107 protein-coding genes, 2 pseudogenes and 1 riboswitch (1 of these 110 only partly in view) are annotated in these 114,930 nt (G+C 71.5%); of the genes and pseudogenes, 73 read left to right on the forward strand and 36 right to left on the reverse strand.

Annotated elements, in window-relative coordinates:
* Positions 1-317 (reverse strand): biotin/lipoyl-containing protein (locus tag ABD951_RS13250; protein WP_345345480.1); only part of this gene is annotated, 317 nt, incomplete at its 3' end.
* 275 nt (positions 318-592) lie between these two features.
* Between ABD951_RS13250 and ABD951_RS13255 the strand changes: the two genes are divergently transcribed.
* On the forward strand, positions 593-934 hold the full coding sequence (locus ABD951_RS13255; protein ID WP_345345485.1) for an oxidoreductase: 342 nt from the start codon (positions 593-595) through the stop codon (positions 932-934).
* A 48-nt stretch (positions 935-982) separates the two neighbouring features.
* Here ABD951_RS13255 and ABD951_RS13260 read toward each other — a convergent pair whose 3' ends face one another.
* Complete coding sequence (locus ABD951_RS13260; protein ID WP_345345487.1) at positions 983-2,488, reverse strand: leucyl aminopeptidase; 1,506 nt, start codon at positions 2,486-2,488, stop codon at positions 983-985.
* 140 nt (positions 2,489-2,628) lie between these two features.
* Here ABD951_RS13260 and gcvT point away from each other — a divergent pair, with 140 nt between their 5' ends.
* Entirely contained in the window at positions 2,629-3,729 is a 1,101-nt protein-coding gene (gcvT, locus tag ABD951_RS13265) for a glycine cleavage system aminomethyltransferase GcvT (protein ID WP_345345489.1), read from the forward strand.
* A 73-nt stretch (positions 3,730-3,802) separates the two neighbouring features.
* Positions 3,803-4,906, forward strand: coding sequence for a branched-chain amino acid aminotransferase (locus tag ABD951_RS13270; protein ID WP_345345491.1), 1,104 nt, complete (start codon positions 3,803-3,805; stop codon positions 4,904-4,906).
* A gap of 91 nt (positions 4,907-4,997) precedes the next feature.
* Here ABD951_RS13270 and ABD951_RS13275 read toward each other — a convergent pair whose 3' ends face one another.
* From ABD951_RS13275 to ABD951_RS13290, 4 genes are all read right to left on the reverse strand, one after another.
* Positions 4,998-5,759: an adenosylcobinamide-GDP ribazoletransferase gene (locus ABD951_RS13275; protein ID WP_345345493.1), complete on the reverse strand. Its 762-nt coding sequence runs from the start codon at positions 5,757-5,759 to the stop codon at positions 4,998-5,000.
* Between the two features lie 4 nt (positions 5,760-5,763).
* The gene (gene cobT / locus ABD951_RS13280) at positions 5,764-6,876 is read right to left on the reverse strand and encodes a nicotinate-nucleotide--dimethylbenzimidazole phosphoribosyltransferase (RefSeq protein WP_345345495.1); all 1,113 of its coding nucleotides are present in this window, start codon (positions 6,874-6,876) and stop codon (positions 5,764-5,766) included.
* 34 nt (positions 6,877-6,910) lie between these two features.
* Positions 6,911-7,447, reverse strand: a complete 537-nt coding sequence (locus tag ABD951_RS13285) for a bifunctional adenosylcobinamide kinase/adenosylcobinamide-phosphate guanylyltransferase (RefSeq protein ID WP_345345497.1) — start codon at positions 7,445-7,447, stop codon at positions 6,911-6,913.
* 83 nt (positions 7,448-7,530) lie between these two features.
* A complete protein-coding gene (locus ABD951_RS13290) occupies positions 7,531-8,202 on the reverse strand; it encodes a DUF3043 domain-containing protein (RefSeq protein ID WP_345345499.1) in 672 nt (223 codons plus the stop codon).
* 90 nt (positions 8,203-8,292) lie between these two features.
* Between ABD951_RS13290 and ABD951_RS13295 the strand changes: the two genes are divergently transcribed.
* The 3 genes from ABD951_RS13295 (at position 8,293) to ABD951_RS13305 (ending at position 10,935) form a co-directional block, all read left to right on the forward strand.
* Positions 8,293-9,360, forward strand: coding sequence for a glycerate kinase family protein (locus ABD951_RS13295; protein ID WP_345345501.1), 1,068 nt, complete (start codon positions 8,293-8,295; stop codon positions 9,358-9,360).
* Between the two features lie 95 nt (positions 9,361-9,455).
* On the forward strand, positions 9,456-9,842 hold the full coding sequence (locus tag ABD951_RS13300) for a HesB/IscA family protein (RefSeq protein ID WP_345345503.1): 387 nt from the start codon (positions 9,456-9,458) through the stop codon (positions 9,840-9,842).
* A 127-nt stretch (positions 9,843-9,969) separates the two neighbouring features.
* Complete coding sequence (locus ABD951_RS13305; RefSeq protein ID WP_345345505.1) at positions 9,970-10,935, forward strand: carbohydrate kinase family protein; 966 nt, start codon at positions 9,970-9,972, stop codon at positions 10,933-10,935.
* 87 nt (positions 10,936-11,022) lie between these two features.
* Here ABD951_RS13305 and asnB read toward each other — a convergent pair whose 3' ends face one another.
* Positions 11,023-12,948 (reverse strand): asparagine synthase (glutamine-hydrolyzing), encoded by a 1,926-nt coding sequence (gene asnB / locus ABD951_RS13310; RefSeq protein ID WP_345345507.1) that lies wholly within the window; start codon positions 12,946-12,948, stop codon positions 11,023-11,025.
* 214 nt (positions 12,949-13,162) lie between these two features.
* On the opposite strand from asnB, the gene ctaC reads away from it, so the two are divergent.
* The 4 genes and pseudogenes from ctaC to ABD951_RS28680 form a co-directional block, all read left to right on the forward strand.
* A complete protein-coding gene (gene ctaC / locus ABD951_RS13315) occupies positions 13,163-14,233 on the forward strand; it encodes an aa3-type cytochrome oxidase subunit II (protein WP_345345509.1) in 1,071 nt (356 codons plus the stop codon).
* A 75-nt stretch (positions 14,234-14,308) separates the two neighbouring features.
* The gene (locus ABD951_RS13320) at positions 14,309-14,725 is read left to right on the forward strand and encodes a cytochrome c oxidase subunit 4 (RefSeq protein WP_345345511.1); all 417 of its coding nucleotides are present in this window, start codon (positions 14,309-14,311) and stop codon (positions 14,723-14,725) included.
* 156 nt (positions 14,726-14,881) lie between these two features.
* Positions 14,882-15,493, forward strand: a complete 612-nt coding sequence (locus ABD951_RS13325; protein ID WP_345345513.1) for a DUF1109 domain-containing protein — start codon at positions 14,882-14,884, stop codon at positions 15,491-15,493.
* Between the two features lie 110 nt (positions 15,494-15,603).
* A pseudogene (locus ABD951_RS28680) lies at positions 15,604-15,735 on the forward strand (sigma factor-like helix-turn-helix DNA-binding protein); the annotation flags it as partial.
* 319 nt (positions 15,736-16,054) lie between these two features.
* Here ABD951_RS28680 and qcrB read toward each other — a convergent pair.
* The 4 genes from qcrB to ctaE form a co-directional block, all read right to left on the reverse strand.
* Positions 16,055-17,722: a cytochrome bc1 complex cytochrome b subunit gene (gene qcrB / locus ABD951_RS13330; protein WP_345345515.1), complete on the reverse strand. Its 1,668-nt coding sequence runs from the start codon at positions 17,720-17,722 to the stop codon at positions 16,055-16,057.
* Positions 17,719-18,858, reverse strand: coding sequence for a cytochrome bc1 complex Rieske iron-sulfur subunit (qcrA, locus tag ABD951_RS13335; protein ID WP_345345517.1), 1,140 nt, complete (start codon positions 18,856-18,858; stop codon positions 17,719-17,721). Before qcrA ends, qcrB begins: the two co-directional genes overlap by 4 nt.
* Positions 18,855-19,706, reverse strand: a complete 852-nt coding sequence (gene qcrC / locus ABD951_RS13340) for a cytochrome bc1 complex diheme cytochrome c subunit (protein WP_345345519.1) — start codon at positions 19,704-19,706, stop codon at positions 18,855-18,857. The genes qcrA and qcrC overlap by 4 nt, the downstream gene beginning before the upstream one ends.
* Positions 19,707-19,769: 63 nt before the next feature.
* Positions 19,770-20,381, reverse strand: a complete 612-nt coding sequence (gene ctaE / locus ABD951_RS13345; protein WP_345345521.1) for an aa3-type cytochrome oxidase subunit III — start codon at positions 20,379-20,381, stop codon at positions 19,770-19,772.
* A gap of 126 nt (positions 20,382-20,507) precedes the next feature.
* Between ctaE and ABD951_RS13350 the strand changes: the two genes are divergently transcribed.
* Positions 20,508-20,969 (forward strand): hypothetical protein, encoded by a 462-nt coding sequence (locus ABD951_RS13350; protein ID WP_345345523.1) that lies wholly within the window; start codon positions 20,508-20,510, stop codon positions 20,967-20,969.
* A gap of 48 nt (positions 20,970-21,017) precedes the next feature.
* On the forward strand, positions 21,018-22,076 hold the full coding sequence (gene trpD, locus ABD951_RS13355; protein ID WP_345345525.1) for an anthranilate phosphoribosyltransferase: 1,059 nt from the start codon (positions 21,018-21,020) through the stop codon (positions 22,074-22,076).
* 61 nt (positions 22,077-22,137) lie between these two features.
* Here trpD and ABD951_RS13360 read toward each other — a convergent pair whose 3' ends face one another.
* On the reverse strand, positions 22,138-22,413 hold the full coding sequence (locus ABD951_RS13360) for an Lrp/AsnC family transcriptional regulator (RefSeq protein WP_345345527.1): 276 nt from the start codon (positions 22,411-22,413) through the stop codon (positions 22,138-22,140).
* A 96-nt stretch (positions 22,414-22,509) separates the two neighbouring features.
* The gene (locus tag ABD951_RS13365; protein WP_345345529.1) at positions 22,510-24,237 is read right to left on the reverse strand and encodes a DEDD exonuclease domain-containing protein; all 1,728 of its coding nucleotides are present in this window, start codon (positions 24,235-24,237) and stop codon (positions 22,510-22,512) included.
* An 8-nt stretch (positions 24,238-24,245) separates the two neighbouring features.
* On the opposite strand from ABD951_RS13365, the gene ABD951_RS13370 reads away from it, so the two are divergent.
* From ABD951_RS13370 to ABD951_RS13390, 5 genes are all read left to right on the forward strand, one after another.
* Positions 24,246-24,653 (forward strand): hypothetical protein, encoded by a 408-nt coding sequence (locus tag ABD951_RS13370; protein WP_425569847.1) that lies wholly within the window; start codon positions 24,246-24,248, stop codon positions 24,651-24,653.
* 128 nt (positions 24,654-24,781) lie between these two features.
* Positions 24,782-24,947, forward strand: a riboswitch (cyclic di-AMP (ydaO/yuaA leader).
* Between the two features lie 12 nt (positions 24,948-24,959).
* A complete protein-coding gene (locus ABD951_RS13375; protein WP_345345531.1) occupies positions 24,960-25,526 on the forward strand; it encodes a C40 family peptidase in 567 nt (188 codons plus the stop codon).
* A gap of 225 nt (positions 25,527-25,751) precedes the next feature.
* Complete coding sequence (locus ABD951_RS13380; protein ID WP_345345533.1) at positions 25,752-26,795, forward strand: C40 family peptidase; 1,044 nt, start codon at positions 25,752-25,754, stop codon at positions 26,793-26,795.
* Positions 26,796-26,875: 80 nt separating this feature from the next.
* Positions 26,876-28,147, forward strand: a complete 1,272-nt coding sequence (locus tag ABD951_RS13385; protein ID WP_345345535.1) for a gluzincin family metallopeptidase — start codon at positions 26,876-26,878, stop codon at positions 28,145-28,147.
* A 53-nt stretch (positions 28,148-28,200) separates the two neighbouring features.
* Positions 28,201-29,325, forward strand: coding sequence for a glycosyltransferase family 4 protein (locus ABD951_RS13390; RefSeq protein ID WP_345345537.1), 1,125 nt, complete (start codon positions 28,201-28,203; stop codon positions 29,323-29,325).
* A gap of 80 nt (positions 29,326-29,405) precedes the next feature.
* On the opposite strand, the gene ABD951_RS13395 is transcribed toward ABD951_RS13390, so the two are convergent.
* The gene (locus ABD951_RS13395) at positions 29,406-31,211 is read right to left on the reverse strand and encodes an AMP-dependent synthetase/ligase (protein WP_345345539.1); all 1,806 of its coding nucleotides are present in this window, start codon (positions 31,209-31,211) and stop codon (positions 29,406-29,408) included.
* Between the two features lie 116 nt (positions 31,212-31,327).
* Between ABD951_RS13395 and ABD951_RS13400 the strand changes: the two genes are divergently transcribed.
* The 6 genes from ABD951_RS13400 to ABD951_RS13425 all read left to right on the forward strand — a co-directional run bounded on the left by ABD951_RS13400 (position 31,328) and on the right by ABD951_RS13425 (position 35,600).
* Positions 31,328-31,717 carry a polyketide cyclase / dehydrase and lipid transport gene (locus ABD951_RS13400; protein ID WP_345345541.1) on the forward strand — a complete coding sequence of 130 codons (390 nt, stop codon included), beginning with the start codon at positions 31,328-31,330 and terminating at the stop codon, positions 31,715-31,717.
* Positions 31,718-31,753: 36 nt separating this feature from the next.
* Positions 31,754-32,191, forward strand: coding sequence for an SRPBCC family protein (locus tag ABD951_RS13405; protein ID WP_345345543.1), 438 nt, complete (start codon positions 31,754-31,756; stop codon positions 32,189-32,191).
* A 29-nt stretch (positions 32,192-32,220) separates the two neighbouring features.
* A complete protein-coding gene (locus ABD951_RS13410; RefSeq protein ID WP_345345545.1) occupies positions 32,221-33,459 on the forward strand; it encodes an ArsA family ATPase in 1,239 nt (412 codons plus the stop codon).
* The gene (locus ABD951_RS13415) at positions 33,456-33,839 is read left to right on the forward strand and encodes a hypothetical protein (protein WP_345345547.1); all 384 of its coding nucleotides are present in this window, start codon (positions 33,456-33,458) and stop codon (positions 33,837-33,839) included. Before ABD951_RS13410 ends, ABD951_RS13415 begins: the two co-directional genes overlap by 4 nt.
* Positions 33,836-34,801, forward strand: coding sequence for an ROK family protein (locus ABD951_RS13420; protein ID WP_345345549.1), 966 nt, complete (start codon positions 33,836-33,838; stop codon positions 34,799-34,801). The genes ABD951_RS13415 and ABD951_RS13420 overlap by 4 nt, the downstream gene beginning before the upstream one ends.
* 85 nt (positions 34,802-34,886) lie before the next feature.
* A complete protein-coding gene (locus ABD951_RS13425) occupies positions 34,887-35,600 on the forward strand; it encodes a lysophospholipid acyltransferase family protein (protein ID WP_345345551.1) in 714 nt (237 codons plus the stop codon).
* 4 nt (positions 35,601-35,604) lie between these two features.
* On the opposite strand, the gene ABD951_RS13430 is transcribed toward ABD951_RS13425, so the two are convergent.
* Positions 35,605-36,981, reverse strand: a complete 1,377-nt coding sequence (locus ABD951_RS13430) for a glycosyltransferase 87 family protein (protein ID WP_345345553.1) — start codon at positions 36,979-36,981, stop codon at positions 35,605-35,607.
* A 61-nt stretch (positions 36,982-37,042) separates the two neighbouring features.
* Between ABD951_RS13430 and ABD951_RS13435 the strand changes: the two genes are divergently transcribed.
* Positions 37,043-37,534 carry a polyadenylate-specific 3'-exoribonuclease AS gene (locus tag ABD951_RS13435; protein ID WP_345345555.1) on the forward strand — a complete coding sequence of 164 codons (492 nt, stop codon included), beginning with the start codon at positions 37,043-37,045 and terminating at the stop codon, positions 37,532-37,534.
* 75 nt (positions 37,535-37,609) lie between these two features.
* Positions 37,610-38,995 carry a class II 3-deoxy-7-phosphoheptulonate synthase gene (locus ABD951_RS13440; RefSeq protein ID WP_345345557.1) on the forward strand — a complete coding sequence of 462 codons (1,386 nt, stop codon included), beginning with the start codon at positions 37,610-37,612 and terminating at the stop codon, positions 38,993-38,995.
* A gap of 94 nt (positions 38,996-39,089) precedes the next feature.
* Here ABD951_RS13440 and ABD951_RS13445 read toward each other — a convergent pair whose 3' ends face one another.
* Positions 39,090-39,857: an MBL fold metallo-hydrolase gene (locus ABD951_RS13445; protein WP_345345559.1), complete on the reverse strand. Its 768-nt coding sequence runs from the start codon at positions 39,855-39,857 to the stop codon at positions 39,090-39,092.
* A gap of 312 nt (positions 39,858-40,169) precedes the next feature.
* On the opposite strand from ABD951_RS13445, the gene ABD951_RS13450 reads away from it, so the two are divergent.
* Together ABD951_RS13450 and ABD951_RS13455 are read left to right on the forward strand one after the other, a co-directional pair.
* A complete protein-coding gene (locus tag ABD951_RS13450; RefSeq protein WP_345345561.1) occupies positions 40,170-41,402 on the forward strand; it encodes a DUF222 domain-containing protein in 1,233 nt (410 codons plus the stop codon).
* Positions 41,403-41,503: 101 nt separating this feature from the next.
* Entirely contained in the window at positions 41,504-42,259 is a 756-nt protein-coding gene (locus ABD951_RS13455) for a VOC family protein (RefSeq protein WP_345345563.1), read from the forward strand.
* A gap of 174 nt (positions 42,260-42,433) precedes the next feature.
* Here the strand turns inward: ABD951_RS13455 and ABD951_RS13460 are convergent, their stop codons facing one another.
* Positions 42,434-42,847, reverse strand: coding sequence for a hypothetical protein (locus ABD951_RS13460; RefSeq protein WP_345345565.1), 414 nt, complete (start codon positions 42,845-42,847; stop codon positions 42,434-42,436).
* A gap of 129 nt (positions 42,848-42,976) precedes the next feature.
* Positions 42,977-45,019 (reverse strand): Stk1 family PASTA domain-containing Ser/Thr kinase, encoded by a 2,043-nt coding sequence (locus ABD951_RS13465; RefSeq protein ID WP_345345567.1) that lies wholly within the window; start codon positions 45,017-45,019, stop codon positions 42,977-42,979.
* A 124-nt stretch (positions 45,020-45,143) separates the two neighbouring features.
* On the opposite strand from ABD951_RS13465, the gene ABD951_RS13470 reads away from it, so the two are divergent.
* The 4 genes and pseudogenes from ABD951_RS13470 to ABD951_RS13485 all read left to right on the forward strand — a co-directional run bounded on the left by ABD951_RS13470 (position 45,144) and on the right by ABD951_RS13485 (position 48,010).
* Positions 45,144-45,509, forward strand: a complete 366-nt coding sequence (locus ABD951_RS13470) for an Rv2175c family DNA-binding protein (protein ID WP_345345568.1) — start codon at positions 45,144-45,146, stop codon at positions 45,507-45,509.
* A gap of 121 nt (positions 45,510-45,630) precedes the next feature.
* The gene (locus ABD951_RS13475) at positions 45,631-46,275 is read left to right on the forward strand and encodes a DUF1326 domain-containing protein (RefSeq protein WP_345345569.1); all 645 of its coding nucleotides are present in this window, start codon (positions 45,631-45,633) and stop codon (positions 46,273-46,275) included.
* Positions 46,272-47,102, forward strand: coding sequence for a DUF2182 domain-containing protein (locus ABD951_RS13480; protein WP_345345571.1), 831 nt, complete (start codon positions 46,272-46,274; stop codon positions 47,100-47,102). The genes ABD951_RS13475 and ABD951_RS13480 overlap by 4 nt, the downstream gene beginning before the upstream one ends.
* A gap of 19 nt (positions 47,103-47,121) precedes the next feature.
* A pseudogene (locus tag ABD951_RS13485) lies at positions 47,122-48,010 on the forward strand (SDR family oxidoreductase).
* On the opposite strand, the gene ABD951_RS13490 reads toward ABD951_RS13485, so the two are convergent.
* The 4 genes from ABD951_RS13490 to ABD951_RS13505 form a co-directional block, all read right to left on the reverse strand.
* A complete protein-coding gene (locus ABD951_RS13490; protein WP_345345573.1) occupies positions 48,007-48,966 on the reverse strand; it encodes a phytoene/squalene synthase family protein in 960 nt (319 codons plus the stop codon). The pseudogene ABD951_RS13485 and the gene ABD951_RS13490 overlap by 4 nt on opposite strands.
* Positions 48,967-48,980: 14 nt before the next feature.
* Complete coding sequence (locus ABD951_RS13495; protein WP_345345575.1) at positions 48,981-50,567, reverse strand: alpha-(1->6)-mannopyranosyltransferase A; 1,587 nt, start codon at positions 50,565-50,567, stop codon at positions 48,981-48,983.
* 188 nt (positions 50,568-50,755) lie between these two features.
* Positions 50,756-52,294: a phytoene desaturase family protein gene (crtI, locus tag ABD951_RS13500; RefSeq protein ID WP_345345577.1), complete on the reverse strand. Its 1,539-nt coding sequence runs from the start codon at positions 52,292-52,294 to the stop codon at positions 50,756-50,758.
* A 2-nt stretch (positions 52,295-52,296) separates the two neighbouring features.
* Positions 52,297-53,385, reverse strand: coding sequence for a polyprenyl synthetase family protein (locus tag ABD951_RS13505; RefSeq protein ID WP_345345579.1), 1,089 nt, complete (start codon positions 53,383-53,385; stop codon positions 52,297-52,299).
* Between the two features lie 48 nt (positions 53,386-53,433).
* Between ABD951_RS13505 and metF the strand changes: the two genes are divergently transcribed.
* Complete coding sequence (gene metF, locus ABD951_RS13510) at positions 53,434-54,420, forward strand: methylenetetrahydrofolate reductase [NAD(P)H] (RefSeq protein ID WP_345345581.1); 987 nt, start codon at positions 53,434-53,436, stop codon at positions 54,418-54,420.
* 36 nt (positions 54,421-54,456) lie between these two features.
* Here metF and ABD951_RS13515 read toward each other — a convergent pair whose 3' ends face one another.
* Genes ABD951_RS13515 through ABD951_RS13535 form a run of 5 tightly spaced genes read right to left on the reverse strand, consistent with a single transcriptional unit; the run spans position 54,457 to position 59,317 of the window.
* The gene (locus ABD951_RS13515) at positions 54,457-55,620 is read right to left on the reverse strand and encodes a glycosyltransferase family 2 protein (protein WP_345345583.1); all 1,164 of its coding nucleotides are present in this window, start codon (positions 55,618-55,620) and stop codon (positions 54,457-54,459) included.
* Positions 55,617-56,324, reverse strand: a complete 708-nt coding sequence (locus ABD951_RS13520; protein WP_425569848.1) for an LppM family (lipo)protein — start codon at positions 56,322-56,324, stop codon at positions 55,617-55,619. Before ABD951_RS13520 ends, ABD951_RS13515 begins: the two co-directional genes overlap by 4 nt.
* Positions 56,318-57,124, reverse strand: a complete 807-nt coding sequence (locus tag ABD951_RS13525; RefSeq protein WP_345345585.1) for a carotenoid biosynthesis protein — start codon at positions 57,122-57,124, stop codon at positions 56,318-56,320. Before ABD951_RS13525 ends, ABD951_RS13520 begins: the two co-directional genes overlap by 7 nt.
* On the reverse strand, positions 57,121-58,695 hold the full coding sequence (locus ABD951_RS13530; RefSeq protein WP_345345587.1) for a phytoene desaturase family protein: 1,575 nt from the start codon (positions 58,693-58,695) through the stop codon (positions 57,121-57,123). Before ABD951_RS13530 ends, ABD951_RS13525 begins: the two co-directional genes overlap by 4 nt.
* A gap of 31 nt (positions 58,696-58,726) precedes the next feature.
* Complete coding sequence (locus ABD951_RS13535) at positions 58,727-59,317, reverse strand: GNAT family N-acetyltransferase (RefSeq protein ID WP_345345589.1); 591 nt, start codon at positions 59,315-59,317, stop codon at positions 58,727-58,729.
* A 181-nt stretch (positions 59,318-59,498) separates the two neighbouring features.
* On the opposite strand from ABD951_RS13535, the gene ABD951_RS13540 reads away from it, so the two are divergent.
* From ABD951_RS13540 to ABD951_RS13660, 25 genes are all read left to right on the forward strand, one after another.
* Positions 59,499-59,903 (forward strand): SAV_6107 family HEPN domain-containing protein, encoded by a 405-nt coding sequence (locus ABD951_RS13540; protein ID WP_345345591.1) that lies wholly within the window; start codon positions 59,499-59,501, stop codon positions 59,901-59,903.
* A 189-nt stretch (positions 59,904-60,092) separates the two neighbouring features.
* The gene (locus ABD951_RS13545) at positions 60,093-60,506 is read left to right on the forward strand and encodes a DUF3040 domain-containing protein (protein WP_345345593.1); all 414 of its coding nucleotides are present in this window, start codon (positions 60,093-60,095) and stop codon (positions 60,504-60,506) included.
* Positions 60,507-60,997: 491 nt separating this feature from the next.
* On the forward strand, positions 60,998-61,429 hold the full coding sequence (gene mraZ / locus ABD951_RS13550) for a division/cell wall cluster transcriptional repressor MraZ (protein WP_345345595.1): 432 nt from the start codon (positions 60,998-61,000) through the stop codon (positions 61,427-61,429).
* Positions 61,430-61,636: 207 nt separating this feature from the next.
* A complete protein-coding gene (gene rsmH / locus ABD951_RS13555; RefSeq protein ID WP_345345946.1) occupies positions 61,637-62,641 on the forward strand; it encodes a 16S rRNA (cytosine(1402)-N(4))-methyltransferase RsmH in 1,005 nt (334 codons plus the stop codon).
* Positions 62,638-63,465, forward strand: coding sequence for a cell division protein FtsL (ftsL, locus tag ABD951_RS13560; RefSeq protein WP_345345597.1), 828 nt, complete (start codon positions 62,638-62,640; stop codon positions 63,463-63,465). Before rsmH ends, ftsL begins: the two co-directional genes overlap by 4 nt.
* On the forward strand, positions 63,462-65,363 hold the full coding sequence (locus ABD951_RS13565; protein ID WP_425569849.1) for a peptidoglycan D,D-transpeptidase FtsI family protein: 1,902 nt from the start codon (positions 63,462-63,464) through the stop codon (positions 65,361-65,363). The genes ftsL and ABD951_RS13565 overlap by 4 nt, the downstream gene beginning before the upstream one ends.
* Positions 65,364-65,501: 138 nt before the next feature.
* Positions 65,502-67,133, forward strand: coding sequence for a UDP-N-acetylmuramoyl-L-alanyl-D-glutamate--2,6-diaminopimelate ligase (locus tag ABD951_RS13570; RefSeq protein ID WP_345345599.1), 1,632 nt, complete (start codon positions 65,502-65,504; stop codon positions 67,131-67,133).
* Complete coding sequence (locus ABD951_RS13575) at positions 67,130-68,653, forward strand: UDP-N-acetylmuramoyl-tripeptide--D-alanyl-D-alanine ligase (protein ID WP_345345601.1); 1,524 nt, start codon at positions 67,130-67,132, stop codon at positions 68,651-68,653. The genes ABD951_RS13570 and ABD951_RS13575 overlap by 4 nt, the downstream gene beginning before the upstream one ends.
* Positions 68,650-69,729 carry a phospho-N-acetylmuramoyl-pentapeptide-transferase gene (gene mraY / locus ABD951_RS13580; RefSeq protein ID WP_345345603.1) on the forward strand — a complete coding sequence of 360 codons (1,080 nt, stop codon included), beginning with the start codon at positions 68,650-68,652 and terminating at the stop codon, positions 69,727-69,729. Before ABD951_RS13575 ends, mraY begins: the two co-directional genes overlap by 4 nt.
* 1 nt (position 69,730) lies before the next feature.
* Positions 69,731-71,185, forward strand: coding sequence for a UDP-N-acetylmuramoyl-L-alanine--D-glutamate ligase (gene murD / locus ABD951_RS13585; RefSeq protein WP_345345605.1), 1,455 nt, complete (start codon positions 69,731-69,733; stop codon positions 71,183-71,185).
* A complete protein-coding gene (gene ftsW, locus ABD951_RS13590; protein ID WP_425569850.1) occupies positions 71,172-72,833 on the forward strand; it encodes a putative lipid II flippase FtsW in 1,662 nt (553 codons plus the stop codon). The genes murD and ftsW overlap by 14 nt, the downstream gene beginning before the upstream one ends.
* Positions 72,830-73,978 carry an undecaprenyldiphospho-muramoylpentapeptide beta-N-acetylglucosaminyltransferase gene (murG, locus tag ABD951_RS13595; protein ID WP_345345607.1) on the forward strand — a complete coding sequence of 383 codons (1,149 nt, stop codon included), beginning with the start codon at positions 72,830-72,832 and terminating at the stop codon, positions 73,976-73,978. Before ftsW ends, murG begins: the two co-directional genes overlap by 4 nt.
* A gap of 53 nt (positions 73,979-74,031) precedes the next feature.
* Positions 74,032-75,459 (forward strand): UDP-N-acetylmuramate--L-alanine ligase, encoded by a 1,428-nt coding sequence (murC, locus tag ABD951_RS13600; RefSeq protein ID WP_345345952.1) that lies wholly within the window; start codon positions 74,032-74,034, stop codon positions 75,457-75,459.
* Entirely contained in the window at positions 75,456-76,205 is a 750-nt protein-coding gene (locus ABD951_RS13605; RefSeq protein ID WP_345345609.1) for a cell division protein FtsQ/DivIB, read from the forward strand. Before murC ends, ABD951_RS13605 begins: the two co-directional genes overlap by 4 nt.
* Before the next feature lie 284 nt (positions 76,206-76,489).
* The gene (gene ftsZ, locus ABD951_RS13610; protein ID WP_345345611.1) at positions 76,490-77,722 is read left to right on the forward strand and encodes a cell division protein FtsZ; all 1,233 of its coding nucleotides are present in this window, start codon (positions 76,490-76,492) and stop codon (positions 77,720-77,722) included.
* Positions 77,719-78,462 carry a peptidoglycan editing factor PgeF gene (gene pgeF / locus ABD951_RS13615; RefSeq protein ID WP_345345613.1) on the forward strand — a complete coding sequence of 248 codons (744 nt, stop codon included), beginning with the start codon at positions 77,719-77,721 and terminating at the stop codon, positions 78,460-78,462. The genes ftsZ and pgeF overlap by 4 nt, the downstream gene beginning before the upstream one ends.
* Positions 78,455-79,183, forward strand: a complete 729-nt coding sequence (locus tag ABD951_RS13620) for a YggS family pyridoxal phosphate-dependent enzyme (protein WP_345345615.1) — start codon at positions 78,455-78,457, stop codon at positions 79,181-79,183. The genes pgeF and ABD951_RS13620 overlap by 8 nt, the downstream gene beginning before the upstream one ends.
* A gap of 50 nt (positions 79,184-79,233) precedes the next feature.
* Positions 79,234-79,851, forward strand: coding sequence for a cell division protein SepF (locus ABD951_RS13625; protein WP_345345617.1), 618 nt, complete (start codon positions 79,234-79,236; stop codon positions 79,849-79,851).
* A 126-nt stretch (positions 79,852-79,977) separates the two neighbouring features.
* Positions 79,978-80,265, forward strand: a complete 288-nt coding sequence (locus ABD951_RS13630; protein WP_345345618.1) for a YggT family protein — start codon at positions 79,978-79,980, stop codon at positions 80,263-80,265.
* Between the two features lie 147 nt (positions 80,266-80,412).
* Complete coding sequence (gene wag31 / locus ABD951_RS13635; protein ID WP_345345620.1) at positions 80,413-81,240, forward strand: DivIVA-like cell division protein Wag31; 828 nt, start codon at positions 80,413-80,415, stop codon at positions 81,238-81,240.
* A 49-nt stretch (positions 81,241-81,289) separates the two neighbouring features.
* On the forward strand, positions 81,290-81,505 hold the full coding sequence (locus tag ABD951_RS13640; protein WP_345345622.1) for a hypothetical protein: 216 nt from the start codon (positions 81,290-81,292) through the stop codon (positions 81,503-81,505).
* A gap of 261 nt (positions 81,506-81,766) precedes the next feature.
* Positions 81,767-84,898 carry an isoleucine--tRNA ligase gene (ileS, locus tag ABD951_RS13645; RefSeq protein ID WP_345345624.1) on the forward strand — a complete coding sequence of 1,044 codons (3,132 nt, stop codon included), beginning with the start codon at positions 81,767-81,769 and terminating at the stop codon, positions 84,896-84,898.
* A gap of 86 nt (positions 84,899-84,984) precedes the next feature.
* Positions 84,985-85,329: a TfoX/Sxy family protein gene (locus ABD951_RS13650; protein ID WP_345345626.1), complete on the forward strand. Its 345-nt coding sequence runs from the start codon at positions 84,985-84,987 to the stop codon at positions 85,327-85,329.
* The gene (locus ABD951_RS13655) at positions 85,326-86,678 is read left to right on the forward strand and encodes a DNA polymerase IV (protein WP_345345628.1); all 1,353 of its coding nucleotides are present in this window, start codon (positions 85,326-85,328) and stop codon (positions 86,676-86,678) included. Before ABD951_RS13650 ends, ABD951_RS13655 begins: the two co-directional genes overlap by 4 nt.
* Positions 86,679-86,816: 138 nt before the next feature.
* Positions 86,817-87,302, forward strand: a complete 486-nt coding sequence (locus tag ABD951_RS13660; RefSeq protein ID WP_345345630.1) for a WKL family lipoprotein — start codon at positions 86,817-86,819, stop codon at positions 87,300-87,302.
* 63 nt (positions 87,303-87,365) lie between these two features.
* On the opposite strand, the gene ABD951_RS13665 is transcribed toward ABD951_RS13660, so the two are convergent.
* On the reverse strand, positions 87,366-88,103 hold the full coding sequence (locus ABD951_RS13665; protein WP_345345632.1) for a sensor domain-containing protein: 738 nt from the start codon (positions 88,101-88,103) through the stop codon (positions 87,366-87,368).
* A complete protein-coding gene (locus ABD951_RS13670) occupies positions 88,100-89,023 on the reverse strand; it encodes a hypothetical protein (RefSeq protein ID WP_345345954.1) in 924 nt (307 codons plus the stop codon). The genes ABD951_RS13665 and ABD951_RS13670 overlap by 4 nt, the downstream gene beginning before the upstream one ends.
* Before the next feature lie 93 nt (positions 89,024-89,116).
* Here ABD951_RS13670 and lspA point away from each other — a divergent pair, with 93 nt between their 5' ends.
* From lspA to dnaE, 6 genes are all read left to right on the forward strand, one after another.
* Positions 89,117-89,719, forward strand: coding sequence for a signal peptidase II (gene lspA, locus ABD951_RS13675; RefSeq protein ID WP_425569851.1), 603 nt, complete (start codon positions 89,117-89,119; stop codon positions 89,717-89,719).
* Positions 89,719-90,645, forward strand: coding sequence for an RluA family pseudouridine synthase (locus ABD951_RS13680; protein WP_345345634.1), 927 nt, complete (start codon positions 89,719-89,721; stop codon positions 90,643-90,645). The genes lspA and ABD951_RS13680 overlap by 1 nt, the downstream gene beginning before the upstream one ends.
* The gene (locus tag ABD951_RS13685; protein WP_345345636.1) at positions 90,638-91,309 is read left to right on the forward strand and encodes a hypothetical protein; all 672 of its coding nucleotides are present in this window, start codon (positions 90,638-90,640) and stop codon (positions 91,307-91,309) included. Before ABD951_RS13680 ends, ABD951_RS13685 begins: the two co-directional genes overlap by 8 nt.
* Positions 91,306-92,247: an EamA family transporter RarD gene (rarD, locus tag ABD951_RS13690; protein WP_345345638.1), complete on the forward strand. Its 942-nt coding sequence runs from the start codon at positions 91,306-91,308 to the stop codon at positions 92,245-92,247. Before ABD951_RS13685 ends, rarD begins: the two co-directional genes overlap by 4 nt.
* Positions 92,248-92,259: 12 nt before the next feature.
* Positions 92,260-92,793 (forward strand): Rv2253 family sensor-like surface protein, encoded by a 534-nt coding sequence (locus ABD951_RS13695; RefSeq protein WP_345345640.1) that lies wholly within the window; start codon positions 92,260-92,262, stop codon positions 92,791-92,793.
* A 181-nt stretch (positions 92,794-92,974) separates the two neighbouring features.
* Entirely contained in the window at positions 92,975-96,520 is a 3,546-nt protein-coding gene (dnaE, locus tag ABD951_RS13700; protein ID WP_345345642.1) for a DNA polymerase III subunit alpha, read from the forward strand.
* A 12-nt stretch (positions 96,521-96,532) separates the two neighbouring features.
* Here the strand turns inward: dnaE and ABD951_RS13705 are convergent, their stop codons facing one another.
* Both ABD951_RS13705 and ABD951_RS13710 read right to left on the reverse strand, forming a co-directional pair.
* Positions 96,533-96,913 carry a CD225/dispanin family protein gene (locus ABD951_RS13705; RefSeq protein ID WP_345345644.1) on the reverse strand — a complete coding sequence of 127 codons (381 nt, stop codon included), beginning with the start codon at positions 96,911-96,913 and terminating at the stop codon, positions 96,533-96,535.
* Positions 96,914-97,045: 132 nt separating this feature from the next.
* Positions 97,046-97,270 (reverse strand): hypothetical protein, encoded by a 225-nt coding sequence (locus ABD951_RS13710; RefSeq protein WP_345345646.1) that lies wholly within the window; start codon positions 97,268-97,270, stop codon positions 97,046-97,048.
* 110 nt (positions 97,271-97,380) lie between these two features.
* On the opposite strand from ABD951_RS13710, the gene ABD951_RS13715 reads away from it, so the two are divergent.
* The 6 genes from ABD951_RS13715 to ABD951_RS13740 all read left to right on the forward strand — a co-directional run bounded on the left by ABD951_RS13715 (position 97,381) and on the right by ABD951_RS13740 (position 104,393).
* Positions 97,381-97,815 carry a nitroreductase family deazaflavin-dependent oxidoreductase gene (locus tag ABD951_RS13715; protein ID WP_345345648.1) on the forward strand — a complete coding sequence of 145 codons (435 nt, stop codon included), beginning with the start codon at positions 97,381-97,383 and terminating at the stop codon, positions 97,813-97,815.
* A gap of 60 nt (positions 97,816-97,875) precedes the next feature.
* Positions 97,876-99,651, forward strand: a complete 1,776-nt coding sequence (locus tag ABD951_RS13720) for a pyruvate dehydrogenase (RefSeq protein WP_345345650.1) — start codon at positions 97,876-97,878, stop codon at positions 99,649-99,651.
* An 85-nt stretch (positions 99,652-99,736) separates the two neighbouring features.
* A complete protein-coding gene (gene ilvA, locus ABD951_RS13725) occupies positions 99,737-101,077 on the forward strand; it encodes a threonine ammonia-lyase IlvA (protein ID WP_345345652.1) in 1,341 nt (446 codons plus the stop codon).
* 29 nt (positions 101,078-101,106) lie between these two features.
* Positions 101,107-101,421 carry a DUF6191 domain-containing protein gene (locus ABD951_RS13730; protein ID WP_345345654.1) on the forward strand — a complete coding sequence of 105 codons (315 nt, stop codon included), beginning with the start codon at positions 101,107-101,109 and terminating at the stop codon, positions 101,419-101,421.
* 55 nt (positions 101,422-101,476) lie between these two features.
* Entirely contained in the window at positions 101,477-102,841 is a 1,365-nt protein-coding gene (gene gabT / locus ABD951_RS13735; protein WP_345345656.1) for a 4-aminobutyrate--2-oxoglutarate transaminase, read from the forward strand.
* A 94-nt stretch (positions 102,842-102,935) separates the two neighbouring features.
* The gene (locus tag ABD951_RS13740; protein WP_345345658.1) at positions 102,936-104,393 is read left to right on the forward strand and encodes an NAD-dependent succinate-semialdehyde dehydrogenase; all 1,458 of its coding nucleotides are present in this window, start codon (positions 102,936-102,938) and stop codon (positions 104,391-104,393) included.
* Between the two features lie 30 nt (positions 104,394-104,423).
* Here the strand turns inward: ABD951_RS13740 and ABD951_RS13745 are convergent, their stop codons facing one another.
* Positions 104,424-104,984 carry a TetR/AcrR family transcriptional regulator gene (locus tag ABD951_RS13745; RefSeq protein WP_345345660.1) on the reverse strand — a complete coding sequence of 187 codons (561 nt, stop codon included), beginning with the start codon at positions 104,982-104,984 and terminating at the stop codon, positions 104,424-104,426.
* A gap of 119 nt (positions 104,985-105,103) precedes the next feature.
* Between ABD951_RS13745 and ABD951_RS13750 the strand changes: the two genes are divergently transcribed.
* Complete coding sequence (locus tag ABD951_RS13750) at positions 105,104-106,633, forward strand: MFS transporter (RefSeq protein ID WP_345345662.1); 1,530 nt, start codon at positions 105,104-105,106, stop codon at positions 106,631-106,633.
* Positions 106,634-106,713: 80 nt separating this feature from the next.
* On the opposite strand, the gene treZ is transcribed toward ABD951_RS13750, so the two are convergent.
* Positions 106,714-108,462 carry a malto-oligosyltrehalose trehalohydrolase gene (gene treZ, locus ABD951_RS13755; RefSeq protein ID WP_345345664.1) on the reverse strand — a complete coding sequence of 583 codons (1,749 nt, stop codon included), beginning with the start codon at positions 108,460-108,462 and terminating at the stop codon, positions 106,714-106,716.
* Positions 108,463-108,730: 268 nt separating this feature from the next.
* On the opposite strand from treZ, the gene ABD951_RS13760 reads away from it, so the two are divergent.
* From ABD951_RS13760 to ABD951_RS13770, 3 genes are all read left to right on the forward strand, one after another.
* Complete coding sequence (locus tag ABD951_RS13760; protein WP_345345666.1) at positions 108,731-109,039, forward strand: hypothetical protein; 309 nt, start codon at positions 108,731-108,733, stop codon at positions 109,037-109,039.
* A 78-nt stretch (positions 109,040-109,117) separates the two neighbouring features.
* Positions 109,118-109,810 carry a hypothetical protein gene (locus ABD951_RS13765; RefSeq protein ID WP_345345668.1) on the forward strand — a complete coding sequence of 231 codons (693 nt, stop codon included), beginning with the start codon at positions 109,118-109,120 and terminating at the stop codon, positions 109,808-109,810.
* Positions 109,811-109,973: 163 nt separating this feature from the next.
* Positions 109,974-110,387 carry a hypothetical protein gene (locus tag ABD951_RS13770; RefSeq protein WP_345345670.1) on the forward strand — a complete coding sequence of 138 codons (414 nt, stop codon included), beginning with the start codon at positions 109,974-109,976 and terminating at the stop codon, positions 110,385-110,387.
* A gap of 45 nt (positions 110,388-110,432) precedes the next feature.
* Here the strand turns inward: ABD951_RS13770 and ABD951_RS13775 are convergent, their stop codons facing one another.
* From ABD951_RS13775 to glgX, 3 genes are all read right to left on the reverse strand, one after another.
* Positions 110,433-111,242: a mycofactocin-coupled SDR family oxidoreductase gene (locus ABD951_RS13775; RefSeq protein ID WP_345345672.1), complete on the reverse strand. Its 810-nt coding sequence runs from the start codon at positions 111,240-111,242 to the stop codon at positions 110,433-110,435.
* Positions 111,243-111,324: 82 nt separating this feature from the next.
* Positions 111,325-113,736, reverse strand: coding sequence for a malto-oligosyltrehalose synthase (gene treY / locus ABD951_RS13780; RefSeq protein WP_345345674.1), 2,412 nt, complete (start codon positions 113,734-113,736; stop codon positions 111,325-111,327).
* Between the two features lie 2 nt (positions 113,737-113,738).
* Positions 113,739-114,930, reverse strand: the 3' portion of a protein-coding gene (gene glgX, locus ABD951_RS13785; RefSeq protein ID WP_345345676.1) for a glycogen debranching protein GlgX. Its footprint extends 947 nt past the window's final position; 1,192 of the gene's 2,139 nt are visible here — the last part of the coding sequence; the start codon falls outside the window, past its right edge — the gene reads right to left on this strand; its stop codon occupies positions 113,739-113,741.

Consider the following 114,930-nt stretch of genomic DNA (forward strand, 5'->3'; position numbering starts at 1 on the left):
CTTGCGGCGACCGGCTCCGGCGCGGCGGCGGGGGCCGGGGCGGCGGGAGCGGCCGGGGCCGCGGGGGCGGGCGCCTCGTCGGCGCCACCGATCGTGCCCAGCTCTCCGCCGATCTCGACCGTCTCGTCCTCGTGGGCGGTGATCTTGGTCAGCACGCCGGCGGCGGGCGAGGGGATCTCGGTGTCGACCTTGTCGGTGGAGACCTCGAGCAGGGGTTCGTCGAGTTCTACCGTGTCCCCCTCCTGCTTGAGCCACCTCGTGACGGTTCCCTCGGTGACGCTCTCACCGAGAGCCGGCATCTGGACGGAGAAGGCCATTTCTATTGACTCCTCGACAGTTGTGTTCGGGTTGTTGAGTTGGTCGACTTGTGGTCGAAATTCATTCTGCAGTAGAGCGGCTGTCGCGGGGCGGTCGTGGTGGGGTGAACCCCCGAGCCGGCGGCCTCGCGGCGGTGCCTGCCCATCTTTCCATTGATCGAATTCGTACGTCCTATGAGGGGCGGGTCACAGCATCCACATGAACCTCACAGCATCGGCTGGCACACTGCAAGGTCCGGGGAATCGGGGACATCGGCGCGGGTGAGGAGACGACGATGCGACTGCGTCAGCTGTTCACGCGACGGCAGGCGCGTCCGCGCGGCGGCCGCGCCGGCGCCACGGATGCCCGCTATCTCGCGGACTGGGCACGCGCCCGTGTCGGGGTCGAGGCGTACGTCGAACCCGAGACCACCGTCACGCCGATGACCGTGGTGCTGGTCGCGGCCGACGGCGAGTGGACACGCCGGGTGGTCGGTGGCCCGACGGGCGCCCGGCGGCTCGGCGAGGACCTGCGGATCCCGGTGTACGACGTCCGCAAGACGGGGTATCCGCAACGCATGCGCGACCACGACGCCCGGCAGAAGATCCTGCGCAAGCGGCAGGCCGCCCGGGAGTGACGCCACCCCCCCCGGGGAGGGTGACGATCGCTCCCGGGCGCGACGCGCCTACCCGTTGGCGGCGATGTCCTCGAGCACGGCGATCATCGTGCGCACCGGAACGCCGGTCCCGCCCTTGCCGGTGTAGCCGAACGGGCCACCGGTGTTGAACGCCGGGCCCGCGACGTCGATGTGCGCCCACTCCACCCCGTCGGCGACGAACTCCTTCAGGTAGATCGCGGCCGCGAGCATGCCGCCCCAGCGGTGCGGGGTCACGTTCGCCAGATCCGCGACCCGCGAGTTCAGGTCGGCGCGCAACTCCCTGGGCAGTGGCATCGCCCACGCGTTCTCGCCGACCTCCTGGGAGACGCGGGCGACGCGGTCGCGGAACCCGTCGGTGCCCATGACACCCGGCGTCCGGGTGCCCAGCGCGACCATCTGCGCGCCGGTCAGCGTGGCGGTGTCGATCAGGTAGTCGGGCTCCGCCTCGCAGGCCTTCGCGATCGCGTCGGCGAGGATCAGGCGGCCCTCGGCGTCGGTGTTGATCACCTCGACCGTGGTGCCGCCGTACTGCGTCAGCACGTCACCCGGTCGCTGCGCGGTCGCCGACGGCATGTTCTCGGCCATCGGGGCGTACGCGTCGACGGTCACCTTCAACCCGAGCTTCGCGGCCAGCACCGCGGTCGCGATGACCGCGGCGGCGCCGCCCATGTCGGAGGTCATGTTCTCCATGCCCGCGGCCGGCTTGATCGAGATGCCGCCGGTGTCGAACGTGATGCCCTTGCCGACGAGCGCGACCTTCTTCAGGCCGCGGCCGGTGCCCTTGTGGGTGAGCCGCACCAGGCGCGGCGGTCGCGAGGACCCCTTGCCGACCCCGAGGATGCCGCCGAAGCCGCCCTTGTCGAGCGCCTTCTCGTCGAGCACCTCGACCTTCAGCCCGGCAGCGGTGCCGAGCGCCCGCGCGCGGTCGGCGAACTCCGCCGGGAACAGGTGGCTCGGCGGGGTGTTGACGAACTCGCGGGCCACCGCGACCGCCTCGGCGATCGCGGCCGAGCGGGCGAGGGTGTTCTTCGTGGCCGCGGCCCGCGGGGAGGACACCAGCAGCTCGACCCGGCCGAGTGGGGTGCTTCCGTTGTTCTTCGTCTTGAACTCGGTGAACGTGTACGCGCCGAGGTAGAAGCCCTCCGCGGCGGCGCCGAGGTCGAGTCCCGACAGCGTGGTGGCGGCGACGGAGGTGCCGGCCAGGGCGCGTGCCGCGGCACCGGCGGAGGCCCGCACCTGCTCGGCGTCCACGTCGTCGGGGGAGCCCAGGCCGACGGCGAGCACGCTGGACACCGCCAACCCGGAGGGAGCGGGGATGCGGGTGACCTCCTCGGCCTTGCCGGTCGCGCCGACCGCGACGAGTCCGGCCAGGACCGCTTCGGCGGTCGCGTCGTCGAGCACGTCGCCCACGGACGCCTCGGGACCGTCGGAGCCGGTCGTCAGACCGATCACGAGGACGTCGGCGCGCCGGGAGAGGGATCCGGCGAGGACCAGGTCGGGGCCGAGCGGCGACGCGGACTTGTCAGGGCTCACAGCTGTTCTCCTGCGATGTCGGTGTTCTGTTGCCCGCAACTGTAGTTCGGCCGCCCGCGCGCCGGTCGGACGCACGGGGTCCGGCCGCCGGGTCGTTCCGGGTCGGGTGGCCCCCCGCTCGTCGACTAGCGTGGTGCCCCATGAGCGATGCGGAACTCCGGCTGGGACCCCTTCACCACGTGCACACCGAACTCGGTGCCACCTTCGCCGCGTTCGGTGGCTGGCAGATGCCGGTGTCCTACGCCGGGGTCGTCGCCGAGCACACCGCGGTCCGCGAGACGGTCGGGGTGTTCGACGTCAGCCACCTCGGGAAGGCGTCGGTCGCCGGGCCGGGCGCGGCGGCGTTCGTGAACGCTTGCCTGACAAACGATCTCGACAGGGTCGGACCGGGACGCGCGCAGTACACCCTGTGCGCCACCGAATCCGGCGGCGTGACCGACGACCTGATCGCGTACTACGTCTCCGAGGACGAGGTGTTCCTGGTGCCGAACGCGGCGAACACCGCCGCCGTGGTCGCCGCGCTCGCCGCGCAGGCCCCCGCCGGGGTCACCGTCACCGACCAGCACCGGGACTTCGGGGTCCTCGCGGTGCAGGGGCCGCGTTCCGCGGAAATCCTTGCCGCGCTGGGTCTTCCGTCCGACATGGACTACATGGCGTTCGCGGACGCGACGTTCGACGGGGCGCCGGTGCGGGTCTGCCGCACCGGATACACCGGCGAGCACGGCTACGAGCTGCTGCCGACCTGGGACGGCGCCGAAGCGGTGTTCCGTGCGTTGGTCGCCGCGGTCGAGGCCGCCGGCGGCGAGGTCGCGGGTCTCGGCGCCCGCGACACCCTGCGCACCGAGGCCGGTTACCCGCTGCACGGGCACGAACTGTCGACCGAGATCTCGCCGCTCGAGGCCCGCTGCGGCTGGGCGATCGGCTGGCGCAAGCCGGCCTTCTGGGGTCGCGACGCGCTGCTCGCGCAGAAGGAGGCCGGTCCGGCGCGCACGATGTGGGGGCTGCGTGCACTCGACCGCGGCGTGCTGCGGCAGGGTCAGGCGGTGCTGCGCGACGGCGCCGCGGTCGGGGAGACCACGTCGGGAACGTTCTCGCCGACGCTGAAGGTGGGCATCGCGCTGGCGCTGGTCGACTCGTCCGCGGGCCTCGCCGCCGGCGACGAGGTCACCGTCGACGTCCGCGGTCGCGCCTTGCGGTGCGAGGTGGTGGCCCCGCCGTTCGTGCCGCTGCACACCCGGTGACGGACCGGCGCGGGGCGCCCGGTGATACACACTGCTGCAAGGTCGTGCACGGCACTTCGATAGGATTCGGATCATGACTGGTGTCCTAGAATTCACGCGCGTTCCGCATCCCTCACCTGCTTCTGAGCAGGAGCGCGCGCGAGTACTGGCCGCCCCCGGATTCGGGAAGTACTTCACCGACCACATGGTGACGATCGAGTACACCGAGGGCCGGGGTTGGCACGACGCCACCGTCGCGCCGTACGCGCCGCTGCAGGTCGATCCCGCGTCGATGGTCCTGCACTACGGGCAGGCGATCTTCGAGGGCCTCAAGGCGTACCGCCAGCAGGACGGCACGATCGCCTCGTTCCGGGTGTCCGCCAACGCGGACCGGCTGCGCGCGTCCGCGCGCCGCCTCGCGATGCCGGAGCTGCCCGACGAGCTGTTCATCCGGTCGATCACCGAACTGCTCGCCGTCGACGGCGACTGGGTGCCCGCCGCGGGTGGCGAGGACGCCCTGTACCTGCGGCCGTTCATGATCTCCACCGAGGTCGGCCTCGGCGTGCGGCCCGCGAACAGCTACAAGTACCTGCTGATCGCGTCGCCGGCCGGCGCCTACTTCCCGAACGGGGTCAAGCCGGTCAGCGTCTGGCTGTCCACCGAGTACGTCCGGGCCGCACCGGGCGGCACCGGCGCCGCGAAGTTCGCCGGCAACTACGCGGCCTCGCTGGTCGCGCAGGCGCAGGCCGCGGACAAGGGCTGCGACCAGGTCGTCTGGCTCGACGCGATCGAACGCCGCTACGTCGAGGAGATGGGCGGCATGAACCTCTTCTTCGTCTTCGGCTCCGGTTCCGACGCCAGGCTCGTCACCCCCGAGCTGTCCGGGTCGCTGCTGCCCGGCATCACCCGCGACTCGCTGCTCACGCTCGCGGCGGACGCCGGATACGCCGTCGAGGAGCGCAGGATCAGCACCGACGAGTGGCACGAGAAGGCCGCGTCCGGCGAGATCACCGAGGTGTTCGCGTGCGGCACCGCCGCGGTCATCACCCCGGTCGGCTCGGTCAAGTCCGCGGCCGGCGAGTTCAGCATCAGCGGCGGCGAGCCCGGCGAGGTCACGATGGCCCTGCGCGACACCCTCACCGGCATCCAGCGCGGCACCTTCGCCGACACACACGGCTGGATGTCCACGCTGGCCTGAGCGGGCACGCAACGAGTACAGGGCCCCGGGGTGGAGTGATCCGCCCCCCGGGGCCCTGTGCCGTGCCGGCGCGAACCCGGTCGGCGACACCTCACCCGCCGAGCAGGAACCCGATCGCGGTCGCGGCGACGGTCAGCTCGATCGCCGCCCCGAGGACGTCACCGGTCAGGCCGCCGAAGCGATTCGCGCAGTGCCGGGTCAGACCGAGGATCGCCGCCAGCACGACGGCCACGACGACCGGACCCTGCCACCAGCGGTCGGGTACCGCCGTCGCCGCACACCCGATCAGCACCGCCGACCATGCCGCACACACCCAGCGGGACTGGGTACCGACGACCAGCGCGCCGAACCCGGTCGGTGTCGCCGGGGACAGGGCGGACCGGCACGCCAGCACCGCCGCGACCCGTCCCGCGGCGACGGCGAGGACCAGGGCCGCCCACCGGCCGGAATCGGCCAGCGCGCCGAACGAGAGTGCCTGGGCGCCGAGGCAGATCAGCAGGGCGGCGGCCCCGAACGGGCCGACGCCACCGCCGCGCATCACCTCGAGGGCCCGTTCGGGTGGGCCGTAGCAGCCGAGCCCGTCGACGGTGTCGGCCAGTCCGTCGACGTGCATGCCGCGGGTGGCCAGCGCGAGGGCCGCGACGGTCACCAGTCCGGCCAGTGCCTGCGTCAGCGACGCCGCGGTCAGCAGCCAGGCCACGCCGGCCGCGAGGCAGCCGAGCAGGACACCGACGACCGGAGTCGCGGCGAGCGCGCGCCGCCCCGCGGTGCGGTCGATCGGGGGCGCGCCGTCGCGGTGCGGGATCGGGAGCACCGTCAGCCACGACAGCGCCAGCCGCAGCCCGACGAGCACCTCGTCAGTCCGCCGTGGCGTCGGCGTCGGCCACGGTTCCGGTGCTCACCCCGGCGTCCGCGAAGGTCGCCATGTTCGCGAGGGCGGCGATCGCGCCCTGCAGCACCGGCAGCGCGACGACGGCGCCGGAGCCTTCCCCGAGTCGCATCCCGAGGTCGAGGATCGGATCGAGCCGCAGGTGCCGCAGCGCGAGCGCGTGAGCGGGTTCCGTCGAACGGTGTCCGGCGACCCACCAGTCGCGCGCGCCGGGCGCGAGCTCCTCCGCGACCATCGCCGCCGCGGTCACCACGACGCCGTCGACGATCACCGGGGTGCGGCGCACCGCGGCCTGCGCGAGGAACCCCGCCATCGCCGCCAGGTCGGCGCCGCCGCCGATCCGCAGCAGCGCGACCGGGTCGGCGACGTCGCCGCGCACCCGGCGCATCGCGTCCCGGATCGCGGCGGTCTTGCGGATCCAGCCCGCGTCGTCGACGCCGGTGCCGCGCCCGACCGCGGCGACCGGTTCGGTGTCGGTGAGCGCCGCGATCAGCACGGTCGCCGGCGTGGTGTTGCCGATGCCCATCTCGCCCGCGATCAGCAGGTCGGCGCCCGCGTCGACCTCCTCGTCGGCGATCGCCTTTCCGGCTTCGATCGCGCGCACCGTCTCGTCCTGGGTCAGCGCGTCCTCGCGGTCGATCGCGCCACTGGACCGGCGCACCTTGAACCGGGAGACGATCGGGTCGGTGTCGGCGTCGACCGCCATGTCGACGACCCGCACGCCGGCGCCGGTCGTCGTCGCGAGCGCGTTGACCGCCGCCCCGCCCGCGAGGAAGTTCGCGACCATCTGCGCGGTCACCTCCGCCGGATACGCGGACACACCGTGCCGGGCGATGCCGTGGTCGCCGGCGAACACCACGACCCGGGGCCGGGCGAACGCCCGCGGCGGGCACTCGCCCTGGCAGGCCGCGACCCATCCGCCGAGGGACTCGAGGCGACCGAGGGAGCCGGCCGGCTTGGTCAGCTGGGCCTGGCGGGCGTCGGCGGCGGCGCGGACCGTCGGAGACGGCGCCACCACCGGGTCGAACGCGACGCCGGTCGTCTCGCCGGGCTCGGGTGTCGGGTTCGATTCCGTTGTCACAGTGCGCCTTTCGCGTAGAAGCTCGTCGGGGAGGTCACTTCAGCCGGAGGGGCAGTCCCGCGACCGCGAGATGCACCTCGTCACACACCTGTGCCAGCCGGCCGTTGAGTGCGCCGATCTCGTCCCGGAACAGCCGGCCCGATCGGGTTTCGGGAATCACCCCGAGCCCGACCTCGGGGCTGACGAGTACGAGTGTGCTCCGGTACCCGGCGACCGCGTCGACCAGGTCGTCGCAGCGCGGGCCGATGGTGCCGCGGGGCGCGTCCCAGCCGTCGGCGTCGTCGAGTTCCGCGGTCAGCCAGGTGCCCAGGTCGTCGACGAGGGTCGGCGGTCCGTCGCTGCGCAGGATCGCGGCCAGGCCGGGCCCCGCCGCAGACTCGACCGTCGACCAGTGCGCCGGTCGGCGGCGGCGGTGTTCGTCGATCCGGGCGTTCCAGTCGCCGTCGGCCGGGTCGATGCGGGCAGTGGCGACATACCGGACGTCGCCGCCCGGCATCAGCGCCTCCGCGTGGCCGGACTTGCCGGAGCGGGTTCCACCGAGGACCAGGATCCGAAGCGCGGGGGCGGGCACGAGGTAGACCGTATCCAATGCCGCCGGCGAGGGCGCCCCCGCATCGGGCCGGTCGCGGTGTCGCGGTGCGGCGGCCGGTGGACTCAGACCGCGTCGCCGGGGGAGACCTGCGGGGCAGGCGCACGCATCTTGCGGATCTGCGACGCGCGGACGAAGGCGTACCAGCCGAGCTTGAAGCCGCCGTCGAGCGTGTCCGGGAAGCGTTCCCGCACCTTGTTGTTGATCTGTCGGCCCATGATCACGCCCTCGATCGCCATGAACAGCATCATCACGAACATGCCGAGCGTGACGATCGCCTGCAGCGACGGATTGAGGAACATCGCCATGATCAGCAGCACCGCGAGCGGCATGAACAGACCGACCAGGTGACGGCGCGAGTCGACGAGGTCTCGGACGTACGCCCGGACCGGACCCTTGTCACGGGGCAGCAGGTACTTGTCCTCGCCGGCCAGCATCCGGGCCCGGCGATCCGCGGCGTCGGCGCGGCGCTCGGACGCCGCGGCCTTGCGCTCCTCCTTCGTGCCCCGGCCCTGCTTGCGCCGGGCACGCGCCTCCTTCGCCGTCAGCGGGGCGGGCGCGACCGGCCCGCGGCGCTTGCCCTCCGCATCGCGGCGGCTCGGAGTCGGGCGGCCCTTGCCCTCGGTGATCGCCGACGAGCGGGTCGTCGCATCGGTCGGCTCGGTGGCGGTCGGCTCGTCGACCCCGTTGTTCCCGTTGTCGGAATTGTCGGGGTTACCTCGGCGCAGCAGTTTCACTCCACCAGGCTACTTGCTGGGCCGACCCGGCCACGACCCCGCTCCGGTGCACGCGAGGCCCGGCGCAGGCGCCGCGCATACACTCGCGCGATGCGTGTGCTGATCGCGCCCGACTCGTTCGGCGACACCCTCACCTCGGTCGAGGCGGCCGCCGCGATCGCCGCAGGCTGGCGGCGTGCCCGGCCCGACGACGACCTGGTCCCGGCGCCGCAGTCGGACGGCGGCCCCGGATTCGTCGACGTCCTGTCCGTGCGAGGTGGACGCGTGCACGCCGCGACGGTGTCGGGTCCGCTGGGCGCCCCGGTCGTCGCCCGATGGCTGCACCTCGGCGACGTCGCCTACCTCGAATCCGCGCAGGCCTGCGGTCTGCACCTGCTCGGCCGCGCCCCCGACCCGCAGACCGCGGTCGCCGCGCACAGCACCGGGGTCGGGGAACTCGTCGCGGCGGCCGCCGACGCAGGCGCGGGCACCGTCGTCGTCGGACTCGGCGGCAGCGGCTGCACCGACGGCGGCCGCGGACTGGTCGGGGCGCTCGGCGGCACGGTCGACGCCGCCGGGCTCGCGGCCGCGCGGGACCGGCTGTGCGGGATCCGGCTGATCGCCGCCACGGACGTCGAGAACCCCCTGCTCGGGCCGAGCGGCGCCGCCGCGGTGTTCGGGCCGCAGAAGGGCGCCGACCCCGACGCGCTCGACCTCCTCGAACGCCGCAACACCGACTGGGCCCGGACCCTCGACGCGGTCGCGCCGCGGCCGGTGTCCGGGCGGGCGGGCGCAGGCGCGGCCGGAGGGATCGGCGCCGCGCTGCTGGCGCTGGGCGCCGATCGTCGCTCCGGTGCCGAGGTCGTCGCGGACCTGACCGGCCAGGACGCGCTGCTGTCGGCCGCCGACCTCGTGATCACCGGCGAGGGCCGGTTCGACCACCAGTCGCTCGGCGGGAAGGTCGCCGTCGCGGTGGCGCGGGCCGCGCGCAGGCAGGGAACCGCGGTGCTGGTCCTGGCCGGACAGGTGGCCGTCGACCCCGCCGACCCCGACGTCGCCGTCCTCGGTCTGCGCGGCCTCCACTCGGTCGCCGAGCACGCCGGCGGCGTGCAGATCGCGCTCGACGACGCGGCCCGCTCGCTCGCCGCGCTGGCGGAGACCGTCGCCGGGCGCTGGTGAGACCCGAGAAAGGTGAGGGCCTCGGCGGGAATAGCGCCCCGGAGAGTACGGTTGAATCGTTCACGGGTTTTGGTACGAGCGAACAGGGAGAGCCCATGACAGTGCAGAACGAGAGCGCCGCGGTGCAGAACGACGGCGCCGTGCAGGACGAGGCTGCGCACAAGGTCGTCATGACCGACGCGGCCGCGGCCAAGGCCAAGGCTCTGCTCGACCAGGAGGGGCGCACCGACCTGTCCCTGCGTATCGCCGTCCAGCCCGGTGGCTGCGCCGGTCTGCGCTACCAGCTGTTCTTCGACGACCGCACCCTCGACGGTGACCTGGTCGTCGACTTCGGCGGCGTCAACCTCGCGGTCGACCGGATGAGCGCGCCGTACGTCGAGGGCGCCACGATCGACTTCGTCGACTCCATCGAGAAGCAGGGCTTCACGATCGACAACCCGAACGCCACCGGCTCCTGCGCCTGTGGCGATTCGTTCAACTGATCGTCCGCACCACCTGATCCGGCGCGGCACCCGTCCAGGGTGTCGCGCCGGAGGCGTGTCCGGGTCACGGGCCGGGCGGGTAGCGTGGTGGCTTTGCAGTGCACCGTCGAACTGAAAGGTCCCACGCGTGACAATCGCGGTCACCGGTTCCATCGCCACCGATCACCTGATGCGTTTTCCCGGGCGCTTCGCCGACCAGCTGATCGCCGACCAGCTGCAGCACATCTCGCTGAGCTTCCTCGTCGACGACCTCGTCGTCCGCCGCGGTGGCGTCGGCGGCAACATCGCCTTCGCGATGGGCGTGCTCGGCGGATCGCCGCTGCTGGTCGGGGCCGTCGGAGCCGACTTCGCCGAATACCGCGGCTGGCTCGAGAAGCACGGCGTCGACTGCACCGCGGTCCGGGTGTCGCAGACCGCGCACACCGCCCGCTTCGTCTGCACCACCGACGAGAACATGGCACAGATCGCGTCGTTCTACCCGGGTGCGATGAGCGAGGCCCGCGACATCTCCCTCGCCGATCTGCCCTCCGGTGTCGACCTCGTCCTGGTCGGCGCGAACGACCCGGCCGCGATGGCCCGCCACACCGAGCAGTGCCGCGAGCTGGGACTGCCGTTCGCCGCGGACCCGTCACAGCAGCTCGCCCGGCTCTCCGGTGCGGAGGCGCGGGAACTGATCGGCGGGGCGACGTACCTGTTCACCAACGAGTACGAGTGGGCGCTGCTGCTGCAGAAGACCGAGCTGACCGAGCGGGAGATCGCCGAGCAGATCGGGCTGCGGGTCACCACGCTCGGCGCCAAGGGCGTCGAGATCGTGGACCGCGAGGGCAACTTCGTCCGGGTCGGTGTCGTGCCGGAGAAGGCGAAGGTCGACCCGACCGGAGTCGGTGACGCGTTCCGGGCCGGCTTCCTGACCGGCCAGAGCGCCGGGCTGAGCATCGAGCGGTCGGCACAGCTGGGGTCCCTCGTCGCGGTGCTCGTCCTCGAGACCGTCGGCACCCAGGAGTGGACCCTCGACCGCGACGACGCGGTCAAGCGACTGTCCGAGGCCTACGGCCCGGAGGCCGCCGACGAGATCGGTGCGCTGCTGAAGTAGGCGGCCGACGCGGCGCCGCACCCGTCCGCGCAACACGAAAGGCCCCGCCCGAAACTCGGGCGGGGCCTTTCCGTTGGTTGACGTGCGCTAGACGTGGACCGGGTACACCGGCTCCTGGATCTGCGGCACGATCCGGTTCTCGACGAAGATGCCGTGCCAGACCATGAAGCACAGCACCGTCCACAGCCGGCGGCTGTGATCCGACCCGCCGTCGCGGTGCTCGTTCAGCATCGCCGCGACCGCGGCCTTGTCGACGATGTGATCGGTCTGCGAGTCGGCGATCTGCTGGTGGGCCCAGTCGAACAGTTCGGTGCCCCGCAGCCAGTGCCGGAGCGGGACCGGGAACCCGAGCTTGGCCCGGTGCAGCACGTGCGGCGGGACGATGCCCTCCAACGCCTGGCGCAGCGCGTACTTCGTCGTCTGCTTGGTGATCTTCTGGTCCAGCGGGACCCGCGACGCGACGTCGAAGACCTCGGTGTCGAGGAACGGCACCCGCAGCTCGAGCGAGTTCGCCATCGTCATCTTGTCGGCCTTGACGAGGATGTCGCCGCGCAGCCACGTGAACAGGTCCAGGTGCTGCATCCGGGCGACCGGATCCCAGCCGGCCGACTGCGCGTAGATCGGCGCGGTGACGTCGCGGTGTGTCCACTCGGGCCGGAAGTCGCGCAGCACCGACCGCAGCTGGGCGTCGCTGAAGCTGCGCGCGTTGCCGTAGTAGCGCTCCTCGAGGGTCATCGAGCCACGGTGCAGCAGACTCTTGCCGCGGGTGCCCTCGGGGATCCGTTCCGAGAGCTTCCCCGCGGCCCGGCGCAACGGCTTCGGCAGGAACTCGAACGGCTTGAGCGACAACGGTTCCCGGTAGATCGTGTAGCCGCCGAACAGCTCGTCGGCACCCTCGCCGGACAGCACCACCTTGACGTGCTTGCGCGCCTCCTTCGCGACGAACCACAGCGGCACCAGCGCCGGATCCGCGACCGGATCGTCGAGGTACCAGATGATCTCGGGGATCGCGGCCGCGAACTCCGCCGGGGAGACGACCTTGACGACGTGGCGGGCGCCGATCGCGGCGGCGGACTCGGCGGCGACGTCGACCTCCGAGTAGCCCTCGCGCTCGAAGCCGGTGGTGAACGTGATCAGGTTGGGGTTGTGCCGCATCGCCAGCGCCGCGATCGCGGTCGAGTCGATGCCGCCCGACAGGAACGAGCCGACGGTGACGTCCGCGCGCATGTGCTTGGCGACCGAGTCCTCGAGCGCCGCGGCGATCTCCCGGTACCGCGACTGCTCGGAGCCCGGCGCGAACGGCCGGACCGGGAACCGCGGAGCGAAGTAGCGGGTGATCCGCGGCGCCTCGCCCGGCCGGACCCAGGCGTACGACCCGGACTCGAGGCGTCGGATCGCGGCGTGCAGCGTCTCCGGCTCCGGCACGTACTGCAGCACCGTGTAGTGCTCGATCGCCCGCGGATCGAGGTCGGTGCCGATGCCGATCACGTCGGCGAGTTCGAGCAGGCTCTTCTTCTCGCTGCCGAACGCGGTGCCCGCGCTGCCCGTCGCGAGGAACAGCGGCTTGATGCCGAACGGGTCGCGGGCGATGAACAGCTCCCGCTTCTCGGTGTCCCAGATCGCGAACGCGAACATGCCGCGCAGCCGCCGCACCGCGTCCGCTCCCCAGTGGTGGAACGCCGCGACGATGGCCTCGCTGTCACCCTCGGTGGTGAACCGGGCGCCGTGGTCGCGCGCCAGTTCCTCGCGCAGCTCCAGGTAGTTGTAGATCTCGCCGTTGAACGTCAGCGCGTACCGGGTCGGATTGTCCGCCGGACCCCAGCGCAGCGGCTGGTGCGAGTGCTCGATGTCGATGATGGAGAGACGGTTGAAACCGAACACGAGATCGTCGTCGTGCCAGGTGCCGTGCTCGTCGGGTCCCCGATGCCGCAGGCAGTGCATCGCGGCGTCGACCCGTGAGACGGCGTCCTCGTTGGTTCCGTCCGAGGTCAGTAACCCGAGCAGTCCACACACAGCGTCCAGTACCTCAATTCGCTTCCAGGGGAACCCACACCCGCGTGAGCAGGTGTGGAGGGAGTTGCCGATTGATTCTGCCGAGTATGCCGCAGACTCGCCGAACCGCTGGGTGTGACCCGGGGATGGATAGGAGCCGGCTTTGGTCTACGCTGCGTAGTATTCGGGTGTCCCGCAGGGCTGCCCCTATCAATTTTGCGGCGATCAGGAAGGCGTGAACGTGGCGCAGAGTCGGATCCTTCGGCGAGCGGGGCTAGCGGTCTCATTGGGGCTGGCCGCCATGCTGCTGTCGGGATGTTCGATCGACAATTCGGTGCTTCGCTTCGGCTGGCCGTCGGGCATCACTCCGCAGGCTGAGCGGATGCGTGAACTGTGGACCTGGTCGGTCATCGCCGCCCTGTTCATGGGCGTGATCGTGTGGGGCCTGACGTTCTGGGTGGTCATCTTCCACCGGAAGAAGAAGGACTCCCCGGAGTTCCCGCGGCAGACGGCCTACAACGTGCCGCTCGAGCTCTTCTACACCGCGGTGCCGTTCGTCATCATCGCGGTCCTGTTCTACTTCACCGTCGTCGTGCAGAACTACGTCACGGAGAAGAAGGACAACCCGAACGTCGTCGTCGACGTGACCGCCTACCAGTGGAACTGGAAGTTCGGTTACCGCAGCATCGAGGTCGGGGACGGTACCGCCAAGTACGACGGCGTCGACGTCGCCGCCCAGGCCGCGGCCGAGGCGCCCGCCGAGGAGCAGATCATCCACGGGCACCAGGTTCCGGGCCCGCTGGCCGGCAAGAGCGAGAACGACCTGTCGTACCTGCGTTACGACACCATCGAGACCGTCGGCACGAGCACCGAGATCCCGGTCCTCGTCCTGCCGACCGGCAAGCGCATCGAGTTCCACCTCGCCGCGGCCGACGTCATCCACGCGTTCTGGGTGCCGGAGTTCCTGTTCAAGCGGGACGTCATGCCGAACCCGGCGGAGAACCACTCCGACAACGTCTTCCAGATCAGCGAGATCCAGAAGGAAGGCGCGTTCGTCGGCCGCTGCGCCGAGATGTGCGGCACCTACCACGCGATGATGAACTTCGAGGTCCGCGCCGTCAGCCCGGAGAAGTTCGCCAAGTACATCGAGCTGCGCAAGCCGGTGGGCCAGGGCGGCGAGGCGATGAGCAATGCCGAGGCGCTGGCCGCGATCGGCGAGTCGCCGGTGGCGACGTCGACGACCCCGTTCAACACGGACCGGACCTACCGCCAGGCCACCCAGGTCCTCGAGGGCGAGTACCAGTAAGCCGTCCCGACGGCGCCGAGACATCCCGTGCTCCGGCACGGAACGACCTAGCAAACCGCTGAAGGACGAGCTGATATGAAGATCGAAGCGAAGCTCTTCGAGATCTTGACGGTGTTTTTCATCTTCATCGGAATCGTGTACGGCGTCTTCACCGCCGTGTCGAGGACGGGGATCGAGTGGGCCGGCGTCACCGCGCTGGCGCTGACGGCCGGGCTGAGCCTGATCATCGGCACCTACTTCCGGTTCGTGGCCCGTCGCCTCGACACCCGGCCGGAGGACTACGAGGAGGCCGAGATCTCGGACGGCGCGGGCGACCTGGGCTTCTTCAGCCCGGGCAGCTTCTGGCCGATCCTGGTCGCCGGTGCGGCCGCGTTCACGGCGGTGTCGCTGGCCTTCTTCCAGCCGTGGATGATCGTGGTCGGTGCCGCGCTGGTGATCGCGTCCGCCGCCGGTCTGGTCTTCGAGTACCACATCGGGCCCGAGAAGCACTGACCCAACCCCGAGCGCCGCGGGCGCCACACCCCGAGTGGGTGTGGCGCCCGCGGCGTTTCGGCGTCTCTGCCATACTCTGGCGACACGTTCACGAAACCGGACATGCCGGACGGGACCCCCGCCGCGCCCGGTCCCGGTCGGCGGTGGGGGAGAGCAATGACATCCACAGCACCGGCGCCGGCCGCACCGCCGGACCGCCGCGCGGCGACACCGCCCGGGCCCGTCGTCCTGACCGTCGTCGTGCTCGCGGTCGCCGCGCTGGTCGTGCTGGTCTCGGACTGGTGGCCGGGGTCGCGCAACACGACGGACTTCGACCGGCTCTTCTTCGGCGGTGTCGCCGTGCTCGTGCTGCTCGTCACCGGGCTGGTGTGGGCGATCAAGGCCCTGTACGTCCTCGGGCGGGATCGCACGTGGTCGTGGTGGATCGCCGCGGCACCGGCGGTCGTTGTCGCCGGTGCGGCCGTCGCGGCCGTGCTCCCGATTCCCGACTTCGAGTCCGCGCGGCCCGAGTTCGACGGGTACGTGCGTGCCCTTCCGGACGATCCCGCCTACCGGGCCGAGGGCGTCCGGCTCGGCGGGATCGAGATCGCCCACGTGCACCGGGGACCCGACGGGGGCGTGTATTTCCAGGACGACGACGGCACCTTCCTGTCCGTCTCGTCGGGCTGGGTGTACTCACCCGACCGCGCCCCGGTCGGCCGTGACGACTTCACCGCCACCCCGCTCGGAGACGGCTGGTACAGCTACACGGAGGTCTGGCGGGACTGATCGGCCGGGACCCCGCGTCCCCGGCGATCGGGACACCCGACCCTTCCGGTCGGGACGCGGCGCGCGACACCGTCGTCGGGTGAGCGGAGCCGGGGGAGTGGACGCGGCTGATCGTCGCGCTGCCCGAGCGGCAGCGGTGCGTGCTACGGATGCGTGTGGTGTGGGGGCTGTCCGCGGAGGAGACGGCGCACCTGCTGGGTGTGGACGCCCCGACGGTCCGGTTGGTTCAGCACCGTGCACTGAACACGCTGCGTCGACGCATGCGGGTGGCCCGCGATCCGCTCGCCCGACTCGGTGGGAGCGACCCGTCGGTGCCCGGGTCGGCCGCGTCAGCGGGGCCGGGCGCGCTGGGGGCGCGTCGCCGCGATCCCGCGCACCGGACACCCTCGTCCCCGCGTGGGGTCGAGGGGCAGGGGCCCGCACAATGCCCGCACGCGTGCCGTCGTGGACGCTTGCGGGCCCTGTGCCTGCGACCGCGGCGCGAGCCGGTCCGCACAACGGGAAAGGCCCCGAACCCCGTGAGGGGTTCGGGGCCTTTCCCGTTGTACGAGCTGCGTCGGATCAGTGCTCGGCGTCGTCCTTCGAGGGCGTTCCGCCGTTCGCCTTGTCCTGGTACGCCGCGAGAATCGCGAGCTGGTCGTGCTCCTTCTCGTGCGCATCCGCGACCAGCGCGGCCGACTGCTCCGGCGGGTCGGCGACGAGCAGGCTGCCCGAGCCGGGCTTGCCGGCCGAACCGAGCTTGTTCATCTTCTTCGGCACCGCGGCGCCCTGGTACTCCAGCGGGATCGGGTGTCCGTGGTCGTCGACCGGCCCGAGCGGCTGGTGCACCTCGATGTACTCGCCGTGCGGGAGACGCTTGATGACGCCGGTCTCGATGCCGTGCTCGAGCACCGCACGGTCGCTGCGCTGCAGACCAATGCAGAACCGGTAGGTGACGAAGTAGGCGATCGGGGGCAGCACGACGATGCCGATGCGGCCCATCCACGTCGTCGCGTTGATGGAGATGTCGAACTTGTACGCGATGATGTCGTTGACACACATGACGGTCAGGATCGCGTAGAAGGTCAGGGCCATCGCGCCGATCGAGGTGCGAACCGGAACGTCACGCGGACGCTGCAGCAGGTTGTGGTGCGCGTCGTCCTTGGTGAGCTTCTTCTCGATCCACGGGTAGGCGATCAGCACGGTGAACACCAGACCCATGATCAGCGCGACCGCGAACACGGCGGGCACGGTGTACCGGCCGAACGGGTAGATCTCCCACGCCGGCCACAGTCGGGCCATGCCGTCGGTCCACATCATGTAGATGTCGGGCTGGCTGCCCGCGGACACCTGCGACGGGTTGTACGGACCGATGTTCCAGATCGGGTTGATCTGCAGCACGCCGCCCATCACGGCCAGGATGCCGAAGGTGAACGCGAAGAACGCGCCACCCTTGAGGGCGAACACCGGGAGGATCCGGACACCGACGACATTGCCCTCGGTGCGGCCGGGGCCGGGGAACTGCGTGTGCTTCTGGTACCAGACCAGCGCCAGGTGGGCGCCGATCAGGGCCAGGATGATGCCCGGGACGAGCAGCACGTGCGCGACGTACAGGCGGGGGATGATCAGGGTGCCGGGGAAGTCGCCGTCGAAGATCAGGAACTGCAGCCAGCTGCCGACGATCGGGACCGACAGCGTGATGCCGGACAGCGCGGCCCGCAGGCCGGTGCCGGACAGCAGGTCGTCGGGCAGCGAGTAGCCGAAGAAGCCCTCGAACATCGCCAGGATCAGCAGCAGGCAGCCGATGACCCAGTTCGCCTCGCGCGGGCGCCGGAACGCGCCGGTGAAGAAGATGCGCAGGAGGTGGACGATGATCGACGCGGCGAACATCAGCGCCGCCCAGTGGTGGATCTGCCGGACGAACAGGCCACCGCGCACCTCGAAGGAGAGGTCGAGGGTGGTCGCGTAGGCCCGCGACATCTCGACGCCGCGCAGCGGCTGGTAGGCGCCGTTGTAGACGACCTCCGCCATCGACGGGTCGAAGAACAGCGTCAGGTAGACGCCCGAGATGAGCAGGATGACGAAGCTGTACAGCGCGATCTCACCGAGCATGAAAGACCAGTGAGTCGGGAAGACCTTGTTGATCTGCTTGCGCATACCGGCCGCGAGGTGGTACCGCGAGTCCAGGTTCTCGCCGGCCTTCGCGGCGTGTGCTGCGGCCTTGGACTGGCCGCCAGTGATGGTTGTCATGAACGACGCTCCCAGAATCCGGGGCCGAGGGCCTCGACGAAGTCACCGTTGGCGACGAGGAAGCCCTCCTTGTTGACTGTAATCGGCAACTGGGGCAGGGCGCGAGCGGCGGGTCCGAAGATCGGCTTTCCGTACTGCAGTGCGTCGAACTGCGACTGGTGGCACGGGCAGAGGATCCGGTTGGTCTGCTGCTCGTACAGCGACGTCGGGCAGCCGAGGTGCGTGCACAGCTTCGAGTACGCCCAGTAGTCGCCGAAGTTGAAGCTCTCCTGACCCTTGCGCCTGACGGCGCGGTCGCTGTCCTCGGTGCGCAGACGGATCAGCATGACCGGGTTGTCGGCGCGCTTCAGAGCGTGCGCGAGGGCGCGCTCGTCGTGGCGCTCGGACTCACGGAACGGGAAGACCGTCTCCATCGCGCCGGCGTCGAGGTCCTCCGGGCGCACCAGGACGATGTCCTCGGGACGGCCGGTGTAACGACGCAGGTAGATGGTCTCGCCGGGGAAGTTCGGGGTCCACCCGGAGGTCCACAGGTCCGACTTGTCGCCCTTGGCCCACGGGTTCTTGATCAGACCGCCGAGCGGCATGATCGCCATGATGCCGAGCGCGCCGGCACCGAAACCGAGGGACCGCTTGATCAGCTTGCGGCGACCGAGCGTCGAGGTCTCCAGCGAATCGCTGAGCTCGGCGACGATGGTCCTGCGGTCGACCTCCGCGGAGCCGCCGGCGTCGTGGCGGTCCTGGATCGACACCTCTTCGGGGATGAACTTCTTCGTGAACAGCACCGCGCCGACACCGACACCGAGGATGGCCAGACCCATGGTCAGGCCGATCAGCGGGGTGTACAGGCTGTACATGCCGTAGCCCTCTTCGCCCATGCCCTTGTACTCCCAGGGCCAGAAGAGGTAGATCGCGATGAACGCGACCGCAGAGATGCCGGCGAGCGTGAACCAGTAGGCGACGGCGCGCTCGGCGCGCTTCTCGGCCTTGGTGCCCTTGACCGACCAGCGTTCGCGGCGGAACGCGACGTCGACCCCGTCGAGGTTGGTGCCCAGTTTGACGAGATCGTCGCGACTCATCGCGTCGAGCTCCTCCGGGGTGTGGTTCTTCGGCGTGTCGCCGTGACCGGCGTCGCTCATGACCTTGCTCCGATCCACAGTGCTGCGCCGACAACGGCGACGATTCCGATGACCCACATGGCCATGCCCTCAGACGCCGGACCGAAGCCGCCGAGGCCGTAGCCGCCGGGGTTCTTGGTCTCGCTGGCGGACTTGATGTAGGCGATGATGTCGCGCTTCTCGTCGGGGCTCAGCTGCCGGTCGGAGAACTTCGGCATGTTCTGGGGGCCGGTGACCATCGCCTGGTAGATCTGCTGCTCGGTCGGCGGATCCAGCGGCGGCGCGAACTTACCGGAGGACAGCGCGCCGCCCCGGCCGGTGAAGTTGTGGCACGACGCGCAGTTCAGCCGGAACAGCTCGCTGCCGCGGGCGATCTCGTCGCCGCGCAGCGAGGTGCTCGCGACCTCGCCGCTCGGGTCCCGCACGACGGTCGGTCCGCCGCCGTTGGCCTGGACGAAGGCGCCGAGCGCGTCGATCTGGCCGGCGTCGAACTTCGGCGGCTTGCGCATGATCTGGGCCTCGTTGCGGGCCGCGGGCATGCGGCCGGAGGAGACCTGGAAGTAGACGGCGGCCTCACCGACACCGATCAGGCTGGGGCCGCGGTCCTGCACACCCTGCAGGTTGGCGCCGTGGCAGGTGACGCAGGAGGTGTCGTACAGCTGCTTGCCCTCGCGGATCAGCGCTGACGCATCGTCGGACGCGGTGGCAACCTGCGGCGTCGGGGTCAGTGCCGACGCGAGGAAGCCTGCGCCGACGAGTCCCATCATCAGGATCAGGGCGCCGGTGATGCGGCGACGAACCTTGCGCTGACGACGGGCTTTCGTTGCAGTCGCATGGTCGGCGGCTGCGGAAGGGGGGGATGAACTCATCTGTATCCCTTTGATCTCGCGGGGACGGACTGAACGGACTGGGCTGGGTACTGCGTTCAGCTTCTAACGGATGAAATAGATGGTGGCGAACAGGCCGATCCACACGATGTCGACGAAGTGCCAGTAGTACGAGACAACGATCGCTGCGGTTGCCTGGGCAGGCGTGAACTTGCTGACCTTGGTTCGCACGAGCAGGAAGACGAAGGCCACCAGACCGCCGATCACGTGCAGGCCGTGGAAGCCGGTGGTCATGTAGAAGACCGAGCCGTACGCGCTGCTCGACAGCGTCGTGCCCTCGTGCACCAGGTGGTAGTACTCGTAGGCCTGACCGGCGACGAAGAAGATGCCCATCACGAGGGTGAGGACGTACCAGCGGCGCAGGCCGAAGACGTCACCCTTCTCGGCGGCGAAGACGCCCATCTGGCAGGTGAACGACGAGGCCACGAGCACCGCGGTCACCGGCACGGCGAGTGTCAGGTTCAGCTCGGTGGGCTCCGGCGGCCAGTTGCCGTGCGCCTGCGCGCGCGCGACAAAGTACATCGCGAACAAACCAGCGAAGAACATCAGCTCGCTGGACAGCCAGACAATGGTGCCGACGCTGACCATGTTCGGCCGGTTCAGCGAGTGCACCCTCTGGGTGATTGCGGATCCTTGGGTCCCTACTGCGCTCGTCACAGAAGGAAGTATGACGCCTTGTCGTAAGCGAGCGGAACCCGGGTCCGTCCTGGGCGCGTCGTGTCCGTGTTCCAGTATGCCCGAGCCCGTGATTGTGCAGGTCGGCGCTCGTGGGACGCTGTCCGCATGACTCGAGCGCGGTGGTGGCACAACCTCTTCCGGCGTCGTCGGACGGTCCCCCTGGACCGGGACCGGGAGGACCTGGTCGTGGTCGCGTCGAGCTACGACGACGTCGAGGCGTGCAGTGCCGCGCTCGACCGCGCGGCCGCCGCGGACCCGCGGTGGATCCAGGACGCGGAGGCCGTCCTCCGGCACCACCTCCGGTTGCCGGCCGAGGGTGTCGACGCCGCGGTCGCGCTCGCCGCGCAGGACGGGTACACGGTGTCCCGCGACCCCCGGCAGGCGCCGGTCGCCGCGAGCGGGGACGAACTGGTCGCGGTCGTGCTGCAGCGCACCCAGGTGCTCGACGCCCTGCACTGCTCCCAGGAGCGGTCCCGGATGGCCGGGTTGGCGCAACGGGCCGGTGGCACCGTCCTGGGCTGGGACGCGCTGCAGCCGCCGCCGAATCCGGTTGCCGGTGCTGACTAAACTGCTGACCGATTCGATGCAGCGATGACGAGACAAGAGGCGGTTGGTATGGGGACTTGGCCCGAGGTGCTCGGTGCACTGACGGACGGACGTGATCTCGACGCGGCCACCGCCTCGTGGGCGATGGGCGAGATCATGTCGGACAACGCCACCCCCGCCCAGATCGCCGCGTTCGGCGTCGCGTTGAAGATGAAGGGCACCACGCCGGCCGAGGTGACCGGTATCGCCGACGCGATGCTCGCGCACGCCCGCACCCTCGACCTCGACACCGGCGACTCCGCCGCGGGCAACACCGATGCCGTCGACATCGTCGGCACCGGCGGCGACCGGCAGCACACCGTCAACATCTCGACGATGGCGTCGGTCGTGGTCGCGGCCGCCGGGGTTCGGGTGGTCAAGCACGGGAACCGGGCCGCGTCCTCGAAGAGCGGCGGCGCCGACGTGCTCGAGGCGCTCGGGGTCCGGATCAACCTCGACCCGGACGCGGTTGCGACGTGCGTGCGTGAGGTCGGGATCGGGTTCTGCTTCGCGCCGACCTTCCATCCCGCATTCCGGTTCACCTCCGGACCCCGCAAGGAGATCGGGATCCCGACCGTGTTCAACGTGCTCGGGCCGCTGACGAACCCGGCCCGGCCGCGCGCCGGGTTGATCGGGTGCGCGTTCGCGGACCTGCAGCCGGTGCTCGCCGGCGTGCTCGCCGGCCGCGGGGTGTCCGCGCTGGTCGTCCGCGGCGACGACGGCCTCGACGAGATCACCACCTCGACCACGAGCACGGCGTTCGTCGTCGGCGGCGGCACGGTTCGCGAAGCGCGTATCGACCCGACCGAACTGGGGATCGAGCGGGTTCCGCTGGACGCGTTGCGCGGCGGAGATGCCGAGGCGAACGCGCTGATCGCCCGGGCGGTGCTCGCGGGTGAGCGCGGCGCCGTCCACGACGCGGTGGTGCTCAACGCCGGCGGTGCCATCGCCGCCTACCACGGCCTGGGCGGCAACCTGAACGAGGCGCTGAAGGCCGGAATGGCGCGCGCTGTCGAGGTCATCGACAACGGTGCGGCGGCCGCGCTGCTCGACCGCTGGGTCGCCGTGAGCGAGCGGCTCGCCGGCTGACCGCGTCGCACCCCCGCGACGGGAGCCGCCGCCCGGTCGACCGGGCGGCGGCTCCCGCCGTTCACTCGCCGATGGAGAACGCGGCCTCGACGTCGGCGCTCGCGTAGGACCGGAACGCGATGTGGGTGGTGGTGCGCAGAACGCCGGCCACCTTGTTGATCGAGCCGGTGACGACGTCCGCGATCTGCTCGTGGTCGCGGACCTTGACGATCGCGATGAGATCGACGTCGCCCGCACACGAGTACACCTCGGAGACCCCGGCGATGTCGGCGACGGCCTGGGCGGTCTCGGGGATCCGGTTCGCCTCGGCGTGAATGAGGACGATGGCGTTGATCATCTCGCTCCTTGTATGTAAAGCGTGCGGCGTGTGTAAAGGGTGCGGCACCTGTCGGCGGCGGCATGGAGCACCGCGTGCGCTTGTCGCCCGATCAGACTAGGACGCCGCACCGCGCGCGAGCGCACACCACCTCTGCCACGCGCCCGCGCCGCGGGCGGGCTCCGCGTACCCGTCACTGGTGCGCACGATCCGCGTGCCCGGGGAGTCCAACCAGCTCGCGAGCAGCCCGACCTCACCCGCGGTGGCCCCCCGCAGCGGCGACGGTTCCGGGAGCACCGTTTCCGCGGCCAGTGTCAGGGCGTCGACGACCGGCATCGGGGGCACACCGCGTGGCGCGACCCCGGCCGAGGCGAGCCGGCCGGCGCGGACCACGGCGAACTCCCAGCCCCCGCCGTCCCGTGGCCGGGCGGCGACCAGTTCGTCGATCGCGGCGACCGCGGCGAGCCGCTGGGCGCGACGCAACGCGGTGCCGAGGGCAGCGGTACGGTCCCGCAGCCGGGCCGCGCTCTCGAACAGTTCGGCGGCGGCCAGCTCGTCGATCCGGGACCGCAGCCGGCGCAGTGGGGCGTCGTCGGTGCCGCGAATCAGGGCCCGCACCGCCGCGACCGCCGCACCGTACCGCTCGGGTGTCTGCGGGTCGGAGCCGGCCGGGCAGCCGCCGACGACGCCGTCCGGACAATCCGGTCCGTGCACCTGGTCGCGTCGAATCTTCTTGGTGCAGTTTCGAATCCGGCACACGTCGGTGATCGTCGCGGCGACGTCGGCCGCGTCGGTGCGATTCGTGAACGGTCCGAGGGAGTCGGCGTCGGCGCGCCGGGTGATCGACAGCCGGGGAAACGGCTCGTCGGTCAGGGTGATCCACCACGCCCGCTTGGGGAACTTCGAGCGCCGGTTGTACGGAGGCGCGTGGGCGGCCAACAGGCGCAGTTCGCGTACCGCGGCCTCGAGTCCGTGCGCGCACTCGACGTGGTCGATGCGGGTGGCCAGTGCCACCATCTCCTTCATCCGCGCCCGGGTCTCGGATCCGGTGAAGTAGCCGCGGACCCGGCGCTGCAGATTGACGGCCGTCCCGACGTAGAGCACCTCGTCGGACGGGCCCCGGAACAGGTAGACGCCGGGGGTGCGGGGCAGGTGCGCTGCCAGCCCGCGCTTGCCGCGCTGGGCCGACGACACGTTCGGCAGGTAGTCGACCAGCTCCGGGTAGCTGTGCACGCCCAGGTTGCCGACCCGCTCGATCAGTGCGTGCAGGACGTCGACGGTGGCGCGGGCGTCGTCGAGGGCGCGGTGGGTCGGGCGGGTGGTGACGTGGAACAGGTCGGCGAGCGCCGACAGGCGCACCGACGGCGCCTCCTCGCGGGAGAGCACGCGGCGGGCGAGCTTGACCGTGCACAGCACCTGGAACGGCGGCCAGGCGAGGTCGTGTCGCGCCACCGCAGCCTTCAGGAACCCGACGTCGAACGGGGCGTTGTGTGCGACCAGCACCGCACCGCGCGCGAACTCGAGGAAGCTGGGCAGCACCTGCTCGATGCGTGGCGCATCGACGAGCATCGCCGACGTGATGCCGGTCAACGTGACGATGTGCGGTGGAACGGTGCGGCCGGGGTCGACCAGGGTGCCGAGCTCGCCGAGCACCTGCCCGCCGCGGATCTTCACCGCGCCGATCTCGGTGATCGCGTCGTCGGCCGGGCTGCTGCCGGTGGTCTCGAGGTCGACGACCACGAACGTGGTGTCCCGCAACGGGGTGTCCAGCTCGTCGAACGTCAGCTGGTGTGCGGCGGCGTCGCGGGAACTCACGCGGCCGAGGCTAGGCGGCGGCACCGACATCGCTTCCGATGCGGGTCGCGCTGGTGCCGTCGGAGCCGCCCGGTGGCAGGCGGTTCGGGTCGGATGTGCTGTCGGGGGGCTTCGCTAGCGTGCGTCGTATCGGGCAGCGGGAAACGCCCGGCGGCACGGATGAGACGAGGGTCACAATGATTGTGGATTGCAGCGAGTGCGCGGTTCGCGACATCGCCTGCGGCGACTGCGTGGTGACGGTGCTGCTCGGGTACCCCGGGGCGGCGGACCCGGTGCCGGCGACGGGTGCCGCCGTTGCGGCCCGAATGAGTATTGAGCAGGACGAACGAGCAGCGATGGAGGCGCTCGCCGACGTCGGTATGGTGCCGAGGCTGCGACTGGTTCCGGCCGTCGATCCGACGCAGACCGGTCGGTCGTTATCTGTTCGTGACACCGGAGTCGCCTGATGGTTGTCGAGGGGTAAAAACGGGCGCTTTGTCCGGTTTCCGGCGGGCTTCGGGTCGACACCGCCGGAGGGCTTTCGTAATCTTCTCGAGACCTGACGGAGTCTTGCCGCGCCACACCGGAGCGGCATCGCCAGGTACCGCCTAATCGATCTCCCGCAAGGGAATCGAACCGGGAACCCACGTTTCCATTGGGGTGAATCCCGCCGGAGCGCAGACCGCGTGCCGTCGGGTAGGGCCGAATCTTCCCGGCCCGAACCCGTCAGCTAACTCGGTCGGCGGAGGAATGGAAGAAAGGCACCTCCTTTCGTGGCAACACTGAGCTCCAAGGCCCGGCGCGCCGCCGTCGCCAGCGCCCTCACCATCGGCGCGATCACGGCCACCGCGGCCCCTGCCTTCGCCGAACCGGTCACGGTGCCCGGCGTCGGCACGTTCGACATCCCGGGCGTTCCGGCCCAGACCATCCAGATCCCGGCCCTGCCGCAGCTCCCGCCGCTGCCGAACGTGCAGGTGCCCGCTCCGGATCAGATCAAGACCGTGGGCCAGAAGGCCGTCGAGGCCGCGGCCAGCAAGATCGGTGCCCCGTACGTGTGGGGCGCCGCCGGACCGGATGCCTTCGACTGCTCCGGCCTCGTCCAGTGGGCCTTCAAGCAGGCCGGCCTGAACCTGCCCCGCACCAGCTACGACCAGGCCGCGGCCGGCACGCCGGTGTCGGCCAAGGACCTGCAGCCCGGTGACGTCGTCTCGTTCTACGGCGGATCGCACTCGGGCATCTACGCCGGCAACGGCGAGATCATCCACGCCGCCACCTCCGGCACCCCGGTCAAGCGCGCCCCGCTGGGGTCGATGCCGATGGACGGCGCGCGCCGCTACTGACGGCCGCCGCCCACCTGGTGACGTGTCCGTGATGCGCCGCGGAACGGGGAAGTGCCACGACGCATCGCAGACCGCCGACGGGCCCGTCGATCCCTTCCGGATCGGCGGGCCCGTCGCGGTGTCCGAGGTCTCGCCCGGCCGTCATTCACCGGGTGGACACCGCGCTGTGCCGTTCCGTAACCTTGCCGAGACTTTTTCGTGCGGAAGAACAGGAGTACCCGGTTCGTGGCGTCACTGAGGAAGCGATCCACCGCGATCGCTGCCGGAGTACTCACCCTCGCGCTCGCGACTGCCGGCACTGGTCCGGCCGGCGCCGATCCCGCGCTCGACAATCCGACCGCCGCGCTGCAGCGGCTCACCGACCTCTCGCGGAAGTCGGAACAGACCACCGAGGCGATGCACAACGCCCAGATCGACCTCGACTCCAAGCTCGCGGTCCAGCGGGACGCCGAGACCCGTCACCAGGAGGACCAGCGGCGGCTCGACGAGGCGCGGAGCGCGATGGCGCAGTTCCAGCCCGCTGTGGATCGTCTGACGGCCGCCAACTACCAGGGCGGGCGCGTCAACCGGCTGTTCGCGGTGATGGTCTCGGACTCGCCGCAGCAGCTGCTCGACCAGATGTCGACGTTGAGCGTGCTCTCCGCGGACACCGCGGCCCAGGTCGGCAAGTTCAAGGAGGCCGGGGACGCGGCCGCGGCCGCGGAGGAGGCGTCGCGCAGGTCGGCGGACGACGCCCGCACGGCCACCGAGCACGCCCGTTCGATCAGCGACGACCTGCAGCGCACGCAGAGCGACCTGCAGGCCCAGATCGGACAGGTGACCCAGGCCTTCGCCGCGTTGACCAGCGCGGAGAAGGCCACCCTCGCCGGGTCTGCGTTCCCACCCGGGTACGACCCGTCGATCGTGCTGAAAGGCCTGGTGCCCGGGTCCAACTCGAGTGCCCTGCAGGCGGCGCTGACGCAGGTCGGCAAGCCGTACGTGTGGGGCGCCACCGGCCCCGACGGCTACGACTGCTCGGGTCTGATGGTGTGGGCGTACAAGCAGATCGGCAAGGTGTTGCCGCGGTCGAGCCAGGCCCAGGCGGCCTCCGGCACTCCGGTCCGGAAGGAAGACCTGCAGCCGGGTGACCTGGTGCTGTACTACTCCGACGCGTCGCACGTGGGCATGTACGCCGGCAACGGCAACATCGTGCACGCGTCGACGTTCGGGGTGCCGGTGAAGGTCGCCCCGCTGGACGCCTACCCGTTCTACGGCGCCCGCAGGTACTGACCATCGACGCGGGGAAAGCGCCGCGGCGCCGGATCCGGCCCTGGGAGGCCGCCGCGCTCGGGGGCCTGCTGCTCGTCGTCGTGGGAGCCGCGGGTCTGACCCTGCGACCGCACCCGTCCGAGCCGGCCGCCGCGTCGACGTCGACGGCGCCGGCGAGTCCGTTCGAGCAGGCGCGTCGTGCCGGGGTCCAGGCACTGCTGGACCGGTGGGCCGTCGCGGTGCGGTCCGGAGACGAGGCGGCGCTCGCGGCACTGTTCGACCAGGGCGCGATGCCGGAGTTCCTGCCCGCCGAGCTGCGGCGGATGCACAACCTGGCGGGCGTGCCGCTGTCGGACTGGGGCTACGAGATCGGCAACGCACCGGAGACGCCGGTTCCGAGCGATCTGGCGGAGCAGCTGCAGGCCACCGACGTGTGGGCACCGCAGGTCCACCTGCGGTACGCGATCGCGGAGGCGGACCAGGGCCCGACCCGTAAGCCGGTCTCTCTCGTGGTCGCGCGCCGCGGTGACGAGTGGAAACTGGTCTCCGACCGGCCGCTCGCCGAGTACGACCGCCAGACGTGGCGTGGTCCTTGGGATTTCGGTCCCATCGTGACCCGGTCGGTGGAGACCGGGGGCGGCACCTCGGTGGTGCTCGGCCACCCCGGGCAGCAGGGACTGATCGACGCGCTCGTCGACGAACTCGCCACCGCGGTACCCGCGGTCACCGACGTGTGGGGCCCCGACTGGGCACGCCGCGCCGTCGTGATCGTGACCGCGGACCGGGACGAGTTCACCGAGCAGGTCGGTACCGGGCACAGCGGGTCCGACATCGCCGCGGTGTCCGTCTCCGACGCGGTGACGCCCGGGGCGTCGACGGTGACCGGGCAACGGATCGTGTTCAGCCCCACCGCCGGTGACCGGCTCACCGAGGTGAACCGCCGGGCGGTCCTGCGGCACGAGCTGACCCACGTCGCGACCCGGGCCGGCACCACCGACGGGTCGCCGATGTGGATGCTGGAGGGATTCGCCGACCACGTCGGGCACCGGGGAGACGGCGAGGGTGTCAGGGCGGTCGCGCCGACCGTGTCGGCCGCGGTCGCCGCGCACGGTCCTCCCGCCCGGTTGCCGTCGGACGCCGACTTCACCGCGGGCGGTGAGCGGGCCGTCGCCGCGTACGAGTCGGCGTGGACCGTGACCACGTTCATCGCGGACCGGTTCGGTGAGGACCGGCTGCGGGACCTGTACCGCACGCTGGCCACCGGACCCGCGGACGCAACCGTCGTCGACGAGCGGATCCGGGCCGTGCTCGGGGTCCCGACCCGCGAGCTGATCGCGCAGTGGGGATCCTGGCTGTCGGATCAGCTTCACTGACCGACGTCGACCCTGCGGCACCGGGTCCGGGAGCCACCGCATACGGTGGACCCATGCGCCGAACCCTGTTGGTGACGAACGACTTTCCACCGCGACCCGGCGGCATCCAGTCCTACCTGCACGCGCTGGCCACGGCGCTGCCCGCCGACGAGCTGGTCGTGTACGCGCCGCGGTGGCGTGGTGACAGCCACACCAGGTTCGACGCACAGCAGCCGTTCGAGGTCGTCCGGCACCCCACGACGCTGATGCTGCCGACCCCGCTGGTGGCCCGGAAGGCGGCCAAGCTGCTGCGCAGCCGCGACTGCGACAGTGTGTGGTTCGGCGCCGCGGCACCGCTGGCGCTGCTGGGGCCGCACCTGCGCCGAGCCGGCGCACAGCGGGTGGTGGCGAGCACACACGGACACGAGGTCGGCTGGTCGATGGTGCCCGGGGCGCGGCGGTCGCTGCGCCGCATCGGCGACACCGCCGACGTCGTCACGTACGTCAGCAAGTACACCCGGCGCCGCTTCTCCGCGGCGTTCGGACCGCGGGCCGGTCTCGAGCACCTGCCGCCCGGCGTGGACAGCGAGACCTTCCGTCCCGATCCGGCCGCCCGGGCCGAGCTGCGGGCCCGGTACGGGCTGGGCGAGCGGCCGACGATCCTGTGCCTGTCGCGGCTGGTGCCGAGGAAGGGGCAGGACGTCCTGATCCGGGCGCTGCCGCGGATCCGTCGGGAGATCGACGGCGCCGTCCTCGTGATCGTCGGCGGCGGACCGTACGAGGAGTCGCTGCGTCGGCTCGCGGGCCGGGTCGGCGTGGACGAGCACGTCGTGTTCACCGGTGGGGTGCCGGCCGCCGAACTCGCCGCGCACCACACGATCGCCGACGTGTTCGCGATGCCGTGCCGCACCCGCGGCGCGGGGCTCGACGTCGAGGGTCTCGGGATCGTCTACCTGGAGGCGTCGGCGACCGGTGTCCCGGTGATCGCCGGCGATTCCGGCGGTGCACCGGAAACCGTGCGCGAGGGGGAGACCGGGCACGTCGTCGACGGGCGCTCGGTGGCCGCGGTCGCGGAGTCGGTGGTCTCGGTGCTCGCCGACCGCGACCGGGCGGCTGCGATGGGCGTGGCCGGCCGGAAGTGGGCGTCCGAGCAATGGGGCTGGGACCTGATGGCCGCGAAGCTGCGCGCCCTGCTGTAGCGCCTGCGACGGCCGCGCGCTGCCGTCGCGGCTGCGGCGCCGGTGAGTGGGCGTCACCCACTCACCGGCAGCGACGCTGCTCAGCCGTAGATCGCCTCGATCACGGCACCGTGGTTCTGGTGGATGACGTTGCGCTTGAGCTTGAGCGTCGGGGTGAGCTCACCCGTCTCCTCGGTGAAGTCGACCGGCAGGATGCGGTACTTCTTGATGGCCTCGGCGTGCGAGACGAGGCGGTTCGCGTCGGCGATCGCGGAGTCGACCTCGGCGACGAGGTCGGCGTCGGCGAGCAGGTCCTCGACCGTGGCGCCGGCGGGCTTGCTGTTGCGCTCGAGCCAGCCCGGCCACGCTTCAGGGTCGACGGTGATCAGGGCGCCGATGAACGGCTTCTGGTCGCCGACGACGATCGCCTGGCTGATCAACGGGTGCGCCCGGAGGTGGTCCTCGAGCACGGCCGGGGCCACGTTCTTGCCGCCCGCGGTGACGATGATCTCCTTCTTGCGGCCGGTGATGCTCAGGTAGCCCTCGGTGTCGAGCGAGCCGAGGTCGCCGGTGTGGAACCAGCCGTCGTCGATCGCCTCCTTCGTGGCGGTCTCGTTGTGCCAGTACCCGGTGAACACGACCGGACCGGACAGCAGGATCTCGCCGTCGTCGGCGATCCGAACGGAGTTGCCGGCCAACGGCTTTCCGACGGTGCCGATCTTCTGGTTGCCCGGCGAGTTGACCGTGATCGCGGCGGTGGTCTCGGTCAGGCCGTAGCCCTCGTAGATCGTGACGCCGATGCCGCGGAAGAAGTGTCCGAGGCGGGCGCCGAGCGGTGCGCCACCGGAGATCGCGAGCTGGCACTGGCCGCCGAGCGCGGCCTTCAGCTTGCCGTACACGAGCTTGTCGAACACGGTGTGCTTGAGGTTCAGCACGAATCCCGCTCCGCCGGTGTCCTGGGCGCGGCTCCACTCCACCGCGACGTCCGCGGCCAGGTCGAAGATCTTGCCCTTGCCGTCGTTGTGGGCCTTCTGGCTGGCGGTGTTGTAGACCTTCTCGAACACCCGCGGCACCGACAGGATGAAGTCCGGCTTGAACTCGCCGAAGGCGGTGAGGATGTTCTTCGTGTCGGAGGTGTGACCGACGGTGGTGCCTGCGTTGAACGCGGCGAGGCTGACGGCGCGGGCCAGCACGTGGGCCAGCGGCAGGAACATCAGGTTGCGGCGGCCCGGCTGCAGCAGGGTGCCGAACCCGGAGGTCGCGATCGCCTGCGACTCGGCGATCAGGTTCGAGTGGGTGAGCATGCAGCCCTTGGGCCGTCCGGTGGTGCCGGAGGTGTAGATCAGGGTGGCCGGGTCGGACGCCTGCAGTGCGGCGGTTCGGGACCGCACCTCGTCGTCGGCGATCTCGGCGCCGCGCTCGACGAGCGCCGCGATCGCGCCGGCGCTGCCGTCGGTGGTCTCGATCTGCAGCACCGTGTGCAGGCCGGGGAACTGCCCGGTGACGTCGGCGACGGTGCGGGCGTGGCCGTCGTTCTCGACGATCAGCGCGACCGCGGCGGAGTCCTCGAGAATCCAGCGCACCTGGTCGGCGGCGGACGTCTCGTAGATCGGAACGGTGACCGCGCCGGCCGACCAGATCGCGAAGTCGAGGATCGGCCACTCGTAGCGGGTCCCGGACATCAGGGCAACGCGGTCGCCGGGTGCGACACCCGACGCGATCAGTCCCTTGGCGACCGCGGTGACCTGCTCGGCGATCTCGGCGGCGGTCACGTCGATCCAGGTGCCACCCGCCAGTCGCTTGAACAGCACCAGGTTCGGGGTCGTCGCGGCGTGGGTGTGGACGGCATCGACCGCGGATCCGTCGGCCGGGACGGCGAAGTTGAGGGGAACGCTGAATTCACGCACGTGCTGGCCTCCGAACCTGAGGATACTGACGAGTAGGTATTACTCGGGTCCACTCTAAACCCTGCTCGACGCGACCTGCGCCACCTCGGCCGCGGCGGATATGTGAAGCTGTGTGGGTGAGCAGCATTCAGGTTGCGGACCAGACGTTCATCGCGGCGCCGCCGGCACGGGTCGCGGAGGTTCTCGGGGTTCGCGCGAAATGGCGCCGGTGGTGGCCCGACCTCCGGATCGACGTCCGGGAGGACCGCGCGGAGAAGGGGATTCGCTGGACCGTCGACGGCGCGCTGACCGGGACCATGGAGCTCTGGCTCGAACCCGAACTCGACGGCACGATCGTGCACTACTTCCTGCACGCCGAGCCTGCCGGTGTGGCGCCCGAGGACGTCGCCTCGCTCGACCTCGCCGCGATGAACCACGCGCGTCGGCTCGCCGGGAAGGTCGTCACGTTCGAGGCGAAGCGGGAGCTCGAGGCGGGCCGGCCCGCCGGGGAGTCCCCGCAGCGCTGACGCCGAACGGGCCGGGTGGAAAGGAAACGTTCTCGCATGGCCGAGAAGACCAAGAGGTCGATCACGATCGCCGCGACACCGCGACAGGTGATGGACGTGATCGCGGACTACGCCGCGTACCCGCAGTGGGTGGCGGCCGCGAAGTCCGTCGAGGTGCTCGAGGTCGGTCCGTCCGGGCGTGCCCGGCAGGTTCGGTTCGTCCTCGACGCGGGCATGGTCAAGGACACCTACGTGCTCGAGTTCGACTGGGCCGCTGACGGCCGGTCGGTCTCGTGGGAACTGGTCTCGGGCGAGATCCAGAAGGCGCAGTCCGGGTCCTACACGCTCGAGCCGCTGCCCGACGGGTCGACGATGGTGACCTACGAGCTGACGGTGGACCTGACGATCCCGATGATCGGGCTGTTCACGCGCAAGGCGGAGAAGGCGATCACCGACACCGCACTCAAGGAACTGAAGAAGAGGGTCGAGGGCTGACCGCGAGAGAGGCCGACGCGTACCCGCGGGTGCAGTTCGTCGTCGGCAAGGGAGGCGTCGGGAAGACCACCGTGGCCGCGGCCACCGCCGTGGCATTGGCGCGCACGGGATCTCGGGTGCTGCTCGTCTCGCTCGACCAGGCGCACTCGGTCTCGGACGTACTGGGGACGGCGCGGCGACCGGGCGCCGACGACGCGGTCCGCGACATCGAGGGCGCCGGCGGTGCGGGCGGTGGACTCGAGGTCCTCGAACTGGACACCCTGGCGCTGCTGCAGCGTCGCCTCGACGCACTGGGTGCGCTGGCGCCCGCGGGGCCGGGACACGACCACGCCGCGGCGCTGCCCGATCCCGCCGAGCTCACGTCGCTCCCGGGTGCCCAGGAACTCGTCGGGCTCGCCGAGGTCACGCGTCTGGCGAACGGCGGCGACTGGGACGTCCTGTTGGTCGACTGCCCCGCGACCGCGGACGCGCTGCGCCTGCTCACGGTCGCGGACCTGGTCGCCGACGGGGTGGAACGGATCTGGCCGCGGCACCGGCGGGTCACGCTGGGCCAGGACACCCCGCAGTGGCAGCTGCTGACGGCCCTGCTGGCCGACCGGCTGGTGGAGTCGACGGTGCCGGTCCGCGCCCTGCTCGCCGACCGGTCCCGGACCGGGGTGCGGCTGGTGGTCGGCGCGCAGTCGGTGGCCGCGGCGGAGGCCCGGCGCACGGTGACCGCGCTGGCCCTGCTGGGAATCCGTCTCGACGATGTGGTTTTCAACGGCGTTCTGCCGCAGGACGATTCGATCGTCGACGGCGAGTCCGGTGCACCGGCGGTGCGCTGGTACGCGCGGCGCGCGGCCGGTCAGCGTGCGGTGGTGGCCGCGCTGCGCGAGGAGTTGGCGGGCGTTCCGGTACTCGTCGCGCACGACCCGGGAGACGAGCCGGTAGGGTTGGGGCCTCTCGGTGCCGTGGCGGACGATCTCTTCGCGCCCGGAACCGATCCGGTGCGCTCGGACGAGCAGACACGGCCGGGACCGACGGTGGAACTCGAATCAGGGGTGGGGGTGGACTCGGTGTACGCGCTGCACGTGCCCCTGCCGCTGGTCGATCCGGCCTCGATCACCCTCGGCCGCGTCGAGGACGACCTGCTGATCGGTGCCGCGGGGGTGCGGCGGCGGATGACCCTCGCCTCCGTGCTGCGGCGCTGCCACACCGACAGCGCCGGCCTCGAGGGTGGCGAGCTGGTCGTGCGGTTCCGGCCCGATCCGCAGGTGTGGCCGCAGTGACCGGGGACCACGCCGACCTGATCGCCGAGCTGCGGTCCCTCGCCGTCACGGTCCTCGACCGCGTCGAACCTCTCCTCGAACGTGCCGCGGAGGCGGCCGCGGCGGCGCCTGCCGAGGGCGCGGAGGCGGCCGCCGGGGCGTCCGGATGCAGCTGGTGCCCGGTCTGCGCGCTCGTCGCCCTGATTCGCGGCGAGCAGCACGAACTGGTCGCGATGATCGCCTCGCAGATCGCTGCCCTGCTCGCGCTCGTGCGGGCCCTGCTCGACGAACACGCCGGTCACCGCGGCCCACCCGCCGGCGGGCCCGGCGACTCGACCTCGGCCCCGCGACGCGGATTCGTCCCGATCCAGGTCCGGATCGAGGACAATCCGGCGACATGAGCAGTCAGCGGGGTGCGATCCCGACGATCGGTGTCGACGTGGGCGGCACCAGCATCCGGGCCGCCGTGGTCGACGCCGACGGCCAGGTGCTCGACACCGCGCAGTCGCCGACACCGAGGTCGGCGCCCGCGCTCCAGGGCGCGCTGGACCGCACGATCCGGGATCTGCTCTCCCGCAACGAGGTCGGCGCGATCGGCCTCGCCGTTGCCGGGTTCGTGTCCGAGGACCTCGGGGTCGTCCGGTTCGCGCCGCACCTGCCCTGGGTCGGCGCCCCGGTGGCGCGCGAGCTCGGGGACCGGCTCGGGCTGCCGGTGGTGCTCGAACACGACGCGAACGCCGCGGCGTGGGCGGAGCGACGATTCGGCGCCGCGACCGGAGGCGGCAACGTCGTCACGATCGCGATCGGGACCGGGATCGGCGCGGCGTTGCTCGTCGACGGCCGGTTGTACCGAGGCAGCCACGGCGTGGCGCCGGAACTGGGACACCTGCAGGTGGTGCCGGACGGCCGCCCGTGCGCGTGCGGCAAGCGCGGCTGCTGGGAACGGTACTGCAGCGGAACGGCTCTGGTGGAGACGGCGATCGAGCTGCTGGCCGCCGACCCGTCCGAGTCGGCGGTGCTGGCGGCCGAGGTGGCGCGCGACCCGGGCTCGCTGACCGGGCGCCGCATCGCCGGGGCCGCCCGCGACGGCGACCGGGTCGCGGAACGCACGATGGCGGACTTCGCGCGGTGGCTCGGCCTCGGGCTGGCGATGGTCGCGGACGTGTTCGACCCCGAACTGATGGTGATCGCCGGGGGCGTGGCCAGCTCGGCCGGGTTGTTCCTCGACGATGCTCGCGACCACTACGCGCGCGCACTGACCGGTGCCGGGCACCGGCCGCTCGCCCGGATCCGGATCACGCAACTCGGCGAGGCAGCCGCGCTGGTCGGTGCCGCCGACCTGGCCCGCGCCGCGCTCGGGTAGGGGCCGCCGGGGTGTGGGTCGCCGTGTGGCCGGGTATCCCACGCGTCGGTACAGTTCTCCGCACGCGACGGTCTCGGGAGGCATCATGTGGTACTGGCTGTTCAAGTACATCCTTCTCGGGCCGATCCTGTTCGCGCTCGGGCGTCCCACAATCGAAGGGGCGCAGCATCTTCCGGCGGACGGCCCGGCGATCCTGGCGAGCAACCACAAGGCGGTGATGGACTCGTTCTACCTGCCGCTGCGGGCGCCGCGCCGGATCACCTTCCTCGCCAAGAGCGAATACTTCACCGGCACCGGATTCACCGGGCGGTTCCAGCGCTGGTTCTTCACCGCGGCCGGCCAGGTGCCGATCGACCGCACCGGAGCCGACGCGGCCGCGGACGCGCTCGCCGCCGGGCTGCGGGTGCTCGGCGGCGGCAAGCTGCTCGGGATCTACCCGGAAGGAACCCGATCCCCGGACGGCCGGCTCTACAAGGGCAAGACCGGGATGGCGCGGATGGCGCTCGCCGCGGGTGTCCCGGTGATCCCGGTCGCGATGATCGGCACCGAGAAGCTCAACCCGATCGGCTCCCGGTGGCCGCGTCCGGCGAAGATCGTCGTCCGGATCGGTGAGCCGATCGACTTCTCCCGTTTCCACGGCATGGCCGGTAACCGGTTCGTCGAACGCGCCGTCACCGACGAGGTGATGTACAAGCTGATGCAGCTGTCCGGCCAGGAGTACGTCGACATCTACGCCGCGACGCTGAAGAAGAAGGCGAGCGCCTCGGCCGACCGCGTCCCCGACACCCGGGCCGGCTGACGGGTCAGCGGGCCGGCGCCGTCTCGACGGCGGGTGCCGCGGCCTCGGTGGCCACGGTCGCGGGCAGCGGGACCAACGCGACGAGCAGCAGCGTCGCCACCGCCCACCACACGTACGACGACGCGAGCAGCTGATCCCACAGCGGCCAGCCCAGCCCACTGGTGCGTCCGGGGCTGAGTCTCCAGTGCGGTGCGAGGTGGAACAGGACCGCGCCGCCGACCGCCCACGCCGCCCAGAGCACCCGCCGGCCCGGATCGACGGTCCGGTCGAGGGCCAGCTGGGCGGACGCCAGCACCAGCGGAACCGCCCACACCCAGTGGTGCGACCACGACACCGGCGAGGCCAGCAGCCCGAACAGGGCCGTCGCGGTCAGAGCCAGCACCGGCCGGTCCGCGGCGAACGCCCGGCGGACCGCGACGACCGTGACGGCCAGCATCAGCAGGCAGCACAGCGCCCACACCGGGGTGCGGGCGGACTCGTCTAGGCCGAGTCGGGCCAGCATGCCGGTGATCGACTGGTTCGCCGGGTACGCCGGGGTGCCGATCCGGCCGGAGTCCATCAGCGTCTCGGTCCAGTACTGCTTCGCGTCGGTGAACGTGACGAGGAACCCGACGGCGGTGCCGGCGAGGAACCCGACCGCGGTCATGACGGTCGCGCGAACGTCCTTGCGCAGCAGGAAGTACAGCACGAACACCGCGGGCGTCAGCTTCACCGCGGCAACCAGGCCGACGAGCAGGCCACGCGGCCACGGGGTCCGCGGCAGCAGGCAGTCGGCCGCGACGAGCGCCATCAGGACGATGTTGACCTGGCCGTAGTCGAGGGTCGAGCGGATCGGCTCGAACGGGCCGTAGAGACCGTGATCGGTGGGCAGCACCGTGATCGCGAACAGTGCGCCCGCCGACCACCACACGGTCGAACGCCCGACCATGCCCAGTGCGCGCAGCGTCACGACGATCGTCGCGATCAGCGCGGCCAGCGACAATGCGGTCAGGACGAAGCTCGCCTGGTCCAGGGTGATCGCCGACAGCGGCGCGAACACGATCGCCGCCAGCGGGGGATACGTGAACGGCAGCGCCGAACCGAGGGCCGTCGCCGGCATCGGTCCGTAGAGCGGCAGGCCGTCGACGAGTGCCGCGCCACCGATCCGGTAGACGTCGAGGTCGATGCGGTAGTAGTCGGCGAACTCGCGCAGCGGAGGCAGACCGAACAGGTGGTAGCAGGCCCCCGCCAGCGCGGCCGCGAGCACCACCACTCGCAGCGCGACGCCGACCGGGGTGCCTGCCCCGGGCAGCCACGACTGCGAGCCCGATCCGCCGGATGCGCTCGCGCCGGTACCGGGGTCGCTGTCGGTCGGCATCCCGGGGTCGCGGTCAGGTCGCATGTCATCCTTCGGTTCGGGGGCGGTCGCGTCACCAGTGTGCCGGGCGCATAGGGTGCCCGTCGTGCGCTACTTCTACGACTGCGAGTTCATCGAGGATGGTCGCACAATCGACCTGATCTCCATCGGCGTGGCCGCGGAGGACGGCCGCGAGTTCTACGCCGTCTCGACCGAGTTCGACGAGTCCCGGGCCGGAAAGTGGGTGCGCAGCAACGTGCTGCCGAAGCTGCCGCCGCGGACCTCCCCGGCGTGGCGCACCCGCGCGAAGATCCGCGACGATCTGCTGAAGTTCCTGATCCCGCGCCCGGGGGTGGTGCCGGAGCTGTGGGCATGGGTGGCCGCGTACGACCACGTCGCGTTGTGTCAACTGTGGGGCGACATGACGGCGCTGCCGCAGTCGATGCCGCGCTTCACCCGCGAACTGAAGCAGCGTTGGGAGGACGCCGGGCGGCCCGCACTGCCGCCGGCGCCGGGCGACGCGCACGACGCGCTTGCCGACGCGCGCCACAACCTGGCGAAGTTCGAGGCGATCCGGATCGCGACCTCCCTCGGTTGAGCACGCCCGGTCACGGGTGTGCGTCAATCGCACCCACCCGTGACGGCCGTCGCACCGACCGAATATCCTGAACGGGTGAACTGGACCGTCGACGTGCCGATCGACCGCTTGCCCGAACTCCCGCCGCTGCCGGCCGCGCTGCGTCAGAAGCTCGACGACGCACTGGCCAGGCCCGCCGCGCAGCAGCCGTCCTGGCCCGCGGACCAGGCCGCGGCGATGCGCACGGTGCTCGAGAGCGTGCCCCCGATCACGGTGGCCAGCGAGGTCGAGGACCTGCAGGCGCAGCTCGCGTCCGTCGCCCGCGGTGAAGCGTTCCTGCTGCAGGGCGGTGACTGCGCCGAGACGTTCGCCGACAACACCGAACCGCACATCAAGGGCAACATCCGCACGCTGCTGCAGATGGCGGTCGTGCTCACCTACGGTGCGTCGCTCCCGGTGGTCAAGGTCGCGCGGATCGCCGGCCAGTACGCCAAGCCGCGGTCCTCGGACACCGATTCGCTGGGGCTGCAGTCCTACCGCGGCGACATGGTCAACTCGCTGGTCGCCGACGCGGCGGTCCGCGTCCACGACCCGTCGCGGCTGGTGCGTGCCTACGCGAACGCCAGCGCAGCGATGAACCTGGTCCGGGCGATCACCGCCGCAGGCGAGGCCGACCTGCACCGCGTGCACGACTGGAACCGCGCGTTCGTCTCGTCGTCCCCGGCCGGGGCCCGGTACGAGGCGCTGGCCGCCGAGATCGACCGGGGCCTGCGGTTCATGGACGCCTGCGGCGTGATCGACCCGAACCTGCAGTCCGCGAAGATCTTCGCCAGCCACGAGGCCCTCGTCCTCGACTACGAGCGCGCGATGCTGCGGCTCGACAACGAGGACGACCACCCGAAGCTGTACGACCTGTCGGCGCACTTCCTGTGGATCGGCGACCGCACCCGTCAGCTCGACGGCGCACACATCGCGTTCGCCGAGCTGCTCGCGAACCCGATCGGTCTGAAGATCGGCCCGTCCACGACGCCGGAGATGGCCGTCGAGTACGTCGAGCGGCTCGACCCGACCGGCAAGCCGGGCCGGCTCACCCTGATCTCCCGGATGGGCAACGGCAAGGTCCGCGACCTGCTGCCCGCGATCATCGAGAAGGTGCAGGCCACCGGCCACCAGGTGATCTGGCAGTGCGACCCGATGCACGGCAACACCCACGAGTCGTCCACCGGCTACAAGACCCGCCACTTCGACCGTGTCGTCGACGAGGTGCAGGGCTTCTTCGAGGTGCACAACGCCCTCGGCACCCACCCGGGTGGCATCCACGTGGAGCTGACCGGCGAGGACGTCACCGAGTGCCTCGGCGGCGCGCAGGACATCTCCGACGTTGACCTCTCCGGCCGCTACGAGACCGCGTGCGACCCGCGCCTGAACACGCAGCAGTCGCTCGAGCTGGCGTTCCTGGTCGCCGAAATGCTGCGCGGCTGAACGCTCCTCGTCAGCACGCACTCGGCCCGCCCTGGACACCCCGGTGGCGGGCCGAGCCGCGGTCGGGGGACGGCGGCCACGGTCACGAACGTGGTCACATCACCGTGCGCTGCCCCGGGGTGCTGTCGAGCAGCAGTTCCGCCAGTCCTGCACGTGCGAACGCGGCAGCAAGTTCCGCGGAGTCCTCGGTGAAATGCGCCCACCCGTCGGTGTGCACCGGCAGGACACGTGGTTCACCGAGGATCCGCGCGGCCTCGACGGCTTCCTCGCTGGTCAGGGTCAGGAAGCCGTCCACCAGGGGAGTGCGTGCGGCGCCCGCGAACAGAACGGCGACGTCGACGTCCGGTACTCGTTCCGCGATGCTGTGGACGACCGCCAGCGACGCGTTGTCGCCCGACACGTAGATCGTGGGGGTCGTCGGGGACGCCAGGACGAATCCGATGACCGGGCCGGTGACGGCGTCCGTGCCATCCGGGCCGTGTTGAGCAGGAACCGCGGTGACGGTCACCTCGCCGATCGTCGTGGACTCCCACGGTGTGAGTCCGCGGCACGTCGCGTCGAGTCGCCCGGACGCCGCCGTGGTCGTCAACACGACAGGGACCGATCGCAGAAACTCGCGCCCTGCCCGATCGAGATTGTCCGGGTGCTGGTCATGAGACAGCAGCACCGCGTCGACCCGTCCCACGTCCCGGGGGCCGACCGCGGCGTCCGAGGTCTTGGTGAGAACGCGAGAACCAACCTGGTAGTCGCCCGCAGCATCGAAAGTCGGGTCGATCACGAAACGCACCGACCCGATCTCGACGACAGCGCTCGGGCCGCCCAATGGGATGAAACTGATTCGCGCGGTGGACTCGGTGGTCATGACTCGACAGTCTTCAGGTGGCGGCGGCGAGGCACCAGTACTGATTGGCCTGTGTCCCTCCCGAATTCGGCAATGAGCGCTATCGGTCGACGTGCGGCCGTCGTACACGACAAGGCGCTGCTGTGGTGGCCGCGAGCGTTTCGCTGGTCGGCGAGTGCAACCGCCTGCCCTGGTCCAGGTCTGAAGACAGGCCGGCTGCCACGTCACGTGCGCGGAGCTGACCAACGGGTTTGCCGAGCGTCATGGATATCGGCGCGACCGGATTCCGCGAAAGTGGTGGTTCGCGGTTGCGCCTCGAGCTATTGTTCGAACATGAGTTCGATCGTAGTGGCGGAGGATCGGGTGAAACACCACCTGGCGGCGCTGCACGACGCCGTCGAGGGGCCGCTCGATGCCCCGTTGACCGGACTCCCCGACGACGACGTCATCGACGTACTGCGGCGGCTGGAAACGACGCTGCGGAGGACGGCCGCGGTCGGACACCGACTGGTCGTCGAGGTGATGGAGCGGTCGATCCCCGGGAACCTGGACTGCCGCTCGATCACCGACTTCCTCACCCAGACCCTGCGGATCTCCGGCGCCGACGCCGCCCGCCGGGTCAGGGGCGCAACGAAGGTCGGGACCTGGCACACCCCCACCGGCGTCGATCTCGACCCGGCACTGCCGGAGTCCGCCCGCGCGGTCCGCGACGGCGACATCGGCCCCGACCACGTCGCCGCCATCGCCACGATCCTGCGGAAGATCCCGCACAACACCCCGATCGAGCGCATCGAGGTCGCGGAAGCGATCCTGGCGACCGCGGCCCGCGACACCCGCACCGCCGTGCAACGCAACCACGACGCCCTCGAAGCAGGTTTGCGGCACCTGCATTCGTCCGGGGTGCTGGGCAGCCACCGCGGCCTGCCGGTCACCGTCATCGCGACCATGACCGTACAGCAACTGGAAGACGCCACGGGGCTGGCCACCACCGGCACCGGTGGTCTGGTCCCGGTCCGCGACGCGCTGCGGATGGCCGAGAAGGCGCACCCGGTGCTCGCGGTGTTCGACCACCACGGCCGACCACTACACCTGGGTCGATCCAAACGCCTCGCCTCCGCCGACCAGAGGCTCGCGTTGATCGCGGCGTCGCGTGGCTGCACCCGACCCGGCTGCGATGCACCCGCGTCGATGACCGCCGTCCGCCCCAAGCACTTCGTGCAGGGGGGACCCCCATACGTCACCGAGTGGAACAAGGGTGGCCGCACCGACATCGACTCCCTGGATTTGGCGTGCGATCACTGCCACGCCCTGGTCCACGACGGCCCCGGCGGCTGGCGCACCCGCACCGCAGCCGACGGCACCGCGCACCCCGGCCGCACCGAATGGATCCCACCCGCCCACCTCGACCCCACCCGCACACCGCGGGTCAACCACCGCCACCACCTCGACCGAACCGTCGCCCAGGCGCTCGACAACCACCGCGCCCGCCGCGACGCGGAAGCGCGGGAGCATCGGCGGCGGTGGAACCGCGGCGTGGACGAGACCGGCGACGGCGACGCGCCGTGACCTCGGGAGGCATGCGTTCCCGCTCGCCGCCCGAGGGGTGAACCACTAGCCTCGTCTCCGATCTGCCCCATGACCGTCCGACCAATTCGTGAGGGACCACCATGAAGATCACTGCACACAACGTCGGCACCCCCTGCTGGGCCGAACTCGGCACCACCGACCTGACCGCCGCCGGCGCCTTCTACTCCGACCTGCTGGGCTGGACCGCGGGTGAACCCAACGCCGACGCCGGCGGATACACGATGATGCACCTCGGCGACGACCCGGTCGCCGCCCTCACCCCGATCTTCCAGGAGGGCCAACCCGTCGCCTGGACCGCGTCGATTGCGGTCGCGGACGTCGATGCCACCGTGGCGGAGGCGACCGGCGCCGGCGGGTCGGTGCTCGCGGGCCCGATGGACGTGTTCGACCTCGGCCGGTTCGCCGTCCTCGCCGATCCCACCGGGGCGGTGATCTCGCTGTGGCAGGCACGGCAGTTCCCCGGCGCCGGCCGGCTGAACGAGACCGGAGCGCTCTGCTGGATCGAACTGCGCACCCGGGACACCGCCGCGGCACAGGCCTTCTACACGAAGGTGTTCGGCTGGACCGCGAACGCCGGCGACGGCTACACCCAGTTCGGGGTCGACGGCCAGGACTTCGGCGGCATGATGGCGATGGGCGAGGACTTCCCGGAGGGCATCCCGCCGCACTGGGCGCTGTACTTCGGTGTCGACGACGTCGACGCGTCGGCAGCCAAGGCCGTCGAGCTCGGTGGCATCGTCCACGTACCCGGCACCGACATCCCCGACACCGGCCGGTTCGCGGTCCTCACCGACCCGCAGGGTGGCGCGTTCGCGATCTTCACGCCTGCGAGCTGACCGATTGTCGCCGCGCGGGAGCGGTTCGGGATCCGTCCCTCTCCCGCGCGGCGACGTCGGTCTCCGCATCCGGGCATGGGTATCCGTGTGCCGGTCGTCGAGGCCGGTCGGATGGTCGCCAGGTCAGGTCGGATCCGCGCGGTGTGGTCAGACCCCGATGATTCGGGACACCACTCAGCTGCCGGCGCTCCAGAACGGGTAGACGAAGTGGCCCGGGCCGCCGCCCGGCATGTTCGACTCCATCGACCCGGGATAGTCGAGGGGCAGTTTCACGAGTTGGTGCGGCTGGCCGTTGCGATCGGCCTGCCAGCAGCTCAGTGTGACGCCGTGGAACGCGGTGCACACGATCCGGGTGCTGGTGCCGAACGGCGACGTGAGCCGGTCCTTCGCGACGAACGGATTCCAGTACTCGGGGTTGTCCGGAGTCAGGAAGTTCTTGGTGTCGTACGGCGCGACCGGCGTCGGATAGTCGGGCACCGGCGGCCAGGCGTCGTCGGCAGCGGCGGCGCCGGCTCCGGCGAGGGCCGCGGTGGCGATCACCGCGGCGACGGTGGTGGTGCGTGCGACGCGGCGAGTGGACATACCCATGGTTGAACCTCGTTTCCTCGGCGACCGGTTGCCCGTGTATCGCGGGCCGCGGCACCGTCGTTAGCGCGGCCCGTTTCCGACGACGGCCGTGGAACGAGACGGCCCGGCGCAGCTTTCAGGCTCGGCGCCTCAGGGCAGGGCGGTCACGGTCACGGTGCTGCCGCGCTGGACCCGGGTGCCGGAACCGGGCGTCTGCGCGATCACGAGGGACTTGTCGGAATCGGCGACCTGCCGGACCTGGACGTCGAGACCCAGACGAACCAGTTCGTCCCGTGCGGAGCCGACCGAGCGGCCGATCATCGACGGCACCTTCACCGCCGTCGACACCGTCAGGGTCACGCTGGAGCCGGCACCGACGTTCGCGCCCGCCGCGGGCTCGGTGCCGACGACGGCTCCGGCGTCGACACCGGCGTCGAACACCTCACGGGTGTCGGACACGACGATCCCGAGTGCGTCGAGCGCCGCGCGGGCCTGGTCCACGGTCTTGCCGCGCACGTCGGGGAGCTGCACGGGCGGTGACCCCTTGCTGCGGACCACCTTCACCTGGGAACCGACCGCGAGAACCGTCCCCGGCCCGGGGTCGAGCGCGGCGACCGAACCGGGCGCCGCCTTGGTGCTGAACGCCTCACCGCCGTCCACCGGGACGAACGTGCGGGTGCGCAGGTCGTCCTCGACGCGCGCGACTTCCGCCCCCACCGTCAGGTTCGGTACGGCGGGCTTGCCGAGCGACAGCAGCAGGGCCACCGACCCGTCGCGGGGGACCCGCGAACCCGTGTCGGGGTCGGTGCCGAGCACGGCGTCCACCGGGGCGGTGTCGGAGTACTCGCCGCGGGTCTCGGTGGCCAGTCCCGTCTGCTCGATCGTGGCGGTCGCCGCCGCCCGGTCCATCCCGGCGACCGGCGGGACCGTCGTGTAGCGACCGGACCCGAGCCACCATCCGCCGAACCCCACCGCGGCGGCGAGCAGCAGGATCACGATCAACCAGATCAGCATCGTGCGCCGTGAACGTGCGCGCTCCGCGGTGAAATCCGGGAACTCGTACTGGGCGGGTCCGTGGCGCCGGTCGGCGGGAGCCGTTTCGGCGGCCGATCCGGCGCGCGGGGTCTGCTCGGTGACCACCTTCGTGTGCTGAGGCCCGGCATGCTGGACCGCCGGATGCGCGACCACCGCCGTCGGTGCGGCCGCGGCATCGACCGCGGCCGCGACCTCGGTCGGTGCGGCCGCGTCGACCGGCCGCTGCTGCGGGCCGACAGCCACCCCGGCCACCTGCATCGCCGCGCTCAGGTGCTGCGCCGACCGTCGCGGCGCCGGGACCCGATAGTCCGGCAGTTGCAGGCGGCGTGCGGTCGCCCGCACCGCCGCGGCCATCGCGCCGGCATCGTGGAACCGGTCCGCGGGATCGCGGGCCGTCGCCTCGAGGACGAGGCGGTCGAACTCCGCCGGCACCCCCGGGATCAGCGAACTCGGCGGGGGGACATCGGCGTTGATGCGCTGATAGGCGATCGACAGTGACGTGTCCCCGGTGAAGGGTGTTCGGCCCGTGAGCATCTCGAACAGCAGCACCCCCGTCGCGTAGACGTCGCTGCGCGCGTCGGCGGTGCCCGACGTCACCTGCTCCGGAGACAGGTACGCCGCGGTGCCCAGAATCACGCTCGTCGACGTGGCGTTCGAGCCGGCGACGGCGCGCACCAGACCGAAGTCGGCGATCTTCACCTCGCCGGAATCGGAGATCAGCACGTTCTCCGGTTTCACGTCCCGGTGCACCAGCCCGGCGCGGTGCGCGACCGCGAGGGCTTCGAGAACCGGCCCCACGACGGCGGTCGCGGCGTGCGGCGGCATCGGTCCGCGCTCACGCAGCAACTCGCGCAGCGTGCCACCCGCGACCAGCTCCATCACCAGGAAGGCGTGCTCGCCGTCGACGCCCTGGTCGTACACCGCGACCAGCCCCGGATGGCTGAGCCGGGCCACCGCGCGCGCCTCGAATTCGAATCGCGACAGGAACTGCGGGTCCTGGGCGAACTTCGGGTCCATCACCTTGATCGCGACCGGCCGATCCAACCGCAGGTCCATGCCTCGGTAGACCACCGACATGCCGCCGCGCGCGATCGGGGCGTCCACCCGATAGCGTCGGTCGAGCTGCACACCGATCAGCCGCTGGTCACCTGGCCCCACCCGCGAATACCCCGTTCCGTTGTCGTCGTGCCGAACCGTCGGCCGTGACCGGACCGGTCACGATGTCGGATTCGATGGTAGCCAGCGGAGTCGCACGGCGATCGAACCCGATACCGTTGACGGTGTGAGTGCCATTCCCTACACCGACGACGTCCTCGACCCCAGCGTCTCCCTACTGCAGTTGCCCGACGTGGCGAAGGTCCTCGGCCTGGTGGTCACCAAGGTGCACCAGATGCTGCGCGACGGCGAACTGATCGCGGTCCGCCGCGACGGCATCGTCGCGGTTCCCGAGGCGTTCTTCACCGACGATTCCGTCGTCCGGCTGCTGCCCGGACTGCTGATGGTGCTGCGCGACGGTGGCTACAGCGACGCCGAGATCCTGCGCTGGCTGTTCAGCGATGACGACACGCTGCCGGGCACCCCGATCGACGCGATGCACACCGACTCCGCCCGCGAGGTCGTCCGCCGCGCCCAGGCGATGGCCTTCTGACCACCCGGGTCGGGTTCGGGGCGCCCGTCCGACCCGGCCCGGCCACGGCACCCGGGATTGCGTGCATCCGCCCTCCGGCGTTGACTGGGGTGGACGGAACGTGAAACGCAGGTGAACGGTCATGTCCGAGATTCCTCGGTGGGCGGTCAAGGGGGATTGGTTCGACGTCTGCAGCTGCGACGTCCCGTGTCCGTGCGAGTTCGCCCGGCCCCCGACGTTCAACCACTGCCAGGGCGTCCTCGCCTACCACATCCGTGAAGGCCACTACGGCGACGTCACACTCGACGGGCTCAACCTGGTCGCCCTCGGCGAGTTCGAAGGCAACATCTGGGACGGCGCGAAAGTCGCGATGGCGGTGTTCGTCGACGACCGCGCCGACGACGCCCAGCAGGCCGCGCTCGCGGCGGTGTTCGGCGGCGCGGCCGGCGGCTGGCCGGCGCAGTTCGCTGCACTCGTCGCCGACGATCGCGGTGTCCAGGTCGCCCCGGTGCACGTCGAGGTCGCCGACGACCTGTCCTGGTGGCGCGCGGAGGTCCCGGGACGGGTGATCGCGGCCGCCGAGGCGTTGACCGGGCCGACGACACCGCCGGGCGCGCGGGTCCAACTCCTCAACCCGCCGGGTTCCGAGGTCGGGCCCGGTCAGGTGGCGACCTGGGGTGTCGCGACGGCGAACCGGGTCAGCGCGACCGATGTCACCTTCGCGTGGGACTGGGCAGGAAAGTCCAGCAAGCACATTCCGTTCGACTGGAGCGGGCCGGACGAATGAGTCGCGGGGCACCGGCGCGCACCGAGGTGCGGGGGGACCCGCTCGCGCTGCTGTCCCGGCGCGTGCTCGTCGTGGTCGCGGCGTGGCTGGTGGGGTGCTCGGTCGCGGCCTGGCTGGTGGTGACCCGGGAGGCGGCCGCGCCCGGCATGGTCGACGGCCTCGCGGCCGTCGGGACGCGAATGTCGATGCCGGTCGCCGCACCGGTCTTCCTCGCGACCTGGGTCGCGATGACGGTCGCGATGATGTTCCCGGCCGTGATCCCGCTGGTGGCCGCGCATCGCATCGTGGCGCGGCGTCGCGGTGACGGGCTCCTGCCCACGGTCGGGCTCGTCGCCGGCTACCTGCTGGCCTGGTCGCTCGTCGGTGTCGTGCCTCTGGTCGCGCTGCTGGGATTCCGGTCGCTCTCCGGAGACGCGGCCGAGTCGTCCTGGCTGCCGAGGCTGGCGGGGCTGGCGCTGGCGGTGGCGGGGCTCTACCAGTTCGGTCGGTGGAAGACGGCGTGCCTGCGAACCTGCCGCAGCCCGATGGCGTTTCTGGCCCGGCACGACTTCGGCGGCGGCACCCGCTCGGCGGTCCGCGCCGGGATCGTGCAGGGCGCCTACTGCATCGGCTGCTGCTGGGCCCTGATGTCGGTGCTGCTGGTCGTCGGGCTGATGAACCTGGTGTGGATGGTTGCGCTGACCCTGGTGTTCCTCGCGGAGAAGTGCTGGCGTCACGGTTGGGCGCTGCCCCGGGTGGTCGGGACGGCGCTGGTGGTGGCCGGGGTGGCGATCGCGGTGCACCCGCCGCTGCTGCCTGCGCTCGCGGGGCTGTCCGCGGGCGGGTGACACCTCTACGCGGTCGGACCTGACCGATCTCGCGGGCAAAGTGGTGTTGATCACCGGCGGCGCACGGGGCGTGGGGGAGGAGGTCGCGCGGCGGCTGCACCGGCGCGGCGCCCGCCCGGTCCTCGTCGACCTCGACGAGGCTCCGCTGGCGGCCCTGGCCGCCGACCTCGGCGACCGGGTGGTGAGCGTGGTCGCGGACGTCACCGACCTGCCGTCGATGGAGGCGGCGGTCGCGGCCGGGATCGAGGCGTTCGGCGGCCTCGACGTCGTCGTGGCGAACGCAGGCATCGGCAGCTACGGGTCGGTGCTCGCGGTCGACCCGGCCACGTTCGAGCGGGTTCTCGACGTCAACGTCCTCGGCGCGTTCCACACCGTGCGCGCGGCGTTGCCGTCGATCATCGACCGCCGTGGCTACGTGCTGGTGGTCTCGTCGCTGGCCGCATACACCGCGGCGCCCGGCATGGCGGCCTACCACGCCTCGAAGGCCGGAGTGGAGTACTTCGGCGAACGTGCTGCGGCTCGAGGTCGCGCACCGCGGAGCCGACGTCGGATCCGCGCACATGGCCTGGATCGACACCCCGCTCGTCCGGGACGCGAAGGCCGACCTGGGCAGCTTCCGGAGGATGCTGGACTCGTTGCCCGGCCCGCTCGGGAAGACGACGTCGGTGCCGAAGTGCGGCGAACGGTTCGTCACCGGCATCGAACGCCGGGCCAAGCACGTGAACGTGCCGGGCTGGGTCGGCGTGCTGCGGTGGCTGCGACCCCTGGTGCAGTCCCCGCTGGGCGAACGTCAGATCCGCAAGTACACCCCGACCCTGCTGCCGGAGATGGACGCCGAGGTGGCGGCCCTCGGCCGGTCGGCCAGCGCGCGCACCCTCGGCCTCGGGGACGGGCCCCCGACCGGCTAGGGCTTACCGAACCAGGGCGTCCCGACCGCGAGCGAGCGCGCCACGAGCGCGGCCCGACGACGGCGGGGCACCACCGCGCGACGGTCCAGAACGCGGTAGTCGTTGCGTTCGATCTCGTCGAGGATCGCGGCGTACAGCCCGAACGCCGCGGCCATGCCGGGGCGCACGCGTGGGGACAGCATCGCCAGTCCGGGTTCGGCGAGGCGGTACCAGTGCCGGTTGACCGCCACCAGATGCGCGAGGGCGCGTTCGAGCCGCGGGTCGGGGCGGCCGTCGGCGCGGCGGGCCCGCAGCAGGTCGGCGTCGACGCCGAACGCGGCGAGTTCGTCGGCGGGCAGGTACACCCGGCCACGGTCGAGGTCCTCGCCGACGTCACGCAGGAAGTTCGTCAACTGGAACGCCTCGCCGAGTGCGGCCGCGGCCGGTGCCGCCTCGTCGACCGGGGTGACCGTGCCGAGCACCGGCAGCATCTGCAGCCCGATCGCGGCGGCCGACCCGTGCATGTACTCGCGTAGCTCGGCCATCGTCGCGTACGACGCCCGGAATCCGGGAGAACCGGGCAGATCCATCCGCATCGACGCCAGGAACGCGGTGACGTGGGCGGGGTCGATGCCGTAACGGGTGATGGTGTCGGCGACGGCACGCACCGCCGGACGGGCCGCGGTCACGGGGGTGGCAGCGGCGGCGCCGGCCAACGTGTCTGCGAGCTCCGCCTCGACGGCGTCGAGTTCGGCCGCACACTCCGCCACCGACCGCCCGGAGACGGTGTCGACGTCGACGATGTCGTCGACGGTGCGGGCGAACCCGTACAGGGCGTACACGGCCGGCCGGTCGCGACGCGGCAGCAGGCGCGTCGCGAGGTGGTAGCTCTTCCCGTGCTCGGCGGCGAGCCGACGGCAGTGCCGGTATGCGGCGCCGAGGTCCGGGGGGAGCGGCGGGTCGTGCAGGGCGGTCATGGCTCGGGCGGCCGTCAGTCGGACGCCGCGGCGAGCGGGGCGCTCGCGGCGACCTCGGGCCGCCGCACCGTGCGCACCCGGAGCGGGTCGACCGTGACCAGGGAGCGGGCCGCGACGACCGCGGCGAAGGTCGCGAGCAGCACGTGCGGCAGCGAGTACAGGCCGATGGAGCCGTCCGGGTTGAACACCAGCATCAGCCACGTCGACAGGCCGACCAGGACCATCAACGTGGTCGTCGACATCGCGAACGCGGCGCCGATCGCGAGAGGCCACGAGTAGTACCAGGGCAGCGCGGCGGGGGAGAACAGCACGATCACCACCAGCGCGACCAGGATGCCGAGGACCGCCTGCTTGGTGGTCCGGCGGAACCGCCACCACACCGCGACCAGTGTGACGACCATGATCAGCGCACAGATCGCCCGTGTCACCTCGAGCACCGGACCGAGCCGGAGGCCGGTGAACCACGAGGTGGACACCGTGACGATGTGGGCGAGGATCGTCGGCACCGACAGCCAGTTGACGATCTTCGCCGAGCCCTGCAGCGCGGTCAGCCAGCCCAGCCCGACGCCGGCGATCGCCGAGCAGGCCGCGAACACCGCGACGAACACGGCCGCACCGGCGGATGCCGTCTTCACGAACAGCGCAAGCGGCGACGCCGCCCGGGTGTTCTCCGCGGTCGCTCCGGTACCCGGGGCGACGCCCGCGGACTCGGCGCGCTCGCGTTCGTGGATCATCCAGATCCACACGACGAACGGGAGTGCCACGCCCGCCATCGCCTTCACGGCCACCCCGAGCGAGATGACCGCGATTCCCGCGACGTGCTTGCGGTCGAGGACGAGGGTCAGGCCGGCGGCCATCAGACCGACCATCAGCAGTTCGTTGTGCACCCCGCCGACCAGGTGGACCAGGACCAGGGGGTTGAGCACCGCCAGCCAGAGCGCGGTGGCCGGGTCGCCGCCGAGCTGGCGCGCCAGCCTCGGCAGCGCCCACATCATCAGCACGAGACCGGGCAGCATCGCCAGCCGCATCAGCATCGTCCCGGCCACGACGTTGTCCCCGGTGATCGACGTGATGCCCTGGCCGATCAGCAGCGACACCGGGCCGTACGGGGCGGTGGTCGTGGTCCAGACGTTGCTGACGTTGTCGAGCAGGAGACCGGGGTTGACGACCGGACCGACCGCGTACGGGTCGAAGCCGTCGCGCAGCAGGGCGCCCTGCGCCAGGTACGAGTAGGCGTCGCGGCTGAACATCGGGACCGCCGCCAGCAGCGGTGCGGTCCACGCGGCGGCCACCCATCGCAGTTCCGTGACCTCGACCAGCCCCGCCCTGGTGTTGCGGCCGAGCCGCACCCACGCCGCGATCATCATCAGCACACCGATCCAGACGATCAGCGTCGACAGCACGAAACCGTGACCGAACCGCAGCCACGACAGGTACATCGACTCGAGCAGCGGGTCGTGGCGGCGGACCGCGCCGGAGCCGAACCCACCGAACGTGATCATGATCGCGCCGACGACCCCGAGGGCCGCCGCGTGTCCGGCGTCGCTGCGCAGGAAGGTCGCGCTCGCGCGGGGTTCGGGGACGGCGCTGGGGGACGGCATCGGTTACGGAACTCCCCCCGGGTCGGCGCGGTGGTGTACACCGTCGTCGGCGGGCCGAGCGCGGTGAAGGCAGGTGACGGGCAGCCAGTTTAGTGGCAGGACGGCCGGACTCGGGAATCCCGCCCGTCAGTCACCGTGTCCGGTGCTCGTTCACCTGCCGTTTCACGGCCCGTCACACGGGACGTCGATCACCGGATCCGGCCCAGCACCCTATCGGCGGCGAGCTTGCCGGAGATCAGGACCGTCGGCACCCCGACCCCCGGGGTGGTGCCGCATCCGGCGAGGACGACGTTCGCGGCACCGGTGTCGAGGTTGCCGCGACGGAACGGCCCGGTCTGCGCGAAGGTGTGCGCGGCCGCGAACGGCGACCCGTCCGACATGCCGCGCTCCGCCCAGGTCCGCGGGGTGTCGACCACGTCGACCCGGAAGTGGTCGGCGATGCCGGTGTAGCCGCGGGACTCGAGCACCGCGAGCAGTTCGCGGACGTACGGCTCGCCGAGCGCGGCCCAGTCCAGGCGGGCGCTGCGCAGGTTCGGGCACGGTGCCAGCACCGACAGCGGCTCGTGCTCGGCGCCGTCACGGGAGAGCAGCTGCCCGGGGTCGCTGCATGCGGGCCGGGTCAGCAGCAGCGACGGGTCGGTCATCAGCCGGCCCCGGCCGCGGCGCGCGGTGATCTCCGCGAAGGTGCGTTCCCAGGCCTCGCCGAAGTCGATCGTGTGGTGCCCGCTGTCGGCCCACCGCCGGCTCACCGCCGTCGGAATCGTGCCGTGCGCGACCACCGCGGACGGCGAGTGCCGCACCGGCCGCCGCGGCAGCCGCCGCCGCGGCAGCAGCGCGTCGGCGCCGCCGAGGTCCGCGGTCAGCACCACCGCGTCCGCCTCGACCACGGTTCCGTCCGCGGTGCGCACGGCGTTGGCCCGGCCGCCGGCGTAGTCGATCGCCACCACCTCGGCGCCGAGCCGGAGGTCGCCGCCGGCGCCGGTCAGCGCCGCCGCCATCGTCGCGGCGACCCGACGCATGCCGCCGTCCGGGAACCACACGCCCGTCGAGGTGTCCATGTGCGCGATCGCGCCGTACACGCCGAGCGCGCGCGCCGGCGCGACGCCCGCGTACAGGGATTGAAACGTGAAGATCCGCTGCAGCCGCGGGTCGTGCACGGTCCGCGCCACCTTCGGGCCGAGCCGGCCGAACCCGCCGTGGCGCACCAGCGTCCGGAGGTCCCGCCGCGCCGACGGGGTGCGCACCATGTCCAGCGGGGAGTCGAAGTTCGCGTCCATGAAGTTGTCGAAGTCGGCGCCGAATATCGTCGCCAGCCACGCCCGCAGCCGGCGGTAACGCACCGCCTCGTCCGGTCCGCACACACGCGCGACCTCGGTCGCCATCGCGTCCGCGTCCGCGAACACCCGGATCGCCGATCCGTCCGCGAAGCGTGCGTGGTAGGACGGGTCGAGTTGCCGGATCCGCAGCGGCGGGTCGATCGTCGCGGGATCCGCGCCGACCGCGGCGAGCGCCTCGTCCACCAGCTCGGGCATCGTCAGAACCGTTGCGCCGCTGTCGATGTCGTAACCGGGACCGGCGTACACCCCGACTCGTCCGCCGACCGTGTCGTCGCGTTCGAGGACCGTCACCCGGCGGCCCGCGCCGCGCAGGTGCAGCGCCGCCGCCAACCCGGACAGGCCCGCACCGACCACGACCACCCGGTCGGTGCGGCCGGGCACCGCGCGCACCACTACGCGCTGCGGCGGCCGACCGCGACCGCCATCTCGCGCAGGCGCGCCTTCGCGCCCTCGGTCGCCGTCGACGCGTCCAGGGCGCGCAGGCCGCTCGTGGTCAGCTCGTCGATCCGGGCCTGGACCGCGGTCACCGCGCCCAGGTCGGTGATGATCCGGCGCATCCGGTGCACCTGCTCGTCGGTGAGGTCGGTGCCGATGCCGCGGCGCAGGAAGTCGGCGGTCCCCGGATCGGACGCGTCGGCCCGCACCAGTGCCTCCGCGAACAGCACCGTCCGCTTGCCCTCACGCAGGTCGTCGCCGGACGGTTTGCCGGTCACCTCGGGGTCGCCGAAGACGCCCAGCAGGTCGTCCTGCAGTTGGAACGCGATGCCGATGTCGGTGCCGAACTCCCGGTACGCGGCGATCAGCGCGTCGTCCGCCCCGGCGAGCGCCGCACCCAGGTGCAGCGGACGCTCGATCGTGTACGCGGCCGTCTTGTACCGGTTGATGCGCAGTGCGGCCGCCACCGACTCGTCGCCCGTCACCTCGGTGTGCACGTCCAGGTACTGCCCGCCGAGCACCTCGGTGCGCATCGCCGACCACACCGGCCCGATCCGCGTCTGGGCGGCCGCGTCGACCCCGGACTCGCGCACCAGGTCGTCGGCCCACGCCAGCGCGAGATCGCCGAGCAGGATCGCGACCGACTCGCCGAACTTCGCGGGGTCACCCGCCCAGCCGCCGGCCCGGTGCTGGTCCGCGAACTCGACGTGCAGGGTCGGGAACCCGCGCCGGGTCGCGGACGAGTCGATGATGTCGTCGTGCACGAGCGCGCAGGCCTGCACCAGCTCCAGCGCCGCACACGCCCGCAGCACCGCGGGGGCGTCCGGGCCGCGCTCGTCACCGCCGGCGCCGACCCACCCCGTCCACGCGAACGCCGGCCGCACCCGCTTGCCGCCCCGCAACACGAACGCCTCCAACGCGGTCGCGGCGCCGGAGAACGTTCCGCCGACGGCGTCGGTGAGCGGTCGCCGGGAATCGAAGAACACGCGCAGCGCCGACTCGACGGCCGCGGGCACGGAGGTGATCGAGTCGGGAGGGGTAGTCATGGCCGCCAGACTAGTGGTGGCCGCGAATCGCCCCCGAGGCTCGCCCCTATGATTGGGCCCGTGACTTTTGATGCCGTCAGGGGGCGGGCCAGCGAGGGATGGGTGACGCGGACCCCGTCCATCGTCGACCGCATCGGGGCCGCCCCGGGGCGGATCCCGTTCTCGGTCGAGTTCTCACCGCCGCGCGACGCCGACGCCGAGGCACGCCTGTGGCGTGCCGTCCGCGAGTTCGAGCAGATGCAGCCGGCGTTCGTGTCGATGACGTACGGCGCCGGTGGATCCACCCGCGACCGGACCGTCCGCGTGACCGGTCAGATCGCCGAGGAGACCACTCTGCTGCCGGTCGCCCACCTGACCGCGGTCGAGCACAGCGTCGACGAGCTCCGCGCGATGTGCGGGGCGTACGCCGACCGCGGCATCAGCAACATCCTGGTCCTGCGCGGCGATCCGCCCGGTGACCCCCTCGGTGAGTGGGTCAAGCACCCCGACGGTGTCGAGTACGCCGAGGAACTGGTCCGCCTGGTCCGCGACATGGGTGACTTCCATGTCGGGGTCGCGTCGTTCCCGGAGGGCCACTACCGGGCCCCCGACCTCGACCACGACACCCGGTACCTGGTCGCGAAGCTGCGGGCCGGCGCCGAGTACTCGATCACGCAGATGTTCTTCGACGTCGAGGACTACCTCCGGCTGCGGGACCGGGTCGCGAAGTTGGACCCGGAGCAGGGCGCGAAGCCGATCATCCCGGAGATCATGCCGATCACGTCGCTGCGCTCGGCACGGCGCAGCCTCGAGCTGTCGGGGTCGCGACTGCCGGTCGAGCTCGACGAGCGGCTGCGGCGGGCCGCCGGCGACGGGCCCGAGGAGAACCGGGCCGCGGTCCGCGAGGTCGGCATCGACGTGGCCACCCGGCTCGCGGAACGTCTGATCTCCGAGGGTGCGCCGTGCCTGCACTTCATCACCCTCAACTTCGCGCGCGCCACCCGTGAGGTGCTGACCAACCTGGGCCTGGCCCAGGGCGCGGTCGCGGCCGGTTAGCGCGGGCGGCCGGCGGGTGCTGCGACCCGCCGTGCGTCAGCCCCGCCGCAGCGGCCTGCCCTTCCAGACGAGGGTGCCGCGGCGGTGGCGTAGGTGCGAGTCCACGGTCAGCGCCGCGAGGGCCAGTACCGACAGCGGATGCACGAGCGCGTCGACGCCCTCGGCGGGGGTCGGGCGGGTGCCCGACTCCAGCGTGCGCGCGATCAGCCGGGACGCGGCCGCGGCCCCGTAGGCGACGAGCCCCCACCGGCGGCCGGGTCCGGTGATCGCGGCCACCGGCGCCGCGGTGTACGTCACCGTCGCGACCCCGAGCACGAGTGCCGCGCCGACCGGGGAACCGAACGCCGTCCACAACCATCGCCCGTGCCCGGCGCGCAGTTGCCGGCCCGAGGTGTACATCCGGCATGTCGCCAGGCCGCCGCCGGGCACGACCGCGGTGCGGCGCCGAGCCCGGCGCAGGGCACGCGCGAGGTCGAGGTCCTCGGCGACACTGGCCGCGACCGCGCGATGTCCGCCGATCGCGTCGTAGACGGTGGCGTCACACACCAGGAACTGGCCGCAGGCGACCGCCAGCGACGGCCGCAGGCTGCGGTTGGCGACCGGCAGCGGCGCGCTCGCGGCCCAGGACCAGCACAGCAGTGGTTGCAGCAGCCGCTCGACCGGCGTCACCGCAAGCTGCGACGGCCACGGGCACAGCAGGTCCACGCGCATCTCCCGCAGCCGTCGCACCGCGGCGGCGAGGGCGTCCGAGGCGAGGCGGACGTCGGCGTCGAGGAACACCAGCACCTCGTCGGGCCGGCGAGCGTGTCCGGGGTCAGCGGCCGCGGCGAGATCGGCCAGTCGCGCGCAGGCCGCCGGTTTGCCGACCCAGCCGGGTGGCGGTCCGCCCTCGGGGCGGTGCACGGTGAACCGGGGGTCGCCCCCGATCGCGGTCGCGGCCGCCGCGGAGGTGCCGTCGGTCGAGTCGTCGTCGAGGATCAGCACCCGCAGGCCGGGCACCCCTCGCTGCGCCCGCAGGTCGGCGATCAGCCGGGGCAGGGTGGCCGCCTCGTCGCGGGCCGGAACGAGCACCGTCACCGGGTCCGGGACCGGCGGTCCGGGACGCAGGGGCGGGGTCGTGGCCGCGTTGACGGCCGCGATCGCGGCACCGGTCGTCGCGACCGCGGCCGCGAACCCGACCGGACCGGCCGCGCGGTTCACACCTTGCGCTCGTTCGCGCCGTCGCTGCGCACGTACCGCGGCGACCGGTCCCGGTTCCGGTAGGCCATCAGTCCGACGATCAGGGCGACACCGAGGGTGACACCGCCGACGATGCCTGCCCAACCGGCGAACCCGCGGGTGCTCGGATCCTGGTAGCGGACCTCCGCGCGCAGGGTGTTCACCTCGCCCGGGGCGAGCTTCCAGGTGACGATCGAGTCGCCGTCGCGGGTTCCGTTGGTGGTGGCCACCCGGGCGGGGAACGCGATGCTCACCTGCACGTCGCTGCTGTCCGGCACCGCCTTGAGGTCGGCCTTGCCGTCGAGGGTGACGATGTCGCCGGCGCGCTGGAAGTTCAACTGCACCGAGTTGCCGACCTGCCCGGACATCGAGCCGAGTTGCTGGACCTCACCGAACGTGAGGTCGCTGAAGAACGCCTGGGTGCCGACGTAGCCGTCCTGCTTGTACTCCTGGACGCGGACCTTGCGGGCCAGCGAGTCCGGCGGGGTCAGCTGCGGTCCCTGGTCCGTCTCGGCGGTGGGGACCGCGGCGGCGACGATCTGCCCGGACACCCGGTCGTCGGCGGACACCCCCATCGACACCTGCACCCGCAGGCAGCCGCTGAGCAGCGGCACGGCGAGCAGCAGGAGTGCGGTCAGTGCGGCCAGGCGGGCTCGGGACGGTCGGCGGTCACGGGTCGTCAGCACGTGGTCATGGTGCCAGCCCGGCTCAGACGGCTCAGCAGCGGCACGCCGACGGCACCCATCCCGACGAGTCCGTAGAGCGCGGATCGGTCCAGGCCCGGCAGGAACACCGCATGGGCCAGCGCCGATCCGAGCCACGTCCACAGGAACAGCGCCAGCGGGACGGCGTCGGTCGCGGCCGGGGGAGCGGCGTCGGTCAGCCGGCGATCCGCCCAGGTCAGGGTCGCCGCGATCGCGGCGGCGACGAGCAGCCATCCCGCGTAGTTGGTCCACGGGATCGGTTCGAGCCCGGGCAGGTTCGCGTGCACCGAACACCACCGCCACTGGCCGTCCGCGACCATCTGGGGGTCCAGGTAGAGATCCCACCCGACGATGCCGACGGCGGCGAGCGCGGCCCGCGGGAGCGGGCGGGAGCGGCCGACGGCGTGGGTGGCGGCGCACCACACCGGGTAGCTGCCCGCCGTCCACGCCAACGGCACCAGCAGCGGCACGCCGGCCAGCGCCGGGCCGAGCCGGCCCTGTGCGTACTCGTAGCACCCGAACGGGATCCCGGTGGCGGTACCGACCACCTCCGACAGCAGGCCGAGTCCGGCGGTGACGACGAGCAGGGCCGCGGCCCACCGGAACCCGCGTGTGGACCAGGCGTGCGTGACCGCGGCGACGGCGAGCGAGAGCACGACGAGGGCGGTCACGGCGTCCCGCGCGGACCCGTGCACCAGTGGGTAAGCGATCTGCGCGGCGACCGCGAGTGCCGCCGCCGGCGTCGACGGCGCGGTGCCGGTGGCCGCCGTGCGCGTCGTCACGGGAGCAGTCGGCGCACTCGACCGAACTTCGCGTCGGACAGCGCAACCCGTGCGGCGCTGCGCCCGCTCGACCCGGACACCCCGCCGCCGGGATGGGTGGACGCCCCGGTCAGGTACAGGCCGGTCGCGTCGGGGACCCGGTGCCCGGACAGTTCCGGAAGGGGACGCCACATGAACATCTGGTCGAGCGACATCTCCACGTGCATCACGTTGCCGCCGATCAGCCCCATCTCGGACTCGAGGTCCACCGGTGTCTGCACCAGCCGGTGCCGGACGGTGTCCGCGAACCCCGGTGCGAAACGGTCGATCTCGGCGACGATCCGGTCGCCTTCGGCCTCGGCGACGTCGGCCCACCGGCGGTCCCCGCTCAGCGCGTAGGGGTGCCACTGCGACCACAGCGTCGCCTGGTGCTCGCCGGGCGGGCACAGGCTGGGGTCGATGCCGCTGAAGCTCATCGCGAGCACCGCCGGCGTCGGCGGCAGTTCCCCGGCGAGAGCGGCTCCGTGGGCGAGACGCAGCTGCGCGCGATCGGTGACGAGCAGCTGCAGGCCGGAGGTGACGGTCGTGCCGTCCGGCGCGCTCGGGTACTGCGGCAGCGTGCCGGTGCCGAGACGAACGACCATGCCGATGCCCGGGCCGACGCGGATCCGGCGCCGCCAGTCCGCGATCCGGGTCGCGTCGTGCCCTCCGCGCTCGAGCAGGTCGAGGGTGGTCAGGATGTGGCAGCCGGCGATCACGGTCCGCGAGCGCACCACGTGGCCGGCCGCGGTGCGCGTCAGCCAGCCGTCGCCGTCGCGCCGCAGTTCGACGACCGCGTCCCCGAGCCGCAGCGTGCCGCCGGCAGCGGCCAGCCGCGACGCCAGCGCCTGCGTCAGCGCGCCGCTGCCGCCGACCGCACGGCCCGGCGGGATCGTGTGCATCAGCGCCGCGAACCCGACCATCGGGGCGGTCCCCGGCTCCGACATCGGCGGCCCCGACTGCGCGCCGAACCAGGCCAGCGCCGCCTTGAGCCGTTCGTCGTCGAACCACTCGTCGAGCAGGGCGTCCCCGGACGCGAGGAACTCCCGCGACAGCGTGGCCGGGCCGTCGCCGGTGTCCAGGCCCCAGAACGCGCGGACCAGCCGGCCCCCGGTCGGCGGCGCGCCGAACGCCTTCATCACCGACGCGGTCCGCGGACCCCAGGTGGCGACGAACCGGCGGTAGGCGTCGGCGTCGCGTGGCGAGCAGGCCGTCGCGATCGAGCGGCAGGTCGCGTCGAGGTCGCGGTGGAACACGATGCCCGGACGCGGGTCGCCGGGCGGGGCGGGCGCGAACGCCCACGGGTCGCAGTCGAGGTACCGCAGTCCGTGCGCGGCCAGGTCCAGTTCCTCGACGATGCCGGTGTGCCGGATCATGATGTGCGCCGAGGAGCCGCGGTCCACCCGGTGCCCGGGGAACCGTTCGACGGTGGAGACGGCACCGCCGAGTTCGGTGTCGCGTTCGAGCACCTCGACGGACCAGCCGGCCCGGGCCAGGTAACAGGCCGAGACGAGCGCATTGTGTCCGGAACCCACCACCACCGCGTCGATCACGACGCTCAGGGTAGCCGGGGCCGGGGTCGCGTCAGAGTGGCAGCGGGCGCCCGAGGACGGCGAACGGCCGGCTGTCGCCGGTGAACCGGAAATGACGCACCACGTCGGTGAATCCGAGCCTGCGGTACAGCCGCCAGGCCCGGTTGTCCTCGTCCGGAACCTCCGGGGTGGACAACAGCACCCGGGCCTCGGTGCGTCCGGCGAGCAGCATCCGCAGCAGCGCCGCGCCGATGCCGTGGCCCTGCGCGCGGGGTGAGACGTGCAGTTCGGTCAGTTCGAAGTAGTCGCCGAGCACGGTCTCGATCGTGTTCCGGTCGGCGCCGGTGCGGCGCATGCCTTCGCGCACCTGCTGCTGCCACCACTGGTGCGGGGCGCCGCGGTAGCCGTAGGCGACGCCGATCATCGACTCGGTGCCGTCGGGCGCAGCGGCGAACGCCGCGACACCGCGCCAGCCGGGTCTGCCGGTGTGCTCGGTCCACATCGGAGCGCGGTGGAACTCGGTGCCCTGCGGGTAGTCCATCGCCTCGACGTACACCGCGAGAGCCTCGTCGAGGCGGGCACGGAGGTCGCCGGCGGACAGCTCGACCAGCCGGGGGGCAGGGGTGGTGTCGACCGGACTCACCCTCTCTCTTGACTTCGTGTCGGTGGGGGCAGGTATATTCAATACATCGAACAGATGTTCGATGTCGGCAATCCGGCGAAGCACGAGGGAAGCGGGCTTCGCCGGATTGCGCCGAAGCGGGTTCGGGGGAGGTCGCGGGCGGGGGACGGGCGGTGGAAGGAGCAGGGGAGGTGTTCGGAAGATGGCAATTCGAGTGAATCTTCTCGACCGGGCGGACGCCCTACTGGCCGAGGCGGTCGGAGCTCGCGATCCGTCCGACCGGTTCCGGGCTGCATACCTGGCGGCACTGCGGGGTGCCGGGGCGGCGCTGCGCGGCCGCACGCCCCGGTCGGGGTCGCGCAGTGCGTGGGCGTTGCTCAGCCGTGCCGCACCCGAACTGGCCGGCTGGCCGGAGTTCTTCGCGGAACACTCGGAGACCCGGGCGGCAATCGAGGCCGGGATCTCGCGCACGATCACCTGGGCTGAGGCGGACCGATTCCATGCCGAGGTGTCCCGGTTCCTGACGGTCGTGGAGGGGTATCTCGCCGACCTCGACGGCCGGACCGGCCTCGGCGGCGAAAGCGGGCTCGCCAGGACGTCGGCGTGACCGTGAGTGCGGCTGTCCACCAGGGGATCTGCGCCCGCCCGGAAATATGTCCGGGAACTCGATGCCGGAGTAGGTGGTACGCCGTCAGCTGTACTCGTATCATTGACGGCAGGTAGCCGTGACCACGGCAACCGGTCGAGTTGATCCAACGATTCGACCGCCACTATTTGATGTGCCGGGGGAGGTACCGTGCCACTCTCCGAGCACGAGCAGCGGATGCTCGATCAGATCGAGAGCGCTCTCTACGCCGAAGATCCCAAGTTCGCCTCCTCTGTGAGGGGGGGCCGTATGCGTGCGGCCTCGAGCAAGCGCCGCATGCAGGCGGGGGCTCTCTTCGTACTCGGACTCGTCCTGCTCGTTGCGGGTATCCCCCTCGCGGCCAAGGCGAGTGCGTTCCTGATCATCAGCCTGCTCGGTTTCCTTGTGATGTTTGGAGCCGGCGTCCTGTTCCTGTGGTGGGGATCGGGCCCGGGTGTCAAGGCGGGGTCGGGCGACAAGTCCGGGTCCGCATCTGGGACGAGCAAGCCCTCGGGCGGCCGCAAGGGCGGTGGATTCTCGTCCCGCATGGAAGATCGGTTCAAGAGAAGGTTCGACCAGGGGTAACCGCCCGGACGTCGACGGCAGTCGAGGCGCGACACCGCCAGGTGTCGCGCCTTTGTCGTCTGCGCACGCGCCACGAGCCGCCACCGCGGTGCCCCACACGTCCCCACCGCGGCGCCCCACACGTCCCCACCGCGGTGCCCCACACGTCCCCACCGCGGTGCCCCACACGTCCCCACCGCGGTGCCCCACACGTCCCCACCCGCCGGGTCCGGTGACGTCGGGGTGAGCCCGGGTGACATCTGAGCTGGCGGTTCGCCGGCGCAGCGGCGGGGTGGCGCTCGCGCGACCGACGGTCGTGGCGGACGACACACGAAATTCCCCCACCTTCCGCCACTGCGGTGAACAGCGGAAATGTCGCGGAGAGACCGCAATCGGCCGCATGTCGGCCTTGTATGTGGGGGAAAGTGGGGTAACGTGGTGCGCAGTGGTTCGCCGAGGTGAACCACAGGGCAGGGGCGTTCGTTTTTTGGAACGACTGGGGAGGTGTCGAGATGTTTCTCGGCACCTACACGCCGAAGCTCGACGACAAGGGGCGACTGACGTTGCCCGCGAAGTATCGCGATGCACTGGCGGGAGGGTTGATGGTCACGAAGGGTCAGGACCACAGCCTCGCGGTGTACCCGCGAGAGGAGTTCACCGCGCTGGCTCGCCGGGCCGCCGCGGCTTCGCGGAGCAACCCGGAAGCCCGGGCCTTCGTTCGGGCGCTCGCGGCCGGTGCCGACGAGCAGCACCCCGACTCCCAGGGGCGCATCACCCTGTCCGCGGATCATCGGCGTTACGCCGGCCTCACCAAGGAGTGTGTGGTCGTCGGGTCGGTCGACTTCCTCGAGATCTGGGATGCGCAGGCCTGGCACACGTACTCCGACCAGAACGAGGAAACCTACTCCCAAGCCAGATCCGAGTCACTCAGCGACATCCTGTAGCCGCCATTCGTCATCGGCGAGTGCCGCGAGGCCTCTGCCCGATACCGACCCTGACGCACTTCCCCAGCGCCAGGTCCGGTGAATCGGACAGAGACCTCGCGGCATCCGCCCCCCGCTCGTCACGATCGGACCCATGACAGACGACGCCGACACGACCGACAGGACCCGGAGGGAGTACCCGTGGACGACGAATCGAACCCGCCTGCGGTGAATCCCGGTGGAGATCCCGAGCACGAGTTCGGTCACGTTCCGGTCCTGCTCGGTCGCGCCGACGAGCTCCTCGGTCCCGCGATCACCCGGGAATCCGCCGACGGCACCGGTGCGGTCATGATCGACGCGACCCTCGGTCTGGGTGGACATTCGGAGCACTTCCTGCGGACCTATCCGGGGCTGCGCCTGATCGGGCTCGACCGGGACCCGGCGGCCCTCGAGATCGCCGGCGACCGGCTCGGCCGGTTCGGTGACCGAGTCACGTTGGTGCACACCAGGTACGACGGCATCGTCGATGCACTCGAGGTCGCGGGTTTCGACCAGGTCGAGTCGGTGCACGCGATCCTCTTCGACCTCGGGGTCTCCTCGATGCAGCTCGACGAAGCGGAGCGCGGCTTCGCGTACTCGGTCGACGCGCCGCTGGACATGCGGATGGACCCGACCCGCGGGCAGACCGCGGCGGACATCCTCAACACGTACAGCCACGGCGAGCTGGCGCGGGTGCTGAGCACGTACGGCGAGGAGCGGTTCGCGGGTCGGATCGCGTCGGAGGTGGTGCGGCGCAGGAAGATCGAGCCGTTCCGGACGAGTGCGCAGTTGGTCGAGGTCATCTACGCGTCGATTCCGGCGGCGACCCGGCGGACCGGCGGACACCCGGCCAAGCGCACCTTCCAGGCGCTGCGCGTCGAGGTCAACGGCGAACTGGACTCGCTGCGCGCCGCGATCCCCGCCGCACTGGACGCCCTCGCGGTCGGTGGGCGCGTGGTGTTCATGTCCTACCAGTCCCTGGAGGATCGGATCGTCAAGCAGGAACTCACCCCGCGCACCAAATCCCGCAGCCCCGAGGGGCTTCCGGTGGAGCTGCCGGGGATGGGTCCCGAGTTCGAACTGCTCACTCGCGGCGCGGAACGCGCGAGCGAACAGGAGATAGCGGACAACCCGCGGTCGGCGCCGGTCCGATTGCGCTGTGCAGAGCGGATTTCCAGGAGGGCGACGGCATGACAGTTCCCGTGCGACCGGCTGCAGTGCGTGACCGCGGTGCGAAGACCTCCGTCCGTCCGCGCGCCAACGGGCGCGTGCCCGCGACCACCACCGACCGGTCGGTGGCGGCGCGATCCACGAAGTCGACTGCGGCGCAACGGGCCTACGCGAAGCGCAACCAGCGTGCGGCGGTCGGAGTGGCGCCGACCCCGGCCGGGCGCGGTGCCTTCCGCGCCCGGATCCCGTTCGTGGCGACCATCATCGGGCTGCTGTCCGTGGGTCTCGCGATCACCCTGCTGCTGACCACCCGCGCCGCCGAGGACTCCTACAAGCTCAGCGCGGCCAAGGCGCACAACCAGGAACTCGTCGAGAAGAAGGCGGCCCTCGAAAGGGACTTCCGCGCGGCGAACTCGGCACCCGAACTCGCGCGCAAGGCTGCCGCGCTGGGCATGATCCCGGCGAAGGACGTCGCGCGCCTGGTCGTCGGCGCGGACGGCGCCGTGACCGTGGTCGGCAAGCCGACGCCCGCGACCGGCGCCCCGGTCCCGGTGCCGCCCCCGGCGCCGGCGGCGAACACCGGAGTGCGGGGCAGCGGACCGGCCGCGGCCAGCCTGCCGCCGGTCGGCTCCCGCAACGCGGCACCGGCACCCGCGGCCCCGGCACCGGCCGCGCCGAATCAGCCCCCGGCCGCGCCGAACCCGGCCCCGGCGGCGTCGAACCCTGCCGTCGTGGCATCGGCCGCCACGCCGCGGACCGCGAATCAGCCGAACCCGCAGGCATCGGATGGACAATTGGTTCCCATGGCCCGACCGGAACAGGCAGGTAACCAGGGCGGGACGCGGTGAGCGGAGGCCGCCCCGGCTCCCCACCCCGCCGCGGAACTCCTCGCGGCGGGGTTCGCCGTTCGGGCTCCGGCCGGAACCGCCGGCCGGGACCCGGGGACACGTCGAGTTTCCGGTTCCGGTACCGCACCGGCCGGTTCGTGATGTTCGCCGCACTCGGCATCGCGGTCCTGCAGCTGGTGTGGATCCAGGGGATCCAGGCCCCGCGCCTGTCCGCCGAGGCCGCCGACCAGCGATCGACGACCCTGATCGACCCGGCCACCCGTGGCTCGATCACCGACCGCAACGGCAAGCCGATCGCCTTCACGATGGAGGCGAAGGCGCTGACGTTCCAGCCGGTGAAGGTCCGCAAGGAGATCGAGGACGCCGCCCGCAAGAAGGGTGAGGACCCGCAGGTCGACCAGCGGCTCGAGGCGATCGCGAAGGGCGTCCACGACAAACTCGGCGACGCGGCGCCGCAGAAGGACGTGCTCGCGAAGCTGAAGAGCTCGCTGACCTTCGAGTACCTCGCGCGCGGGGTCGACCCCGACGTCGCCGCGCAGATCGTCGACGACTTCCCCGAGGTCGGTCTCGAACGTCAGGACATCCGCGAGTACCCGGGCGGCGCGCTGGCCGCGAACATCGTCGGCGCCACCGGATGGAACGGTCACGGACTGCTCGGGCTCGAGGACTCGATGGACTCGACGCTGGCAGGCACCGACGGCTCGCAGACCTACGACCGCGGCTCCGACGGCGCCGTCATCCCCGGCAGCTGGCGCGACAAGCAGCCGGCCGTCGACGGGTCCGGGGTGGAACTGACCCTCGACGCCGACCTGCAGTACTACGTGCAGCAGCAGGTGCAGCAGGCCAAGGACCTCTCCGGCGCGAAGAACGCGTCCGCGGTCGTGCTCGACTCGCACACCGGTGAGGTGCTCGCGATGTCCAACGACAACACCTTCGACCCGTCCATCGGCGTCGGCAACAACGTCCGGAAGGAGATGGGCAACCTGCCGGTCTCCACTCCGTTCGAACCCGGCTCGGTGAACAAGATCGTCACCGCGGCCGCGGCGGTCGAGTACGGGCTGACCACACCCGACGAGGTGCTGCAGGTGCCCGGCTCGATCCAGATGGCCGGGGTGTCCGTCAAGGATGCCTGGGCGCACGGTGTGGTGCCCTACACGTCCACCGGTGTGTTCGGGAAGTCCTCGAACGTCGGCACCCTGATGCTCGCCCAGCGGGTCGGGGAGGACCGGTTCGCGGACATGCTGAGCCGCTTCGGGCTCGGTCAGCGCACCGAGGTGGGGTTGCCCGGCGAGAGCGCCGGCGACGTCCCCAGCCGGGACCAGTGGTCGGGTGGCACGTTCGCGAACCTGCCGATCGGGCAGGGTCTGTCGATGACCCTGCTGCAGATGACCGGCATGTACCAGGCGATCGCGAACAACGGACTGCGGATCCCGCCCCGCATCGTGCGGGCCACCGTCGACGCCGACGGCACCCGCACCGCGGTCGATCACCCCGACGGTGTCCGGGTCGTCAGCGAGCAGACCGCCGCGACCGTGCGCGACATGTTCCGGTCCGTCACCCAGCGCGACCCGATGGGCTACCAGCAGGGCACCGGCCCCTCGGCGTCCGTGGAGGGCTACCAGGTCAGCGGCAAGACCGGTACGGCCCAGCAGGTCGACCCGGCCTGCAAGTGCTACTCGAACTCGAACTACTGGATCACGTTCGCGGGCATCGCCCCCGCCGACAATCCGCGTTTCGTGATCGGAATCATGCTCGACGCCCCGGTCCGCAGTGCCGACGGCTCCGGCGGGCAGTCCGCGGCCCCGCTGTTCCACAGCATCGCGTCGTGGATCCTGCAGCGCGACAAGATCCCGCTGTCCACGGACCCGGGCCGGCGGTTGGTGCTGCAGGCCGATTGACGACGCCGAAACGGTGTTCGCGACCCGGACACCGAATCTCCGTTTCGCCGCGCACGCCGGTAACCTGACACGTCGGTCCTCGGAACGACAGCGCGCCCGGACCACCCGCATCGAACCCTCGAGAGGAGTCACCTGCCCGTGCACGGGACGAACGACAGCAGCGAGGCCGGTCAGGTGGCCGTGACCCCCGGACTGCGGCCCGCGCATCCCCCGGCGACGGCGGTGACGGCCCTGGCGAACCTCGTGGGAGCCGAACTGCACCGGATCGGGGGACCTGCTGCCGGCGCCTCGGGAAATCCGGCAGTCGCCGTGACCGGAGTCGACCTGCGCGCCCAGGCCGTGCAGCCGGGCGACCTGTTCGCCGCGCTGCCCGGCGCCCGCGCGCACGGGGCCGACTTCGTCGCCACCGCGGTCGACCGCGGCGCCGTCGCGGTCCTCACCGACGCCGCCGGGCTGGCCCGCATCAGCCCGGGCCCGACACCGCTGGCGGTGCTCGTGCACCCCGATCCGCGCGCGGTCCTCGGCACCGTGTCCGCCGCGATCCACGGCAACCCGTCGCAACGCCTGCGGGTGGTCGGGATCACCGGCACCTCCGGCAAGACCACCACCGCGTACCTCGTCGAAGCCGGGCTCCGCGCCGCCGGCCGCCGTCCGGGACTGGTCGGCACCATCGAGACCCGGATGGACGGACGCCGGGTGCCCAGCGCGCTGACCACCCCCGAGGCGCCGCAGCTGCACGCCCTGTTCGCGACGATGCTCGAACGCGGCATCGACACCGTCGTGATGGAGGTGTCCAGTCACGCGCTCGCCCTCGGCCGGGTCGACGGCACCGCGTTCGCGGTCGGCGCGTTCACGAACCTGTCGCAGGACCACCTCGACTTCCACCGCGACCTGGACGACTACTTCGCGGCGAAGGCCAGGCTGTTCGACCCCCGGTCGACCGTGCACGCCGGCCGTGCGGTCGTGTGCGTCGACGACGAGTGGGGACGCAGGATGGCCGCGATCGCCGGCCCGGACACCGTCACGGTCGGCACCACCGGAACCGGCGGCGCGTGGACCGCATCGGACGTCACCACCAGCGCCGACGGTACCCAGCGCTTCACGGTGGGCACGCCCGACGGGCAGACCCTGACCGCGTCGCTGCGCCTGCCCGGCCGCTACAACGTCGCGAACGCGTTGCTCGCGCTCGCCGTCCTCGACCAGTGCGGGGTGCCGCCCGCCGCCGCGATCGCCGGACTCGCCGAGGTCGACGTCCCGGGCCGGGTCGAGCGTGTCGACCGCGGACAGCCGTTCCTCGCGGTCGTCGACTACGCCCACAAACCGGCGGCGCTGGACGCCGTCATCGCGACGCTCCGCGGGCAGAGCGACGGCCGGCTCGCGGTCGTGGTCGGCGCCGGCGGCGACCGCGACCACGGCAAACGGCAACTGATGGGTGCGGCCGGCGCGCGCGGCGCGGACCTGCTGGTCGTCACCGACGACAACCCGCGCAGCGAGGACCCGGCCACGATCCGGGCCGCGCTGCTCGCGGGCGCACTGGCGGTCCCGGAGGGCGAGCGCGGCGAGGTCCGCGAAGTCGGCGACCGGGCCGAGGCGATCGCCGCCGCCGTCGCGTGGGCCGGCGTCGGTGACGTCGTGCTCGTCGCGGGCAAGGGACACGAAATCGGACAGGAGATTGGTGGGGTGAAGTACCCATTCGACGACCGCGAGGTCCTGGCGGCCGCGATCGACAACCGCGCGGGTGGCGCGCACCCGGGTGGTGGGGATCGGTGATCCCGATGAGCCTGGCCCGCATCGCGGAGATCGTCGGCGGCACGCTGCACGACGTCGCCGACCCGGACGTGACCGTGACCGGAACGGTCGAGTTCGACTCCCGCAAGGTGACCGCCGGGGGCCTTTTCCTGGCATTGCCGGGCGCCCGCGTCGACGGGCACGAGCACGCCGCCGCCGCGATCGAGGCCGGTGCGGTCGCGGTGCTCGCGGCCCGGCCGGTCGGGGTACCGGCGATCGTCGTCGAACCGCTCGGGCCGTCGGACACCAACGCGATGGCCCTCGAACACGACACCGACGGCTCCGGTGCCGCAGTGCTCACCGCGCTCGGTGCGCTCGCGCAGGCGGTCACCACCGAGCTGACGGCCGGCGGGCTCACCGTCGTCGGCGTCACCGGCTCGTCGGGCAAGACGTCGACGAAGGATCTGCTCGCGCAGGTGCTGGACCCGCTGGGGTCGGTCGTGGCGCCGCCCGGGTCCTTCAACAACGAACTCGGGCACCCGTGGACCGCGCTGCGCGCCGACGCAGGCACCGACTTCCTGGTGCTGGAACTGTCCGCCCGCGGGATCGGCCACGTCGCGCAGCTCGCCCGCACGGTGCCGCCACGGATCGGGGTCGTCCTCAACGTCGGGACCGCGCACCTCGGCGAGTTCGGCTCGCAGCAGGCGATCGCGTCCGCGAAGGGTGAGCTGGTGGAGGCGCTGCCCGCGGCCGAGGACGGCGGCGTCGCCGTCCTCAACGCCGACGACGTGCTGGTCGCCGCGATGGCCGAGCGCACCCGGGCCCGGGTCGTGACGGTCGGGCAGTCCGCGGCCGCCGACGTCCGCGCCGTCGACGTGCACCTCGACGACCAGGCCCGGGCCGAGTTCACTCTCGTCACGCCGCGCGGCACCGCCCGGGTCGCGCTCGGCGTGCACGGCGAACACCAGGTCGGCAACGCGCTCGCCGCGGCGGCGGTCGCGCTGGAGTGCGGTGCGACGGTCGAGCAGGTCGCGGCCGCGCTCGGCGGCGCCCGCGCGGTGTCGGGCAAGCGGATGGACGTCCGGACCCGCGCCGACGGCGTCACCGTCGTCAACGACTCCTACAACGCCAACCCGGACTCGATGCGGGCCGCGCTCAAGGCGCTGGTGACGATGAGCCGCGCCGGCGACGGCGCGCCCCGTCGCACCTGGGCGGTGCTCGGCGAGATGGCCGAGCTCGGGCCCGACACCGTCGTCGAGCACGACGCGATCGGCCGGCTCCTCGTCCGGCTCGACGTGACGAAGCTGATCGTCGTCGGCGAGGGCCGCCCGCTGCGCGGAATGCACCAGGGCGCGGTCATGGAGGGGTCGTGGGGCGACGAGTCGACGCTGGTACCCGATCCGGCCGCGGCCCTGGAGATCCTGCGCCGCGAGGTGCGTCCCGGCGACATCGTGCTGGTGAAGGCGTCCCAGTCGGTGGGCCTGTGGACGGTGGCGGACGCGCTGCTGGCCGATGACGAGAGCGGCGCCGACGCCGACATCAACGAGGAGCGCGATCGATGAGACAGATCCTGTTCGCCGGCGGCATCGCGCTGGCCGTGGCGATCCTGCTGACGCCGGTGCTGATCAAGACGTTCTCCCGGCAGGGCTTCGGGCAGGAGATCCGGGACGAGGGCCCGGCCAGCCACAAGGCCAAGCGCGGCACCCCGACGATGGGTGGTGTCGCGATCATCGCCGGCATCTGGGCCGGGTACTGGGGGTCGCACCTGATCGGCATCGGCTACGACGCCGACGGGCCCCGCGCCTCCAGCCTGCTCGTGCTCGGACTGACCACGGTTCTCGGCGGCGTCGGATTCCTCGACGACTTCATCAAGATCCGCAAGCAGCGCAACCTGGGCCTGAACAAGACCGCCAAGCTGGTGGGCCAGCTGATCGCGGCGGTCCTGTTCGGCATCCTCGCGCTGCAGTTCCGCGGTGCCACCGGCCTGACGCCGGGCAGCACCCACCTGTCGTACGTGCGCGACATCACCACGGTCACGATGGGGTCGGTGGTGTTCATCCTGTTCGTGTACCTGCTGGTCAGTGCCTGGTCGAATGCCGTGAACCTGACCGACGGCCTGGACGGGCTCGCCGCCGGATCGATGACGCTGGTGCTCGGCGCGTACACGGTGATCACGTTCTGGCAGTACCGCAACGCCTGCGAGACCAACCCCGGCAAGGGCTGCTACGACGTCCGCGACCCGCTCGACCTCGCGCTGATCTGCGCGGCCGCGGCCGGCGCGTGCATCGGCTTCCTGTGGTGGAACGCGGCACCCGCGAAGATCTTCATGGGCGACACCGGGTCCCTCGCGCTCGGCGGTCTGCTCGCCGGCCTGTCGATCACCACCCGCACCGAACTGCTGATGGTCGTGGTCGGCGCGCTGTTCGTCGCCGAGGCCGCGTCGGTGGTCATCCAGGTCGCGGTGTTCCGGTCCAGTCGCCGCCGGGTGTTCCGGATGGCGCCGTTCCACCACCACTTCGAGCTCGGCGGCTGGGCGGAAACCACGGTGATCATCAGATTCTGGCTCCTCGCGGCGATCGCGTCCGCGGTCGGTCTGTCGCTGTTCTACAGCGAGTACCTGGCCGTCATCGGGGACTGACGTGACACCGCTCGACTCGACTCTTCCGGAAACCCTGGCCCGGCTGCGGGGTGCGCGTGTGCTGGTCACCGGCGCCGGGATCTCCGGCCGCGCGCTGGTCGCGCCGCTGCGGGACCTGGGTGCGGACGTCACCCTGACCGACGGCAACGCCGACAGCCTCGCCGCCGCGGCGACCGCGCACGGCGTCCCGACCTGCTCCCCGGACGAGGCCGCCGCGGGCATCGCCGGATACGTGCAGGTGATCACCAGCCCCGGCTGGCGTCCCGACTCGCCGGTGCTGTCCGCGGCCGCAGGCGCCGGGATCCCGATCTGGGGTGACGTCGAGTTCGCCTGGGCCGTCGACCGCGCCGAGCTGTACGGCCCGGCGCGGCGGTGGCTCGTCGTGACCGGCACGAACGGCAAGACCACCACGACGTCGATGCTCGAGTCGATCCTGCGCGCCGCCGGTCTGTCCGCGGTCGCGTGCGGGAACATCGGGCTGCCCGTCACCGACGCGCTGCGTTCGGGGGAGCCCCGGTACGAGGCGCTCGCGGTGGAGCTGTCGAGCTTCCAGCTGCACTGGGCACCGTCGGTGCACCCGGCCGCCGGCGCGGTCCTCAACATCGCCGAGGACCACCTCGACTGGCACGGCGGCATGCAGGGTTACGTCGACGCGAAGGCGCAGGCGCTGACCGGGGAGGTCGCGGTGCTCGGTCTCGACGACCCGGTCGCCGCCGGGCTGCGGGAACGCAGCGGCGCGCCCCGGACCGTCGGGTTCCGGCTCGGCGCCCCGGCACCCGGCGAACTCGGCATCGACGGCGAGGACCTGGTCGACCGCGCGTTCGCGGCCGCCGAGACGCTCGCGGCGGTCGCGGACGTCACCCCGCCCGGACCCGCCGGGCTGATGGACGCCCTCGCCGCCGCCGCGCTCGCCCGTGCCGTCGACGTGCCCGCGACCGCGGTCCGGGACGGTCTGCGGAACTACCGGGTCGGCCCGCACCGGGCCGCGTTCGTCGCGGAGATCGGCGAGGTCACCTACATCGACGACTCGAAGGCCACGAACCCGCACGCCGCCCGCACGTCGCTGCTCGCGCATCCGCGGGTGGTGTGGATCGCCGGGGGCCTGCTCAAGGGCGCCCGCGTCGACGATCTCGTCGCGGAGGTCGCGGACCGGCTCGTCGCGGCGGTGCTGTTCGGCCGCGATGCCGGTCAGATCGCGGACGCGCTGGCCCGACACGCGCCGCGGGTCCCCGTCCATCGCGTCGAACCGGGGCACGATGACCTGGTGACCTCGACCGACACGCCGGACGCCGTGATGGCGCGCGCCGTGCGGGTCGCCGCCGCGGCGGCGGAACCCGGCGACGCCGTGCTCCTCGCGCCCGCCGCCGCGTCGCTCGACATGTTCACCGACTACGGCCACCGCGGCCGCAGCTTCAGCGAGGCCGTCCACGCCCTGGCGGATCATGGCGACGCCTGAGGGCCGCAGCCCCGAGCAGCGACGCCCCAGGCCGTCGGACGCCCGGCGTCGGACGAGCGGCGGGCGCGCGCCCCGGCGGACGGCCGCGGCGGACGTGCGCCGGATCGCGCCGATGCTCGCCGGCGTCCGCGCCCGGTTCGGTGCCTGGCTGTCGCGGCCGCTGGCGTCGTTCCACCTGATCGTCACGATCGCGACGCTGCTCACCGTGCTCGGCCTGGTGATGGTGCTGTCGGCGTCGAGTGTCGAGGCATACGCCGACACCGGGTCGGCATACGGCCTGTTCACCCAGCAGGTGATCTACGCGCTGCTGGGTGCGGTGATGTTCTACATCGCACTGCGGACCCCGGTGCACCTGCTGCGCAAACTCGCGCTGCCTGCGTTCGTCGCCTCGCTGGTGATGCTGGTGCTCGTGCTGATCCCGGGCATCGGCAAGGAGTCCGGCGGTGCGCGGCGCTGGTTCGAGTTCGCCGGACTGTCGTTCCAGCCGTCGGAGATGGCGAAGGTCGCCCTCGTGGTGTGGGGTGCGCACCTGCTGGCGTCGCGGCGCGCCGAGTACGCGACGCTCAAGGAACTGCTGATCCCGCTGGTTCCGGCCGCGGTGCTGATGGCGGCGCTGGTCGTGATGCAGCCGAACCTGTCGACCACGATCGCGATCGGCATCATCCTGGTGGCGCTGCTGTGGTTCGCGGGGGTGCCGCTGAAGCTGTTCCTGGGTGTGCTCGGGTCCGGCGTCGTGATCGCCGGTGTGCTGGCGATGACCGCCGGCTACCGCTCCGCCCGGGTGCGGGCGTTCCTGAACCCGGGCGACGACCCGCAGGGCATCGGCTACCAGGGACGGCAGGCGAAGTTCTCGCTGGCCGACGGCGGTGTCTTCGGCCGGGGCCTGGGCCAGTCCCGCGCCAAGTGGAGCTACCTGCCGAATTCCCACAACGACTTCATCTTCGCGATCATCGGCGAGGAACTCGGGTTCCTCGGTTGTCTCGCGGTGATCGGCCTGTTCGCGCTGTTCGTGTTCGCGGGACTGCGGATCGCGATGCGGTCGATCGACCCGTTCCTGCGGCTGCTGACCGCGACCGCGACGACCTGGATCCTGGCGCAGGCGATGATCAACATCGGCTACGTGATCGGTCTGCTGCCGGTGACGGGTCTGCAGCTGCCGCTGGTCTCGGCCGGTGGCACGTCGACGGCGATCACGCTGGCGATGTTCGGCATCATCGCGAACGCCGCGCGGCACGAACCGGAGGCGGTGGCCGCGCTGCACGCCGGGCAGGACGGCCGGTTCGGGCGACTGCTGCGGCTGCCGAAGCCCGAGCAGTACTCGCCGGCGAAGGCGGCGGCGGCACGGCGGGCCGCGATCGAGAAGGCCGATCGGAAGCGGGCCGCGCAGCGGGAGGCGCAGCGCCGGGCCGCGCAGCAGCGGGAGCGTCGGCGCCGTGAGGACGAGCGCCGCCGCGAGGACCAGCGCCGCCACGAGCAGCAGCGGCGCCGGGTCGAACAGGGACGCCGCGCCGAGCTGGGGCGCGGTCGGGATCCACGCCGGGACGATCTCCGGCGGGGCCAGGCACTAGCATCGGACCGGCGGTGGGACGCAGCGTCCCGCTCCCGGGAAGATCGTGACGGATACGGTGAACGAGGGTTTCGTAGGTGAGTGAGAGCGGTGGATCGTCCGGCCTGTCCGTCGTCGTCGCAGGCGGTGGCACCGCCGGGCACATCGAACCGGCGCTGGCGGTCGCCGACGCGCTGCGCCGGCTCGACCCGACGGTGACGGTGACGGCGCTCGGCACCGAGCGCGGTCTCGAGACGACGCTGGTCCCCGACCGCGGCTACCGCCTCGAACTGATCCCGCCGGTGCCGCTGCCGCGCAAGCCGACGATGGACCTGCTGCGCCTGCCCGGGCGGGTGCGGGCGTCGGTGCGGCGCACCCGGGAGGTGCTCGACGCGGTGGACGCCGACGTGATCGTCGGGTTCGGCGGATACGTCGCGCTGCCCGCCTACCTGGCCGCCGGACGCGGCCTCACCCGGCGCAGGCGCCGGGTGCGGGTCGTCGTGCACGAGGCCAACGCCAGTGCCGGCATCGCGAACAAGATCGGGGCGCGGATCGCGGCGCGGGTGCTCGCCGCGGTCCCGAGGTCGGGGGTGGCCGCGCGCGGGCACGCGGACGCCGAGATCGTCGGCATCCCGGTGCGGTCGTCGATCACCGGCCTGGACCGTGCGGGGCTGCGGGCGCAGGCCCGCGCGCACTTCGGGTTGCCGGCCGACGGCCCGGTGCTGCTGGTCACCGGTGGCTCGCAGGGCGCTCGCTCGCTGAACGAGGCGGTGTCCGGGGCCGCGGCGGCGCTGGCGGCCGCCGGTGTCTCGGTGCTGCACGCGCACGGCCCGAAGAACACCCTCGAGGTGGCCCGGCACAATCCGGCGGCGCCGTACGTCGCGGTCCCGTACCTGACCCGGATGGATCTGGCGCTCGCCGCCGCCGACGCGACGGTGTGCCGATCCGGCGCGATGACCGTCGCCGAGATCTCCGCGGTCGGGCTGCCCGCCGTCTACGTTCCGCTGCCGCACGGCAACGGCGAACAGGAACTGAACGCGCGACCGGTCGTCGCCGCCGGCGGCGGCCTCATCGTCGCGGACGCCGAGCTGACGCCGGAGTTCGTCGTGGACACGGTGGTGCCGCTGCTGCGGGACCCGGACCGGCTCGCCGCGATGGGCGCGGCCGCGGCCGGCGCCGGTCACCGGGACGCCGCGGACACGGTCGCGCGGGTCGTCGTCGAGGTCGCGAAGGGAGCCACACGGTGAGCGCGGCGAACACGTCCGGATCGGACCTGCCCGAGCAGCTGCGGCGGGTGCACATGGTCGGGATCGGGGGCGCCGGCATGTCCGGCATCGCCCGGATCCTGCTGGCCCGGGGCGGGCAGGTGTCCGGCTCGGACGCGAAGGAGAGCCGGACGGTGCTCGCGCTGCGGGCCCGCGGCGCCCAGGTCCGCATCGGGCACGACGCCAGCGCCCTCGACCTGCTGCCCGGCGGGCCGACGGCCGTCGTGTCCACCCACGCGGCGATCCCGAAGGACAACCCGGAGCTCGTCGCGGCCGCCGAGCGGGGTGTCCCGGTGATCCTGCGGCCCGCGGTGCTGGCATCGCTGATGTCGGGGCACCGCACCCTGCTGGTCGCGGGCACCCACGGCAAGACGTCGACCACCTCGATGCTGGTCGTCGCGCTGCAGCACTGCGGCGTCGACCCGTCGTTCGCGGTCGGCGGTGAACTGAACGAGGCCGGCACCAACGCCCACCACGGCTCCGGGGACGTGTTCGTCGCCGAGGCCGACGAGAGCGACGGGTCGCTGCTGCAGTACGACCCGAACGTCGTGATCGTCACCAACATCGAGGCCGACCACCTCGACTTCTTCGGCAGCACCGAGGCCTACGTCCAGGTGTTCGACGACTTCGCGGACCGCATCGCGCCGGGCGGACTGCTCGTGGTGTGCCTCGACGACCCGGGATCCGCGGCGCTCGCGGAACGGGTGGTGGCGCGCGGGCTGCCGATCCGGGTCGTCGGCTACGGCAGCGGCGAGCACACCGTCGCGGAGGTCCCGGTGCACGCCCGGCTGCTGGACTGGGAACCGCGTGACGTCGGCGGCGTGGCGCAGGTCCAGCTCGCGGGGGAGACCGCACCCCGCACGATGCGGCTGTCGGTGCCGGGCCGGCACATGGCGCTGAACGCGCTCGCCGCGCTGCTCGCGGCGCGCGAGGTCGGCGCCGAGCTCGACGAGATCGTCGACGGCATCGGCGGATTCGGCGGTGTGCACCGCCGGTTCCAGTACACCGGCCGCGAGAACGGCGTCCGCGTGTTCGACGACTACGCCCATCACCCCACCGAGGTCCGGGCGGTGCTCGGCGCGGCCCGGGAGCTGGTCCGGGCGTCCGGCGGCCGGGTGCTGGTGGTGTTCCAACCGCACCTGTACTCGCGGACCGCGGCGTTCGCGACCGAGTTCGGCGCGGCGCTCGACCTGGCCGACGAGGTGGTCGTGCTCGACGTGTACGGGGCCCGGGAGGCGCCGATGCCCGGGGTCAGCGGTGCGCTGGTCGCGCAGGCGGTGAGCGGGCCGGTCCACTACCAGCCGGACCTGTCGGCCGCGCCGCGGCAGGTGGCGGCCCTGGCCCGCTCCGGTGACGTCGTGATCACGATGGGCGCCGGTGACGTGACGATGCTCGGCAAGGAGATCCTGAGCGCGCTCGCCGCGGCCCCCGCGGCGGCGCGGACACGCCCGGAGCCCTCGTGAGTTCGGGCCGTCGTCCGGGGCGCGTGCGCCGGTCCGGCCGCACGGCCAGGATCCGTTCCGGATCGGCGGTCCCGGTCCGCAACCGAAAACCGCTGTACCTGACCGCGGTCGCGGTCGTCACGGTGGTCGCGCTCGGGCTGGTCGCGTGGTTCTCGCCGCTGCTGTCGGCGCGCACGATCACGGTCGTCGGCAACGTCGGGGTGCCGAGCGAGGAGGTGCTGGCCGCGCTCGCGGTGCCGGCCGGGACTCCGTTGCTGCGGGTCGACGCCGGTGCGGCGGCGCAGCGGGTCGCGGCGATCGCGAAGGTCGACCACGCCCGGGTCGAGCGCCGGTACCCGTCGACGATCCGGGTCACGGTCGTCGAGCGGACGCCGGCCGTGTTCTACGACGCGCCGGAGGGCACCCACCTGATGGACGCGTCGGGAGTCGCGTACGCGATCGAACCCGCCCCGCCGGGGGTGCCGCGGTTGAAGGTGGCAGATCCGAGCCGGGACGACCCCGCGACGACGGACGCACTGACCGCACTGACCGCGCTGACCGCGATGCCTGCGCCGTTGCGACCGCAGGTGACCGAGATCAGCGCCGGGTCCCTGTCGGACATCCACCTGACCCTCGCCGACGGGCGGCAGCTGGTGTGGGGGAGCGCGGAGGGGTCGGCGTACAAGGCCGCGATCGTGTTGCCGCTGCTCGGTCAGCCGGGGCAGGTGTACGACGTGTCGAGCCCGGACCTGCCGACCGTCCGGTGACCGGCGCCCCGGCACGGATCGCGGACGACACGATCGCGGACAAATCGGTGCACCCGTCGGCGCGCCTGCTGGCATCGGCGCTGCGGCCTGCATACCGTTTCGCCTCAGTCAGTGACTTGACATAACCATAACTCTATGGTTGAGGTTGAGGGTTTGTCGTGCGGTGCCGCCACACCGGTGGTGGGAAAGCGTCGGACACACCAGTAACCTCAGCGCCACAAGTAACGTCAGCATCGCCAGCAACACCCTCAGCGCGAATACCCCCACACGGAAGGCGAGAGCCCATGACGCCCCCGCACAACTACCTCGCCGTTATCAAGGTCGTCGGCATCGGCGGCGGCGGTGTGAATGCGGTGAACCGGATGATCGAGCAGGGACTCAAGGGAGTCGAGTTCATCGCCGTCAACACCGACGCCCAGGCACTGCTGATGTCCGACGCAGACGTCAAGCTCGACGTCGGACGCGAACTGACCCGCGGTCTCGGGGCCGGCGCCGACCCGGAGGTCGGCCGGAAGGCCGCCGAGGACCACAAGGACGAGATCGAAGAGGTGCTCAAGGGCGCCGACATGGTCTTCGTGACCGCGGGTGAGGGCGGCGGCACCGGCACCGGCGGCGCGCCCGTCGTCGCCTCGATCGCCCGCAAGCTGGGAGCACTGACCGTCGGCGTCGTGACCCGCCCGTTCTCGTTCGAGGGCAAGCGGCGCGGCGGCCAGGCCGACGCGGGCATCCAGGCGCTGCGCGAGTCCTGCGACACCCTCATCGTGATCCCGAACGACCGGCTGCTGCAGCTCGGTGACGCCGCGGTGTCCCTGATGGACGCGTTCCGCTCCGCGGACGAGGTCCTGCTCAACGGCGTCCAGGGCATCACCGACCTGATCACCACGCCGGGTCTGATCAACGTCGACTTCGCGGACGTCAAGGGTGTCATGTCCGGCGCAGGCAGCGCCCTGATGGGCATCGGGTCCGCCCGTGGCGACGGCCGTGCGATCCAGGCCGCCGAGGCCGCGATCAACTCGCCGCTGCTGGAGGCGTCGATGGAGGGCGCGCGGGGCGTGCTGCTGTCGATCGCCGGCGGCTCCGACCTGGGTCTGTTCGAGATCAACGAGGCCGCCTCGCTGGTCCAGGAGGCCGCGCACATCGACGCGAACATCATCTTCGGCACGGTCATCGACGACTCGCTCGGCGACGAGGTGCGGGTCACCGTGATCGCGGCCGGGTTCGACGGCGGCGCCCCGGTGCGCCGGGTCGAACCGCCGCAGCAGCAGGCGGCAGGCCGGGGCACCATCGGTGTCGCAACCGCCGGCGAGATCGGCCGGACCCCGGCCGCGGCGCCGAAGGAGCCCGCCGCGCCCGCGCCGGCCCCCCAGCAGCACGGCACCGAGGCGCGGGAGCCCCGGCACGAGGCCGCCCCGACCGCGCTGCCGCCGATTCCGGTCGGCGCCACCACGCGGGCCGTCCCCGTTCCGGTCGAGGACGGCGACGACGACGTGGACGTGCCCGACTTCATGCGCCGGTGACGGCCGCGTCCGTGACACCGACGGTGCGGGTCCGGCGGGTCGTGACGACGCGGGCCGGGGGAGTCTCGGCCGCGCCGTACGACTCGTTCAACCTGGGCGATCACGTCGGCGACGATCCGGCGGCGGTCACCGCGAACCGGCGACGGCTGGCCGCGGGCATCGGGCTGCCGTTCGAGCGTCTCGTCTGGATGGAGCAGATCCACAGCCGGAACGTGACGGTGGTGTCGGGCCCGGTCGCCGCGCCGGTCGAGGCGACCGACGCGCTCGTCACCACCGAGCCGGGTCTCGCGCTGGTCGTCCTCACCGCCGACTGCGTCCCGTTGCTGCTCTCGGACGACGAGGCCGGCGTGATCGCGGCCGTCCACGCGGGCCGTGTCGGCGCCCGGATCGGGATCGTGCCGCGGGTGCTCGACACGATGGTCGCCCAGGGTGCGGACGTCGCGCGGATCGGTGCGTTCCTCGGCCCGGCGGCCAGCGGCAGGCAGTACGAGGTGCCCGCGGCGATGCAGGCCGACGTCGAGGCGCACCTGCCGGGCAGCGCCTGCACGACCGAGCGCGGCACCCCGGGTCTCGACCTGCGGGCCGGCCTGCGTCGGCAACTGCTCGCCGCCGGTGTCGCCGGTGTGGCCGAGGATCCGCGGTGCACGATCGAGGACCGCGCACTGTTCAGCTACCGACGGTCGGGCGTGACCGGGCGGATCGCCGGGGCCATCTGGATGGAGCCGATCGACGGTGAGTGACGAGCGCGCCACGCAGATCGCGACCGCGCTGGCCGGGGTGCGGGAGCGTCTGGACCGCGCCGTTGCGGCCGCCGGCCGTGCCGCCGGCGAGGTGCAGCTGTTGCCGGTGACGAAGTTCTTCCCGGCGTCCGATGTGCGGATCCTGCACGACCTCGGATGTCGGGAGTTCGGCGAGTCCCGCGAGCAGGAGGCGTCCGCGAAGGTCGCCGAGCTGCGCGACGCCGGTCTCGCCGACCTGCGCTGGCACATGATCGGGCGCCTGCAGCGCAACAAGGCCCGCGCGGTCGCGCGGTGGGCGTTCGCGGTCCATTCGGTCGACTCCGACCGCCTGGTCGACGCGCTCGCCGCGGGTGCGGTGGCCGCGCTGGACGCGGGGGAGCGGGCCGAGCCGCTGCGGGTGCTGCTGCAGGTCAGTCTCGACGGCGACCCGACCCGCGGTGGGGTGCCGCTGGCGGACCTGCCGGTGCTCGCCGAGCGTGCCGCAGGCGCGGACGGCCTGACCCTGGCGGGGTTGATGGCGGTGCCGCCACTCGGGGCCGATCCGGACGCGGCGTTCGCGAGTCTCGGTGCCGCCCACCAGGACTTGATGCGCGTTCATCCGCGGGCGCGTACCTTGTCGGCCGGGATGACCGGCGACCTCGAGAGCGCGGTCCGACACGGATCGACGTGCGTGCGTGTCGGAACCGCGTTGTTGGGTTCGCGGCCGATAACCTCGAAATGAACTGATCGGCGTCCCGACCGATTATCCGCCGCGCCAAGGAAGGTCGATCGATGAGCACTCTGCACAAGTTCAAGGCTTACTTCGGCATGGTTCCCCTCGAGGATTACGAGGACGACTACCTCGACGAACCCCGTCGCGCGCCCCGGAGTGCCCGCTACGACGACGGTGTCGACGGCGGCTACGACGACGTCGGGTACGGCGGTCGTGACGATCTCGACGACCGGCAGCCCGCTCCCCGGCGGATGGAGCCGCTGCCGCCGCGTCCGTCCCGTCCGAGCCCGTCCGCGGGGGTGGCCCCCCGCCCGGCGGCGACCCACGGTGCGCTCGCGGTGAACGCGCAGCCGCGCATCGAGAGCCGACGGGCGCCGGTGTTCGACGAGGGTGGGCCGCTGTCGAAGATCACGACGCTGCGGCCCCGGGACTACGGCGAGGCGCGGATCATCGGTGAGCGGTTCCGGGACGGGACCCCGGTCATCATGGATCTGGTCGAGATGAGCAACGCCGACGCCAAGCGTCTGGTCGACTTCGCGGCCGGCCTCGCGTTCGCGCTGCGCGGTTCGTTCGACAAGGTGGCGACGAAGGTGTTCCTGCTCTCGCCGGCGGACATCGACGTGTCCGCCGAGGAGCGACGCCGGATCGCGGAGAACGGCTTCTACAATCAGAAATAACCAGGTGACGCGCGGTGTCGGGCAGGTGCCCGGGCCGCGCGTCTCTCGTTGGCGAGCGGGTGCGACCGGGTCGGTTCGGTCGCACCCGGTTTTGATGGCCCCGGAGGAGTCAGGCAGAGTGGTGGAGTGCCCTTGTTCGCGGTGATCTACTTCGTGCTGTTCGTTTTCTGGTTGCTCATCATCGGACGAATCATCGTCGAGTTCATCCGGACATTCGCGCGGGATTGGCATCCGACCGGCTTTGTGGTCGTCATTCTCGAAGCGATATTCACGGTCACAGATCCGCCGATCAAGTTGCTGCGGCGACTTATTCCGTCGATTTCGCTCGGCGGAGTACGGCTGGATCTTTCCATCATGGTCTTGCTGTTCATCGTGTTCATCCTGATGCAAGTCGTACAGGGACTTGCCGCGTGACGTGCACGAATCGAGTTGTGGCGCGGTGCTGCGGAGTGGGTGTGACAGAATGACCCGCAGTTACAGTGTGAATACGTGGTCCTGCAGTGGATGCGCCATAACTGAATGCTTGCTTGACCGCCAACAGATGCGCAAAGGGGTCCTTCCATGCCGCTGACACCAGCCGATGTTCACAACGTCGCGTTCAGCAAGCCTCCGATCGGGAAGCGTGGCTACAACGAGGACGAGGTCGATGCCTTCCTCGATCTCGTGGAGCAGGAGCTGTCCCGGCTGATCGAGGAGAACGCGGACCTGCGCCAGCGTGTCGGCGAGCTCGACCAGGAACTCGCGGATGCCAAGAAGGCGCCGCGGCCCGCAGGGGCCGCCCCGGCCCCGGCACCCGCACCGGCTCCCGCGCCGGTTCCTGCTCCCGAGCCGCCGAAGCCGGTCGCACCCGTCGCCGCGGCCCCCGCCGCGCCGGCTCGTGGCCCGGAGGAGGCCAACCTGCAGGCCGCGAAGATCCTCGGCCTCGCCCAGGAGATGGCCGACCGCCTCACCGGTGACGCGAAGAGCGAGTCCGAGCAGCTCGTCACCACCGCGCGCTCGAACTCCGAGCAGCTGGTCAGCGATGCGCGGACCCGCTCGGAGGCGATGATCGCCGACGCGAAGCAGAAGTCCGAGGCACTGCTCGCCGACGCCCAGACGCGGTCCGAGACCCAGCTGCGGCAGGCGAAGGAGAAGGCGGACGCCCTGCAGGCGGAGGCCGAGAAGAAGCACACCGAGATCATGGCGACGATCAACCAGCAGCGCAGCGTGCTGGAGGGCCGGATCGAGCAGCTCAAGACGTTCGAGCGCGAGTACCGGGTCCGGCTGAAGTCGTACCTGGAGTCGCAGCTCGAGGAACTCGAGCAGCGGGGTTCGGCGGTTCCCGTCGACGGTGGTCAGGAGGGCTTCGGCTCCGAGGGATCGAAGTCCTTCGCCAAAGGAAACAGCTGACCGGGCGCCATAGCGTTGCGGTCGTGACGACTCGTGGCAGGGGGCCGGCGTGCTGGTTCTGACCCTTGCGATGGCGGCCGTGGGGTTCGCTCTCCTCGTGATCGCCCTGATGACCGGATCGGTCGCCTGGGCGTGGGGATGCATCGTGGTCTGCGTCGTCGGTGCGGTGTTGCTGCTGGTGAGTTCGCTGCGCAGCAACACCGCGCCGGAGGCGGGACGTCCCGGCAACGACGCGACCGGCAGGCGATTTGACGGTTCCGACTAGAATCGGGACTGCAGACAGGGCGTTGATCCGGCCATCACCGGGGAGTCTTCGGAAGAACGGTTCCGGCGCCGCCCACTCAGGCGCGCCGGCACCCAGTAGAACCGAACGGGTTCGGCCCGTCACAGCCGATGTACGAGTGGTCCGGACGGGAGCGCAGGCGCCCCTTCGTCCGGGCAAGCGGGGTGGTACCGCGGCCACGGCGCACCGGCGCCGACGTCGTCCCCGTGCCAGTGGAGAGCAGGCACGAGGGAGCGAAGAGAAGTGTCCGACAACACCGGCGACGTGAGCGCCGCCTATCCCCGCGTCGACCTCACCGGAAGCAGGTCCGGCGGCGGTGTGAACTTCCCCGAGCTCGAACAGCGGGTGCTGGCCGAGTGGGACGCCGACGACACGTTCCGCGCGTCGATCGCGAACCGGGACGGGGCCGAGGAGTTCGTCTTCTACGACGGCCCGCCGTTCGCGAACGGGCTGCCGCATTACGGGCATCTGCTCACCGGCTACGTCAAGGATCTGATCCCGCGTTTCCAGACCATGCGCGGCAGGAAGGTCGAGCGCCGGTTCGGCTGGGACTGCCACGGACTGCCCGCCGAGCTCGAGGCGGAGAAGCAACTCGGCATCAAGGACAAGTCGCAGATCGACGCGATGGGGCTGGCCGAGTTCAACGCCTACTGCAAGCAGTCGGTGCTGCGGTACACCGACGAGTGGCGTGACTACGTGACCCGTCAGGCCCGTTGGGTCGACTTCGACAACGACTACAAGACCCTGGACCTGGACTTCATGGAGTCGGTCATGTGGGCGTTCAAGGAGTTGTACGACAAGGGCCTGATCTACCAGGGCTTCCGGGTGCTCCCGTACAGCTGGTACGAGCAGACCCCGCTGTCGAACCAGGAGACCCGCCTCGACGACGCGTACAAGATGCGTCAGGACCCGGCGGTCACCGTGGACATGGTGCTCAGCGCCCCGGGCACCGAGCTCGACGGCGCGAATGCGCTGATCTGGACCACGACGCCGTGGACGCTGCCGTCCAACCTGGCCGTCGCGGTGCACCCGGAGATCGACTACGTCCTCGTCGAGGGCAGGGACGGCAAGCGCTACGTGCTCGCGAAGGACCGGATCGGCCACTACGGGCGCGAGCTCGGCGACGAGCCGACCGTGGTGTCCGAGTACCAGGGTGCCGACCTGGTCGGCCTCGGCTACGCGCCGCCGTTCGACTTCTTCCTCGGCCGCGACAACGCCCACCGGGTGCTGGCCGCCGACTACGTGACCACCGACTCCGGTACCGGAATCGTCCACCTCGCACCGGCTTTCGGTGAGGAGGACATGGACGTCGCGACCGCGAACGGCATCGCGGTCGTGCAGCCGCTCGACGCGGGCGGCAAGTTCACCTCGATGGTGCCGCCGTACGAGGGCATGCAGGTCTTCGATGCCAACCCGGTCATCATCAAGGACCTCAAGGCCGCCGGAAAGCTGTTGCGGCACGAGACGATCGAGCACTCCTATCCGCACTCGTGGCGGTCCGGGCAGCCGCTGATCTACATGGCGGTGCCGTCCTGGTTCGTCGCGGTCACCGAGTTCCGGGACCGGATGGTCGAGCTGAACCAGGAGATCACCTGGGTGCCCGAGCACATCCGCGACGGCCAGTTCGGCAAGTGGCTCGAGGGTGCCCGGGACTGGAACATCAGCCGGAACCGCTACTGGGGCAGCCCGATTCCGGTGTGGATGTCGGACGACCCGGACTACCCGCGGGTCGACGTGTACGGCTCCCTCGACGAACTCGAGCGCGACTTCGGCGTGCGTCCGACGGACCTGCACCGGCCGATGATCGACGAGCTGACGCGACCGAACCCGGACGACCCGACCGGCCGGTCGACGATGCGGCGCGTGCCCGAGGTCCTGGACTGCTGGTTCGAGTCCGGGTCCATGCCGTACGCGCAGGTGCACTACCCGTTCGAGAATCGGGAGTGGTTCCAGACCCACAACCCCGGCGACTTCATCGTCGAGTACAACGGCCAGACCCGTGGCTGGTTCTACACCCTGCACGTGCTGGCGACCGCGCTGTTCGACCGTCCGGCGTTCAAAACCGTTGCGGCGCACGGCATCGTGCTCGGCGACGACGGGCTGAAGATGAGCAAGTCGAAGGGAAACTACCCGGACGTGAAGGAGGTGTTCGACCGGGACGGCTCCGACGCGATGCGGTGGTTCCTGATGTCGTCGCCGATCCTGCGCGGCGGCAACCTGATCGTCACCGAGCAGGGCATCCGGGAGGGTGTCCGGCAGGCGCTGCTGCCGCTGTGGAACGCGTGGAGCTTCCTGCAGCTGTACGCGTCGAAGCCGGGCACCTGGCGCACCGACTCGCCGCACGTGCTCGACCGGTACATCCTCGCGAAACTCGCCGCGACCCGGGACGCGATCACCGACGCGCTCGAGGTCAACGACATCGCCGGGGCGTGCGACGAGCTGCGCACCTTCTGCGACGCGCTGACCAACTGGTACGTGCGGCGTTCGCGGAACCGGTTCTGGGACGAGGACCGGGACGCGATCGACACCCTGCACACCGTGCTGGAGGTGACCTGCCGGCTGGCGGCGCCGTTGCTGCCGATGGCGACCGAGGTGATCTGGCGGGGCCTGACCGGTGGCCGTTCGGTGCACCTGACCGACTGGCCGGCGGCGACGGACCTGGTTCCCGACGCGGAGCTCGTCGAATCGATGGACGAGGTGCGTAACGTGTGCTCGACGGTGCTGGGCCTGCGCAAGGCGCAGAACCTGCGGGTGCGGCTGCCGCTGCCCGAGGTCACCGTCGCCGCCGGGGACGCCGAGCGGCTGCGGCCGTACCTCGGCATCATCGCCGACGAGGTCAACGTCAAGAAGGTGGACCTGACCGACGACGTCGACGTGCACGGCCGGTTCGAGCTGGTCGTGAACGCGCGCGCCGCCGGTCCGCGGCTCGGCAAGGACGTGCAGACCGTGATCAAGGCCGTCAAGGCCGGTGACTGGACCGAGGTCGGCGGCGTGGTCAGTGCCGCCGGCATCGCCCTGCTGCCCGAGGAGTACACGCGACGGCTGGTCGCCGCGGAGCCGGAGTCGACCGCGGCTCTGCCCGAGAACGCGGGACTGGTCGTGCTGAACTCGCAGGTCACCGAGGAGCTCGAGGCCGAGGGCTGGGCGAAGGACCGGATCCGGGAACTGCAGGACGCGCGCCGTGCCGCCGGGCTCGACGTCTCGGACCGCATCGCCGTCACCCTCGAGGTGCCTGCCGATCGCCTCGACTGGGCGCAGCGGCACCGCGACCTGATCGCCGGCGAGATCCTCGCCACGAGCCTGGAACTGGGGGCGGCGGGTGCGGGTGCCGTCGACCTCGGCGAGGGGGTCCGGGCCGTCATCGCGAAGGCCTGACGGTCGGCACCATCCGCCGAGTTCCCGAGCAGCATCCCACCGCGGTCCCGCGCGGCGGTGTCGGTGCGGCGGCGTAGGTTGCCGCCATGAGCACCAGCAAGGAGACGGTCGCGTACGTCCTGGGGCAGCTCGAACCCCTGGACGTGCGCGCCCGTGCGATGTTCGGCGAGTACGGCCTGTACTGCGACGCGAAGCTCGTCGGGCTGATCTGCGACGACACGGTCCTCGTGAAGCCGACCGACGTGGCCGTCGACCTCGGTCCGGAGGCGTTCGCGCCGCCGTATCCGGGTGCGAAGGATCATGTCGCCGTCCCCGAGGATCGGCTGGCGGACGTCGACTGGCTGCACGAGTTCGTCCGGCGGACGGCCGACGCGCTGCCCGCGCCGAAACCGAAGAAGCCGAGACCCGGGAAGAATCCGACACCGAGATGACCCGACCGCCCACCTCACGCCGGTGGGTGCTGCACCTGGACATGGACGCGTTCTTCGCCTCGGTCGAGCAGCTCACCCGGCCGACCCTGCGGGGTCGGCCGGTGCTCGTCGGAGGCCTGGGGGGTCGCGGCGTGGTCGCGGGGGCCAGCTACGAGGCCCGCGTGTTCGGGGCGCGGTCGGCGATGCCGATGCACCAGGCGCGCCGGCTCGTCGGGCTCGGCGCGGTGGTGCTGCCGCCGCGCGGCGGGCTGTACTCGTCGGTCAGCAAGACCGTGTTCGACACCCTGCGGACCCGCGTCCCGGTGCTGGAGATGCTGTCGCTGGACGAGGCGTTCGCCGAGCCCGGCGAACTCGTCGGCGCGGACCCGGACCGGGTGCTGGCCTTCGCCGAGGAGCTGCGATCGCTGATCCGGGAGCGCACCGGGCTGGTGGCCTCGATCGGTGCCGGGTCCGGCAAGCAGATCGCGAAGATCGCGTCCGGTCTCGCGAAGCCGGACGGGGTCCGGGTCGTGACCGCGGACGAGCAGCGCGGGCTGTTCGAGGCGCTGCCGGTGCGCAAGCTGTGGGGGATCGGCCCGGTCGCCGAGGCCCGGCTGCGGCGGCTCGGCATCGAGACCATCGGCCAGTTCGCCGCGACCAGCGAGACCGAGGTCGTCACGCTGCTCGGGGCGACGATCGGGCCCGGGCTGCACCGGCTCGCGCGGGGCATCGACGACCGCCCGGTCGCCGAGCGGGCCGACGCCAAGCAGGTCAGCGCCGAGACCACGTTCGCCGAGGACCTGGTCACCCTCGACCAGCTGCGCGCCGCCGTCGCGCAGGCCGGCGCGAGTGCGCACGCGCGTCTGGAGCGGGACGGCCGCGCCGCGCGGACGGTCGTGCTGAAACTGAAGAAGACGGACATGACGATCGTGACGCGGTCGGCGACGCTGCCGTACGCGACGACCGACCGGGAGACCCTGGTCGCGACCGCGCAGCGTCAGCTGATCGACCCGCGCGAGCTCGGCGCGATCCGTCTCGTCGGGGTGTCGCTCGGCGGGCTGACGGAGACCGCACAGGGGTCCCTGTTTCCGGACCTCGACCGAGGCGAACCAGCGCCGGAGGGTGTGAATCCGGACACATCGCCGATTCCCGGGCCGGCGCGCTCGACACCGGCCGGCGGCGCATCGCGCTGGCGCCCCGGGCAGGACGTGCGGCACCCCGAGCACGGTCACGGCTGGGTACAGGGGTGCGGGCACGGCGTGGTCACGGTGCGGTTCGAAACCCGGTCGACCGGTCCCGGATCGGCGCGGACGTTCCCGGATTCCGACGAGGACCTCGAGACGGCCGACCCCGCGGCCAGTCTTTGTTAAGGAAGCCCTTATTTTCGTCGTGTTCACTAAGGTGACACGTGCTCGCGGGGCGATCCGGCCGGACTCGCCGCCGCGACCCCAGGACACACAGAACATTCGTGCCCGGAAACGTTCCATCGAAGAGAAGGACACACATTGATGCTCCGCAAGACCCTCGTCGCCGGTGTCGCGGTCGCGGCCGCGCTGACCCTCGGCGCCTGCAGCTCCAGCGACGGCGAGCCCGCGACCACGACCAAGAAGGCGCCCACCACCACCGCCGTGGCGATCGACGCCCCGCCGGTGCCGACGGCCGCCGAGCTCAACGCGATGCTCGTCAAGGGTCTCGACCCGGCCACCCCGACCACGGAGAAGGTCCTCCTGGTGCAGGACGGCGAGTCGGATCCGGGTCTGTTCGACCAGGTCGCCGCCGCCGCGAAGGCGAACAACGCGACCGTCACGGTCGTCGACCCGATCCTCGACAACGGTGACGGCACGCTGACCGCGACCGTGAACATGGAGATCGGCGGCCAGGTGAACCCGGGCACCGCGACGTTCGTCGTCGAGAACGGCCGCTGGGTGCTGTCGAAGGAGTACGCCTGCAACATCGTCAAGCTGGCGAACCTGACCTCCCCGGCCTGCGCCTGACGCGCGCCCGTCCGGATGCCGGCACCCCGACGGGGTGCCGGCATCCGGCGTTTCGGCGGGCCGTCAGTCGGCGGTGTGCCGCTGCTTCTCGACGGCGGTCCGGGCGAGTCCGGCGAGCACGGCCGGGTCGATCGGCTGCTGCCCGGACGCGACCACCTGGACGATCACGCCCCCGGTGACCGCGATCACGGCATCCGAGACCATCGTGACGCCGTCGCTGGTGGTCTGCAGCCGGACCGCGACCGACGCGTCGCCGACGGTCGGCTGGTCGAGTCCGCCGAGCCGGTACTGCACGGCCACGCCGTCCGCGTCGGTGCCCGTGTAGCGGTCGCACGCGGCGAGGGTTCGCTGCACCGTCGTGAACGCGAACGCCGCGCCGGCGTCGGGGTAGGCGGCGGCATCGGTGTCGATGCTGGTGAAGGCCGGGCCGGTGAAGCGGGCGACCCCGCGGGCCGTGGCGCCGGGCACCTGGTCGGCGAGTTCGGCCAGCACCGCGGCGCACGCCTTCGGGTCGGTCGACGCGCGGTCCGGCTGGGCACTCTCGGTCGTGGCGGGCAGGCCGAGGTCCTGCTCCGGGTCGGGGATCGAGGCGAACCCGGCGGGCAGGTCACCCACCCCGAGCAGCGCCGCCCGCAGTCGGGTCTGGTCCGGCACCGCCGGCGCCCCGGCCGGGGTGGGGGCCGTCGCGGTCGTGACCGGCGGCAGCGTCGCGTCGGCGGCGGCGGTGTCACCGCCGCCGGTGCCGCACGCCACCAGCGCGGGCGCGAGCGCGAGCGCGGTCAGCGCGAACGCGGCCCTCACGGCTGCGACCACCTGACGCTGTTGGTGGTGGTCTGCCGCAGCCGGGTGGTGTTGCCGGGGTCGGAGTAGACCTGTTCGCCGGCGACCGTGACGGTCCCGTCGACGGGCAGTGGCGCCCCGAGGTCGACGACCAGGGTTCCGGTGCCCGTCATCACGAACGTGTCGATGTCGAGGGTGCCCGCGCCACCGGGCAGGGTCCACACCGGCGCGTCGGGGGTCTGGGTGACCGAGACGTCGACGGTCAGCCGGTCGCCGTCGCGTTCGCGCAGGGTCGCGGTGGTGACCTGGCTCAGCGACATGCCGCTCATCACCTGCTGTCGCATCGTCCACACCGCACCGGCCCCGATCGGGGTGTCCGGGAACACGACCGCACGGTAGACGGCCTGGTAGAACGCCTGCTCGATCGCCGAGCGGGCGATGTCGGGCGAGCTGGGCGGCGGCGTGATCCGCAGCGCCGTGACCGCCCCGGTCGGCTGCATCGACAACCCGGCCTTCGATCCCTGCGACGCCGTCAGCGCGTCGGTGAGGCGCCGGTCGGGGGAGGTGACGGGGCCGAGGATCAGGCCGACGGAGTACGCGGGGTCGGCCGCACCGGCGACGGTGGCGGTCAGCGGCATCGTCAGCGCCGGGGTCGACAGGTCCTGTTGCGGCTGGTCGCCGATCTGCTGGTAGATCTCCGACCGCGTGGTCATCAGCACGTTCTGCGGCGCCGCGGCGTCGAGGGCGAATCGGATCGGCGACCGGGGCTCGGCGCCGGCGTCGACGACGGTCGTGGTGACCGCGGAGACGGGGACGGTGGTCTCGCCCGCGGTCACGTCGGCGGACGAGGGGGCGGAGGTGCCGTCGTCGCTGCCGCACGCGGCGGCGAGAGTGACGACGGCGAGGGCCGCGACGACCTGCGCGGTCCGTTTCGGGAACACAGACACCCGACCAGGTTAGCCAGGGCTCGGGTGGCTGCCGCTCGCGATCGCGCCGTGAGGGATGATGGCGGGGTGAGTGAAGCGGAGAAAGGGGTGGACCCCACGCCGGAGACACCCGCGGGACCGGCGCCGGGAGCGCGGCCGAACAGCGACGCCGGACGGGCGCCGCTGCGGATGCCGATGCTGATCCTCGTCGCCGCGGCGGTCCTGATCCTCGACCTGGTCACCAAGATCGCGGTGGTGCACTACCTGGATCCGTTCCGGCCGGTCCGGGTCATCGGGGACGTCGTCACCCTGAAATTGATCCGCAATCCCGGCGCGGCCTTCTCGATGGCCACCGGCATGACGTGGCTGCTGACCCTCGTCGCGATCGCGGTGGTCGTCGGGGTGATCAAGATCGGCCGGACGTTGCGTTCGGCGTGGTGGGCGCTGGGCCTGGGCCTGGTTCTGGGCGGCGCGCTCGGCAACCTGATCGACCGGCTCTTCCGGGCACCCGGCCCGCTGCAGGGCCACGTCGTCGACTTCGTGTCGGTCGGGTGGTGGCCGGTGTTCAACGTCGCCGACTCCGGGATCGTGTGCGGCGCGATCCTGCTGGTGGCGCTCACCCTGTTCGGAATCAACCCGGACGGAACCCGCGGGCACGGCGACGAAGGCGCCGCCGCCACCACCGACCAGCCGACCGAGAAGGAGTCCTGATGCGCGAGACCCGTTCCATGCCGGTACCGGACGGCCTGGAGGGCATGCGGGTGGACGCGGGGCTGGCGCGGCTGCTCGGACTGTCCCGGACGACGGTGGCGACGCTGACCGACGAGGGGTCCGTGCTGGTCGACGGCAGTGCCGTCGGCAAGTCGGACCGGCTGCCGTCGGGCGCGTGGCTGGAGGTGACGCTGCCGGAACCGGCCCGCCCGCTGACGGTCGAGGCGCAGCCGGTCGAGGGCATGGACATCCTGTACTCCGACGACGACATCGTCGCCGTCGACAAGCCGGTCGGGGTCGCCGCGCACGCCAGCGTCGGCTGGACCGGCCCGACCGTCGTCGGCGGCCTCGCCGCGGCCGGGTTCCGGATCTCCACGTCCGGCGCGCACGAGCGGCAGGGCATCGTGCACCGGCTCGACGTCGGCACGTCCGGTGTCATGGTCGTCGCGACGTCGGAGCGCGCGTACACGGTGCTCAAGCGGGCGTTCAAGCAGCGCACGATCGACAAGCGCTACCACGCGCTGGTGCAGGGCCACCCGGACCCGTCGAGCGGCACCATCGACGCCCCGATCGGCAGGCACCGCAGCAGTGACTGGAAGTTCGCGGTCACCGCCGACGGCAAGCCGTCGATCACCCACTACGACACCGTCGAGGCCTTCCAGGCGGCGAGCCTGCTCGACATCCACCTCGAGACGGGTCGTACCCACCAGATCCGGGTGCACTTCTCCGCGCTGCGGCACCCGTGCTGCGGCGACCTGACGTACGGCGCCGACCCGAGGCTGGCGGAGCGGCTCGGGCTCGAGCGGCAGTGGCTGCACGCGCGGTCGCTCGGGTTCGCGCACCCGGCGGACGGCCGGTGGATCGAGATCACGAGCGAGTACCCGAAGGATCTGCAGCACGCCCTGGATGTCCTGCGGAGTGTCTGACCGGATCGCCGCCGCGGTCGCCGCGGTGTGCGCGGCGGGACTGGTTGCGGTGGTGCTGGTGTTGGGGGCGGCTAATCCGCCGCGGCAGGCCCCGATCGCGACCGACCGGCTCGGCCCCGACTCCGGCGAACTCGTCGCCGACTACCTGGCGCGCGCGTCGGCGAGCGTCGACCCCACCGGGACCGACCCCCGGTGGGCTCTGGTGACGTTCACCACCGAGGTGACGGCGACACAGGCCGCGAGCCTGGTCGGCGCCGCCGGGACGGACGACGCCGCGATCTCACAGCTCTGGTTCCGGGTGCCGATCGACCGGGTGCAGACGCCGATCGTCGCGGTCGGGGTCGCGGGCGCAGAGTCGATCGCCCGCGCGCCCGGCTATGCCGCGGCGCAGTTGTACGGCACCACCGGCGAGTGGGACCGGCAGGGCCGCATCGACGCGGTGTCGGCCGCCCGGCTCGGCGAGAACTGTGCGTGCGCCCTCGCGGCGACGATCCGGGCGTCGCAGCGCGACCTCGCCGCGGTCGCGGCGGTGCCGGGTGTCCGCGCGGTCGAGGCGCTGCCCGCGGACGCCGTCTTCGGCCGGTTCGCGGTCCGGCCGCTGCTGCCGGAGCAGACCCTCGCGGTGACTCCCGGACCCGACGACGGGGAGGTGCCGGAGCGGTGAGCGAGGCGGCCGCCGGGGTGGGGCGCAGCGACCGCGACGTCGGGGTCGCCGCCGCCGTCGGGGCCTACGCGTTGTGGGGGATGTTCCCGATCTTCTTCGGGTTGCTCGCCCCCGCCGGGCCGGTCGAGATCCTCGCGCAGCGGATGCTGTGGACGCTGGTCGTGATGCTCGGCGTCGCCGCGGTGGTCGGCCGGCTCTCGCGGCTGCGCACGCTGACACTGCGGGCGGCGCTGATGGTGGTCGCCGCCGCGGCCGCGATCTCGGTGAACTGGGGCGTCTACATCTACGGCGTCACGTCCGGCCGGGTCGTGGAGGCCGCCCTCGGATACTTCGTGAACCCGCTGGTCAGTGTGCTGCTCGGCATGGTCGTCCTGCGGGAACGGATCAACCGCTGGCAGGCGGTCGCGCTCGGTTTCGGTGCGCTCGCGGTCGTCGTCCTGACGGTCGACTACGGCCGCCCGCCGTGGATCGCGTTGGTGCTCGCGCTCAGTTTCGGCGGCTACGGACTGATCAAGAAGACCATTCCGCTCGACCCGGTGACGAGCCTGACCGCCGAGGGCATCGTGACGGCGCCGTTCGCGCTCGGGTACCTGGCGTGGCTCGCGGCGTCGGGCGCGAGCACGTTCGTCGGCCACGGGATCGTTCACACGCTCCTGCTGATGTCGGCGGGCGCGGTGACGGCGGTGCCGTTGCTGCTGTTCGGGGCGGCCGCGCAGCGGGTGCCGCTCGTCACGCTCGGCATCATCCAGTACCTGAATCCGGCCCTGCAGATGACGTGGGGCGTTGCGGTGCTGCACGAGGACATGCCGGGGTCCCGATGGGCCGGTTTCGTGCTGATCTGGCTGGCGCTGGTGGTGTTCACGGTGGACGCGGTGCGCCGGGTCCGGAGGTCGCGACGGCAGGTGGGCGATCGCCCCGCGCTCGGACTGTCGACGTGATTCAATTCACGAATGCGCACGGGACTGCTGGTAGCCGCACTGGGTGCCCTCCTGTCGGTGGCCGCCGCGGTCCCCGCGGGGGCGGCGCAACCGTCCTGGTCCGGTGACTACTCGCTGAAGCGGTTCGCCGCGACGAAGACCGGGACGAGTCTGGCGGCCCGGCAGTGGGAGCCCGATTTCGCCGACACGTACCGATTCGAGACGAGGTGCGCCGACCCGTCCTCCGACGCGACCTGTGTGGCCACGGTCGTCGACGGCCCGGCGCCGGCCAACCCGACCCTCCCGCTGCCGCCGAAGTACACCTGGGACGGGACCAGCTGGGTGCACGTCTACGACTGGCAGTGGGACTGCTGGCAGGGCGAGGGGGTGCCCAAGGTCTGGACGCCCGCGCACTCGGTGGCGTACTACACCCCGCAACCGGACGGCACGCTGACCGGCTCCTGGCGCACCGACATCACGGGTGGCCCGTGTGACGGCTCGGTGATCATGGCGGTCGCCGCCTATCCCGTCGCCCCGGCCCCCGCACCGTTCGGCAGCAGCAGCTGACGACGAGCGCGGGCAGGCTTCCGAGGCCGGTCGGCGCGCGGCCGTCCCTGCGGGCGGATCCGGTCCGCCGGGTTTCCTCCGTCACGTCGGTGTCCGGTCTGCCCAGGTGGCTCCGGGGCGCTGCGATAACCGGCCCGGCGTGCCGGGAAATCGTGTCCCCCCGACCGCCTACACTCGGGGCGTGGCTGACTCCTTCGTCCATCTTCACAATCACACCGAGTACTCGATGCTCGACGGCGCGGCGAAGGTCGGACCGCTGTTCAAGGAGGCCCAGCGCCTGGGCATGACCGCGGTCGGGATGACCGACCACGGAAACATGTACGGCGCCAGCGAGTTCTACAACAAGGCGAAGGCCGCGGGCATCAAGCCGATCATCGGCATCGAGGCGTACATCGCGCCGGAGTCCCGGTTCAACACCAAGCGGGTGCTGTGGGGCGATCCGAGCCAGAAGTCGGACGACGTGTCCGGCTCCGGTTCGTACACGCACATGACGATGGTCGCGGAGAACGCGACGGGTCTGCGCAACCTGTTCAAACTGTCGTCGCGGGCGTCGATCGAGGGCCAGCTGGGCAAGTGGGCCCGGATGGACGAGGAGATCATCGCCGAGCATCACGAGGGCATCATCGCGACGACCGGGTGCCCGTCGGGGGAGATCCAGACCCGGCTGCGGCTCGGCCACGACCGCGAGGCCCTGGAGGCGGCCGCGAAGTGGCAGGAGATCTGGGGCAAGGACAACTTCTTCCTCGAGCTGATGGACCACGGCCTGTCCATCGAGCGGCGGGTCCGCGAGGGGCTGCTGCACATCGGCAAGACGCTCGGCATCCCGCCGCTCGCGACGAACGACTGCCACTACGTCACGAAGGACGCCGCGGAGAACCACGAGGCGCTGCTGTGCATCCAGACCGGCAAGACGCTGTCCGATCCGACACGGTTCAAGTTCGACGGTGACGGCTACTACCTCAAGTCCGCCGAGGAGATGCGCGCGATCTGGGACACCGAGGTCCCCGGCGCCTGCGACAGCAGCCTGCTGATCGCCGATCGGGTGCAGCCCTACGACGACGTGTGGACGCACCGCGACCGGATGCCGATCTTCCCGGTCCCCGAAGGGCACACCCAGCAGACGTTCCTGCATCACGAGGTCATGCGCGGCCTGCGCGAGACACGGTTCCCGGGCCGGCCGGTGCCCGACGAGTACGTCACCCGCGCCGAGTACGAGATCGGCGTCATCAACCAGATGGGTTTCCCCGCGTACTTCCTCGTGGTCGGCGACCTGATCAACCACGCCAAGGACGTCGGCATCCGGGTCGGTCCCGGTCGTGGCTCCGCGGCCGGGTCGCTGGTCGCGTACGCGATGGGCATCACGAACATCGACCCGATCCCGCACGGCCTGCTGTTCGAGCGGTTCCTCAACCCCGAGCGCGTGTCGATGCCCGACATCGACATCGACTTCGACGATCGCCGCCGCGGCGAGATGGTCCGCTACGCCACCGAGAAGTGGGGCAGCGACAAGGTCGCGCAGGTCATCACGTTCGGCACCATCAAGACGAAGGCCGCGATCAAGGACTCGGCGCGCGTCCAGTTCGGGCAGCCCGGGTTCGCGATCGCCGACCAGATCACGAAGGCGCTGCCGCCGCCGATCATGGCGAAGGACATCTCGGTGTCGGGCATCACCGACCCCGACCACGAGCGGTACAAGGAGGCCGTCGAGGTCCGGCAGCTGATCGACACCAACCCGGACGTCAAGAAGATCTACGACACCGCGCTCGGCCTCGAGGGGCTGATCCGCAACGCCGGCGTGCACGCCTGCGCGGTGATCATGTCCTGCGAGCCGCTCACGGACGCGATCCCGGTGTGGAAGCGCGCCCAGGACGGCGCGATCATCACCGGCTGGGACTACCCGTCGTGTGAGGCCATCGGCCTGTTGAAGATGGACTTCCTCGGCCTGCGGAACCTGACGGTGCTCGGCGACGCGATCGAGAACCTGAAGGCGAACCGCGGCATCGACCTGGATCTGGACTCGCTGCCGCTGGACGACCCGGCGACGTACGAACTCCTGGCCCGTGGTGACACCCTCGGCGTGTTCCAGCTCGACGGCACCGCGATGCGCAGCCTGCTCAAGCTGATGAAGCCGACCGGCTTCGAGGACATCGTCGCGGTGCTGGCGCTGTACCGGCCGGGTCCGATGGGTGTGAACGCGCACACCGACTACGCCAAGCGCAAGAACGGCCTGCAAGAGGTCAAGCCGATCCACCCGGAGCTCGAGGAACCCCTGAAGGACATCCTGGCCGAGACGTACGGCCTGATCGTCTACCAGGAGCAGATCATGCAGATCGCGCAGAAGGTGGCCGGGTACTCGCTCGGCCAGGCCGACCTGCTGCGCCGCGCGATGGGCAAGAAGAAGAAGGAGATCCTCGACGAGGCCTACGACGGCTTCGCGGCGGGCATGAAGGAGAACGGGTACTCGCAGGCGGCGATCACCGCCCTGTGGGACACCGTCCTCCCGTTCGCCGGCTACGCGTTCAACAAGTCGCACGCCGCCGGCTACGGCCTGGTGTCGTTCTGGACCGCGTACTTCAAGGCGAACTACCCGGCCGAGTACATGGCCGCGCTGCTCACCTCGGTCGGCGACGACAAGGACAAGTCGGCGATCTACCTGGCGGACTGCCGCTCGATGGGGATCACGGTGCTGCCGCCGGACGTGAACGAGTCGGTGGTGAACTTCGCGTCGGTCGGCGAGGACATCCGGTTCGGCATGGGCGCGGTACGCAACGTCGGCGCGAACGTGGTCGAGTCGATCATCTCGGCGCGCACCGAGAAGGGGAAGTACACCGACTTCTCCGACTACCTGAACAAGATCGACGCCCAGGCGTGCAGCAAGAAGGTCACCGAGTCGCTGGTCAAGGCCGGCGCCTTCGACTCGCTGCACCATCCGCGCAAGGGGCTGTTCCTCGTGCACACCGACGCGATCGACGCGGTCATGGGCACGAAGAAGGCGGAGGCGGCGGGCCAGTTCGACCTGTTCGGCGGTGCGGACGCGGACGAGTCGATCACGTCGGTGTTCAACGTGAAGGTGCCCGACGAGGAGTGGGACACCAAGCACCGGCTCGCCCTGGAACGGGAGATGCTCGGCCTGTACGTGTCGGGGCACCCGCTGGACGGGGTCGAGCACGTGATCGCCGCGCAGACCGACACGCAGATCGCGGCGATCCTCGAGGGTGAGGCCGGCGACGGCGCGCAGGTCACCGTCGGCGGCATCCTCGCGTCGGTCACGCGGCGGATCAACAAGAACGGATTGACTTGGGCGGCAACCGAACTCGAAGGTGTCGGGGGCGCCTCGGTGGAGGTGATCTTCTTCCCGCAGGCCTACTCGGTGTACGGGATGGACATCGCCGAGGACTCGGTGGTCCTGGTCAAGGGCCGGGTCAACGTCCGCGACGAGCGGGTCTCGATCATCGCGAACGACCTCGCGGTGCCGGACCTGTCGGCGATCGGCGTGGCCAAACCGATCGCGGTGAGCCTGCCGACGCGGATGTGCACCCCGGACAAGGTCGGGGCGCTCAAGCAGGTGCTCACCCGGCACCCCGGCACGTCGGACGTGCACCTGCGTCTGATCAGCGGCGAGCGGATCACGATGCTCAAGCTCGACGACAGCCTGCGGGTGGAGCCGTCGTCGGCGTTGATGGGTGACCTGAAGGCCCTGCTCGGGCCGAGCTGCCTGAGCGGGTAGCGGTCCGGCTGGTCACCGCATGTGCGGGTGATGCCAGCCTGCGTCGTAGCCGCCGCCGTTGGTGATGACCACGGCGGCGACCACGGCGTACACGATCAGGAACAACAGCAGCAGGCCACCGAACAGCCACAGCGAGATCTGCCCGAGTCGGCGGGCCCGCTCGGACGCCTCCTGCGCGCCGGCGGGGTCGCCGCTCGCCCAGCGGGGGTAGACGTCCAGGGCGTGGGTGAACGCGGCGAACGCCAGTGGCCAGAAGAACAGCAGTGAGGCGACGGCCCAGCCGATGTTGGTCGGCGGTCGTGGCGGATACGCGGCGGGCTGTCCGGCGGCGGGTTGCCCGCCGGGTGGGACGGTCGTCGAGTCGTTCGGAGTCGAGTCGTTCGGAGTGGACATCGCAGGCTCCCGAGGTGAGTGTGCCCCGTCGACCAGCCTACGACCGGCGAGGGTGTCCCAGCTCCGGATTCGGCGCCCTGGGCGCCCGAACGCCGCCCGGTCCGCCCGGGCGCGGGGTCTGAGTGCCCCGCCTCAGCGGGTGGTGTTCCAGTGCAGCCTGCGCGCCCACCACACGATCACGGTGGCGGCGGCGGCCGCGAGCACGGCGGGCTGCAGCGTCTGGGTGACGATCAGCAGGGTGAGGAAGACCAGCAGGCCGACGACGAGGGCCTCGAGCTTGTACAGGGGCCACGCGGTACCGGCGATGTCGACGGTGCCGTGCGTGTGCCGCGTGTGCAGGTGGCCGGCGGTGGTCATGAGTTCAGGGTACCTGCGACCAAGGTTTCGGTCCACCGAACAATCCTGTTCGAGAAGGTGAGATCCGTCTCCGTGCTGCGCCTGTCGGTGCGCCGGTGTTGACTGGAGTCATGCCACTTTCCGGAGAGTACGAACCCAGCCCGAGCCAGTGGGCAGCCGAGCAGGTCGAGCTGTACGAGCGGTCCGGCGGGACCGAGGGGGTCACCCTGAACGGCAAGCCGGTCGTGGTGCTGACCACGCGCGGAGCCAAGTCGGGGAAGCTGCGCAAGACTCCGCTGATGCGGGTCGAGCACGACGGCCAGTACGCGATCGTCGCCTCGCTCGGCGGTGCCTCGAAGAACCCGGTCTGGTACCACAACGTGATCGCCGACCCGCACGTCGAGCTGCAGGACGGCCCGGTCAAGCAGGACATGACCGCCCGCGAGGTGACCGGCGACGACAAGGCGGTGTGGTGGGAGCGGGCCGTGCTGGCCTTCCCCGACTACGCGAACTACCAGACGAAGACGGACCGGCAGATCCCGGTGTTCGTCCTCACCCCGCGGTAGCGCGTCCCGCGTCCCGAGGCGCCGTGCTCGGCGCCGATCCGGTTACGGAGGTGCCGTGCGATGGCTCCCGCCACGGTTGCGGACCAGCTCGTCGGCCAGCTCGTCGCGGCCGGTGTGCGCCGGATCTACGGCATCGTCGGCGACAGTCTCAATCCGGTCGTCGACGCCGTCCGGCGGTCCGGCGGCGCGGGCGTCGGCGGTGTCGACTGGATCCACGTGCGGCACGAGGAGGCGGCCGCGTTCGCGGCCTCGGCCGACGCCCAGGTGACCGGCGAGCTCGCGGTGTGCGCGGGCTCGTGCGGTCCGGGGAACCTGCATCTGATCAACGGCCTGTACGACGCGAACCGGTCGGGGGCGCCGGTGCTGGCGATCGCCTCGCACATCCCGAGTGTCCAGATCGGCACCGGATACTTCCAGGAGACCCATCCGGACCGGTTGTTCGTCGAGTGCTCGGTCTACACGGAACTGATCGGCGCGCCGGCGCAGGCGCCGCGGGTGGTGCACACCGCGATGCAGCACGCCCTCGCCGGGCCCGGCGTCGCGGTGATCACCCTGCCTGGTGACGTCGCGGACCGGCCCGCGGAGGGCGCGCCGCCCGCCGTGATCCGGACCGGGCGGCCGGCGATCGTCCCGGCCGCCGACGACGTCGCCGCGCTCGCGGACGCGATCAACGACGCCCGGCGGGTCGCGATCTTCGCCGGTGCCGGGGTGCGCGGCGCGCGGGGTGAGGTGCTCGCCCTCGCCGAGCAGGTCGGTGCGCCGATCGGGCACACCCTGCGCGGCAAGGAGTGGATCCAGTACGACAACCCGTACGACGTCGGGATGACCGGCCTGCTCGGGTACGGCGCCGCCCACGACGGAATGCACGACGCCGACCTGCTGCTGCTCGTCGGCACCGACTTCCCGTACGACCAGTTCCTGCCCGAGGGCGTCCGCACCGCGCAGATCGACTGCGATGCGGCCAAACTCGGCAGGCGCACCGGACTGGACCTGGCGGTGCACGGCGACACGCTCAGCACGCTGCGGGCGCTGGCACCGCTGGTTCGACGCAAAGCCGACCGCGGTTTCCTCGAATCGCAGTTGACGCGGCACCGGATGCTGATGGAGAAGGTCGTCGGCGCCTACACCGGAGACGTCAAGCAGCGCACACCGATCCACCCGGAGTACGCGGCCTCGATCCTCGACGACCTGGCCGCGCCGGACGCCGTCCTCACCGCGGACACCGGGATGTGCAACGTGTGGACCGCCCGGTACCTGAACCCGAACGGGTCGCGGCGGTTCCTGTCGTCGGCGCTGCACGGGTCGATGGCGAACGCGCTGCCGCACGCGATCGGGGCGCAGGTCGCGTGTCCTGGCCGACAGGTGATCTCGGTGTCCGGTGACGGGGGGCTGTCGATGTTGCTGGGGGAGTTGATCACGGTCGCGGCGACCCGGCTGCCGGTCAAGGTGGTGGTGTTCGACAACTCGACCCTCGGGATGGTGAAGCTCGAGATGCTCGTCGACGGGCTTCCGGACTTCGGCGTCGACGTCCCCGGCGTCGACTACGCCGCGGTCGCCGCCGCACTCGGCATCTTCTCGCGACGTGTGGAGGACCCCGCCGATGTGGAGTCCGGGCTGCGCGCGGTCCTCGACCACGACGGCCCGGCGCTCCTCGACCTCGTCACCGACCCGATGGCGCTGTCCCTGCCGCCCTCGATCAGCGCAGGCCAGGTGAAGGGCTTCGCGTTGGCGATGTCGAAGATGGTGATGAACGGCGGCGTCGGCGAGGCAGTGCAGATGGCGAAGTCGAACATCCGCAACATCCCGCGGCCGTCGCAGTTCGGGGCCGGCGGGTGAGTGGTGACGCGGCCCGGGCGGCGCGCTCGGCGCTCGGAACCGGGCCAAGTGTTCCCGGCGGCGCCCGAGGTGGCAGCATGGACGGGTGTCGAACACCCGGGAACTTGCTGACGTGAAGGCTGCGCCGCTCGACGCGCGCGAGATCGATGCCGCCGCGCAGCGAATTTCCGGAGTCGTCGAGGCGACGCCGCTGCAGTTCTGTCCACGCCTGTCCGCGGCCACCGGAGCGAACGTCTACCTCAAGCGCGAGGATCTCCAGGTGGTGCGTTCGTTCAAGATTCGCGGCGCCTACAACCTGATCGTGCAGCTCAGCGACGAGGAGCGGGCCGCGGGTGTGGTGTGTGCGAGCGCAGGCAACCACGCGCAGGGTGTCGCGTTCGCGTGCCGGACCATGGGCATTCGCGGGCGGATCTACGTGCCGGCGAACACCCCGCGGCAGAAGCGGGACCGGATCCTCGCGCACGGCGCCGGCTTCGTCGAACTGATCGCGACCGGCGAGACCTACGACGCGGCGGCGGAGGCCGCCGCGGACGACGTCCGCACCACCGGCGCGACGATGGTCCCGCCGTTCGACGACCCGCGGACCGCGGCCGGGCAGGGCACGATCGCCGCCGAGATCCTCGACCAGCTCGGCGAGGAGCCGGGCACGGTGATCGTGCCGGTCGGTGGTGGCGGACTGATCGCGGGCATCGCCACCTACCTGCACGAGCGGTCGCCGCGCACCGCGATCGTCGGCGTCGAGCCGAGTGGGGCGGCGTCGATGACGGCGGCCCTGGTCGCGGGCGCCCCGGTGACGCTGCCGGAGATCGACCCGTTCGTCGACGGAACCGCGGTGCGCCGCATCGGGGACCTGCCGTTCGCGGTGATGGCCGGTCTCGGTGGGGAGGTCGTCACGCACAGTTCGCTGCCGCTGGTGGCGCGGCCGAGTGCGGGCGGCGGCAACTTCACGATGACGCACGCGGACGAGGGCGCGGTGTGCACGGCCCTGCTCGGGCTGTACCAGAACGAGGGCATCATCGCCGAGCCGTCGGGCGCCCTGTCGGTGGCGGCGCTGGCGGACCTGGGGGTCGAGCCGGGGTCGACGGTGGTCTGCCTGATCTCCGGCGGCAACAACGACGTCTCCCGGTACGGCGAGATCGTCGAACGGTCGCTGGTGCACCTGGGTCTCAAGCACTACTTCCTGGTCGACTTCCCACAGGAGCCGGGCGCGCTGCGCCGGTTCCTCGACGAGGTGCTCGGCCCCGAGGACGACATCACCCTGTTCGAGTACGTCAAGCGCAACAACCGGGAGACCGGGGCTGCGCTGGTCGGCATCGAACTCGGGTCGGCGGAGGGGATCACCGCGCTGCTGGAGCGGATGGCGGCGTCCCCGATGAAGGTCGAGCAGCTCGAACCCGGTTCGCCCGCGTACCGCTACCTCACCTAGGGCCGCGTCTCCCGACATACCCTGGTCCGATGGGTGCATTGTGGGCCATGACGATTCCCGGGCTGGTGTGCCTGCTGGTGCTCGTCGCGTTCGCGGAGACGCTGTGGAACCGGGTGACCGGGGGCCGGATGCTGCCGTGGACCCGCCGGCGCGGCGGTCGGACCGTCGCGGCGAGCGGGTTCGAGGAGGTCACGGCCGTGTTCCAGGGCGGCAAACACCACGAGTTCGAGCAGCGGCAGACGGCACTGATGCACCGCGACGAGACCGGGGACGGCGCCCCGCCCCGGGTCGGGGTCGACATCGCGGCGAACCGGGTCACGGTGCGCCGGCCGGACGTCGGCTGACCCGCGGCCGCGACTTCCTGTCACGGCGCGGCGATCTGTCGCACACTGGTAGGTGATGCGCGGAGAACCGCAGTACCGGCTTCCTCAGCGACGGTCGGTCACCACCGAACTCCCCGGACCGAGGTCCCGGGCGTTGGCCACCCGCCGGGCGGCGGTGGTCGCGGCAGGCGTGGGTTCGTCGGTGCCGGTGTACGCGGCGGACACCGACGGCGGCGTGCTCGTCGACGTGGACGGCAATTCGCTGATCGACCTGGGTTCCGGGATCGCGGTCACCAGCGTCGGGGCCAGCGACCCCGGTGTGCTGCGGGCCGTCGCGGACCAGGCCGCGCACTTCACCCACACGTGTTTCATGGTCACCCCGTACGAGGGGTACGTCCGGGTCGCCGAGGAGCTCGCGGACCTCACCCCGGGCGGCCACGAGAAGCGCTCGGCGCTGTTCAACTCCGGTGCGGAGGCCGTCGAGAACGCGGTGAAGGTCGCGCGTCTGGCGACCGGCCGGCCGGCGGTGGTGGCGTTCGACCACGCCTATCACGGCCGCACCAATCTGACGATGGCGCTGACCGCGAAGGCGATGCCGTACAAGGCGCACTTCGGTCCGTTCGCCCCCGAGATCCACCGGATGCCGATGTCGTACCCGTTCCGTGACGATCCGGGACTGACCGGCGACGAGGCGGCGCGGCGGGCCATCACCCGGATCGAGAAGCAGATCGGTGCCGACAGTGTCGCCGCGATCATCCTCGAACCGATCCAGGGGGAGGGCGGATTCATCGTTCCCGCACCGGGATTCGTTCCGGCCTTGGCCGAGTGGGCCCGCGCGAACGGTGTCGTGTTCATCGCCGACGAGGTGCAGACCGGGTTCGCCCGCACCGGAACCTGGTTCGCGAGTGAGCACGAGGGTGTCGTTCCCGACATCGTCGCGATGGCCAAGGGCATCGCGGGCGGCCTCCCGCTGTCCGCGATCACCGGCCGCGCGGAGCTTCTCGACGCGGTGCACCCAGGCGGGCTCGGCGGCACGTTCGGCGGCAACCCGGTCGCGTGTGCGGCGGCCGTCGCCGCCATCGCGACGATGCGTCGCCTCGATCTGCCCGCGCGAGCCCGGCACATCGAGGACGTCGTGATGCCGCGCCTGCGGGCACTCGCCGAGCGGATGCCCGCGGTCGGTGACGTCCGGGGTCGCGGAGCGATGCTCGCGATCGAATTCGTCGTGGCCGGTGGGCGGGAACCGGATCCGGACCTGACCCGGACCGTGGCGGCCCGCGCGTTCGAGCAGGGTGTCATCGCTCTGACCTGCGGTACGTACGGCAACGTGGTCCGGTTGCTGCCGCCGCTGGTGATCGGCGACGAACTGCTGACCGAGGGGATTGACGTTCTCGAGTCGGTCCTCGGTGAGCTGACCGGGGTGCGGGGCGTGCCCCGGTGACCGATCGGTGGATACGGTGGGGGTGCGCCCTTCTCGGCAGGTCCGGATCACTCGGCAGGTCGGACAACGCAGCCACGTCACGCAAAGGAACGCCATGAGCAACTTCGACGAACTCCTCGCCGCCGTGCCCACCGGGCTGTGGATCGACGGCAAGCAATCCGACGCGACCGGCGGCCGTACGTTCGCGGTGCGCAATCCCGCGACCGGTGAGGTTCTCGCCGAGGTCGCGGACGCGTCCGCGGACGACGCGCTGCGGGCGCTGGACTCGGCGCACCGGGTGCAGCGGGAGTGGGCCGCGACCGCGCCGCGGCAGCGCGCCGAGATCCTGCGCGCCGCATGGCAACTCGTCACCGACCGGGCCGAGGACTTCGCGCTGCTGATGACCTTGGAGATGGGCAAGGCGGTGGCCGAGAGCCGCAGCGAGGTCGCGTACGGGGCCGAGTTCCTGCGCTGGTTCAGTGAGGAGGCGCCGCGCATCCAGGGCCGCTACACCACGGCGCCGTCCGGGAACGGCCGCATCCTGGTGACGAAGGCCCCGGTCGGGCCGTGCCTGGCGATCACGCCGTGGAACTTCCCGCTCGCGATGGGCACCCGCAAGATCGGGCCTGCCCTCGCGGCCGGGTGCACGATGATCGTCAAGCCGGCCGAGGACACGCCGCTGACGATGCTGCTGCTGGCGCAGGTGTTCGCCGACGCCGGGCTGCCGGAGGGCGTGCTGTCGGTGCTGCCCACCGCGGATGCGGGCGGGGTCAGCGGTCCGCTGCTGGCGGATCCGCGGCTGCGCAAGGTCACGTTCACCGGGTCGACCCGGGTCGGCAAGCTGCTGATCGAACAGTCCGCAGGGCAGGTCCTGCGCACGTCGATGGAACTGGGCGGCAACGCGCCGTTCGTCGTGTTCGACGACGCCGACCTCGATGCCGCGGTGGACGGCGCGATGGCCGCGAAGATGCGCAACGGCGGCGAGGCGTGCACGGCCGCCAACCGGTTGATCGTGGCGAACGCGGTGCGGGAGGAATTCACCGCGAAGCTGACCGAACGGATCGCCGCGCTGACCGTCGGACCCGGCTACGACGAGGGCACCCAGATCGGTCCGCTGATCAACGAGAAGCAGCGCACCAGTGTCGCGACCCTCGTCGACGAGGCCGTCGCGGCCGGCGCGCGGGTCCGCACCGGCGGACGGCCGCTCGACGGTCCCGGCTGGTTCTACGAGCCGACGGTCCTCGACAACGTGCCCGGCGACGCGCGGATCGTGGCGCAGGAGATCTTCGGTCCGGTCGCCGCGATCACCGGGTTCGACACGGAGGAGCAGGCGATCGACGCCGCGAACGCCACCGAGTTCGGTTTGGCCGCATACATCTACACCCGCTCGCTGGACCGGTCGCTGCGGGTCGCGGACGCACTCGAATCGGGCATGGTCGGGGTCAACCGCGGCGTCATCTCCGACCCGGCGGCCCCGTTCGGCGGCGTCAAGCAGTCCGGGCTCGGCGTCGAGGGCGGCACCGAGGGCATCGAGGAGTACCTCGAGACGAAGTACGTGGCGCTGCCGCTCTGACGCCGGCGAGATCGGCTCTGCGGGAGCCGGTTACCCGGATGCGCCGCCGCCGTCGCCGGCGCCCTCGCGGCCGAGGAGCCGGTCGACCACTCGGCGGTGCAGTTCGGGTTCGGGCTGCGGCAGCCCCATCAGGGCCGCGAGGTAGATGCCGTCGCCGGCGAGCCGGACGATCTCGGCCTGGACGGGGTCCCCGATCTCGGCCTTCAGCTCGTCGTCCCAGGACCGCATCATCTGGATGACGGCCTGCTGCACCTCGCCCTGCTGGCCGTCGACGGAGCGGAGCGCGGCGATGGTGGACTGGAACAGGGCGAGTTCGTTGGTGGCGCCGGTGTCCATGGTCTGCAGGTACCACTCGGCGACGGATCGCCCTGAGCTCGCGAGTTGCTGGTCGGATCGTTCGCCGAGTCGTCGCACCATGCCGGCGAGCAGCGCTTCCTTGCTGCGGAAGTGATAGAGCAGGCCGCCCTTGGACACGCCGGCCTCGGCGGCGACGGATTCGAGGGTGACCTGGGACAACCCGCGGGTGAGCAGCAGTTTCTCGAGGGCGTCGAGGATGCGGTCGCGGGTGGTGGGCTCGGGGGCGTCTGTCACGGAAATCACTGTACCGGCTGGACGGTTGACTGTTAGCCTGGAGCGGTCACTGTACCGGCTGGACGGTTCAGTTGAGTTGGTTCGCAGCATCTGTACTCGGAATTCGAGGGGAGTTCTTCGTGTCTGTCACCGCAGACCGCACACCGCCGACCGTCATCGCCGACCCCGGCCGGGCCGGCGCCCGCGACTGGCTCGGGCTGGTCGTGCTCGCGCTGGCGGTTCTGCTGATCTCCGTCGACGGCACGGTGCTCGACCTCGCGCTGCCGTTCATCAGTGAGGATCTGGCGCCGACCAGCACCCAGCTGTTGTGGATGATCGACGTCTATTCGTTCGTGCTCGCCGGTCTGCTCGTGACGATGGGCACCCTCGGGGACCGGATCGGCAGGCGCAGGCTGCTGCTGATCGGCGCGGCCGGATTCGGTCTCGCGTCCGCGCTCGCCGCGTTCGCCGTCTCCCCGGCGATGCTGATCGCGGCCCGCGCCCTGCAGGGCATCGCCGGCGCGACGTTGATGCCCGCGACGCTCGGACTGATCCGGACGATGTTCGTGAATCCGCGCCAGCGCACCACCGCGATCGCGGTGTGGGGTGCGATGGCCGGCGGTGGTGCGGCGGCCGGACCGCTGATCGGTGGCTGGCTGCTCGAGCACTACTGGTGGGGCTCGGTGTTCCTGGTGAACCTGCCCGTCATGCTGGTGCTGATCGTGTTCGGCCCCCTGGTGATCCGGGAATCGAAGGACCCGAACCCGGGCCGGTTCGACCTTCCGAGCGCCGCGCTGTCGATGCTGACGATGATCCCGCTGGTCTACGCAGTCAAGGAATCCGTCGCCCACGGGCCGTCGTGGACGCTGGCCGCTGTCGGCGCGATCGGTGCGGTCGCCGGGTGGGCGTTCGTGCGCCGGCAGCGCACGCTCGACGCGCCGATGCTGGATCTGGGTCTGTTCGCGCGCCCGGCGTTCACGACCGCCGTCCTGACCAACCTGCTGTCGATCTTCGCGTTCGCGGGAGTGCTGTTCTTCGGTTCGCAGTACCTGCAGCTGGTGCTCGGGTACACCCCGCTGGAGGCGGGTCTGCTGATGCTGCCCGGCACCGCGATGAACATCGTGTTCTCGCTGCTCGCCGCGTGGTTCGTCCGGCGCTGGCAGCCGGGAACGGTGCTGGCCACCGGTCTGGCGGTCTCGGCCCTCGGTGCGGCGGCGCTGACCTTGCTCCGGGCCGACGGCGGCCCGATCGCGTTCGTCGTCGGGTTCGTGTTGGCGGGCATCGGCGTGGGCATGGCGTTGACGCTGACCTCCGACCTCGTCGTCGGCGCGGTCGAGCCGGCGCGCGCCGGGGCCGCCTCGGCGGTCTCCGAGACCGCCTACGAGCTCGGTGTCGCGCTCGGTGTCGCGGTGCTGGGCAGTGTGGTGCTGGCGGTCTTCCGGGGACGGCTCGACGTGTCCGCCCTCGACGACGGCGCGGCGCACGCCGCGCAGGAGACGCTCGGCGGCGCGGTCGCCGTCGCGCAGCAGGCGCCCGACGCGGTCGGCGCGGCGCTGCTCGAATCGGCGCAGCATGCGTTCGTCAGCGGCACCCACGTCGCCGCGCTGATCACCACCGTCGTGCTCGCGCTCAACGCGGTGCTCGTCCACCGGATCATGCGGACGAGGTAGGCCGCGGCCGGATCACCGCGATCGTCGGGCGGACCGTGCCCTGGTGGCCGTCGACCGCCGGCGGTGCGGCGAGTCGCGCCCTAGGCGCGGCCGCCGGCGTCGAGGACCACGAACGAGTGCCCGGGAACGACGGTCGCCGCGCCGGTCGGGTCCTGGGTCGGCGGGTCCCACCACAGCAGGGGAGTGCCGCCGACCGGGACCGTCACCGGATCGGGGCCGAGATTGCACGCCACGCGAATGGTGTTGCGGTGCAGCACGATCCATCGGGTGTCCTCGTCGTATTCCACCGACAGGTGCTCGAGCCACGGGTCGGTGAGTTCGGCGCGTTCGGCGCGCAGCGACACGAGGTCCCGGTAGGTCTGCAGCAGGCGGGCGTGCGGCGGAGTGGTGCGTTCGGCCCAGTCGAGTTTCGACCGCTCGAACGTCCGCGGGTCCTGCGGGTCGGGGATCTCGGTGGCCGGCCATCCGTGCGCGGTGAACTCGGCGATCCGGCCCGCCGCCGTCGCGGCGGCCAGGTCGGGCTCGGGGTGCGAGGAGAAGTACCGGAACGGGGTGCGCGCGCCCCACTCCTCGCCCATGAACAGCATCGGCGTGTACGGCGAGCACAGGACGAGGGCCGCCTTGATCGCGAGCTGCCCGAACGTCAGGTACTCACCCGGGCGGTCGCCGGTGGCGCGGTTGCCGATCTGATCGTGCGTGCACGTGTACGCGAGCAGCGCGCTCGCCGGGGTGCGTCGCAGATCGAGTGGCCGCCCGTGGGTGCGGCCACGGAAACTCGAGAAGGTCCCGGCGTGGAAGAACCCCTGACGCAATGTCGTCGCGAGACACTGCAACGACCCGAAATCGCCGTAGTAGCCCTGCCGTTCGCCGGACACGGCGGCGTGCACCGCATGGTGGACGTCGTCGTCCCACTGCGCGTGCAGGCCGTAGCCACCGGCGGACCGCGGGGTGATCAGGGTCGGATCGTTGAGGTCGGACTCGGCGATCAGCGTGAGGGGACGGCGCAGATGCGCCGACAGGGCCTCGGTCTCGACGGCCAGTTCCTCGAGCAGGTGCGTCGCGGTGCGATCGGTCAGCGCGTGCACCGCGTCGAGTCGCAGGCCGTCGACGTGGAAGTCGCGGAGCCACCGCAGCGCGTTGTCGACGATGAACCGGCGCACCGGCCCGGAGCCGGGCCCGTCGAGGTTGAGCGCGTCACCCCACGCGGTCCGGCTCGGCGACAGGTACGGACCGAAGCGGTGCAGGTGATTGCCGGAGGGACCGAGGTGGTTGTAGACGACGTCGAGGATCACGCCCATCCCACGGCGATGGCAGGCGTCGACGAACCGCTGCAGGCCGTCCGGGCCGCCGTACGGTTCGTGCACGGTGTACCAGAGCACGCCGTCGTATCCCCAGCCCAGTTCGCCGTTGAATCCGTTGACGGGCATCAGCTCCACGAATCCGACGCCCAGGTCGGCGAGGTGGTCGAGTCGCGCGGCGGCGGCATCGAACGTGCCCTCCACGGTGAAGGTGCCGACGTGCAGTTCGTACACGACGCTGCCTGCGAGCTGCCGTCCGGTCCAGCCCGAGTCGGTCCACCCGTCCGCATCGAGGGTGTGCAGCGTCGACGGTGCGTGCACGCCCTCCGGCTGGCGGGGTGAGCGGGGGTCGGGCAGAACGGCGGGGTCGTCGTCGAGGACGTAGCCGTATCGCGCGCCCGGAGGGGCGTCGACGTCGGCGTGCCACCACCCCTCCGCATCGCGGGTCATCGGGTGCAGAGTCCCGTCGAGGTGGAGTCGCACCCGCCGAGGTGACGGGGCCCAGACGTCGAAGTGCCGCGCGGTGGTCACCGGTCCAGGATGCCCCACCGGTGCCGGGCCCGCGGACCACGTCGTTCCGCCGGAACCGAATTGGTCGTACGTCCAGGTGAATGGCGCGAAAGCAAACCGTTGGTTAACCTTGCTTGCTTGTGACGCGCTCACGAGTGAATCGGTGTAAGTTCCAAACGAAATTGAATGCGCATCCAACGTGTTCCGGTCCGGTGACAGGGGTCGTCGCAGGGCCGGAGTTGATGCGACTTTCAATTACAGGTCAGCTAACCGGGGAGGGTTGTTGAGCGTGGCATATGCGAGTACGTGGCAGCGAGACGGTGTCGGTGCGGAACTGGGTGGCACGTGGCGTCGCGGAGCCGACGCCGTCGAGCTGTGTGTGATCCCGGGGTGTTCGAACCTCGTGGGCGCGCAGGGTGACGGATGTGCGGACTGCCGGCTCGCGTACGGAGACCGAATCGGCTTCGGTGAGCGCACCCGGTCCGATGCCGAGTGCTGGCTGTGCGGCGGCCCGGCCGTCGTGACCGACGCCTCGTGCGGGCGCTGCGCCGACGCGGTCGACAACCCCGGCCGGCTCGGCGCGGCGCGGGCGGGGTAGCGGGTTCGCCTCTCGCCGTACCGGGTGACGCGCCGGCGGGTCTGCCGTGCCCGGTGCGGAATCCGTTAGATTTCGAGCATGGGTGAGCGGGTGTCGACCGCGGCCGGTGAGCTGGCGCGGCGGCTGGGCCGCATCGAGACCGCGCCGGGCTCGGATGCCGAGGTCGCGGACCGAATGCTGCGGGCGTCGGGTCTCTCGCTTCACGGTACCGTCGTCCAGCTCGTCCGCAGCGCTCTCGACCATCTGGACCTGGCCGGCCGGGATGTCGACGCGCACGAGTTCGCACACCCGACCCTGATCCGCTCCGCCATCACGACCGCGTCCACCGCGCTGTGGCTGATGGCGGGCCCGGTCGACGAACAGTGCTGTCGCACATTGCAGTTCGGCTATCGCGACCAGGTCTACCGCCGTCAGTACCTCGAGGCGAGCAGGGCCGGGCCGGGTGCGTGCGCCGCCGCCGACATGCGCCGTGCGGAGTTGTTGGCCGCCGCTCGGGCGCTGCGACCCGGTCTCGGCGAGCGCCGCTTCCACGCCATCGACTCGGACAGCTTCATCGTCGCCCAGGCGGGCTTGCTGATGCCGCCGGATGCGCTCGGCGGCCCCGATCCGGCGACGGAGGTGCTCGCCCAGTGGAACCGGCTCAGCGCCTATGCGCACGGCCGGAGCTGGGCGGCCGCCGAGCCGGGCGACCGGATGGACTGCGCCGACGTCGCCCTCGCGGTGGCGGGTGCGGCGGTGTCCCGACTCGAAAAGCTCAGTGTCGCACCCTGATCTGCCGATCGGACCGGCGCAGCGTGCGCGGAGGTCGTGGGGCCGGGTCGCGCGGAGTCGGCCGCGGTGGGCGATGGGGCACCGACGACGGCTGGACGTCCCGCCCACACTGTGTCAGGATGGCCCTGACGGATTTGTAAGGCATACCCTGACAGGAGACGCGATGGACGGCCTGGTCGAACGAGCGCTCACAGCCGACGTGACGGGGCGCGCCTCCGCGGTGACGGTGGCCGCGATGAGCGAGGTGGGGCGGCAGGCCGACCTGATCGTCGGTGCGGGGCCGCTGCCGGGATCCGCGGAGTGGGAGGCGGAGCAGGGGACCGGGATCCCCGCGTCGCGGCAGCTCGCCTGGCAGCTCGCCTCGCTGCGGTTGCAGCTCGCGGCCGGACTCGACTGCGCCGACACCGTCGTCGTGCTGCGGGCGGCGGGTGTGACCTGGGCGCTGATCGCCCGCGCCGCGGGCGTCACCCGGCAGTCCGCACACGAACGGTGGGGCGGTCGGGTCCGCGAGATCCTCGATCGGTACGGCGAGGGCATGCCGGACAGCGTCGCGGACGACGAACCGCCGACCGGATAGGTCCGGCCGGCGGTTCGGGTGTCGCTCAGATCTGTCCGGGCCGCGTCACCGGGCGGCGTTGCCGAGGTCGATCGGCATGTTGATGCCGGTGATGTGGTGGGCCTCCTCGGAGCACAGGAACGCGACGACGTTCGCGACGTCCTCGGGCTCGCTGAAGCCGTAGGGCAGCGAGGGCATGAACGCCGGGGCGAGGGTCTCGGCGAAACGCTCCATCAGCGGAAGCACGTCGGACATCACCATCCCGGTCGCGACACCGTACGGGTGCACGCTGTTGACCCGGATCTTGTGCATGCCGAGCTCGTTGGCCATGGTCCGGGTCAGGCCGGCCATGCCGGCCTTGCTGGCGACGTAGTGGCCGAAGAACGGCGCGCCCTTGAGACTGGAGACCGAGCTGGTCAGGACGATGGAGCCGCCCTCGCCCTGCTCGATCAGCTTCGGGATCGCGGCCTTGCACGTGAAGAACGCGCCGGTGAGGTTGACGTCGATCGTCTCCTGCCACTGCTCGGGGGTGATCTCCCAGGACAGCGCGGCCGAGCAGATGCCGGCGTTCGCGACCACGGCGTCGAGCCGCCCGAACGCCTCGACACCCGCGTCGAGCGCGGCGGTGACGGCGGCGAAGTCGCGGACGTCGGCCTTCGTGGCGACGATCTTGCGGCCCTGCGCCTCGACGAGCCGGACCGTCTCGGCGAGGTCCTCCTCGGTGGCGCCCTCGTACGGGGTGGAGGCGAACTTCGTGCACGCGTCGAGAGCGATGATGTCGGCGCCCTCGGAGGCGAACTTGACGGCCTCGGCCCTGCCCTGTCCACGCGCCGCGCCGGTGATGAATGCGACCTTGCCTTCGAACCGATTGCCCATGTGACGAGTTCCTCCGCGGTGGTGAGTTGTGTCTCCCGTCACCGTAGGGTGTGTTCCGTCATCGCGTGCCGAATTGTCTCGTTCAGTGGTAACTCGCAGGTCGGTCCCGTGTCAGGAGTGCGATCGTGCGGCGCGCGAACAGTGTCGCGAGGTCGACCTTCCCGTGGAACGAACGACCGCTGAGCCGATCCGTCCACGTGCCGGGCGGCAGCGGCAGCACCGTCTCGTCCCAGCCGTGCTCGAACAGTCGGACCGTCAGACGCGCCGAGACCGCGATCACCTCGTCTCCCCGCAGGAATCCGACGAGGTGGTCGGCGGCCGGACCGTCCGCGAAGACGGGCGTGTAGCAGCCACCGACGAAGCACGACGGGCGTTCGCGCCGCAACCGCAGCGCCTCCCGCACGCAGAGCATCTTGGTCGCCTCGTCGACGGAGGTGGCCGGATCGAGCCGGTCGAGCAGCCGGCGGCGGACGTCGAAACCGACGAGTCGGCGGTTGTCGGGGTCGACGAGAGAGTCCTCCCACAGTTCGGTGCCCTGGTACACGTCGGGGATCCCGGGCCCGGCGAGCTGCAGCAGCTTCTGGCCGACCGAGACGATCCGGCCGTGCGTGGACAGTCGCCGCACGACCGCCGACATCGACCGCGACACCGGTCCGCTGAGCACCGTGTCGATCCAGTCGTGCACCCGCGCCTCGTATGCCTCGTCGACGGCCGCCCAGTCCGTGTGCACGGCGGCCTCGCGGACCGCCTTCGTCGCGTAGTCGTGCAGTCGCCGGCGCAGGGTGCTGGTCGGGGCGCCGGTGCCCGGCCACACACCGAACATGGTCTGCCACAACAGCAGCCCGGTCACCGGATCGGGGCTCGGGGCGAGGTGCTCCCACTCCCGGACCGACCGCGCCCACAGGTCCGGTGCCTGCGACAGCACCCCGATCCGCGCGCGGACGTCCTCGCCGCGTTTGGTGTCGTGGGTGGACAGGGTGGTCATCGCGGCGGGCCAGTGCCTGGCCCGCTCGGTCTGCATCAGGTGGAACTGCGCGACGGTGACCCCGAAGCGGCCCGGGTCGCCGCCGACCTCCTGCAGCGAGATCAGCCGGGCCGTGCGATAGAACAGGCGGTCCTCGACGGCCTTCGCGGTGGCCGCGCCGCACACCTGCTGCAGGCGTGCCGCCGCCTCGCCGCGGGCGAGCACCGCCCGCACGATCACGGTGAGGGGCTCGGCGAGGTCGGGGCGGGCGTCGGCGACGTCCCCGACCGCGGCGGCGAGCGACCCGGCGCCCGGACCGTAGTCGGTGCGGTAGGTCGGGATCCGGGTCACCGTCTCGATCACCGCGTCGGTCAGCACGCCGGTGTCGACGACGACGCCGGCGTCGGTGCGCACCGTCTCGACCAGCCGCCGCACCTCCGGTGCCAGGCCGCCGCGCAGGACCTCGATCTTCGCCTCGCGTTCCGCGGTGGCGAGCCACGCCGCGTCCCCGCTGGTGCCGGTCCGCTCGCGGTGCAGCTCCCCGAGCGTGGCGGCGCCCGCGAGATCGAGGAAGACGCCGCCGAACTCGGCGAGGGCGTCGTAGCCGGTGGTGCCGTCGACGGGCAGGGCCGGGTCGAGGTGCTCGCCGGGTGTGAGGATCTTCTCGATCACCAGCCAGCGCTCCGGGCCGAGCAGGCCGCGCAGCCGGGCGAGGTAGCCGGCCGGGTCGGTCAGGCCGTCGGGATGGTCGACCCGCACACCGTCGACGAGGCCCTCGGCGAACCACGAGGCGGGTTCACGGTGGGTCACGGTGAACACCACCGGATCCTCCTGACGCAGCGCGGCCAGGGAGTCGACGGTGAAGAACCGTCGGTACCCGACCCGCCCGCTGCGCCAGTGCACCAGCTCGTACGCCTGCCTGCGGTGCACCTCGGCGACGTCGTCGCCCACGGCGCCGGTGGCGCCCACGCCCACGGCGCCGGTGGCGCCCACGCCCACGGCGCCGGTGGCGCCCACGCCCACGTTCTCGGTGCCGGGCGCGAGGGGATACCGGTGATCGTGGTACGCGAGCATCGGTTCGGGGCCGCCCCGGTCGAGCCACAAAGCGGACTCGCCGTCGTCACCGAGCACCGGGACCGCGAATCGTCCCTGCGCCCAGTCGATGTCGAAATAGCCGGCGTACGCGGAGTCGCGGCCGCGGCGCAGAACGTCCCACCACCACCGGTTCTGCTGCGGATGACCGACCCCGACGTGGTTCGGCACCAGGTCCACGACGACGCCCATGTCACGGCCGCGCAGCTCGGCGACCAGGGCCACCAGCGCGGCCCGGCCACCGAGCGCCTCCGACACCGTCGTCGGATCGGTGACGTCGTAGCCGTGCGTCGACCCGTCCACGGCCGTCGACACCGGGGACAGGTAGAGATGCGAGACACCGAGTTCCTGCAGGTACCCGGCCAGCTCGCGGGCACCGTCGAGGGTCAGGGCGTCGGGTCGCAACTGCAGCCGGTACGTCGACGTGATCGGTTGCACGGTCAGCCCGCCCGGCGCAGCACGGTCAGCGAGCGCCCCGGAACCTTCAGCGTCGCCCCGGCGTCGACGGTCGCATCGGAGCGCCCGGTCGCCGCCGCGGTGTCGAGCGCGACCACCCAGTGCCGGTGCGAGCCGTCGTCGGGGACCGTGAACTCGAGGCCCTCGTCGTGCGCGTTGAAGCAGAGCAGGAACGAGTCGTCGGTGACCGGCTCGCCGCGGTGGTTCGGTTCGCGGATCGCATCGCCGTTGAGGTACGCGGCGAGTGACCGCCCGAACCCGCTGTCCCAGTCCTGGTCGGTCATCTCCACGCCGGTCGGGGTCAGCCACACGATGTCGCGGTCGGTGTGGCCGCCCGGCGCCGGCCGGCCGTCGAAGAAGCGGCGTCGACGGAACACCGGATGTGCGGCCCGCAGCGCGATGACGTGGCGGGTGAACTCGATCAGATTCGCATTCGATTCCGTCAGTGACCAGTCCATCCACGACAGCGGCGAGTCCTGGCAGTAGACGTTGTTGTTGCCGGACTGGGTCCGGCCCATCTCGTCGCCGTGCGCCAGCATCGGGGTGCCCTGGCTGAGGAACAGGGTCGCCAGGATGTTGCGGCGCTGGCGGGCCCGCAGCGCGAGGATCTCCGGGTCGTCGGTCGGGCCCTCGACGCCGCAGTTCCACGAGCGGTTGTGACTCTCGCCGTCCCGGTCGTCCTCGCCGTTGGCAAGGTTGTGTTTCTCGTTGTAGGACACCAGGTCCGCCAGGGTGAACCCGTCGTGCGCGGTGACGAAGTTGATGCTCGCGCTCGGTCGGCGGCCGGTCTCCTCGTACAGGTCCGAGGACCCGGTCAGCCGGGACGCGAACTCGCCCAGCGTCGCGGGCTGTCCGCGCCAGTAGTCGCGGACCGTGTCGCGGTACTTGCCGTTCCACTCGGTCCACAACCCTGGAAAGTTGCCGACCTGGTAGCCGCCCTCGCCGACGTCCCACGGTTCGGCGATCAGCTTGACCTGACTGACGACCGGATCCTGCTGGACGAGGTCGAAGAACGCCGAGAGCCGGTCCACGTCGTGCAGTTCCCGGGCGAGTGTCGAGGCGAGGTCGAACCGGAATCCGTCGACGTGCATCTCCGTCACCCAGTACCGCAGTGAGTCCATGATCAGCTGCAGGGTGTGGGGGTGCCGCGCGTTGAGGCTGTTTCCGGTGCCGGTG

The sequence above is a fragment of the Rhodococcus olei genome (assembly GCF_039540555.1).
In the GTDB taxonomy this organism is placed as follows: Bacteria; Actinomycetota; Actinomycetes; order Mycobacteriales; family Mycobacteriaceae; genus Rhodococcus_G; species Rhodococcus_G olei.

What these genes read in the sequence shown, in the direction of transcription:
- ABD951_RS13360 (WP_345345527.1), bottom strand. Translation starts at nt 22,413, where the DNA reads ATGATCAACGCCATCGTCCTCATTCACGCCGAGGCGAACCGGATCCCC.
- ABD951_RS13680 (WP_345345634.1), top strand. Translation starts at nt 89,719, where the DNA reads ATGCGCGAGACCCGTTCCATGCCGGTACCGGACGGCCTGGAGGGCATG.
- ABD951_RS13715 (WP_345345648.1), top strand. Translation starts at nt 97,381, where the DNA reads ATGCCACTTTCCGGAGAGTACGAACCCAGCCCGAGCCAGTGGGCAGCC.
- ABD951_RS13370 (WP_425569847.1), top strand. Translation starts at nt 24,246, where the DNA reads ATGCGGGTCGCGCTGGTGCCGTCGGAGCCGCCCGGTGGCAGGCGGTTC.
- ABD951_RS13390 (WP_345345537.1), top strand. Translation starts at nt 28,201, where the DNA reads ATGCGCCGAACCCTGTTGGTGACGAACGACTTTCCACCGCGACCCGGC.
- ABD951_RS13705 (WP_345345644.1), bottom strand. Translation starts at nt 96,913, where the DNA reads ATGTCCACTCCGAACGACTCGACTCCGAACGACTCGACGACCGTCCCA.
- ABD951_RS13660 (WP_345345630.1), top strand. Translation starts at nt 86,817, where the DNA reads ATGCTCCGCAAGACCCTCGTCGCCGGTGTCGCGGTCGCGGCCGCGCTG.
- ABD951_RS13420 (WP_345345549.1), top strand. Translation starts at nt 33,836, where the DNA reads ATGAGCAGTCAGCGGGGTGCGATCCCGACGATCGGTGTCGACGTGGGC.
- ABD951_RS13270 (WP_345345491.1), top strand. Translation starts at nt 3,803, where the DNA reads ATGACTGGTGTCCTAGAATTCACGCGCGTTCCGCATCCCTCACCTGCT.
- ABD951_RS13350 (WP_345345523.1), top strand. Translation starts at nt 20,508, where the DNA reads ATGACTCGAGCGCGGTGGTGGCACAACCTCTTCCGGCGTCGTCGGACG.
- murC (WP_345345952.1), top strand. Translation starts at nt 74,032, where the DNA reads ATGGTCGGGATCGGGGGCGCCGGCATGTCCGGCATCGCCCGGATCCTG.
- ABD951_RS13475 (WP_345345569.1), top strand. Translation starts at nt 45,631, where the DNA reads ATGTCCGAGATTCCTCGGTGGGCGGTCAAGGGGGATTGGTTCGACGTC.
- qcrB (WP_345345515.1), bottom strand. Translation starts at nt 17,722, where the DNA reads ATGACAACCATCACTGGCGGCCAGTCCAAGGCCGCAGCACACGCCGCG.
- ftsL (WP_345345597.1), top strand. Translation starts at nt 62,638, where the DNA reads ATGACAGTTCCCGTGCGACCGGCTGCAGTGCGTGACCGCGGTGCGAAG.
- metF (WP_345345581.1), top strand. Translation starts at nt 53,434, where the DNA reads ATGATTGGGCCCGTGACTTTTGATGCCGTCAGGGGGCGGGCCAGCGAG.
- mraZ (WP_345345595.1), top strand. Translation starts at nt 60,998, where the DNA reads ATGTTTCTCGGCACCTACACGCCGAAGCTCGACGACAAGGGGCGACTG.
- ABD951_RS13770 (WP_345345670.1), top strand. Translation starts at nt 109,974, where the DNA reads ATGGACGGCCTGGTCGAACGAGCGCTCACAGCCGACGTGACGGGGCGC.
- ABD951_RS13300 (WP_345345503.1), top strand. Translation starts at nt 9,456, where the DNA reads ATGACAGTGCAGAACGAGAGCGCCGCGGTGCAGAACGACGGCGCCGTG.
- ABD951_RS13650 (WP_345345626.1), top strand. Translation starts at nt 84,985, where the DNA reads ATGAGCACCAGCAAGGAGACGGTCGCGTACGTCCTGGGGCAGCTCGAA.
- ABD951_RS13320 (WP_345345511.1), top strand. Translation starts at nt 14,309, where the DNA reads ATGAAGATCGAAGCGAAGCTCTTCGAGATCTTGACGGTGTTTTTCATC.
- ABD951_RS13655 (WP_345345628.1), top strand. Translation starts at nt 85,326, where the DNA reads ATGACCCGACCGCCCACCTCACGCCGGTGGGTGCTGCACCTGGACATG.
- ABD951_RS13775 (WP_345345672.1), bottom strand. Translation starts at nt 111,242, where the DNA reads ATGGGCAATCGGTTCGAAGGCAAGGTCGCATTCATCACCGGCGCGGCG.
- ABD951_RS13540 (WP_345345591.1), top strand. Translation starts at nt 59,499, where the DNA reads ATGGCAATTCGAGTGAATCTTCTCGACCGGGCGGACGCCCTACTGGCC.
- ABD951_RS13695 (WP_345345640.1), top strand. Translation starts at nt 92,260, where the DNA reads ATGCGCACGGGACTGCTGGTAGCCGCACTGGGTGCCCTCCTGTCGGTG.
- wag31 (WP_345345620.1), top strand. Translation starts at nt 80,413, where the DNA reads ATGCCGCTGACACCAGCCGATGTTCACAACGTCGCGTTCAGCAAGCCT.
- ABD951_RS13625 (WP_345345617.1), top strand. Translation starts at nt 79,234, where the DNA reads ATGAGCACTCTGCACAAGTTCAAGGCTTACTTCGGCATGGTTCCCCTC.
- ABD951_RS13325 (WP_345345513.1), top strand. Translation starts at nt 14,882, where the DNA reads ATGACATCCACAGCACCGGCGCCGGCCGCACCGCCGGACCGCCGCGCG.
- ABD951_RS13480 (WP_345345571.1), top strand. Translation starts at nt 46,272, where the DNA reads ATGAGTCGCGGGGCACCGGCGCGCACCGAGGTGCGGGGGGACCCGCTC.
- gcvT (WP_345345489.1), top strand. Translation starts at nt 2,629, where the DNA reads ATGAGCGATGCGGAACTCCGGCTGGGACCCCTTCACCACGTGCACACC.
- ABD951_RS13295 (WP_345345501.1), top strand. Translation starts at nt 8,293, where the DNA reads ATGCGTGTGCTGATCGCGCCCGACTCGTTCGGCGACACCCTCACCTCG.
- qcrC (WP_345345519.1), bottom strand. Translation starts at nt 19,706, where the DNA reads ATGAGTTCATCCCCCCCTTCCGCAGCCGCCGACCATGCGACTGCAACG.
- ABD951_RS13430 (WP_345345553.1), bottom strand. Translation starts at nt 36,981, where the DNA reads ATGCGACCTGACCGCGACCCCGGGATGCCGACCGACAGCGACCCCGGT.
- qcrA (WP_345345517.1), bottom strand. Translation starts at nt 18,858, where the DNA reads ATGAGCGACGCCGGTCACGGCGACACGCCGAAGAACCACACCCCGGAG.
- ABD951_RS13425 (WP_345345551.1), top strand. Translation starts at nt 34,887, where the DNA reads ATGTGGTACTGGCTGTTCAAGTACATCCTTCTCGGGCCGATCCTGTTC.
- ABD951_RS13445 (WP_345345559.1), bottom strand. Translation starts at nt 39,857, where the DNA reads ATGACCACCGAGTCCACCGCGCGAATCAGTTTCATCCCATTGGGCGGC.
- ABD951_RS13255 (WP_345345485.1), top strand. Translation starts at nt 593, where the DNA reads ATGCGACTGCGTCAGCTGTTCACGCGACGGCAGGCGCGTCCGCGCGGC.
- gabT (WP_345345656.1), top strand. Translation starts at nt 101,477, where the DNA reads ATGCGCGGAGAACCGCAGTACCGGCTTCCTCAGCGACGGTCGGTCACC.
- ABD951_RS13730 (WP_345345654.1), top strand. Translation starts at nt 101,107, where the DNA reads ATGGGTGCATTGTGGGCCATGACGATTCCCGGGCTGGTGTGCCTGCTG.
- ftsW (WP_425569850.1), top strand. Translation starts at nt 71,172, where the DNA reads ATGGCGACGCCTGAGGGCCGCAGCCCCGAGCAGCGACGCCCCAGGCCG.
- ABD951_RS13505 (WP_345345579.1), bottom strand. Translation starts at nt 53,385, where the DNA reads ATGACTACCCCTCCCGACTCGATCACCTCCGTGCCCGCGGCCGTCGAG.
- ABD951_RS13365 (WP_345345529.1), bottom strand. Translation starts at nt 24,237, where the DNA reads ATGTCGGTGCCGCCGCCTAGCCTCGGCCGCGTGAGTTCCCGCGACGCC.
- ABD951_RS13490 (WP_345345573.1), bottom strand. Translation starts at nt 48,966, where the DNA reads ATGACCGCCCTGCACGACCCGCCGCTCCCCCCGGACCTCGGCGCCGCA.
- ABD951_RS13460 (WP_345345565.1), bottom strand. Translation starts at nt 42,847, where the DNA reads ATGGGTATGTCCACTCGCCGCGTCGCACGCACCACCACCGTCGCCGCG.
- trpD (WP_345345525.1), top strand. Translation starts at nt 21,018, where the DNA reads ATGGGGACTTGGCCCGAGGTGCTCGGTGCACTGACGGACGGACGTGAT.
- mraY (WP_345345603.1), top strand. Translation starts at nt 68,650, where the DNA reads ATGAGACAGATCCTGTTCGCCGGCGGCATCGCGCTGGCCGTGGCGATC.
- ABD951_RS13495 (WP_345345575.1), bottom strand. Translation starts at nt 50,567, where the DNA reads ATGCCGTCCCCCAGCGCCGTCCCCGAACCCCGCGCGAGCGCGACCTTC.
- ABD951_RS13455 (WP_345345563.1), top strand. Translation starts at nt 41,504, where the DNA reads ATGAAGATCACTGCACACAACGTCGGCACCCCCTGCTGGGCCGAACTC.
- ftsZ (WP_345345611.1), top strand. Translation starts at nt 76,490, where the DNA reads ATGACGCCCCCGCACAACTACCTCGCCGTTATCAAGGTCGTCGGCATC.
- ABD951_RS13720 (WP_345345650.1), top strand. Translation starts at nt 97,876, where the DNA reads ATGGCTCCCGCCACGGTTGCGGACCAGCTCGTCGGCCAGCTCGTCGCG.
- ABD951_RS13450 (WP_345345561.1), top strand. Translation starts at nt 40,170, where the DNA reads ATGAGTTCGATCGTAGTGGCGGAGGATCGGGTGAAACACCACCTGGCG.
- ABD951_RS13765 (WP_345345668.1), top strand. Translation starts at nt 109,118, where the DNA reads ATGGGTGAGCGGGTGTCGACCGCGGCCGGTGAGCTGGCGCGGCGGCTG.
- ABD951_RS13740 (WP_345345658.1), top strand. Translation starts at nt 102,936, where the DNA reads ATGAGCAACTTCGACGAACTCCTCGCCGCCGTGCCCACCGGGCTGTGG.
- ABD951_RS13405 (WP_345345543.1), top strand. Translation starts at nt 31,754, where the DNA reads ATGGCCGAGAAGACCAAGAGGTCGATCACGATCGCCGCGACACCGCGA.
- ABD951_RS13710 (WP_345345646.1), bottom strand. Translation starts at nt 97,270, where the DNA reads ATGACCACCGCCGGCCACCTGCACACGCGGCACACGCACGGCACCGTC.